Raw genomic sequence first — 112,679 nt, forward strand, 5'->3', positions numbered from 1 at the left:
GGGCGCCTGCCGTTCTCCACCACCGGATGGACGTCCCGCACCGGGATACGTCCGATCCCCACGGTCGCACTCATCCGCGTCTCACCTCCGCCGTGCTCGGGGCCGGGCGCGGGCCCGGCCGATTGGGTTGGGCCGATCGGGTGGGGCCGATCGGGTCAGGCCGCGCCGGAGGGGGCCTTGTGCCCCGACGGGGCGAACCGCTCCGGCTGCTCCTGCGCATGGGTGACGAGGTTCGTGCGCAGATACCTTTCGGCGGCGTCCGCGGCCTCGCGTGCGCACCGCTTCCCCATCAGCACGCAGAGGGTGTATCCGGAGTCCTCGAAGGTGGTCCGGACGGTGACGTCCGTGGGGGACGCCAGCATCGAACGTTCCCAGGCGCGGTAATGCCGCAGCTGCCGGGCGACTTCGCTCTTCGCGGGGAGCAGCATGGCCGGTCACCTTCCGGACGGTCCGGTGGTACGGACGATCGAGTTCTTCACACATGGTGCATGGACGGTGACACCCCGTCTTGTTGGATCTTCAACTGCTTTGCGGGGCCCGCCCCGGCCCGGATCCCGGCCCCGAGCTGCTCGTGTTGCACGAATGGGCTACCGCTTCCACTCTGGAGTGACTCAGAAGCGATCAGCGCTCACGCTTCGTGATCGGGGAGCCCGTCCCCCAAGGGACGAGGAGGAGCGAGAGTCTTCGCGGTGAGGAGCCACGACGATGAAGACCGCAGTGCCCTGCTACTACCACCTCGACGTGGAAGTGAGCCCGGAACGGGTCGGACAGGTCAGGCGCATCCTGGCCGCTCACCTCCGGTTCTGGGACCTGGAGAACCTCGTCGAACCCGTCTGCTCGGGCGCCGAGATGCTGCTGCTGGCGATCGACGAGCACGCGAGCGACAAGAACACGTCGATCGAGATGTGGTGGAACCGCCAGCACCTCATCACGGCCGTAGGGGGCAACGACCAGGCGCTCCGTCCCGACCAGGACCTGCGCACCTGTCTGCAGCACCTAGCCGCCAACAGCGACGGCTGGGGCTGCTGCGCCACCGACACCGGTTCGAAGGTCATCTGGTTCTCGCGCCGCGCCCGCGCCGGCGAGCGCGTCCCGCTGGTCGCGACGGATCCCGAGCCGATCACCCAGGAGGGGCTGGAAGTGCCGCGCGAGATCATGCCGGTGGCCCGGGTGGCCGGCTGGGCACGTACGGGCGACGGTGTGCTGGAGGAGGCCCGGTGACCCGGCCCAGGCCGAACTGGAAGGGGGCGCCCGTGTGGAGCGGGCTCCCCTACCCCCTGGGGGCCTCGTACGACGGTCAGGGCACCAACTTCGCCCTGTTCAGCGAGGTCGCCGAGCGGGTCGACCTCGTGCTCGTCGACGACGACGGCAACCACAGCACCGTCCCGCTGCCCGACGTGGACGGCTTCGTCTGGCACTGCTACCTGCCCGGCGTCGGCCCGGGGCAGCGCTACGGCTACCGGGTCCACGGCCCGTGGGCCCCGGCCGTCGGCCACCGCTGCAACCCGGCGAAGCTCCTCCTCGACCCGTACACCCGGGCCGTGGACGGGCTGGTGGACAACCACGCCTCCCTCTTCGAGCGGGCCCGGGGCAAGGCGGACCCGGGTGACAGCGCCGGGCACACCATGCTCGGCGTGGTCACCGACCCCTTCTTCGACTGGGGCGACGACCGTCCGCCCAGGCGCCCCTACTCGGAGAGCGTCATCTACGAGGCCCACGTCCGCGGGCTCAGCCGCACCCACCCCGGTGTGCCCGAGGAGCTGCGCGGCACCTACGCCGGCCTCGCGCACCCGGCGGTCGTCGAGCACCTGACGTCCCTCGGTGTGACGGCCGTGGAACTGATGCCGGTGCACCAGTTCGTCCACGACGGGGTGCTCCAGGATCGCGGCCTGTCCAACTACTGGGGCTACAACACCATCGGCTTCTTCGCGCCCCACAACGGCTACGCCGCCCTCGGCACCCGCGGCCAGCAGGTCAGCGAGTTCAAGTCGATGGTCAAGACCCTGCACGAGGCCGGCCTCGAAGTGATCCTCGACGTGGTCTACAACCACACCGCCGAGGGCAACGAGAAGGGCCCCACCCTCTCCTTCCGCGGCATCGACAACGCCTCGTACTACCGCCTGGTGGACGGCGACTGGCAGCACTACTACGACACCACCGGCACCGGCAACAGCCTGCTGATGCGCCACCCGTACGTGCTCCAGCTCATCATGGACTCGCTGCGGTACTGGGTCACCGAGATGCACGTCGACGGTTTCCGCTTCGACCTCGCGGCCACCCTGGCCCGGCAGTTCCACGAGGTGGACCGGCTGTCCGCGTTCTTCGACCTCATCCAGCAGGACCCGGTGATCAGCCGCGTCAAGCTGATCGCCGAGCCCTGGGACGTGGGCGAGGGCGGCTACCAGGTGGGCAACTTCCCGCAGCTGTGGTCGGAGTGGAACGGCAAGTACCGCGACGCCGTACGGGACTTCTGGCGCGCCGAGGAGCACACGCTCGGCGAGTTCGCCTCCCGGCTGACCGGTTCCTCCGACCTGTACCAGCACAGCCGCCGCCGCCCCCGCGCCAGCGTCAACTTCGTCACCGCGCACGACGGGTTCACGCTGCGCGACCTCGTCTCGTACAACGACAAGCACAACGAGGCCAACGGTGAGGACAACCGGGACGGCCAGAGCCACAACAGGTCCTGGAACTGCGGCGTCGAGGGCGAGACCAAGGACCCGGCCGTGCGGGAGCTGCGCGGCCGGCAGCAGCGCAACTTCCTGGCCACGCTGCTGCTCTCCCAGGGCATCCCGATGATCTGCCACGGCGACGAACTGGGCCGCACCCAGCGCGGCAACAACAACGCCTACTGCCAGGACAACGAGATCTCCTGGATCGACTGGCGGCTCGACGACGAACAGCGCGCGCTGCTGGACTTCGCCCGGCGCCTGATCGCCCTGCGCGCCGACCACCCGGTGCTGCGCCGGCGCCGCTTCTTCCGCGGGGAGACCCTCACCCACGCGGACCAGCCGCTGCCCGACCTGGTGTGGCTGCTGCCCGACGCGCGGGAGATGACCGACGGGGACTGGCAGCGCTCCGACGCGCACACCGTCGGCGTGTTCCTCAACGGCGACGCCATCGCCGAACCCGACTCCCGAGGCCGGGCCGTCGTCGACGACTCCTTCCTGCTGCTGCTCAACAGCCACTGGGAGCCGGCCGACTTCCGGCTGCCCGACGTCACCTACGGTGAACGCTGGACGACCCTGGTCGACACCGCCGACCCGGAGGGTGTCCCCGACGAGGCCGAGCACAAGGCGGGCACCAGGCTGACCGTCGAGCAGCGCAGCCTGGTGCTGCTCTCCCGGCCGTCCCGCACCGGCCGGTGAGCCGGTGAGGTCAGCTGCCGAGGCGGCGCGCGGTCACCGTGAACTGCGCGCCGTCGGCGTCCCGGAGCACCGCCTCGTCCGCGTCCAGGGAGAGCACGCTGCCCCCGTGCAGCTCGGCGGCGCGGGCACACGCCGCGACGTCCTCGACCGCGAAGTGCACCTGCCAGTGCGGCCGCACGGCCGGGTCCGGGGCCGCGCCCAGCGCCCCCGACTCGATGCGGGCCACGACCTGGCCCTCGTGGCGCAGGACCACCTCGTCGCCCTCGTACCGGACCTCGCAGCAGCCCTGCCCCGACGCCCACTCGAAGATCTCGCCGTAGAAGATGGCGGCGTCGAAGGCGTCACGGGTGTGCAGCCGGATGAAGGCGGGACGTTTGGTGCGCCAGGCGTCCCAGTCCGAGAACAACTCGCCCTCCCAGACCCCGAACGTCGCGCCGTCCCGGTCGGCGAGCAGGGCCGCCCGCCCCGGCGGCAGGGAGATCGGCCCGACCGCCGCCGTGCCGCCGCGCTCCTGCGCCCGCGACGCGGCCTCGTCCGCACTGCGCACGGCGAAGTACGGCGTCCAGGCCACCGCCATCTGCCACATCGCGGCGACGGCCGCGATGCCGGCCACCGGCACCTCGTCGGCCAGGGCGATCCGGAAAGGGTCGCCCAGCCGGGCGGGCCGCCACTGCCAGCCCAGCACGGCGGAGTAGAACTCCTCGGTGGCCTTCAGATCACGGCTGGTGAGACTCACCCAGCAGGGGGCGCCGTACACGGAGTGCGTGGACAGCAGGCCGTCTTCGCGGGTGGTGGAGGTCGTGTCGTGGTTCATGGCAGTCGCGTCCTGGTCTCGTCCACCGGCAGCCACCGGCTCGCCACCAGTGTCCGGCCGGGAGTGCGGCGGGCGCCTGGCGAGTACCCCGCACATGGCGCCGAAACGGAGGCCCCGAGGTGACCGTGCCCCCCGCCGACATGCGTCCGGGCCCCGGTCCGGGCCCGGACCCGGACGCCGATTCGGACCAGATATTCCGGCTGCAGGAGCAGGTCCGGCAGCTCAAGGAGGCGGTCGTCTCGCACGCCGTCGTCGACCAGGCGATCGGTGTGATCATCGTCCTCGGCGGGGTGACGCCGGACGAGGGGTGGAGCGTCCTGAAGGAAGTTTCCCAGCATACGAACATCAAACTCCGCAATGTGGCGGAAACGATACTCATCTGGGGGCGCACCGGAGTGATGCCGCCGGAAATCCTGGCCGCTCTGGAGGAGCGCCTGGGCCGGCCCGCGTGCAGCGGGCGCCCGCTCAGCGGGCCTCCTGCAGGATCTCCTCGCGTATCCGGTCGAAACAGCCGGTGAGCAGCCGGGAGACGTGCATCTGGGAGATGCCCAGCTGCTGGGCGATGCGGCTCTGCGTCATCCCCCCGAAGAAGCGCAGGTAGAGGATGGTGCGCTCACGCTCGGGCAGCGCCTCCAGGCAGGGCCGCACCGCCACCCGGTCCACGACCGCGTCGAAAGCGGGATCGGGGCCGCCCAGCGCGTCACCGAGGGCGTACCCGTCGGTGCCGGGCATCTCGGCCTCCAGCGACAGCGCGGAGAAGCACTCCAGGGCCTCCATGCCGGTCCGCACCTCGACCGTGGTCAGCTGCGCGTGCTCGGCGATCTCCTCGACGGTCGGGGCGCGTCCCGGCGTGGTCTGCGCCAGCTCCTTCGCCGCCCGGCGGACCCGGTTGCGCAGGTCCTGGATCCGGCGCGGCACGTGCAGCGTCCACATGTGGTCGCGGAAGTGCCGTTTGATCTCTCCCGTCACGGTCGGCACCGCGTACGCCTCGAAGGCGTGGCCGCGCTCCGGGTCGTAGTGGTCGACTGCCTTGACCAGGCCCAGGGCCGCCACCTGATAGAGGTCCTCCAGGTTCTCGCCGCGGCCCCGGAAGCGGACGGCGATCCGCTCCGCCATGGGCAGCCAGACCCGGATGAGTTCGTCCCGCAGCGCCTTGCGCTCCGGTCCCTCGGGCAGCCCGGCGAGCCGCTCGAACGCCGCGGCCGTGTCGGGGGCGTCGTCGTGCGGGTGGGGCTGGGTTCTGCCGGCGACACGCATCACGCGCACCTCCCTCAGCAGGGGAGCTGGCAAGTCCTCGTATATATGGATACTGAGCGCGAATGGCCCGGACGGCCACTCGAACGGCCGCATACCGGTGACCGGGCGGCCGCCCCGTCGCCGGACGTGATGTGCGGCACGCTGCGGGTGATCGCGGGAACGGGCGGCGGCGGATCGTCCCTGGGCAACGCTTGATCATCGATCAAAAGGGGCGAAGGCGCTGGCCACAGCGCATTCCGCTCATTTGACAGTGCGATCGGCGCACAGATAGGAAGCAGCGTCGAGAGGTCGAGAGGGGCACCGTGTACGAGCCGAACGTGGTCGGGGACTGGCAGGAGTACGACGAGCACGTCGGCCTGCGGGTCCGGGTGCACCGTCTTGAGCCGGCCGAGCCGCCGCGTGGGCGTGACGACGCCGCCGAGGGACTGACCTACTTCCGGGTCCGGGTGACCGTCGAGAACCGGGGCGCGCGCCCTCTCGGCATCCACCTGGAGGACGGCCAGATCGACGTGCGGATCGGCCCCGACGGGGAGAGCGCCTTCCTCGACTGGCGCAACTCCCAGTTCGTCGAGGGCTTCGACGTCTACCCGCTGCGCCGGGTCACCGCCGTGCTCTACGGAGCCGGCCCGGAGGCGAGCCTGAGCCAGGTGGACGTCCAGGTGCAGCTGCGGGTGGACGAGGAGTGGGCCGACCGCCGGCTGTGGAGCGGCGCCCTGGGGCTGCCCGACGGGGCCGGCGCGGTCCCGTGCGGCACGGTGCGGGACGACGGCGTGGCGCACCAGGTGAGCGCCTTCCTGCGGGGCCAGTCGGAGGAGGGCTCCGCCTGACCGCGGGGCGGCCGCGCCGGAGCCCGGCTCTCAGTGCGCGATGCCGTCGATGATCTCCCGGGCGCCCTGCCGCAGGAGCGCCACGGCGACCGAGGTGCCGAGGGTCGCCGGGTCCAGGCGGCCCGCCCACTCGTGGGCGTTCAGCCGGACCTTGCCGTCGGGGGTGAAGACACAGGCCCGCAGCGAGAGTTCACCGCTCCGGTCCACGTGCGCGTGTCCGGCGATCGGGCTGTTGCAGTGCCCCTGCAGGACGTGCAGGAACATGCGCTCCGCCGTCGCCTCCCGGTGCGTCTCGGGGTGCCCGAGGCCGCTCACCGCGTCGATCAGACCGCTGTCGCCCTCACGGCACTGCAGGGCCAGGATGCCCGCGCCGATCGGCGGCATCATCGCCTCGGTGGACAGCACCTCGCTGATCACGTCGGCCCGGCCGATGCGTTCCAGGCCGGAGACCGCGAGCAGCAGCGCGTCCGCCTCGCCCGCGGCGAGCTTCGCCAGCCGCCGGTTGGCGTTGCCGCGGAACGGTACGCACCGCAGATGCGGGTGGGTGGCGGCCAGCTGGGCGATCCGGCGCACCGAGGACGTGCCGACGCGCGTCCCCTCCGGCAGCTCGTCAAGGGTGAGCCCGCCCGGGTGGACCAGCGCGTCCCGCACGTCGTCCCGCTTCAGGAACGCGGCGAACACCGTGCCGGCGGGCAGCGGCCGGTCGGCGGGCACGTCCTTGACGCAGTGCACGGCGAGATCGGCCTCGCCCGACAGCAGCGCGGCGTCGACCTCCTTGGTGAACGCCCCCTTGCCCTCCACCTGCGACAGGTCCCCGAGCCACTTGTCGCCGGTCGTCTTCACCGGTACCACTTCGGTGCGCACGCCGGGGTGGAGGGCCGCCAACCCGCTCCGGACGCGCTCGACCTGAGCCAGCGCCATGGGGGAGTCGCGGGAGACGATGCGGATCAGTTCGGGGGCGGTCATGCGGACACGATAGTGCGCGCGGAGGCGTCCACGGGCCGAGGTTCGCCCGAACGGCCCGTTTCGCCCTCCGTCTCACGCGTACGGGTCGAAGGAGACGCCCGCGGGCCTGGCGGCGGCCAGGTGGGAGGCGAAGCTGCCGTCCTTCAGGCCGAAGTTGGCGCTGCCGAAGTCGTAGGCACTGAGCTTGTCGCGCAGTCCCGCCGGGTAGCCGTTCCAGCCCACCAGCGTCGGGTACTGCCAGGCGCCCTTGTGGTTCTCCGGCGGTTCGTCGCCCGAGGTCGCCAGGCGGAAGCAGTGGGTGCTGATGCCGTCCTTGTGGTAGACGATCTTCGGATGGGTGCCCTCGAAGCGGACGGCCGACCGCTCGTGCACGCTGAACGAGCCGTGGTTGGACGTCGACACGTACCGCACCGTGTCGTCCTTCACCCACACCACCACGTGCTCCCAGTCGTGCCGGTGCCCGCCCAGGCTGCTGCCGGGCAGTGCCTGGTCCTTCTCGAAGTAGAGCCCGTACATGTAGGCGCACCAGTCGCCGTCGCACTTGGCGCGCGCGTAGCCGTTGGTGTTGTCCAGGTCGGAGGCGTCGCGGCAGTTGCCGTTGAGGGCGCCGGTCGGTTTGAGCCCGCCGTTGACCGCTCCGTCGGCGCCGATGGCCGGGGTCGGGTAGCAGCCGTCGGTGTCGTAGTCGTAGGCGGGCTGGAACGTGCGTTCCAGGGCGTCGGCGTTGCCGGGCAGCCCCGGCGGCGGGGCGGCGAAGGCGGTGGCGGGGAAGGCCAGGACGAGGGCGAGGGCACCGAGCGGTACGGTGAGCCATCTTTGGCGGGACGTCGCGGCGGTACGCGGGCGCATGGCGTTCTCCTCAGGCTGGAGCAGCCCAACGGCTGTGGGGGGAAGGGGAGTTCAGGGTCCCGTCTTTTCACTCCCGCGCCAAGGGGGCCCGGGCGTCGCCGCGGTGAAGGGCGGCCCAACACCCGGGAGCCGGTCAGCCCCTCACACCAGGTCGTCCGGAACGTCCGCGGCCGACTCCTCGGGCGTCAGGTCCGGGCGGAGCCTGAGCCAGGACGGCTGGCGCAGCATGCCCTCGCGGGTGCGGGTGCTGTAGCGGACCTCGCCGACCAGCCGGGGCACGACCCAGCGCGCCCCGGGCACCCGCGGCACCGGGTCGAAGGGGCAGACGTCGCTGGCGGCGGCCGCCAGCAGCCCGGCCAGCTCCGTGCGCTCGCCCTCGCTCCAGCCGGTGCCGACGCCGCCGACATAGCGCAGCCGGCCGGCAGCGCGCTGGCCGACCAGGACGGCGCCGGGCAGGCCGCCGAGCCGTCCCTTGCCGGGCAGCCAGCCGCCGACCACGACGTCCTCGCTGCGCATGTTGCGGATTTTGATCCAGGCCCGGGAGCGGGACCCGGGCTCGTACACCGAGTCCAGCCGCTTGCACACCAGTCCCTCCAGGCCGTGCTCGCGGGTGGCCCGCAGGGCCTGTTCGCCGTGTCCGACCAGCGCGGCCGGAGTGGACCACGACGGCCCGTTCAGGGCGAGGTCCGTCAGCCGCCCGCGGCGGTCGGCGTAGGGCGTGCGCAGCAGGGAGCGGCCCGCCAGGTGCAGGGCGTCGAACAGCACCAGGTGGACGGGGACCCTCGCCGCCCGGTGCGCCGCCCGGCCCGGGGCGTGCGCGAGGCCCATCCGGGACTGGAGCAACTGGAAGTCGGCGCGGCCCCGTTCGTCCAGGGCCAGCACCTCGCCGTCCAGTACGGCGGGGGTGTCGCCGAGCGCGGCGGCGAGCGGCGCGAGCTCGGGGTAGGCGGCGGTGATGTCCTGGCCGGAGCGGGCCCGCAGCAGGACACTCCCGTCGCCGGGCAGGTAGACCACCACGCGCTGGCCGTCCTGTTTGGTCTCGTAGGCCCAGCGCGCGTCCTGCGCGGCGGGCGGCAGGGTGCCGGCGGTGGCGAGCATCGGAGGGATCAGCGGCAGCTCCACGGGTCAGTTCTCGACGGGTCCCGACGCCGTCACGCGCGTTGCCCGCGAGGTTCGCCTGAACGGCGCCGGTCCCGGGCGGGGCCGGCGCCGTCGCGGTCAGCGGGTGGCGGCGGCCTCCGCCGGCACCCCCTCTGCGGGTGCCGGGCCGGCCGCCGGGCCGGCGGGGCGGTGCCGGGGGATGAAGGACGCTATGGCGGCCGCCAGCAGGGCCGCGCCGGCGCCGATGGCCATGACCGCCTTGAACGCGTTCTCCGAGGGCAGGGCGAAGCCGCCGAGGTCGACGGTCATCTGGGCCAGGATGACACCGGCGATGGCACTGGCGACCGACGTGCCCAGGGACCGCATGAGCGTGTTGAGGCTGTTGGCGGCGGCCGTCTCGCTCGGCGGCACCGCGCCCATGATCAGCGACGGCATGGCGCCGTAGGCGAAGCCGATGCCCGCGCTGATCACGCAGGAGACCAGGACCAGGTGCCAGACCTCGGACATCAGCACGATGTTCAGGCCGTAGCCGGCGGCGACGATCAGGGCGCCGATCATCAGCGTCACCTTCGGGCCGCGGGAGCTGGACACCTTCGCGGAGACCGGGGCGAACGCCATCATCACTAGGCCGGACGGCGCCATCACAAGACCCGTGGTCAGCAGGGAGCGGCCGAGTCCGTAACCGGTGGCCTCGGGCAACTGAAGCAGCTGCGGCAGCACCAGGGACATCGCGAACATCGAGAAGCCGATGGCGACGGACGCCAGGTTGGTGAACAGCACCTGACGGCGGGCGGTGGTGCGCAGGTCCACCAGCGGCTCCGGGGTGTGCAGCTCCCACCAGCCCCAGACCAGCAGGATCACGACGGCCGCCGCGAACAGGCCCAGGGTGGTGCCCGAGGACCAGCCCCAGTCGCCGCCCTTGGAGATGGCCAGCAGCAGGCTCGCGAGGCCGGCGGCCATGCCGACGCCGCCGAGCAGGTCGAACCGGCCGCCGGTGCGCACGGCCGACTCCGGCACCAGCGCCAGCACCAGGACGAGGGAGAGGGCGCCGAGCGCGCCGGAGAGCCAGAACAGCATGTGCCAGTCCAGCTTGTCCGCGATCAGCGCGGCCGCGGGCAGGCCGAGCGCGCCGCCGACCCCGAGGGAGGCGCTCATCACCGCGGTGGCGCCGGCCAGCCGCTCGGCCGGCAGCTCGTCGCGCATGATGCTGATGCCGAGCGGGATCACGGCGGCGGACAGGCCCTGCAGGGCGCGGCCGACGACCATCGGGACCAGGGCGTCGCTCAGTCCGCAGACCGCCGAGCCGCTGATCAGCAGCACCAGGCTGAGCAACAGCATCCGCCGCTTGCCGAACATGTCGCCGAGCCGGCCGACGACCGGAGTGGCCACCGCGGAGGCGAGCAGCGTGGCGGTCACCGCCCAGGCCGCGTCCGAGGCCGACGCGTCCAGGAGCTTCGGCAGCTCCGGGATGATCGGGATGACCAGGGTCTGCATGAGCGCGACGACGATCCCGGCCAGGGCCAGTACCGCCACCACGGCGTTCGGCCGTGGCGTGGCGGGGGAAGCGGGCATGGAAGAGCCTTTCGAGCGATGCGTGCTGCCGCGTGTGCGGCAACCGGGCACGAGCATTTAAGTCAGTCGATTGAAGTATCCTACGGGGTGTGGAGAGGAGCGCCCGTCCGGGGCGGGCGGCGGTCTCGCGCAGCCGCCCCGTAGGCTTCCGTGACAACCCGCCGTACGGCGGCGGACCTGCGACGACTCGAGGGACTGGTCGTCGTGGGCGGTGCGGAGAGAGTCCCGGCGCGGTGGTGATCATGGCGAGCAGGACGGTCCGGACGGAACAGTCCAGCGCGACCCGGCAGCTCATCCTGACCACCGCCGAGCGGCTGTTCGCCGAGCACGGCGTGTACGCCGTCTCCAACCGCCAGGTCAGCGAGGCCGCCGGGCAGGGGAACAACGCAGCCGTCGGCTACCACTTCGGTACCAAGGCGGATCTCGTACGGGCCATCGCACAGCGCCACTCGGAGCAGGTCGAGGAACTGCGCGCCCGGCAGCTCGCCGCCCTCGGAGACTCGCCCGACCTCCGTGACTGGGTGGACTGCCTGGTCCGTCCCCAGTTCGACCACCTGGCGGCACTGGGCAGCCCCACCTGGTACGCGCGGTTCTGCGCCCAGGTCATGACCGATCCGGCGCTGCGCCAGATCATGACCGAGGAGTCCCGCGCCTCCGTCTCCCTGCGGGCGATCATCGAGGGCCGCAACCGGTGCATGCCCGCGCTGCCGGCCGAGGTCGCCGCGGAGCGGGGCGACATGGCCCGTCACCTCATCGTGCACACCGCGGAGGAGCGGGAGCGGGCCCTCGCCGAGAACCGCCCCACCCCGCGCAGCAGCTGGCAGGAAGCGGCCGACGGCCTCGTCGACGCGATCGTGGGCATGTGGCTGGCGCCCGTCACGCCCCGAAGCGGGAAGTGACGCGCGCGTTCCGGGTGGCCGACCGGACCCGGCCGCGCGGCGGCCGGCCCGCCCCGGTCCGGGCGCAGCGGGACCGCACGCGCCCGGAGGTCGTGGACACCGGCGACCTTACCGTCGAGTAATATCGCGCGGCAGGCCCCCATGAGGAGGAACCGTGTCACGGTCCGAACGCTCACCGCTGCTGCTCGCCGGCCTGCTGGCCACCGCGGGCGTCGCCCATTTCGCCCGGCCCCGGCCCTTCGACGCCACCGTGCCGCGCTCCCTGCCGGGCACGCCCCGGGCGTGGACGTACGCCAGCGGCGTCGCCGAACTCGCGCTCGCCGCGGGACTCGCCGTGCCGCGCACCCGCAAGGCGGCCGCGCTGAGTGCCGCCGCGTTCTTCGTCGGGGTGTTCCCGGCCAACGTCAAGATGGCCTGGGACTGGCGGCACCGCCCCACCCCGCAGAAGGCCGCCGCCCTCGGGCGGCTGCCCGTGCAGGTGCCGCTCGTGCTGTGGGCGCGCGGCGTGGCCCGGGGCAGCGAGGGCCGGTCGTGAGCCGGGTCCCGGCCGTGGGCGACACCGTCGAGGACTTCACCCTGCCGGACGAGACCGGCACCCCGCGCCGCCTGTCCGAACTGCTCGCCGACGGACCCGTCGTCCTCTTCTTCTACCCGGCCGCCCTCACCACCGGCTGCACCGCGGAGGCCTGTCACTTCCGCGACCTGGCCGGCGAGTTCGCCGCGGTCGGCGCGCGGCCGGTCGGTGTGAGCGGCGACCCCGTCGACCGGCAGCAGGAGTTCGCCGGACGCCACACCCTCGGCATGCCGCTGCTGTCCGACGCCGACGGCGCCGTCCGGGAGCGGTTCGGGGTGAAGCGGGGGTTCGCCCTGGCTCCCACCAAGCGGGTCACCTTCGTCGTCGGGCAGGACCGCACCCTGCTGGAGGTCGTCCGCAGCGAGATCAGGATGAACGCGCACGCCGACCGCGCCCTCGCCGCGCTCCGCGCCCGCCGGCAGTGACCGAGCCACTCGCGCCCCGCCCCGGTTGATACCGCATCGTCCTGGGATGATCCTGGACGGCATGGAGGATTCCTCCGCCACGGTGATCGTCGACGCCCGCGGACTGGTGACGGGGTGGAGCGACGGCGCGCGGCGCCTGACCGGATACACGGCCGAGGAGGTCGTGGGGCGCCCCGCGCGGGACCTGCTCGCGCGGGACGCCCCCTCCGGCCCCGCCCTGTCCGGCACCGCCGTGATCCGGCACCGCGACGGCCGCCCGGTGAGCCTGCGGCTGCGGGCGGGCCCGCTGCCGGGCGCCGACGGAGCACCGGGCGGCTGGGCGGTGACCGCCGACCCGCCCGGCGGCCCCGTTCCCACCCTGGTCGACGACGCCGTACGGCAGGCCTCCCTGTCGATGTCCGTCCTCGACCCCGCCCTGCGCTTCGTGCACGTCAACGAGACGACGTGCCGGATGATGGGCCGGCCGGCCGGCGAGCTGATCGGCCGCCGCCTGCCCGACACGCTGGCGGACTTCGAGGGCGATGCCCGGTCCTTCGTGCACCACGTGCGCGTCGTCGCCGACACGGGGCGACGCGTCCAGTACGAGAGCTACGCGCCCGCGCCGGCCGGCACCCGTCTGCACGCCTGGACCGTGGAGATCTGGCCGGTCCACGACGCGTCCGGCGCGCTCACCGGCGTCGCCATGGCCGCGCTGGAGAGCACCGAACAGCACCGGGCCCGCGAGCGGCTGGCCCTGCTGGACGCGGCCGGCACGGTCGGCACCACCCTCGACGTCGTGCGTACCGCCGAGGAGCTGATCGGGCTCCTCGTACCGCGATTCGCCGGCTTCGCCGCCGTCGACCTGCTCGACTGGGTCCTCGGCAACGACGAACCTTTCGCCAAGCCGCCCGAGCACGCCGAACTGCGCCGGGTGGCCCACACCTCCGCCACCCAGAACTTCCCCACTCCCGCCGTGCACCTCGGCGGACACGAGGTCCACCCGGCCGACAGCCCTCCCGCCCGGGCGATGCGGGAGGGCCGCGTCGTCCTCACCGGCCCGGGCGACCCGGAATTCGACCGGTGGATGCGCACCCGCGAGGCCGAGGCCCCGCACAACCGCCCCTTCCGCGAAGCCGTCTGCTCGGTCCTGGCCGTGCCCCTGCGGGCCCGCGGCACCACGCTGGGCGTGGCGCTGGCCGTCCGGACCGCGCCCAGGGAGCCGTACGCCGTCGAGGACGCCGTACTGGCCGAGGAACTGGCCGGCCGGGCCGCGGTCTCCGTCGACAACGCCCGGCGCTTCGCCCGCGAGCGCTCCACCGCCCTGGCGATCCAGCGCAGCCTGCTCCCCAGGGACCTGCCCGGACAGGCCGCGGTCGAGGTGGCCCACCGCTACCTGCCCTCCGCGTCCGCGGCGGGCATCGGCGGCGACTGGTTCGACGTGATCCCGCTCTCCGGCAGCCGCGTCGGCCTCGTCGTCGGCGACGTCGTGGGCCACGGCATCCCGTCCACGGCGACCATGGGCCGGCTGTGCACGGCCGTACGCACCCTCGCCGACGTCGATCTGCCCCCCGACGAACTCCTCACCCATCTCGACGACCTCGTCACCCACCTCGCGGCCGTCGGCGCGCGGGAAGGCGACGCGGAGATCGCGGAACTGGGCGCCACCTGCCTGTACGCCGTGTACGACCCCGTGTCCCGGCGACTGGCCCTGGCGGCCGCCGGCCACCCCGCACCCGCCCTCCTCCTGCCCGACGGCAGCACCCGGATCGTCACCATGACCGCCGGGCCGCCGCTCGGAGTGGGCGGACTGCCCTTCGAGGCGACGGAGCTGGAACTGCCGGAAGGCTCCGTCGTCGCCCTCTACACCGACGGACTGGTGGAGGACCGCGACCGCGACGTCGACCACGCCACCGAGGAAATGTGCCGGGCCCTGGCCGCGCCCGCGACCTCGCTCGACGCGCTGTGCGACGGCGTGCTCAAGGCCGTACTGCCCGAAGAGCCCGGCGACGACGTCGCGCTGCTGCTGGCGCGCACCCGGGCGCTGGGCGAGGACCGGGTGCGCACCTGGGACGTCGACCCGGACCCCGTCGGCGTGGCGGCCGTCAGACGGTCCGTCGGCGAGCAGCTGACGGCGTGGGGACTGGACGACACCGCCTTCGTCACCGAACTCGTCGTCAGCGAACTGGTCACCAACGCCATCCGGTACGGCGAGCCGCCCATCCAGTTGCGTCTCATCCGCCACACCGCCCTCATCTGCGAGGTCTCCGACGCCAGCTCCACCTCACCCCACCTGCGCCGCGCCCACGCCTACGACGAGGGCGGCCGCGGACTGCTCCTGGTCGCCCAGCTCACCCAGCGCTGGGGCAGCCGCCAGACGGACACCGGCAAGACCATCTGGGCCGAACAGCCGCTGCCCGCGGAGTGAACCGCCCGGCTAACCCCGGCCGTCCTCCGCCGCCACCCGGGCCAGCGTGCGGCCGGTGCGCGCGGACCGGGCCCGCCGGGGGTCCGGGGTGCCGCGCCCGCGCCCGCCGCCGGCCGTCTTCACCAGGAGCCACGCCGCGTCCTCACCGGCCGCGCGGTCCGGACCACCGCGAAAGCGGGTCAGCGCGTACTCGCCGCGCAGCTTCGCCCCGTGCAGCCGGAACCGGGCGTGCCCGTGCGCCAGCGACTCGGCGAAGTCGACCGGCCGTCCCCGGCGGTCGTGGCTCAGCGGCTCGTAGGTGCCGTGGTCCCACACGATCACCGTTCCGCCCCCGTACTCACCCGCCGGGATGACGCCCTCGAACTCCTCGTACTCCAGCGGATGGTCCTCCGTGGGCACCGCGAGCCGCTTGTCGCTCGGGTCCGCGGACGGCCCCTTCGGCACCGACCAGGACTTGAGCACGTCGGCCACCTGCAGCCGGAAGTCGAAGTGCAGGGTGCTCGCGTCATGGATCTGCACGACGAAGCGGGGCTCCCCGCCCTCGCCGGGCGCCCCTTCTCCGGCCGGCTCACCGGTCCGGCCGAAGTCCCGTTTGCCGTGGTACGCGCCTAGCGCGTCGCTCTCGCCGCCCACTTGACGCTCCTTCCGGGAGACCGGGAGACCGGGAGACGGAGGGACCGGGAGATCCCCCGACCGGGACCGGGTACCCCGCTCAGAACTCCTCGTGCACCTCCGGGTCGCCGCCGATCCGGCGGTGCGCCCGGTCCGCCACCGTGCGCATCTGCCCGGCGTCCAGTTCGAAGCCGAAGACGTCGAGGTTCGCCCGCTGCCGCGCCGGGTCGGCGGACTTCGGGATCGGCACCGCGCCCAGCTGGGTGTGCCAGCGCAGGACCGCCTGGGCGGGCGTCACCCCGTGCGCCTCGGCGACCGCGGCGACGGCGGGGTCGTCCAGCAGGTCGCTGCCCCGGCCCAGCGGGCTCCAGCTCTCGGTGCGGATGCCCTTGCGCTCGTGGTAGGCGCGCAGCCCGTCCTGCGGGAAGAGCGGGTGCAGCTCGATCTGGTTGACGGACGGCAGGACACCCGTCTCCTTCTCCAGCCGCTCGATGTGCTCGGCCGTGAAGTTGGAGACGCCCACCGACCGCACGAGACCGTCCTCGCGCAGCTTCACCATGGCCTTCCACGAGTCGACGTACTTGTCCACGCGCGGCAGCGGCCAGTGGATCAGGTACAGGTCGACGTACTCCACGCCGAGACGGGCGCGGGACTCCTCGAAGGAGGCGAGCGTCTCCTCGTAGCCGTGGTGCCGGCCGGGCAGCTTGGTGGTCACGACGATCTCCTCGCGGGGCAGGCCGGCGGACGCGATCCCGCGGCCGACGCCGGTCTCGTTGCGGTAGTTCGTCGCCGTGTCGATCAGGCGGTACCCCGTCCGAAGGGCCTCGCGGACCGCCCGCTCCGCCTCGTCGTCCTTCATCGGCCAGGTGCCCAGGCCCAGGGCGGGGAGCGTGGTGCCGTCGTTGAGCGTGTACGCCGGGATGCTGATCACCGTGGGACCTTCCCTCGACTGTGCGCGGCGGTGTGCCGCCCGGTTCCAGCCTCGCCCACGCCGGGACGGGTGATCAACCGGACGGCCGGGACCACGTCACTCGAGCGGGATCGTCACCTCGTCCTCGACCGGCGGGTCCTCCTCCTGCGCCCGGTTGCCGGTGGCCGCGTAACAGCGCAGCCGGACCGCCTCCGGCGTCACGTCCAGGCGCAGGAAGCACTTGAAGAAGGGCGGGCTGTAGGTCGCCGAGCCGGGCGAGAACAACTGCGTGTAGATCTTGCGCACGGGCAGCCGGAACCGCTTGCGGCGCTCGGGCCGCCGTGCCGTGCCCAGCAGTCCGGCGACCAGCCGGACGCGCCGGGTGACCCGCGCGTCGCCGCCCGGGGCGCGGCCGGTGCGGATGCCGAGACGCTCGGCGATCACGGCCGTCGCCTCGGCCTCCGTGAGGGTGAAGAAGCGGCGCAGCCGCAGCCGGCGGCCGTACAGGGCGCTGTAGAAGGCGAGCGAGTCGCCGCGCAGCGGATAGGAGCGGAAGTCGTCCTCGGTGACCCCGGCCACCGAGACGCGCGGAATGGTGTGGGTGGCGTGCATGAACGCACCGCCGCCGCCCGCCACGACGTACTGCACGGTGCGGCCGCCCACGTCGACCGGATAGCGCTGGTAGTTGTGGATGTCGCCGCCGATCGCCGCGACGTAGTGATGGGCGGGATCGCGCACGATGTCGTCGACCGTGCCGCCGCCCTCGATGGGGCACGGGTGGTGCTCGCCGTCCACGTACAGGGGCGAGCCGGTGACGAGGATCTTCGGCCGGTCTCCCGCCGACACCTCGCGCAGCCAGGCGCCCTGCTCGGCGTCGACCGTGCCCAGCAGCCCCGTGTCGATGCCGACGATCCGCACCGGGCCGGCGTCGACGGCCCAGTACGGCCCCGGCTGGACGGCCTGCTGGGCGGGGGACGGGCGCAGCTTGCGCGCCTCGTCCAGGTGCCGGCCGTCGTCGGGGCGCGGCCGGTGCCACAACAGGTGCCGCAGCCATGCGGGGGTGAACGGGCGCGGCGCCGGCTCCGGCGGCAGGGGCGGGGCGTCGTCGCAGAAGACGCGCATGAAGCCGCCGAGGTCCTCGTACCAGTCGTGGTTGCCCGGTATCGCGTATATGGGCGCCTGGTAGTCGCGGTAGGGGCGGAAGAACTTCGTGCCGTAGTCGTCGGCGCTGCCCACCGGGTAGATCACATCGCTCGCGAGGACCGCGAACCGGGTGTCACCGCCCGCCCTCAACAGCCCGGGCACCACGGCGTACTGGGGACCGTCGCCCTCTCCCGTGTCGCCGACGACCAGGAAGGAGAACCGGTCGGGGTCGTCCCGCCGGATCACCTTGTCGGCCGGTGCGCCGGCCGCGGACCGCTGCGCCACCCAGCGGGAGCGGGTGCGGCCCGTGGGGTCACCGAACCAGGAGGCCAGCACACCGTTGCGGGCGGCCCACAGCGTTCTCGGGTCCAGCCAGGACAGCTTCTCGGTGCGCTGCGGCATCAGCGCCCGGTAGGCGCCGGGCGCGGCGGAGCCCCAGCCGGCGCCTTCGGCGGAATCACGTGAGGAGTTGGACACCCGGGCACGGTAACAACGCCCGGTCCGGGTGCCGGACGGGGCCGGACCGCCAAGTCCGGCCCGGTGCGGGCGGTTTCGCGGACGCCGGGGTCACAATGTCCGGTTCAGGAGGTCGAGCAGCGCCTCCCAGTGGCGTTCGGCCGCCTGCTCGTCGTAGGCGGAGGTGTCGGCCTGGGTGTAGCCGTGCTGCGCCCCCGCGTAGACCTCGCAGCGGTGGGTCAGGCCCGCCGCGGCCAGGGCCGCCTCCAGTCGCTGCTGCTGCTCGGCGGGCATGCCGGGGTCCTGGTCGGCATGGGCGAAGTACACCTCGCCCGTGAGGCGCCCGGCCACCCGGTGCGGGCTGTCCGGTGCCTCGGTCGCCAGGTTTCCGCCGTGGAAGCCGGCCGTCGCCGCGATCCGGTCGGGATACGTGCCGGCGGTGCGCAGGGCGAGGCCGGCGCCCATGCAGTAGCCCACCACCGCCACCGGTCCGCCGGCCGCCTCCGGGCGACCGGTCAGCCACCGCAGATACGCGTCGGCGTCCCGTTCCACCCGCTCGGGCGTGAGGGCCCGCATCATCGGTCCGAGGCGCTCGAAAATTCTCGGCCGCGACGCCTGGTCGATGAACTCGGGGAGGTCCACGACCGGTGCCCGGCCCTCCCGGTAGAGGACATTGGGCACCACGACGGTGTACCCGGCCCCGGCCAGCCGGTCCGCCATGGCGCGCAGGGACGGGCGCAGCCCGAAGCCGTCCATGTACAGCAGGACCGCGGGACGGGGTTCCCCGTCGGCAGGGTGGGTCAGATACGCGTCGGCGGTGCCGTCGTCGGTGGGGATGTCCACGGCGGTTCCGGCTACGGCGGTCATCGGGCAGATTGCCTTTCTCTCGGTGGTCGCGGCGGTTCGGCCGCTCACTCGGGGGGAGGGGGCGGTGCAGCGCGGCGCGGCGCTACTCGAACCGGCTCGTGTCGCCGGCGCCCCGCCGCACGATCTCCGCCTCGCCGCCCGAGAAGTCGACGACCGTGGTCGGCTCGGTGCCGCAGTCCCCGGAGTCGACGACCGCGTCCAGCACGTGGTCGAGCCGGTCCTTGATCTCCCAGCCCTGCGTCATCGGCTCCTCCTCGTCCGGCAGCAACAGCGTGCTGGACAGCAGCGGTTCACCGAGTTCCGCGAGCAGGGCCTGGGTGACGACGTGGTCGGGGATGCGCACGCCCACGGTCTTCTTCTTCGGATGCTGGAGCATGCGCGGCACCTCCCTCGTCGCAGGCAGGATGAAGGTGTAGCTCCCGGGGGTCGACGCCTTGATCACCCGGAACACGTCGTTGTCGATCTGCACGAACCGGCCGAGCTGCGCGAAGTCCTGGCAGACCAGGGTGAAATGGTGCCGGTTGTCCAGGTGCCGGATCGACCGGATGCGGTCGATGCCGTCGCGGCTGCCCAGCCGGCATCCCAGCGCGTAGCAGGAGTCCGTCGGATACGCGATCAGCGCGCCGGAGCGGACGCTGTCGGCGACCTGGGCGATGCTGCGCGGCTGGGGGTTGTCGGGGTGCACGTCGAAGTACTTCGCCATTCACCGAGCTTATGCCCGCTCGGCCGCCCCGCCCGGCAGGCCCGGCGGCCCGGGCCGCCGACGCCGGGACGGGGCCCGCCACGAAGCGATGAGGTAACGTCCCCGACCTGGGGCGGGGACCGGGCGAGACGAGGAGAAGGCCGACGTGGCGGGCCGAGAGGACGCGAAACGGCAGCGGACATCCGGGGCCGGTGAGTACGCGGGCTGGGCGCGGGAACTGCTCGAGCACCTGCGTCCGGCCGGACGCGACCTGACCCGGGTCGTGGCCTGGCTCGCCGGCACCGCGCAGGCCACCGTGTCGCTGCAGGACGGCACCGGCCGGCTGCTGGCCGGCACCCGCGTCCCGCTCGACGACGGCCTGGTCGCCGACGTCACCTCAGGCCGGATCGCGTCGGCCGCGCTGGAGGACCGGGGCCGTCACCTGCGGCTCGTCCGCGTGGAGCGGTCCCACCCGGCGCGGGCCGCCGTCCTGACGGTGGCCCGCGAGGCGCCCTTCGACCGGCGCGTCTCCGACATCGTCACGCACACCGCCCAGGTGGTCGAGCTGCTGCTGGCCGGCCACGAGTCGAACGCGGCCGGACACCGGCTGCGGCGTGCCACCTCCGACCTGCGTCTGGCCATCCTGCAGCTGCTGATGGTGGAGGACACCGTCGCCGCCCGCCGTGTGGCCGCCGGCCTCTGGCCCGGGCTCCTCGACACCGAGACGGCCTGCGTGTACGTCGTGGAGAGCGACCCCGCCGAACGGGACCGTCTCGCCGAGGAGTGCGTGTCGGCGACGGGGGAACGGGCGCTGGTCGTCCGGTGCCCGGCGGTGGACGCACACGTGATCGTCCTCGCGCCGTTCCAGGAGGCCGGGCAGGAGCTGCGCTCGCTCGTCGGCCGCCGCCCCGGCGTCTTTCTCGGCGGCAGCGCCCGGCAGGGCCTCGACCGCACGGCCGCGGCCTACGGACAGGCTGTCAGTGCCCTGGCCGTGGCCCGGTTCCGGTCCCAGCGGGCGGCCCTGTACGCCGAGCGCACCCGGCCCGAGCTGCTGATGGACCCCGCGGAGCTGTACGACTGGACGGCCGGTGTGCTGAGCCCTCTCGACACCCTGTCGCACCACACGCGCGCCGAACTGCTCGCCACCACCCGGCTCGGCCTGGAGTTCACGGCGGTCAACACGGCGAAGGTGCTCGGCGTCAGCCGCAACACGGTCCGCGCCCGCATGGACCGGGTCGGGTCGCTGCTGCGCACGGACTTCGCCGACCTGACCGTCCGGGCCGCGGTCCACCTCGCGCTGAACTCGCAGGTGGGGCTCGCCGAAACCCCGCCGGGCGCCGGCCGGCGGGGCGGTGCCGCCCGCCTGGCCGACCTGCTCTCCGGGCCCGCGCTGCGGGCCTGGGCCGGCGACCTGCTGGGGCGGCTCGACCCCGACGGCCGGGACCTGCGGCGCACGCTGCGCACCTGGATCGCCGCCGGCGGCAACGCCGAGCGTGCCGCGCACCAGATCGGCATGCACGCGCAGACCGTCCGCGAGCACGTCCGCAGCGCCGAGCCCGTCCTCGAGCGCGAGCTGCTCGCCGCCGGCAGCGACCTGTACGAGGTCGTGCTGGCCCACCTGGCGACCGGCGACCTCGATCAGCCGCTCCTGCTCGGGACGAAACCGGGCCATCCGGACTCACCTGTGCACGACTGAGTCTTCCCGGCCCCTCGGCGGGCACCGGCACGATTCACAACGGCGGAGCCGTCCACGTAGGTTCGACGGGCAGGGGGCACGACCGGAACGGGGGACCGGTCGCGCCCCTTGGGGGTGTCAGCCGTGGGGCAGGATCACCGCGCGGCCGTTGACCCTGCCGTCGTGCAGCCGCTCGTAGGCGAGCGGGGCGTCGTCCAGCGAGTACGTCTCGGTGTGCACCGACACGACGCCGGAGCGGGCCAGGTTCAGCACCTCGATCAGTTCGCTGCGGCTGCCCCAGTACGGCGCGTTGACCGACACCTCGAACGGCAGCATCCCGAACCCGACGGGCAGCGACCCGCCGCCGATGCCGACCAGCGTGACATCGCCCTCGACGGCCGCGACGGCCCCGGCGGTCTTCACCGTGGGCGCCGCGCCGACGAAGTCGAACACGGCCTCGGCGCCGAGACCGCCGGTCAGCTCGCGCACCGCGTCCGCGGCCTTCGCGTCCGACAGCACCGCCTCGTGCGCGCCCACCTCGCGGGCGAGCCGCAGCTTCTCCTCGCTGACGTCCAGGGCGACGACCCGGGCGGACGACAGGGCGCGCAGCAGCTGGATGGCGACGTGGCCGAGACCGCCGGTGCCGATGACCACCGCGGTCGAGCCTGGGACCAGCTTGGGCAGCGACCGCTTGATGGCGTGGTACGGCGTCAGCCCGGCGTCGGTGAGCGGCACCGCGGCGACCGGGTCGAGCCCGTCCAGCGGGACCAGGTGCCGGGGGTCGTCGATCAGCAGGTACTCCGCCATCGAACCCGGACGCCCGAGCCCCGGCGGGCGGATGCCCAGCTCGTCGGCGCGCAGGCAGTAGTTCTCCTTGCCCTCCGCGCACTTGGCGCAGGTGCCGCAGCCCCAGGGCCCGTACACGGCGACCGCGTCGCCCTCGGCGAGACCGGTCACCCCGGCGCCGAGCGCGGCCACGGTGCCGACGCCCTCGTGGCCCAGGGTGAGCGGCAGCTCGTACGGGAAGCCCTCGGCGGGCCAGCTCATCACCGCGATGTCGGAGTGGCAGACGCCGGCCGCGGTCACCTTCAGCAGCACCTGGCCGGGGCCGGGTTCCGGGTCGGGGACCGTGACGACCTCGGGCGGAGCCCCGATGGTGCGGTACTGCAGTGCCTTCATGGACCGAACTCCTCTGTTCTCGTTCCCCCCGGGGTGGACGACCGGTGCTCAGACGGCGGTGTAGGCGCCGTCGACCAGGTGGTAGCTGCCGGCGACGAAGGACGCGCGGTCCGACAGCAGGAAGGCGATCAGTTCGGCCACCTCCTCGGACCGTCCGAGGCGGCCGGCCGGGTGCAGGGCGACCAGGCCCTTGTAGGCGGCCTCGTCCATGGTCTTCAGCAGCGGCGTGTCGATGAAGCCCGGGCCGACCGCGTTGATCCGCACGCCCCGGGCCGCGTACTCGGCGGCGGCCGCCTTGGTCAGCCCGACCACTCCGTGCTTGGCGGCGACGTAGGCGGGGGAGCCGGCGAAACCGACCGAGCCGAGGATGGAGGCGACGTTGACGACGGCGCCGCCCCGGCCCGTGGCCAGGAGGGCGGGCAGCTCGTAGCGCATCGAGTAGAAGACGCCGTCGAGGTTGGTACGGATGACGCGCTGGTAGGCCTCGACGTCGTACTCGCCGGTCGGGGCGCTGGGGCCGCCGATGCCGGCGTTGTTCACCGCGAGGTCCAGCCCGCCGTACGTGTCGACGGTGAACTTGACGGCCGCCTCCATGGACTCCGGGCGGGTCACGTCCAGCTCGACGGCGGCGGCGCGGACGCCCTGCTCCGTGAGCCGGGCGGCGGCCTCCCCGGCGCCCTCGGCGTTGAAGTCGGCGACGACGACGTTCGCGCCGCCGGCGCCGAGCCGGCGGGCGGTGGCCAGTCCGATGCCGGAGGCGGCGCCGGTGACCAGGGTGGTACGGCCGGCGAACTCGGCGGCGTACTCGGTGATGGCGGGGGTGGTGTCGGTGGTGCTCATGGTGCTGTTCTCACTCTTCGGTGGTGCTGTCGGGGGTCGCGGCCGCGGCCTCCGAGGTCAGGGCGTCGTAGGCCCGCTCCACGAGGGCGGCGAGGTCTGCGGCTCCCGAGTCCCGCTCGTCGCCGCGCGCCCACAGGCGCAGGGCGGCGATCAGGACTCCGGCGGCGGCGTCGACGACCGCGGCCGGGCGCACGTCCCGGGTGTCGTCGATGCCGAGCCGGCCGGCGACGATGCGGATCGACTCCTCCTGGGCGTCGACCCGGATGCGCTGGTAGGCGGCGAACAACTCGGGCTCGGTGCCGGCCAGGGCCAGCAGGCGGCGCATCCGGGGGCGCACGTGCCAGGCCGGGTCCTCCCCGTCGGCCAGCCAGTCCCGCACGGCCCTGCGGTAGGCGAGCAGGGGCGGCTCCGCGGCGGGGCGGGACCGCAGCAGCGCGTTGATCCGGTCGCCGTCCCGGCGGACGAAGTCGAGCGCCGCGTCCTCCTTCCCGGCGAAGTGCCGGCTGAACGTGCGGCGCGTGACGTCCGCGCGCTCGGCGATCGCCTCCACCGTGGTGGCCGCCGGTCCGCGCTCCAGGATCAGGTCGCAGGCGGCGGTGGCCAGCGCGTCGCGGGTCTGCCGCGCCTTGCGCTGCCGCCGGTCCCCGGTGGGGTCCTCGGCGGTGCGGGAGGGCTTCGTTGCCGTCATGCCTTCGAGCGTACACCCGGAAATGTCCCAGTGGGACATGTGACCCGATGGGACATGTCGTGGGCGGGCGGGAGCGGCCCGCCGTGCGGCCCGCGGCGGGTCTCACCCCGCCCGGCGCAACGCGGCGCGCGCCGCCGTGACGGCCTGCTCGGCGTATCCCCGCCCGAAGAGCACCGCGTGCACCAGCAGCGGGAAGAGCTGGTGCACGCCGATCCGGCCGGCCCAGCCCTCGGCGAGCGGAGCCGCCTCCTCGTAACCCGCCAGGATCCGGTCCAGGTGGGGACAGCCGAAGAGGTGCAGCATCGCCAGGTCGGTCTCCCGGTGCCCGCCGTGCGCGGCCGGATCGATCAGGTGGACGTGCCCGTCGGCGCCCCACAGCACGTTGCCGTTCCACAGGTCTCCGTGCAGCCGCGCCGGCGGCTCCGCGGGCCCCGCCAGTTCGGGCAGCCGCTCGCAGACGCGCTCGACGTCGGCCGCCTCGCCCGCCCGGACGGTGCCGGCGTCGACCGCGCGGCGCAGATACGGCAGTACACGATGCGCGGCGTACCAGCGGGGCCAGTCGTCCCCGGTGACGTTGCGCATCGGGGCGAGCCCGATGTACGCCTCCTCGGGTCCGCCGGGCGGCGCGGCACCGAAGGCCGGCGCCCCGGCGGCGTGCAGCCCGGCCAGATCCCGGCCGAACCGCACCGCCGCGCTCGCGCTCGCCGGTCCCTGCGCCACCCGGCCGGAGACCAGCCGGCGCTCGTCCACGCCGTACACCACCGGGACCCGCACCGTGCCCGCGTCGGCCAGCCAGCGCAGCCCCGCGGCCTCCGCCCGCGCCGCGCCCGGGGCGTCCGCGAGTTTGACCACGACCGTGCGGCCGTCGTCGAGGCCGACTTCGGTGAGCGCCCCGGACAGCGGGCGCTCACCGGTCACCGCGCGACCCGTGAACCGGGCCGCCGCGGCGGCCGAGGACGTACTGACGGAACCCATGCCACGAGCCTAGGACCGCACCACGGCCGAGCCGGTCCACGCCACGGCGGACCGGTGCCGTCTCGCGGTGGGCCAGGAGCACGCCCGGGGACGCCGGGGTCCGTGCGGCCTTCGGCCCGGCCGTGCCGAATTCGGCCGACCCGCGGCGGTGCGGCGGGCGGGGCGCGCCCGGTCCCGGCGCGCCCGTAGGCCGGGAGCGGGCCGGGGCGGCCGGGCTCGTACCGTGGCCCGGCGGGTGCGCGCCGCGTCCGGAGCGCGGCCCAGGCTGCCGCCGACACGGTGAAAAGCGCGGGGTGCGCCGATCGGACACCCCGGACACGGGGGAGCAATGGGACTATGACCAGTTCAGCGTTTCATCGCACGATCACCCTGCCCGCCCCCGTGTGCCGGCAGGCCGCACAGCACCTCGAGCAGGCGGTGCACAAGGCCATCGACGGCGCCGCCACACCGTGGCGCGCGTTCCGCGGGGCCGACGGTGACGACTTCGCGTTCTCCGTCCCCGTCGTCGAGCAGGCCGCGGGCTGTCTGCTGGTGCTGGCCGCCGAGAGCGCCCAGAGCCTGCGGCCCTCCGCGCTGCGGGCCCTGATCACCGTCGCCCTGCATCTGCGCGACGCGGCCGAGGCGGTCCGCCGCCCGGCGGTCCCCAGCCCGGCCTGGTGAGCGCGGAGCCCGCGGAAAACACCGTGCCCCGGCCCTGAACGTGTGCTTGGCTCGGACGCCATGGAGTACACCCGATTCCTCGACTGCCTCGCGGCCGACCACGACCGGCTGCGGGCCGTCGTGGAGAGCGGCGCCGACGCCCCCGTGCCGACCTGCCCCGGCTGGACCGTCGCCGATCTGACCCGCCACGTCGGCGCGGTCTACCTGCACAAGACCGCCGCCATGCGCGACGGGGCGGAGCCCGAGACCTGGCCGCCGAAGGAGTTCGCCGACGAGGCGCCGACGGCACTGCTCGACCGGGGCTACACCGCGCTGCGTGCCGAGTTCGCCACCCGCGCCCCCGAGGACCCGGCCGCCACCTGGTACGGCCCCGACCAGAGCGTCGGTTTCTGGATCCGGCGGATGGCGCAGGAGACCGTCGTCCACCGCATCGACGCCGAACTCGCCACCGGCCGTCCCGTCACCGCCGTGCCCGACGACCTCGCCGTGGACGGGATCGACGAACTGCTCAAGGTGTTCGCCGCGTACGCCGTGAGCGAGTGGGGCGACTACTTCACCGACATCCTGGACGGCTCGCCGGGGCGTACCTTCCTGGTCCGGGCCGGCGACGACGCGGCGTGGCGGGTGCGGACCGGGCCGGGGGAGTTCACCGTCACGGACGGCGCGGGCGACGGCACGGCCGACGTGACGCTGAGCGGCTCCCCCCAGAGCGTGCTGAGGTGGCTCTGGAACCGGGCGGGCGACGACGGGGAAGGCGGCGTGAGCGTCGAGGGAGCTTCCGAGGCCGTGACGGAACTGCGGCGCTGCCTCGTCGTCGCGACCCAGTGAGCGGACGCCCGGCGCGGGGCCGGGCCGCGGGTGTCAGGCGCCGATGACGCGCACCGCCCCCCACAGAGCCGCCGTCGAGGCGGCGACCGTGGCCGGCACGGTGAGCAGCCCCAGCAGGGTGAACCGGCCCAGCTCCACCTCGATGCCGTGCCGGTGCAGGATGCGCCGCCACAACAGGGTCGCCAGCGAACCGACGTAGGTCAGGTTGGGACCCAGGTTCACGCCGATCAGTACGGCGAGGACCTGGGCGGGACCGGCGGGCGCGGCCAGCGGGAGCAGGGCGAGCACGGCCGGCAGGTTGTTGACGAGGTTGGCCAGCAGCGCGGCGACCGCCGCCACTCCCAGCAGCGCCGGCAGCGAGTCCCCGTCCGGCAGCAGCCGCCCCAGGCCCGAGGCCGGGCCGCTCACCACCACTGCCTGCACCACGATGCCGAGGGCCAGGACGAACAGGCAGAACAGCGGTGCCGCCGCGCCCACCAGCTCCCGGGGAGCGACATGGCGCCGGGCCAGGGCCCGCACCCCGAGCACCAGCACGCCCCCGAGCGCCGCCCAGGCCGGTTCCACCCCGGCCGGCGAGGCCAGCGCGAACCCGGCCAGGGTGAGGGCCACGACGACCACGGTGAAGCGGGGCACCGTGGGCGCGGGCGGCACGGCCGGTCCGGCACCGGCGGCGTGGTCCGGCGCCTTCGCGGGCACGGGGCCGCCACGCGCTCCCGCGACGGGCACGGGGCCCACGCGCGCGGGCGCGGCGGACACGGGCTCGGCCAGGTCCGCGCGGAAGAAGCGGCGGAACACGGCGTACTCGACGGCGATCGCGGCCAGCCAGGGCAGCGCCATCAGCGCGGCGAACCGCGTGAAGGTCAGCCCGCTGGCCGTGAACGCCAGCAGGTTGGTGAGGTTGGACACCGGCAGCAGCAGCGAGGCGGAGTTCGCCAGGTGCGCCGTCGCGTACACGTGCGGGCGGGCCCGGGCGCCGGCCCGGGACGCCGTGGCCAGGACGACGGGCGTGAGCAGGACCGCCGTGGCGTCCAGGCTGAGCACGGCGGTGACCACGCAGGCCACGGCGAACACCCCGCTCAGCAGCCGCCGCGGACTTCCCCCGCACCGGCGGGCCACGGCCGCGCCGACCGCCTCGAACAGGCCCTCCTTGGCGCACAGGTACGCCAGCATCAGCACCAGCGCGAGGAAGGCGACGACCGGCAGCAGCGTGCGGGTCTGCTCCCACGCCTGGTGCGGGGTGACCGTGCCGAGCGCCACCACCAGCACGGCGGCGGGCACGGCGGCCACCGCCTCCGGCAGCCCCCGGGGGCGCAGCACGGCGAAGGCCAGGACGCCCAGCAGCAGGGCGACGGGGACGGCCTCGGAGAGGACGGTGGTACTCAGGGCTTCTCCTCCACACCGGTGAGCCGGGCGGGAACCCGGTGATCGGCGAACGGGGTACAGGGTCGCACCCGGGACCGGGGTCCCGGTCGGCGGGACGTCGTGTGGCCGATGCCACGCCGCGCGCGAGAGCCGCGCCATGTCCCGCCGGGTGCGCCGCGGGCTACCGTTTCCACGGACCCGTGTTCCCCACGACGAGCAGTTCGGACGGCCCGGCAGTGCACACAGATCTCTCCCCCGTCATCGCGGCGACCGCCCAGTGGCTCCCGCGTGCCTACCCGGCGTCCGGCGGCGCGCTGGCCGACGCCCTGTGCGAGGCGCAGGCCCGGCAGGCCGTGACGGTCGCGGCCCGGCTGCGCTACCCCACCGCCATGGACGTGGCCCTGCTGGGCGTCACGGGTCCCGGCGGGTCCGCCCGGCTCGACTGGATCACCGGCGCCGACGGCGCGACGTGCGCCGACCCGGACGCGGACGCCTGGCGGACCTGGGTGGACGAGGTCGCCGCCAGCTGGGCGGCCTGTCTGCTGACCGACCCGGCGCTGGCCGGGCCGGCCGTCGCCGCGCTGGACGACCGCGGCCCCTCGGCCGGAACGCCGGTGGAGTTCCGGCGTCTGCTCGCACCCGACGAGGCGGACCGCCGCGCGGCGGCCCTGCTGCGCCACCCGGACCTCGTCGCCCCCGTCGCCTCCCTGCACCACGCCCAGCTCGTCGCCCGGCTGGATCCGGGCCAGGCCCTCGTCGCCTGAGCCGAGCCCGTCCGGGGGCACGGCGCACACCCGAGGGGGGGAATGACCGGGGTGCGGCCTCAGGCGGCAGTCTCCAGGTTCGCCACCGGGGACACCCGGGGCACCGTCGTCCGGCGTTGGCGCAGGAGGTGGCCCGCGCCGATGGTGCCGGCGATGATCAGCCCGCCCGCGATCAGGGCGCCGCGCGCACCGGCCAGCTCCATCAGCAGGCCCAGCGCGGGCGGCCCGCCCAGGCTCCACACCGTGCCGATGCTGCCCCACACGCCGAGCACCCGGCCCCGCAGGTGCGCGGGCGGGTCGGTCTGCAGCACCGCCGTGCCGGCGGTGTCGGAGACGGACTCCACGACGGCCATCGGCAGCACCATCACCAGCAGGACGGCCAGCGACGGCGACATGCCCGCCACCACCTGCAGCAGCCCGCCCGCCGCCGCCAGCGCGCCCACCACCCGTACGGACGGGCGGCGCAGCCGGGCGCCCAGGACGGCGCCGACGATGCCGCCGACCGCCAGCACCGTGGACACCGTGCCGAAGGACCCCGCGCCGCCCGCGAGCGGCCCGGTGACCAGCACGGCCAGGGTCAGCTGGTAGTTGCGCCCGAAGACGGCGCTCACCCCCGTGACACCCGCCAGCGCCAGCAGCCGCGGCCGGCGGACGAAGAAGGCCAGTCCCTCCCGCACGCTCATGGTGTCCCGCGTAGCGCCGTCCTTCACCTCGGCCGAGTACCCGGCCGCACCGCGCACCGGTCGCAGGAAGGGGATCACCGAAGCCACGAACAGGAACGACAGCCCGTTGGCGGCGTAGGCGGCGGCCGTGCCGAGGAAACCGACCGTCACGCCGGCGAGCGCCGCCCCCGTGAGCCGTCCCGCCTGGTGCACCAGCGCGCCCACCCCGATCGCGGAGGGCACGTCCTCGCGCGGGACGAGGTCGTTGCCCAGCAGGGAACACGCCGGGCCGTCCACGGTGGCGATGACACCGGTGACGGCCGCCAGGACCATCAGCGAGGCCACGTCGAGCCGGTCCAGCGCCACCATGAGCGCGGTCGCGAAGGCGACCGCGCCGAGCAGCGCCTGACTGACCGCGGCCGTCAGCCTGCGCGGCCAGCGGTCGACGGCCGCACCGCCGAACACGCTGATCAACAGGGCCGGCGCGGCCTGGACCGACATGGACAGGCCGGTCGCGGCGGCCGACCCGGTGATCTGCAGGACCAGCAGGTTCTGCACGGTCAGCTGCATCCACGTACCGGCGTTGGACACGAAGTTGGCGACCGACCACCAGCGCATGCTGCGGTACCTCAGGGAGCGCCACGGGGAGGTGCTCGCGGGACCGGACGGCACGGGGGCGGGAGGCGGCGGGGCGGAGACGGGGGAAGAAGACACAGGGCGCCACTCGAACGCGGGTCACGGGACCCGGAGGGGGATACGGACGGGAACGAGTAGGCCGGCTGCGCTGCGCGGTCGTTCCACTGGGCCGGAGACGGCGCCGACCATCGTGGCAGAAGGGACCGGCGAGTCGTCGCCGCTCCGCGCTCCCGCCCGCGGTCCGGGCGGGCCAACCGTCGCCGTCGGCGCCGGAGTTGGCGAGCCGAGTGGGTTTGATCACAGCACTCGGCCGCATCGCCGGGCGCCGCGGGGCGGGACCTTCGGCCGTGACCGTGGTCACGGTGAGACGGCCCGACGGCGGGCGCCGGCGCATGTGAGCGCCCGGGTGGGGCACTCGGGGCACGTTTTCGGCGCTCCGTGAGCCCACGGTGTGCACACCGTGAACGCACACCGCGTGGCTCGGGCGGCGCCTCGTCGAGGAAGAAGGGTCGTCCTCATGATGCCGACTGCGGCGTTCAGCCCACGGGGGGAGTCCCGCGCGCCCTGGGGCCGTGTCCTGGTGACCGGCGGCGCCGGATTCCTCGGCTCCCACCTGTGCACCCGGCTGCTCGACGCGGGCGCCGAGGTCGACTGCCTGGACAACCTCTCCACCGGGCGTGCGGAGAAGGTGGCCCACCTGGCGGGCCGTCCCGGGTTCCGCTTCCTGGAACGGGACGTCTCCGGACCCGGCTGTGCGGACGCGCTCCCCGGCCCCTACGACCTGGTCCTGCACCTGGCCGTCCCCGACTCCCGGGCCGCCCGGCCCGAGCGGCCCGTGGACGTCCTCGAGGCAGGCAGCCTGGGCACGCGTGCCGCGCTGGCCGTCGCCGGCCGGGACGGTGCCCGGTTCCTGCTCGCCTCCTCTCCGCCGGTGTGCCCCGACGCCCGCGGCGGCGGCGCACCGGACGACGCCGACCCGGTGGGGCCCCATCGGGCCTGCGCCGACGCCGTCCGGTTCGCCGAGTCCCTGGTCGCCGCCCACGCGGTCGCCCACGGCGCGAACGCCGGGATCGTCCGGCTGTTCACCGGCTACGGTCCCGGCATGCGGACGGACGGCGGCGGGATGCCGGCCGCCGTTATCGAGCAGGCGCTGGCCGGGCGGCCGGTCACCGTCCCCGGGGACGGCAGCCGCAGGCACCCCCTGTGCTACGTCGACGACATGGTCGACGGCATTCTGCTGGTCGCGGCCGGACGCTCCGTGCGGCCGGTGGACATCGGCGGCGACGAGGAGCCCACGGCCGCGGAGATCGCCCGGGTGGTGACCGAGCTGACCGGCTCCGACTCGCCGCCGGTGTTCGTCGAGGACACCGGGGACGGGCGGGCCGAGCCCCGGCCGGTCACCGGCTTCGCCCGCGAGATCTTCGGCTGGCTGCCGAGCGTGTCCTGGCGGGACGGTCTGGAGCGCACCGTCGCCGCGCTCCGTGAACGGCCCGATCCGGTGCCCACGGCGGCCGGGGGCCCGGCGGAGGAGCGGACGGGGGAGTGGCGGGCGTAGGAACGGGTGTTGCCGTCACCCGGCATGTGCGAGGGGCCCGTCGCCACGGCGACGGGCCCCTCGCACATGCCGGCGGTGGCCGCTCAGCCGGACTTGCCCCGACCCGACAGGGCGTCCCGCACCCGGTCGACCATGCCCGCACCGGGGGCGAGCAGCTTGTTCATCGGGGGCTTGTCCGGGGTGGCCGGGTGCGGCCGGGTCGGGGCCGTCTTCTTCGCCTGCCGGACCTTCTCGCCCAACTGGTCCAGGGCGTCCGCGGGGCACGCCTCGCGCAGCCTCGGGAACAGGTTGCCCTCCTCGTCGGCGACGTGTGCGCGGATCTCGCTCATCAGCTTGCCGATCAACCGGTCGAACTCGGCGTCGTCCGCCGCGCAGCCCTCCAGGTCCTTCATGATCTGCTCGGCCTCGGCGTGGTCCTCGAGTTCCTTGTCCGCGAGGGCGCCGCCGTTCGCCACGTGCTCCCGAACGGCCGGGTAGAGGTACGCCTCCTCCGCCACCGAGTGCCGGACCAGCTCGATCGTGGCCTGATCGGCGTACAGCTTGCGGTCCTTGTGACCGGACGGCAGTGCCTCGATCTTGCCGAAGAGCTCCTCGACCTCGCGGTGATCGGTCGTCAGCTCGTCGATGACGTTTCCTCCGTGTCCCATGTTCCACCTCCAGAGGGTCGTGGCGGTCGCGGGACCGAACCGCCACGGAAGCATCGGGACGACCGGGTCCCCTCTCGCGCGGCGGGCTAACGCCCGTTCAGGCGCCCAGCCTGGCGCGGACGCCGCCCGCGCGGGCGGCGGGGCCGGCCGTGGCGCGGACCGAACGGTGCACCAAGCGGGCGTCGTGTCGCAGGTCCCGGGCGGCGTGCCGGCCGCGCCACAGCAGCGAGGGCGCGCCGCCCGTGTCGTCGGCGGCGATCAGCAGCCCGCCCATCATGGACAGGTTCTTCAGGAAGTGGATGCGCTGCTGTGCGCGGTCGGAGGGGTCCTCCGCGTTCCAGTAGCGGTGCGCCGCCAGCGTGGTGGGAACCAGCGTCACCGCGAGGGCCAGCGCGGCCAGCCGCGGACAGCGGCCGAGTCCGAGCATGAGGCCGCCCACCACGTGAACGGCGCCGTTGAGCCGTACGAGTTGCTCGGTGCCGTCCGGCAGCACCGGTACGCGGTCGGCCACCGGCCGTACGATCGGCTCGGCCGCCGGGGCCACGTCCTGCGGCCTGCGCAACGACTGCAGGCCGCCCGCGACGAACATCGAGGCGAGCATCGGCCGGCCGGCCAGACGCAGAAGACTCATGACGCTGTCTCGCTCTCTTCTGAGGGGCTGTCAGTGTCGACAGGGGCATCAGCGGGGTGTGGCCCCACTGGGATCATCAGGTGCTCCCGGCGGTCGGCGCCATTCGGCGTCCGGTGCGGCACCGGTGTCCGCGGGCACCGCGCCGGACGGGGAACACGCAGGTCACAGACTGGTGAGAATCTGGGGCGCCAAGTGCTTGATCATGGTGTTGGTCCAGCGCATCTGGCGCAGTGTCCGCGGGTGGCAGGAGGAGGCGAGTGCCAGCAGCCCGCTGTCCTTCGACGCCTGGGCGGCCTGGGCCAGCATCTCCCAGTGCAGTGAGTTCTCCGCCGCGGCGACGTGCAGCTCCCGCAGGTCGCGCAGGAGCAGCAGGCCGGGTTCCGGCCGGTGGACGACCGCCTCGGACGCCTTCTCGCGCAGCGTCGCGAGGACGCCGTCCGAGGAGGGGTCCGGCGGGTCGCCCAGCTTCACGCCGTGCTCGGCGCCGGCCTCGGCGAGTCGCCGCACGTGCTCGCGGGACCAGAGGGCGAGGTCGGTGGCGACGTGGTGGACCTCGTGCTCGGTGCGGTGCCGCTCGGCGACGGTCACCAGGTGGTGTGCCAGGTGCCGTTCGCCGCGGTGCAGTGTGCGCAGGGTCAGGGTGATGCCGTTCACCGGGCGCCTTCCTCGTGGCCGTGCGGGAACTGGGTGGGTTCCTGCCGCATGGTGTGCGCCGCCGGTCCGCCCGAGGTGGGCGGGACGACGCCCGCGGCGGCCGGGGCCGACGCGGTGGTGGTCGGTGCGGGCGAGGGCCGGCCGTCCCCGCGTTCCAGGAGGGTGAGCGCGGCCGCGGCCGTCTTGAACAGCGGCTGCTTGGAGACGGGGTCCCAGTCGGTGACGGTCGTCTCGTTCGCGGCCCGCCCGGGAGTGTCCGGGCCGGGGCCCGACCCGCCCCCGGTGTCCCAGTAGCCGTAGTGGAACGGCACGAACAGCAGTCCCGCGCGGATGCCGGTCACCCGCAGCCGGCCGCGCAGGGCGCCGCGCCTGCTGCCGACCTCCACCAGATCGCCCTCGCCGAGGCCGAGCCGTTCCGCGTCGCCGGTGGAGATCTCCACCCACACGTCGGGAGCGGCGTCGTTGAGCTGGGGGGCGCGTCCGGTCTTGGTACGGGTGTGGAAGTGGTAGATCGTCCGGCCCGTCGTGAGCTGGAACGGGTACTGCTCGTCCGGCTCCTCGTGCGGCGGCCGGTAGGCGGCCGCCTTCAGCATCGCCCTGCCGTCCGGGTTCAGCGAGCGGTACTCCACGGCCTCCTGCGACGCGCCGGTCTCCAGGTCCTTGCCGTAGCTCTCGCACACGTCGGGGTGGGCCCAGGAGATGCCGTCCGTGTAGAGGCGCGCGGTGCCCCGCGGGTTCCGCTCGTCGCAGGGCCACTGGATGCCGCTGGTGTCGCGCAGCAGGGCGTAGGACAGGCCCGTGTAGTCGCAGGGGCGGCCCGCGCTGCACCGCTTCCACGCCTCGAACGCCGACTCGGGGCCGTCCCAGGTGATCAGCGGACCGCCGTCCTTGTCCCGGAAGTCCATGCGCCGCGCGTAGTCCAGGAAGATGTCCAGGTCGGGCCTGGCCTCGCCGGGCGGTTCCACGGCCTTCTCGGAGAGGTGCACGGTGCGGTCGGCGTTGGTGAGCGCGCCGGTCTTCTCGCCCCACGTGGCGGCGGGCAGCACCACGTCGGCCAGTTGTGCCGTCTCCGTCAGGTAGAGGTCCTGGACGACCGTGAACAGCCGGTCCTGCGACAGGATCGAGCGCATGCGGGACAGCTCGGGCATCGAGACGGCGGGATTGGTGCCGCTGATCCACAGCATCCGCAGCGAGCCCTGCTCGGCGTAGCGGAAGATCTGCATGGCGTGGGTCGGCGGCGCGAAGTGCGGGACGGTCTCGGGCTCGACGTTCCACACCCGTGCGAGGTCGGCGACATGGGCGTCGTTCTGCCAGTTGCGAAAGCCCGGCAGATCGCCGTTGGCGCCGCACTCGCGGGTGTTCTGGGCGGTGGGCTGGCCGTTCATCTGGAGCAGTCCGGCACCCGGGCGGCCCAGCATGCCGCGGATCAGGTGCAGGTTGTTGACCTGGACGGCGGCGGCGGTGGCCTGGTGGGACTGGTAGACGCCCTGGAGGACGGTGGAGACCAGCTGGTCGGTGGTGCCGACGAGTTCGGCCGCCTCCTCGATCCGGGCGGCCGGGACGTCACAGATCTCCGCGGCCCACCGGGGTGTGCAGTCGGCGACGCGGGCGGCCAGTTCGTCGAAGCCGACGGTGTGCGCGGCGATGAAGTCGCGGTCGATCCACCCGTGCCGGATCGTCTCGTGCAGCAGCGCGTTCAGGAGGGCGACGTTGGTGCCGCTGCGCGGCGCGAGGTGGACGGCGGCGCGTTCGGCGACGCGGGTGGGGCGCGGGTCCACGCACAGCAGGCGCGGCGGGTCGGCCCCCTCGAAGCGGTCGAGGAGCCGCATCCACTGCACGGGCTGGGTCTCGGCGATGTTGTGGCCGAACAGCGCGATCACGTCGGCGTGGTCGAAGTCGTCGTAGCTGCCGGGCTGCCCGTCGCAGCCGAAGGTCTCCTTGAGAGCCTCCGCGGCCGTCGAGGTGCACAGCCGGGTGTTGCCGTCGAGGTGGTTGGTGCCGATGCCGGCCCGGGCCAGGACCGTCAGCGTGTAGTACTCCTCCAGGAACAGCTGACCGGTGGTGTAGAAGCCGATCGAGCCCGGCCCGCGCTCCTCCAGCAGTGCGCGCGAGCGGGCGGCCACCAGGTCCATCGCCGTGTCCCAGTCCGTCTCCACCAGCTGTCCGTTCCGGCGCACCAGCGGCCGGGTCAGCCGGTCCCGGGAGGCGTTCGCCTGCCAGCCGAACAGGTCCTTCGGGCCGAGCCGCCCCCGGTTGACCCGGTCCACGTCCCGGCCCCGCACTCCGACCATCCGGCCGTCGGCCACCGCGATGTCCATGGCGTCGCCGTCCGAGTGCAGGATCGACGCGGCCTGCACCCATCGCTGCACCGCCCCGGGCTCCACCCCGTCCGCGAGGAACGTGTCCACCCGGGCCGGCCACGTCTCGTGCCGTCCGTAGGGCACCCTGGGACCCCACGGGTGCGCGATCCGGTCCGCCGCATCCTCCATCGCCGGCCTCCCGCCAACTTCCGTCCGCGTTCCGTCGTTGCGTCACAGTGCGCGGCGGCGGGTACCCGGGGACGGCCGACCGAAGCGAACCACTTGTGGGAGCGCTCCCAAGCGGGCAGGATGCTGCGGTGACAGCGACTGCCTCCGTACGCCCCTACCGCGCCGCCGACGCCCCGGCCCTCGACGACATCTGCATCCGGACCGCGCACAACGGCCGGGACAGCCGGCCCGTGTACGCCGACCCCTCGGTGCTCCCCGCCATCTTCGCCGCCCCCTACGTCCACCTCGACCCGGACCTGGCCTTCGTGCTGGACGACGGGGAGGGCCGCGCCGTCGGCTACATCCTCGGCACGGCGGACACCGCGCGCTTCGCCGAGGAGTTCCGGACCAAGTGGCTGCCGCGCGTGGCGGACCGCTACCCGGCGCCGCAGGGCCCGCCCGAAACCCGCACCCCGGACGAGGTCATGGCCGGACTGCTGCACGACCCCGAACGCATGATCGTCCCCGAGCTGGCCGCGTACCCGGCCCACCTGCACATCGACCTGCTCCCCGACTGGCAGGGGCAGGGCCACGGCCGGACCCTGATGCGGACGCTCTGGCGCGCCCTGCGCGAGCGCGGCGTCCCCGCCGTCCACCTCGTCATGGCCACGGCCAACACACCGGCCAGGGCCTTCTACGACCGGCTGGGCTTCCACGAGATCGCCGCGGCCGGGCTCGACCCGGCGGACGTCACCTGCCTGGGGCGTACGACGCAGGACGCGGCACGGACCTGACGGCCGGCGGCGGGGCGGCGCGCGCCCGCAGCGGGCGCGGACGGGCGGGCTCCTGCGCTCAGGACGCGCCCAGCCGGTAGACGTTGAAGGCCCGGCGGATGACCGGCTGCGCCACGTTGCGCACCCTGACCCCGCCCGCCGTCATCCCGTGCTCCGCACCCAGGTGGGCGTGACCGTGGACGGCCAGGTCGGCGCCGGCGGTGTCGATGGCCTCCGCCAGGAGGTAGCTGCCGAGGAACGGATGGATCTCCGGCGGCTCCCCGGCGAGCGTGTCGGCGACGGGGGAGAAATGGGTCAGGGCCACCCGCGCCGCACAGTCCTCCTCGTCCAGTTCCTTCAGGGCGGCGTGCAGGCTGTCCGCCGAGCGGCGGGTGGTGCGCACGAACTCCTTCATCACCGGCTCGCCGAACTCGCCCGCGCTGCGCCCCACGAACCCGCCGCCGAACCCCTTGGCGCCCGCGATCCCCACCCGGCCCCCGGCACAGTCCACGACGGTGTGCTCGCCCTCCAGCACCGTCACACCGGCCTCCCGGAGGATGGCGGTGACCTTCCCGGGCTGCTCGTCGTGGTGGTCGTGGTTGCCGAGGACGGCCACCACCGGCACCGGCAGGTCGCGTACCTCCCGGGCGACCACCCGTGCCTCCTCAGGCGTGCCGTGCCGGGTGAGGTCCCCGGCGAGGAGCAGCACGTCGGCACAGTCGGGCAGGGTCTCGAACGCGGGCCGCAGCAGCCCCTGACTGTCGGGCCCCATGTGGATGTCCCCGACGGCGGCGACGCGGATCATCACAGCTCCTCGGCATGGTCGGGGCTGGTGGTCTCCGCCACTACGACGTCCGTGTGCACGGTCAGCCCGGCCAGTTCCTCACGGGCCACGCGCAGTACGGTCTCCCGGCACCGCGCCGAGGGCACCGTGCCCGTGACCGCGACCGCCCCGGCCCGGATCTCGGCCCGCACGCCGAGTTCACCGAGCTCCTCCGCGGCGAGCCGCTCCTGCAGGTGGGCCACCCGGTACTCCACGTTCTCGGGGGACTGGGGGCTTCCGGCGCTCCCTCCCGCGGCCGGGGGGCCGCCGGCCGCGGGGCCCTGGTGTCCGACAGGGTCGCTCATGGCTGCTCCTCCTTCGGGGCGGTGGCCGCGGGAACGGCCGGGGGGATGATCTCCAGCCGTTCGAGGATGAAGAAGAAGGCGGCGGGCATCGGGGCGTCGCCGCAGTCACGGCGCAGCGCCTCCCAGTCGATCTTCTCGCGCAGCGTCCGGGCGATCGGCAGTACCGCACCGAAGTCGCAGTGGTGCTCCGAGAAGGCCGCCAGCAGACCGCGCAGCAGATCGGTCGGCGCCAGGACCGGCATCAGCACCGAGTCGACCGACAGCTCCTGCGCCCGGGACAGCAGTCCCGTCGTGACGGGTTCGTGGGCCAGCTCGAAGATGAGGTCGACCTGCTGCCCCAGGCAGTCCGCCTTGAGCAGCCAGTCCTCGGGCGGCGTGTAGACCACCAGCCCCGCCTCCCGCAGCGTCGCCGCGACCGCGTCCGCGTCCTCGGGCCGGATGCAGAAGTCGACGTCGTGCTGGAGGTTCTGGGTGCCGCCGTGCGCGTACACGGCGACGCTGCCGGCCAGCGCGAAGGGATGCTGCGCCTTCTTGAGGATCGAGCCCACCTGCTTGGCGGCCTGGAGGATCGCCTGATTGCGGTCGAGAGGGAGGTCCTCGCGGGGAGCCTCGTGCCGGGGGCGGCCGGGGCCCGGGTCCCCGCCGGCCGGGCGCAGCTCGGAGACGCCGGCGCGCCTGTCGCGGGCGTGGTCGTCGGCGGGCTGCCTCATCGCTGTCCCCTTCCCGGGCCGGCGCCGTCGCAGGGGCGGAGCGGACCGGCCCAACCCTGCGCGAACGGGTACCCGGTGCGGTACCGCCGACACCGCGGCCCGTCGCCCTGCTCGGTGCCGGGTGCGCGGTGCGGCGATCGCGGGCACTCGGCCGGCATGAGCGACGAGCGCGTGCGACAGGAGAACGACCCGGCCGGCCGGCGGACCGTGGCCCGGCTGGTGGCGGCGTGGCTGGCGGAGACCGAACGGCACGCCCCCGAGGCCGCGGGGCGGGCCCGGGAAGGGTGGGAACGGGGCGCGCTGTCCGAACAGGCCGCGCAGGACCTGGCCACCTGGGTCACCGCCAGGGTGACGGACACCGGGTTCACCGAGGACGAGGGCCCCTACGTGGCGGGAGCCGTCCGGATCACGCCCTCGGACAAGGACACCGTCCACGCCTGGCTGCGCGCACGGGGGCACGCCGTGTGAGCCGGGAACGGAGCGGGCCGCCGGCCGTCAGCCGGGCAGGAGCGGGCGCGGGTGCGCCGGCCCGGCCTTCGGCGGCGGCCGCCACTCGAACATCAGCAGCGTCGCGTCGTCCCGCAGCTGCCCCTCCTGCGTGTCCAGGATCGAGTGGATGAGACGGCGCAGCGACTCCGGCGCCAGTTCTCCCCCGGCCGTGGCCCGGATGACGTAGTAGGCGAAGCGTTCCAGGCCCAGCAGCTTGGCCTCCCGGGTCCGGGCCTCCACGACGCCGTCCGTGTACATCAGCACCCGGTCCCCGGGTTTCAGGGCCAGCTCGTGCGTCCGGCGCGCCTGGGAGGTGAGCAGGGACGGCATGCCCATGGGCGGGTCGGGATCACGCTCCATGGCGTCGATGACCAGCCGTTCGTCGCGGATCAGAATGGGCGCCGGGTGACCGCAGTTGACCCAGCGCAGCACTCCGGTGACCAGGTCAAGCTGCGCGACGACCGCCGTGCAGAACTTGTCCGGGAGCCAGCTGGACAGCGCCTCGTCCACGCCGCGCACGAGTTCGGGCAGGGGCATGCCGCTGCGCCGGGCGTTGCGGCAGGCCGCCAGCGCGACGGTACTCGTGAGTCCGGAGGCCAGGTCGTGCCCCATGGCGTCCAGGACGGCCACGTGCAGCGTCGTTTCGGTGAGCGCGTGGTCGAAGGCGTCGCCGCCGATCTCGTAGGCGGGTTCGAGCACGGCCGTCGACACGACGTTGCCGTCGCCGATGGTGCGCGGCGGCAGCAGGGCGCGGAGCATCTCGGCGGGCAACTGCATCCGCTGGGTACGGGTGTGCCGGACGAAGGAGTCCTCGTACGCGCGCTTGGACGTGATCACCATGGCGAGCAGCGAGGCGAGCGCCCGCCCGCGCGTCAGCGAGGACGCGGTGAGGGAGGGCTCGTCGACGGCCAGTACTCCGAGCCGCTCCGCGCCGTCGAGAAGCGGGAACCACGCGGTGATGCCGCCGCCGGCCGCGGATTCCTCCACCCGCAGCGACTGCGTGCGGTACGCCCAGCCCGCCAGGGAGTCGTCCACCGGGAGCGCCGGCGCGACGGCCGTCTGGGGGACGAGGCGGCGCTGCTGGATGTCGACGAGGTAGACGACGGCGTGCCGCAGCCCGAGCGCCTTGGCGGTCCGCGCCGTGGCGGTACGCAGGTCCAGGGTGAGGTGGGCCGGATCGGCGAGGAACCGCCGCAGCGCCGCGTCGCCCGGATCCGACGTGGACACCTCGCCTCCTCTCGTCGGGAGCCCGCCGCGGCGGGTGATGCTGCCCAGCACTCTGGCACCCGGCTCCCCGCCCCGCCCGTCGGGCCGGTCGTCCGTGCGGCGCTTCGGTCCCGGCAGAAGGGGCACGCGTCACCACGTACGACCCCGAGCGCCGAGGAGTGGTGCCGCATGACCGAGTACGAGCGTTCCCGCACCATGCCCGCCCAGCCCGAGCAGGTCTTCGACCAGGCCGCGAACGTCGGACAACTGGAGACCTGGCTGCCCCGGGACCTGCACGTGGAGCCGGAGGAGCCGCCCGCCGTCACCGTGCACGAGGACCGCACCGACCAGGACACCTCGGCCCTGCTGAGCGCCCGGCCCGAGCAGATGCGGCTCGAGTGGGGCACCCGTGAGCAGGGCAGCTACGCCGGCTGGTTGCAGGTCGCCGGGCTGGACAGCGGGGCCAGCGAGGTCACGGTGCACCTGTCGTTCTTCGACGACAGCCACGACCCGGGGGAGCGGTCGGTGGCCGAGGCACTCGACGGCAGCCTGCGGCGCCTCGAGGAGCAGGTGAGGATGCGCACCGACAACGCGGCCGGCTGAACGAGCGCCGGCCCGACGAAGGCGGCCAGAACGCGAGGACGGGAGAACACCGGCGAGGACGGGAGAACTCCGGGACAACCCACGGCGGTCCCGCCGTGTCGCGCGGGAAGACCCGGACGACGCCGGCGAACCGCAGGCCCGGTCAGACCGCCGCGGGGCAGGCGTGTCCGCGTCCTCGGCCGTCGAGGCGGGCGCGAGGAGGGCGGCGAGCCGCTCGGCCCCCGGGCGCCGGGTTCCACGGCCGTCGGCGAGCTGTGCCGAACCGGGCGGCGGGCGGTCCGGACGCCGCCCCGGCCGGGTGTCCGCCCGCCGCCCCGGGGCACCCACCCGCCATGGACGCTCACCGCCGCCCGCTGCTGGACCGCACCCCGGCACTGCTCACCGAGGGCTACGCCTGGCTGCCCAACCGCATGCGCGACAGCACCCGCTCCGTACTGCGCACCCGGCTGCTCGGCAGGCCCGCGCTGGCCGTACGCGGCCCGGATGCCGTGCCCTTCTTCTACGACGAGTCGCACGTCCACCGGCACGGCGCGATCCCGCCACCGATCCTGGACACCCTGTTCGGGCAGGGCGCGGTCCACACCCTCGACGGCGCCGCCCACCGCACGCGCAAGGAACTGTTCCTGCCGCTACTCGAAGCCGGCCGCGTCGCCCGCCTCACCGAACACGTCACCGGGGCCTGGGACGAAGCCGTGCGCGCCTGGAGCGAGCGCGACCGGGTCGTGCTGTTCGACGAGGCGGCCGTCGTGCTCACCCGCGGGGTGTGCGACTGGGCGGGAGTTCCGCCCGGGGCCGTCGACGCGGACGCCCTGTCCCGGGACCTCGTCGCGATGGTCGACGGCTTCGCCACCCCGGGCCCCCGCCATCTGCGGGCCCGCCGCGCCCGCTTCCGCCAGGAGGCCCGCATGGGCCGCCTGATCGAGGAGGCCAGGGCGGGCACGGCCGCCGCTCCCGCGGACTCGGTCCTGGAGCGGGTGGCTCGGCACCGGGACACGGCGAACGGCCCGCTGGACTCCCGGACGGCGGCGGTGGAACTGCTGAACGTCCTGCGCCCCACCGTCGCCGTGAGCTGGTTCGTGGCGTTCGCCGCCCACGCCCTGCACCGGTGGCCGGCCCACCGCGAGCGGCTGCGCACCGGTGACGACGCCTTCGCCACGGCCTTCGCGCACGAGGTCCGCCGCTTCTACCCGTTCGCCCCGTTCCTCGGCGCGAGGACCGTCACCGAACTGTCCTGGCACGGCGAGTCCGTCCCGGCCGGCGGCATCCTGCTGCTCGACGTGTACGGGCAGAACCACGACGAGGAGCTCTGGGGCGACCCGTACTCCTTCCGCCCCGCACGGTTCCTGGACCGGCCCCCCGCGCCCGACGAACTGATCCCGCAGGGCGGCGGCGACCCCGCCGGCAGTCACCGCTGCCCCGGCGAGCGCATCACCGTGGGCCTGCTCCAGGCGCTGGCGGTGCGGTTGGCGCGCCTGGACTGCACCGTCCCCGACCAGGACCTGCGGATCCCGCTGCGCCGCATCCCGACCCGCCCCCGCAGCGGCTTCGTTGTCACCGGCGTGCGCGCACCCTGACGGCACGTCACGCGCACCCGTGCAGGACCGGTTGGCTGATCGTTTGCAGCCGTGCGGGTGTGCGGCCGCCCCCGGGCGGCGGAAGGGGTCGTCACCCGAATGGCCCCCGCACGCTACTGGTCGCGGCCGAACCGGTGTCTCCTGGAGGGTGTCAGCGGCGTCCAGGCTGGGAGGCCGATCATGTACGAAATGTGCGTGGGCCCGGAGAAGGCGGGCGGAGCGTTGGTGTGGCACGTACTGGCCAAACAGGCCGCGGCCACACTCTGCGGACAGCAGCTCCGCGAACGCAGAGAAGCATCCGACGGTGAACGGGCGCGTCATTGCCCGGACTGCATGGCTTCCTTCGAGAAGTTGATGGCAACCACACCGTGCTGACGGACCGTCCGCAAACCGTCCGCCCCGCCGCTTCCCGCGGCGGGGCGGACGGCGTACCCGCGCCGGTGCGAGGGTCCGGTCGGGGCATCCGGCCGGCCGCCCGGCCGCCGGTCTGCCGGGCCACGCCGGACAGCCTGGCGCGGTGCGCGTGCGCGAACCCGCTCATCCGTGGGCGGGTCGGGGCCGCGAAAACGCCGCACGACGTCGTCCAGGCCCCGGCGAACCGGTCGGCTTCCCGGACCGGGCTGCCCCGGCACGGCCCCTGACGATCACTCGGGTGGTGCAGTGTCGCGGCCGGGAGCCGGGGAAGTCGCCGGTCATGCCCCGCCGCGCGCCGTCCTCCCGCGCCCGGGGCGGCAGGACGCGCCGCGGCCGGGATCCCCGAGTCGGCCGCGGCGCCTCCTCCTTGGACCGCCCAGCGGCTCGCCTGCCCGGCCGGCCGATGGGTGTCGGCCGTCGGACCATTTGGGTGTCGTCCCCGATGGCCGCCCGGCCCCCCGGCGTGTGACCGTTGACCGACGTCGCGCCCCGGGGGGTCTTTTCGGGGCCGCCGACGCTCGGGGAAAGCCCGGTCTCGCCCGTTCGCGGGCCCTTCCGCCTGGTTCGGTGCGGTGTCCCGTGCGCACCCGGGGCGCCTGGGCGGCCGGTCGGGCCGGCACACCGCCGCGGACGCGACCCGTGTACGGGTCCTCGGCGTGCGGGCTCGTGGCCGGTCCCCGCCCCGGTCCGTCCGACGACGGACAACCCCGACGACGACCGACCCCGACGACGACCGACCCCGCAACGACCAACCCGACGCACGACCGACGAAGGAGAATGCGCATCCATCCCCGTCCAGTGAAGCCCTCCCGACCCTCCGCGCGAGTGAAGGCGGTGACCCGTGGGTCACGCTGACACCCTGCTCGCCATGGGCGGTGCCTTCGTGGCCGCCGCGTTCCTCGCCCGCCTCGGCGGCAGGATCGGACTTCCGACGATCCCCCTCTTCATGCTCGCCGGCATCCTGCTCGGTCCGCACACACCGGGCTTCGTCCTGGTGGAGGACGCGCACGACTTCGAAATGCTCTCCGCGCTCGGACTGGTGCTGCTGCTCTTCTATCTGGGACTGGAGTTCCACCTCGACGACCTCAAGAGCGGCGGCAAACGGCTGCTCACCGCCGGGGGCGTCTATCTGCTCCTGAACGTCGGCGCCGGGCTCGGCTTCGGCTTCGTCCTCGGATGGGGTGTGCGCGAGGCACTGGTGCTGGCGGGCGTGCTCGGCATCTCCTCGTCCGCGATCGTCACCAAGATCCTCATCGACCTGGGCCGCATCGGCCGCCCGGAGACCCGGCTGATCCTGGGCGTCATCGTCGTGGAGGACATCTTCCTCGCGCTGTACCTGGCCGCCCTGCAACCGGTGATCTCGGGCGCGCACGGCATCGCCGACACGGCGCTGCAGGCCGGCAAGGCCTTCGGCTTCCTGCTGGTCCTGGCCGCCGCGGCCCGCTACGGCACCCGGCTCGTGGGCCGCCTGATCGACACGCGGGACAGCGAACTGCTCGTCATCAGCTTCCTCGGTGCCGCGGTGCTCGTCGCCGGAGTCTCCGAAGTCCTCGGCGTCGCCGACGCGATCGGCGCCTTCATGGTCGGCCTGATCCTCGCCGGCACTCCCTCGGGGCCGCGGATCCGTGAACTGGTGCATCCACTGCGCGACGCCTTCGCGGCCATCTTCTTCTTCGCCTTCGGGCTGGCCATCGACCCCGGCGACCTCGCCTCCGTCGCCGGTCCGGTCGCCGCCGCGGCGGCCCTGACCGTCGTCATGAACGTCGTGGCGGGGCTGTGCGTCGCCCGGGTCTACCGCTACGGCAGCGAACCGGCGGCGGAGATCGCCACCACCCTGGTGGCGAGAGGGGAGTTCGCGCTGATTCTGGCCGCCATGGCCGCGGGCGCCGGACTGGACGCGCGGCTCGCGCCCTTCATCGCCGGATACGTGCTCGTCCTCGCCGTCCTCGGCCCCGTCGTCGCGGGACGCGCCCATGTACTCGCCGGCGCGCTGCGGGCCGGCGGCCGGCTGCTGCCCGGGACGACGGCGACGGCCGCGGTGCCGGGCGGCGGGACCGCGGAGGACACGGAGGCGGACAGGAGGCCGGTGCCGGCCCGGGCCTCCTCTTCGTCCGGCCCCTCGCCCTCCTCGGCGCACGCGGAGGCGGAGCGTTAGGGCCCTCCCTCGCAGTCCTGTCGCGGAGACGGAGCGAGGATGCCCCCTCGTCGGCGCACACGGCGGCGGAGCGTCTGGCCGGAAAGGGCGTCCTGGGGAGGCCAGCAGGTGGCCGGTCGCCGCCCCGGGCGGAAGGGCACTGCCTGTCCCGGTGGGACAATCTGCCCACAGGGCCGTTGCCACGACGCCGTGGCCGGACGCGTCCGGGACCGGAAGGAGCCGTCAGCATGATCGAGTGGGTGCCCCTGGGCAGCGGTGCCAGACCCGTCCCCAGGCCGATCGCGGCCCCCCTGGTGTGGGCGGGAGCGTTCGGTGGCGCCCTCCTCCTGGTCGCGCTCCTCAACGGCACCGTGGGCTCGGGCCGTCCGGGCCTCGCCCTGGTCGCGCTCTCCCTGCTGGCGGCGCTGCTCGGACTCTGCGCCCGGTTCACGGCCGCACCGGGGACGGCCGTCCTGTGCTGGCTGTCCCTCAACGGCTTCGCCATACCGCCGGCCGGCGTCCTCACCTGGGCCGGCCGGCGGGACGCGTTCTGGCTGGCCTGCCTGCTCGGCGCGGCCCTCGTCGGTACGGCACTGGCCCGCCTGGTCCACGCGCGGGCCGCCTACCGCCGGCTGACCACGGCGACGGTCCTCGACGCACCGGAGCCGGGGGCCGGTCCCGGCGACGTCTGAACCGCCCGGCCACGCGGCCATGGTGGGGCGGCCCGGAGGCCGGTGGTGCGGGAGGGCCGGACCGGAGAACGGCCCGCCCCTCCCCACCCCCGCCGGATCAGGCCGTGTGGAGGGTCAGGCCGTAGCGGTTCAGGATCTCGTTGACCGGCTGGAACCAGGTCTCCCCGCCGCCGGAGCAGTTGCCCCAGCCGCCCGAGGTGACGCCCTGCGCCTGGTCACCGCTGATGAAGGAGCCGCCGGAGTCGCCGGGCTCGGCGCACACACTGGTCTTGGTCAGCTGATGCACCACCGAGCCGTCGCTGTAGTTGACCGTCTCGTTGTGGGCGAGCACGGTGCCGCAGTGCCAGTGCGTGGTGGAGCCGGAGCGGCAGATCGAGGCGCCCACCGGTGCCACGTTCGAACCGCGCACGAGCTGGTCGGAGACCGTGCCCCAGCCGAGCACGACCGGCACCGTCCACCAGCCGCTGCCCACGCTGACCCACGCGTAGTCGTTGTCGGGGAAGGACGAGCCCTGGAACGTGCCGATGTACGAGCGGTCCCAGCCGCTGACACCGGCGCCGGCCCGGCCGCAGTGCCCGGCGGTGACGAACCCGCCGTGCACCGAGAAGCCGATGGAGCAGCGGACGTTGCCGGTGTAGTACGGGTCGCCGCCGACGGTGCCCGCGGCGAAGGTCCGCGGGGCCGACGGCACCGAGCGCACCGTGACCGGCCCCGCCTCGCGGGCCTGCTTCAGGAAGTCCTGGACATCGTTGTCAGCGCGGTCGCTCGCGACCACGTCGACGACCACGGTGTTGGCGCTCTGGTCCACGCGCCAGCTGCTGACGCCCGCGGGAGCGTCGAGGCGGTCGACGCGTGCCTTGACCGCGTCCAGCTGCCGCGCGCTGTGCTCGACGGTGCGCACCTGCGCGCCGGTGGCGCGTACCGCGCGCAGGGTCGAGGGTGCCGCGTCCGAGGTGACGGCCACGGTCAGTTTCCCGGCGTCGGCGTCGAACCACGAACCGCCGAACGCCTTTCCGGCGGCCCGGCGTGCCACCGGTTCCAGTGCGGTGGCGTCGCGTTCGGCGGCGAGCCGTTGCTCGGCCTCGGCCCGGGTGAGGCCGAAGTCGTGCCGCATGGCCTCCAGGAGGCCGGCGGAGGCGGGCTGCTCGTTGGCGGAGGGGGAGGCGGAGGGGGCGTCGGCCGCCGAGGCCGGCAGGGTGCCGACCGCGGTGAGGCTGCCGAGCACGAGGAGGCCGGCCAGGCCGAGGTGCCTGAGTCTGCTGCGTCTCACGGGAGTTGCCCTTCGTCGTTCCAGCAAGGTGGGGGTGGAACAGATGGCATGGAACAACCGCGGTTTGAGAGCGCTCTCATCGGGTCGCTTCGAGCTTAGCCAGCCCTTGTCATCAGGTCCATGCCAATGCAGCGCCTTTCCGCACCGCCGCCTCCACGCCCCGGCGCCCCGACCCGTTCGCCCCGGTTGGCCGGTCGCCTACGGGGCACTCAGGCACCGTCCCGGCAATGACGGCCCCATGGCGGTGGCCGCTGGACGTGGGAGGCACACATGGCGGTTCGGCACCGGCTGATCCAGGCGACCCCGGAGGCCGTCTGGGACGTCCTCGCGGACGGAGACAGATACGTGGAATGGGTGGTCGGCCCCTCGGAGGTCGTCCCCAAGTCCGGGCAGTGGCCGCAGGTCGGCGCCACGATCGCGTACGAGGTGCGGCTAGGGCCGCTGCTGCTGCACAACGAGACGGTGGTCAGACGCTGCGTGGAGGGCTCAGAACTGGAGCTGGAGGCCAAGGCGGGCCGGCTCGGCACGGCCCGGATCGCCGTGGAACTCCGCCCCTGGGGTGAGCAGTGCCTGGTGATCGTGGACGAGCACCCCCTGCGGGGTCCCGGGGGCCTGGTGCACAACGTCGGTGTCGAGGCGCTGATCCAGGTGCGGCACCGCGCCATGCTCGCCAGGCTCGCGAAGCTCTGCGAGTCGCGCGCCGGTGACCAGTGCCGGCCCGACCCGCCCGACGCGGTGGGTTCCGTGCGCTACCGATGGGGAACCGGCCGTGACTGATGCCGTCGACGCCGTCGTGGTCGGAGCCGGGCCCAACGGCCTGGTGGCGGCCAACCTGCTGGCAGACGCCGGCTGGAGCGTGACGGTCCTGGAGGAGCAGCCCGAGCCGGGCGGCGCGGTGCGGCACGACGACGCGGTCGCCCCCGGCTTCGTCAACGACCTGTTCAGCTCCTTCTACCCGCTCGCCGCCGCCTCCCCGGTCCTGCGCGGTCTGCGGCTGGAGGACCACGGGCTGCGCTGGGCCCACGCCCCCCACGTACTGGCCCACCCCCTGACCGACGGCACCTGCGCCGTCCTCGACCGCGACGTCGCCACCACCGCCGACTCGCTCGACGCCTTCGCACCCGGGGACGGCGCCGCCTGGGAACGGCTCCACGAGGTCTGGGACCGCTACCGGGCCGACATCGTGGACGCCCTGTTCACCCCCTTCCCGCCGGTGCGCGCCGGCGCCAGGCTGGCCCTGCGGCTGCGCGGCGCGGGCGGCCTCAGGCTCGCCCGCACGCTGGTCCTGCCGGTGCGCCGCCTGGGTGAGGAGGAGTTCCGGGGCGAGGGCGGCAAACTGCTCCTGGCCGGCAACGCCCTGCACGCCGACCTCGCCCCCGAAGCGGCCGGCAGCGGCGGCTTCGGCTGGCTGATGTCGATGCTCGGCCAGACCTACGGCTTCCCCGTGCCGGTCGGCGGCTCCGGCGTCCTCACCGAGGCCCTGGTCCACCGGCTGCGCGCCCGGGGCGGAACCCTGCACTGCGGACGGCGCGTCGATCGGGTCCTGGTCCGCGACCGGCGCGCGGTCGGTGTGCGCACCGCCGACGGGGAGACGGTCACCGCCCGTCGCGCCGTCCTCGCGGACGTCTCCGTCCCCGCCCTCTACGGCCGGCTCGTCCCCCCGGCGGACCTGCCGGACCAGGTCCGCGCCGACCTGCGGCACTTCCAGTGGGACTTCGCCACCTTCAAGGTGGACTGGGCGCTGGACGGACCCGTGCCCTGGCGGTGCGAACAGGCGGCGCGGGCCGGTACCGTGCACCTCGCCGACGGCCTCGACGAGCTGACCCGGTTCGCCGCCCAGATCGCCATGCGGCAGGTCCCCGACCGCCCCTTCGCGTTGTTCGGCCAGATGACGACCACCGACCCGACCCGCTCACCGAGCGGTACCGAGTCCGCCTGGGCCTACACCCACGTACCGCACGACATCCGCGCCGACGCGGGCGACGAGGGCATCACCGGCACCTGGGACGCCGGGGAGCAGGAGCTGATGGCCGACCGGGTCGAACGCCAGGTGGAACGGTTCGCGCCCGGCTTCCGCGCACTGGTCCGGGCCCGCCGCGTGCTCGCCCCGCCGACGCTGCAGGCCATGAACGCCAACCTGGAGGGCGGCGCCATCAACGGCGGCACCACCGCCATGCACCAGCAACTCGTCTTCCGGCCCGTGCCCGGCACCGGACGGCCGGAGACGCCGGTGACCGGTCTCTTCCTCGCCTCGGCGGGCGCCCACCCGGGAGGCGGGGTGCACGGAGCACCCGGCGCCAACGCCGCGCGCGCCGCCCTGCGCCAGCACCGGTTCGCGGCCCTCGCCCGGGTGCAGCGGGTCCTGACCCGCCGGGACCGGGCCGGCGACCGGTGCTGACCGCGGGAGAGCGTCCGCACAGCCCGTGACGAATTCCGAGGAAAGGGCCGACCGGTGACAGACAGTCCCCTCCAGAACCGCATCGTCGTGGTGACCGGCGCCGCACGCGGACTCGGCGCCGAACTGGCCCGCGCCTGCGCCCGCCGCGGCGCCCGGCTCGCCCTCCTGGGCCTCGAGAAGCCGCGCCTGGACGCCCTGGCGGCGGAGCTGCCGACCCCCGCGCTCGCCGTCGAGACCGACGTCACCGACCCCGCCGCGCTGGCCGACGCGGCCGACGAGACCCGCCGGCGCCTGGGCAGGCCGTCGGTCGTCGTGGCGAACGCCGGTGTGGCGCACGGCGGACCGTTCGCCACGTCCGATCCCGCCGAGTGGCGCCGCGTCGTCGAGGTGAACCTGTCCGGCAGCGCCCACACGGTCCGGGCCTTCCTGCCGGACCTGCTCGACACGGCGGGCTACCACCTCCAGATCGCCTCGCTGGCCTCGCTCGGCGCCGCGCCCCTGATGAGCGCCTACTGCGCCTCCAAGGCGGGCGTGGAGGCCTTCACCCACTCGCTGCGCGCCGAGGTGGCCCACCGCGGCGTCGCCGTGGGCATCGCCTACCTCAACTGGATCGACACCGACATGATCCGCGACGCCGACCGGTACCCGGTCCTGCGCGAACTGCGCGCCCACATGCCGCCCCCGGCCCGCCGCACGTTCCCGCCCGAGGACGTCGCCGCCCGGGTGGTCCGCGCCGTGGAGCGCCGCCGCACCGCCGTGTACGTGCCGGGCTGGCTGCGCCTGGTCCAGTGGGGACGCGTGACCCTGCCGCCCGTGGTGGTACGGCTGTCCCGCCACGAGCTGCCCCGGATGGAGGCCGAGGGCTCGCTGGGCCACACCGGCCCACTGGGCGCGGGCGGCCTGGCCGACCGGGCGGCCGACACGGGGCGGTAGCCACCGCGCCACCGAGGCCTGCCGGTGTCGATGCGCCCCGACCCGATGCACCCCGACCCCATGCGCCCCGAAGTGCCCCGGTGCCCGTGCGCCCGGAACCGCCGGGGTCGGTCCGTTCCGCCGCGCCCCGCGCCGCCGCGGCCGGCCGGCTTGAGGGGACTCCGAACCGGCGCGCCTGTGCCCGTGCCGCTGCGGCCTGCCCGTGTCGGTGCGCCCGGTCTCGCCGCGGCCGGTCGGCTTGCGTGCTCCGGACCGGTGCGTCGGGGGACGCGGCGTCGCGGGCCGGCCGGGGCACGCGGCGTTGCGGCCGCCCGTACCGCTGCATCCTGAACCGCCGTGGCCGGCCGGCACCCAGGACCGGGCCCACCGCACCGACGACGCCGAGCGTCTGCGGCTGGCCGCCGCCGGCCTCAGGACCGACCCGTCGAAGGTGCACGTCCTGGCGGGCACCCCGGCCCCCACCGTCTACGGCACCGAGGTCCACCGCCGTTTCAGGCCGGTCCGCCGCCCGGTGCGGGTCGTCGACGCCGACGGGGTCGTGCGCCGCCACGCGCCGGACGCCCGGGTCGAGGCGACCACCGTCGCCGCCGCCCCCGAGGAGCTGGCCGAGCTGGTCGCCGAGCACAGTGCCCTCCCGACCGTGCTCGGGGCCCGGCGCGGCCGCCCGCCCGCCCGTGTCAGTGGGCCCCGAACCGGCGTGCCAGGGCACGCAGCGGCGCGGAGCGGCCCCGGTCGGGCACCGTCCACAGCGTCTCGCCCCGCACTCCCCACCGCTCCAAAAGGGCGCCCGCGGCGAGGAACCCGGAGGTGGCGGCGCGTTCCATCAGCGCCACCGGAAGATCCGTACGGACCAGGTCCCCGGCGACCACCACGGCCGGATCGGGGGTGCGCACCGTGGGACGGTCCCGGTAGCCCCCGACGGTGAACAGCGGGCAGTCCGCCCGCCACTCGTGCCGTGCGGCGACCACGCGGGCCCGGCGGGTCTCCGGGTACACCCGGTGCAACTGGTCGACGAGCCGTTTCTCCTCGACCTCCCGGACGGCCGCCGACGGCAGCGCGTAGGCGTGGAGTTCGACGACACAGCCGCCGGTGCGCGCCGCCCAGCGGGCCGCCTCGCCCTCCCAGTGGGAGAGCACGCTGACGTTGTCCAGCGAGCCGTAACCGCTCGTGCCGAGGAACCCGGGCCGGCCGGAGGCGACCGGGCGGTCCAGCCACAACCGGGAGACCAGGAAGGGCGGAGCGTTGCGCAGCCCCGCCACCCGCGCCCGCCACGCGGCGTCACCCAGATGCGGCGAGCGGCTCACCACGCCCCGCAGGCCGCCGACGTCCGTCGCGAGCACCACGGCGTCGTACGTCCGGGCCCCGGCGGCGTCGACCACGAGCCGGCCGCCGGACGGAGCGGGCCGGACGGCCTCGACGGACGTGCTCGTGCGCACCTCGACGCCGTGCCGGGCGAGATACCCGGCGAGGGGATCCCACAGCGCCTGCGGAAACGGCTCACGCGGCACGTCGAACAACAGCCCCTCGCTGGAGCCGAGGAAGTAGATGTGGAACATCAGCGCCATCTCCGCGGCCGACAGCTCGCGCGGGTCCGCGAAGAAGCTGCGGGAGAACACCTCGAAGGCCAGATGCCGCGCGGCCGCGGGAAAGCGCAGGGAATCGAGGAAGGCGGCGGCGCTGACGTCGTCCAGGCGCTCGTGGACGCGGCGGGTGCGGACGTCGAGGAGCGGCAGTGCCGCGGCGGGCCGCAGGGCCGCCAGGTCACGCGGCCCGAAACTGGGACTCAGCGCGACGAAGGCGAGCGCGCTGAACGGGGGAGTGCGCGGAATCCTGCGGAAGCTGTCGTGCAGTCCGCTGCTGTGCCGCAGGGGGTAGTCCGGCAGTCCGGTCAGCATGCCGAGGCCGGGATCGCAACGGCGCAACAGGCTCCGCAGGTTGTAGTACTGGCGGAAGAAGGCGTGGAACCCCCGGCTCATCGTGGCGGGTGTGCCGTCCGGCAGGGCGATCGTGCGGCCCGCGACCCGGCCGCCGAGTACGGGCTCGCGCTCGTGCAGCACGACGCGCACCCCGCGTTCGGCCAGCACCGTCGCCGCCGCGAGGCCCGCGATGCCGCCGCCGATCACCGCCACCGACGGCGGATCGCCCTCGACCCGCTCCCGCCCCGGCCCGGGACTCAGCACCCGCGCCCGCCGGTCCCGCCCGGGCCGCCGCGCCTCGTCGCCCCCGGCGCCCACGCCCCGCCGGATCACCGAGCGCCCCCGCCGCACGCGCGGCGGGCACGCGTGCCGCCGGCGCGGACACCGCCGTACCCTCGGTCGCCCGTCCGGAGGCCGGCGTCGCCGGGGGAGGCCGCCGCAGGCAGGGCGGTCGGGGCCTTCGTGCGGCCGCCCGGGTCCAGGACCCGGCGTCCGGCGCCGCCGCCCGTGAGGACCGGACGGCGGGCGCAGCGGCCCACCGGGGCGTGGCGGCCCGGCGCGAGGGCGGCGAGGCGGTCGTGGCCGCCCGTCCCGCGGGCGGAGCCGGCGGTCGGCGCGGCGTCGCGCGGCAGGGGCATCGGGACTCCCGGGGGATCGGTGCTCAGCGGACGGGCAGGTGGCGGCGCGGTACCCACGGCAGTTCGGCCGCCGTGCGCAGCATCGGCAGGACGGGGACGCACACGCCGACCGCGAGGTCCTCGTACGGCCGAGACCGGCCGTCGAGGAAGCGCAGCAGCCGCCCGGCGGGGACACGGTCGAACAGGCGGAAGAAGAGGTCGGGACCGTCGACCCGGCCCGTGGCCAGGGCCCGCAGCAGCACCGCATCCATCCACCGGGCCCGCGCCGGATGCGGGGGCGGCGGCACCGGGCGGCGGCCCGCCCGCACCGCCCGCGCCACGGCCTCGGACTGGCGCTGCACGGCGGCGAACGTGTAGCCGGTGGACGCCCGGGTCGCGCCGCCCGCGACACCGATCCGGAAGACCCGTTCGCAGCCCTCGGCACACTGCTCGAAGACGGCGTCGGTCATCGGGATGACCCCCTGTTCGGTCGACAGGACCTCCAGGGGGCCGGTGCGCAGGACACGGCGCGTGTAGTCCTCCAGCGCGCCGTCGTACACCTCGGCCGGCAAGGGCGCCGGGCCGAACTCCGTGTACTCGACCAGCGCGGTGTGCCGTCCGGTCGGCAGCACGTAGCCGAACGACAGGCCCCGCCGCGGCTGCGCGGTGCGGAAGTCCATCAGGTCGACCACGTCGGGGTCGAAGACCGGCCGCCGGGTGCGGACGAACCAGCCCCGGAAGTGCTGGAGCAGCCGGGTGCGGGCGGCCGGCAGCCGGTCGGGCGGCCGGGAGTCGAAGACCCAGCGGGCGCGCAGGCCGACCGGTGCCCCCGCGGCGTCCGTGGCCGCCACCCGCACGGTGCCGTCGGGCAGGCCGGTCACGGCGCCGACGGCGGCCTCGACGCGCCGCAGCCCCGGACGGTCCTTCAGGTCCCGCTCCACCAGCGCCTCGAAGTCGTCCGAGCGGATCATCTTGTACCGGGCGGGCGCGATGTGCCGCCGTACGGCCGTCCCGTCCCGTGCGTGCACCCGCAGCGACTCCCACGACGCCGTCGCGGCCCGGTCGAAGCGGCCGGCCCCGGCCTCCCAGAAGCACCAGGTGCGTCGCGGAGGCCGCAGCGGGCCCGGCGGCGGATCGACCAGGACGACGGAGGGCGCCGCACCGCGCCGCGCGTCGGCCGACAGCCGGTGCACCAGGGAGAGACCCGCCGCCCCCGCGCCGACGACCACGATGTCCGCGTCGAGCACGCCCGCCTCCTTCCCTTCCGTCCGCCGGTCCGGTCCGGTCCGGTCCGGTCCGGCGGAGTATTCCGCCCGCCGCCGTCCGTGCGACGTGCGGCGCGCTGGACGGCGCGAGACGGGTACCCGCCGGGGGACGCGATACCGCCGGGCGGGTGACTGCCGGGCGGGAACCCGCCCCCGCGGCGTCGCGCCGGAGGCCGACGGGGAAGACATGACGCCGACCCGTACGAGAGGACCCGCCATGCGCCCCAGCACGGTCGCCCACGGCAGACACCGGCCGGACCAACCGCTCGCGGACCGGGGCGCGCGATGACGCGGACCGTGGCCGGGCGCACCGACCACGTCGTGGTCGTCGGGGCCGGCCTGGCCGGGCTGTCCGCCGCCCTGCACCTGCTGGGCGCGGGACGCCGGGTGACGGTCGTGGAACGCGACCCGCTGCCCGGCGGCCGGGCCGGACGGCGCGCGCTCGGCGGCTACCACCTCGACACCGGCCCGACCGTGCTCACCATGCCGGACCTGGCCGACGAGGCCTTCGCGGCCGTCGGCGAGCGGCTGCGCGACCGCGTCGAACTCCTGCCCCTGCACCCCGCCTACCGCGCCTGCTTCGCCGACGGCACCACCCTGGACGTGCACACCGACGCCGACGCGATGGAGGCGGAGGTCGAACGGTTCGCCGGGGCCCGCGAGGCGGCCGGGTACCGGCGGCTGCGCGACTGGCTCGGGCGGCTGTACGCCGTGCAGATGCGCCGGTTCATCGACGCCAACTTCGACTCGCCGCTCGGCCTGCTCACCCCCGACCTGGCCCGGCTCGCCGTCCTCGGCGGCTTCGGCCGCCTCGACACCCGCATCGGACGCTTCCTGACGGACGAACGGCTCCAGCGGGTCTTCTCCTTCCAGGCCCTGTACGCCGGTGTCGCACCCTCCCGGGCGCTGGCCGCCTACGCCGTCATCGCCTACATGGACACCGTCGCCGGCGTCTACTTCCCGCGCGGCGGCCTGCACGCCCTGCCCCGCGCCATGGCCGCGGCCGCCGCCGACGCCGGGGCCGACCTGCGTCTGGGACGGAACGTCACCCGTCTGGAGCGGTCCGGCTCCCGCGTCACCGCCGTCGTCACCGACCACGAGCGCATCCCGTGCGACGCCGTCGTCCTCACCCCCGACCTGCCCGTCGTGCACCGGCTTCTCGGCCGCCGCCCGCGCCGTCCCGTCGCCCTGCGGCACGCGCCCTCCGCCGTCGTCCTGCACGCCGGCACCACCCGCACCTGGCCGCACCTGGCCCACCACACGCTCTCCTTCGGCGCCGCGTGGCGACGGACCTTCGACGAACTCACCCGGACCGGCACCCTCATGACCGACCCCTCCCTGCTCATCACCCGGCCCACCGCCCACGACCCCTCCCTCGCCCCCGAGGGCCGCCATCTCCACTACGTCCTCGCGCCCTGCCCCAACACCGACATCGGCCCCGGCGCCCGCGCCTGGAGGGACCTCGCGCCCCGCTACCGCGACCGGCTGCTCGCCACCCTGGAACGCCGGGGACTGACCGGCATCGCCGCCGCCGTGGAGGAGGAGTGCCTCGTGACACCCGCCGACTGGACCGCGCAGGGGCATGCCGCCGGCACCCCGTTCTCGGTCGCCCACACCTTCGCCCAGACCGGGCCGTTCCGCCCCCGCAACCTGGTGCGCGGCACCGACAACGCGGTCCTGGCGGGCTGCGGGACCACCCCGGGCGTCGGCGTACCGACCGTTCTGATCTCCGGCAAGCTGGCCGCCGCCCGCATCACCGGCGCCCCCGCCCGCACCGGGGCGGCGAGGGGCGGGCGGCGATGACCGGGCGCGAACTCGACGCCGCCGGCATCACCGACCCGAAACTGCGGGCCGCCTACACCCGGTGCCGGCTCCTCAACGCCCGCCACGGCCGCACCTACTTCCTGGCCACCCGCCTCCTGCCCGCCGACCGCAGGCCCGCCGTGCACGCCCTGTACGGGTTCGCCCGCTGGGCCGACGACATCGTCGACGACACACGGACCGACGCCACGCCCGCGGAGCGCGCGGCCGCCCTCGACCGCCTCGACCGACTGCTGCGGCGGGCGCTCACCGGCGGCCCGCCGGCCGACGAGCCCGTGGTGCTCGCCCTGGCCGACACCGCCGCCCGGTACGCCATCGAACCGGCGCACTTCACCGACTTCATGGCCTCGATGCGCGCCGACCTCACGGTCACCGACTACGCCACCTACGCCGACCTGTGCGCCTACATGCACGGCTCGGCCGCCGTCATCGGCCTCCAGATGCTCCCCGTCCTCGGCACCGTGACCGGCAGCGCCCCGGCCGCCCCGCACGCCGCCGCACTGGGCGTCGCCTTCCAGCTGACCAACTTCCTGCGGGACGTCGGCGAGGACCTGGACCGCGGCCGGATCTACCTTCCCGCCGACCTGCTCGCCGCGCACGGCGTCCATCGGGACCTGCTGCTCTGGAGCAGGCGCACCGGCCGCCACGACCGGCGCATCACCGCCGCGCTGCGGGCCGCCGAGGACCTCACCCGGGGCGTCTACCGCGAGGCCGGGCCCGGCCTCGCCCTGCTCGACCCCGTCGCCCGGCCCTGCATCCGCACCGCGTACCTGCTCTACCGCGGCATCCTCGACACCATCGCGGACGGCGGGTACGCGGTACTGCACCGGCGTGCGGTGGTGCCGCGCCGGCGGCGCGCGGCCGTCGCGGCGGACGGGCTCGCCCGCGTGCTCGCCGCCCGGCTCCGCGCCCGCCGCTCCACCCCGCCGACGCCGGTGCCGTACGGCGGCGACGCCCTGCCCGCGAAGGAGCCCGGATGAGCACGGACCACCGCCCCCGCCGAGGACGCCTGCCCCTGCGGCTGCGGCGCCGCGCGGTCCCCTGGGAGCGGCAGCGCCCGACGTGGCGCGAGGCCCGCCCCGCCGTCATCGCCGCGGCCCTCAAACGGGCCGGGGCCCGTCCCTCCGGCAACTGGTACGTACTCGGCGCGACCACGGACGTGCGTCCCACGCGTCCGCTCTCCGGCGCCGTCGCCGGTGTCGAGGCCGTCGTCTGGCGGGACGCGCGAGGGCGTCTCGTGGGCGGCCCCGGAGCCTGTCCCCACCTCGGTGCCCCGCTGGCCGACAGCCCGGTGCGGTGCGGCACGCTCGTGTGCCACTGGCACGGACTCGCCCTGGACGGGGCCCCGTTCGCCGGCTGGGAGCCGCTGCCCGTGCACGACGACGGCGTACTGGTGTGGGTGCGGCTGGACAGCGTGGGGGAGGAGCCGCCCACCCCGGCGCCCCTCGTCCCCGCCCGGCCGCCCCGGGCGACGGCCCTGACGTCCGTGTGGCGCGGGGTGGGGACCTGCGAGCCCGAGGACGTCGTCGCCAACCGGCTCGACCCCTGGCACGGCGCCTGGTTCCACCCGTACTCCTTCGTGGACCTCACCGTCGTCGAGGCACCCGGGGAGAGCACGCCCCCCGACGGGGACGGCGACCGCTTCGTCGTGGACGTGTCCTTCCGGGTGACCGGCCGTCTCGTCGTCCCCGTACGGGCCGAGTTCACCGCGCCCGGACCCCGCACCGTCGTCATGCGCATCACCGAGGGCGAGGGAGCGGGATCCGTCGTGGAGAGCCACGCGACGCCGCTGGGTCCGGACCCGAACGGCCGGCCGCGCACCGCGGTCGTCGAGGCGGTGCTCGCCACCTCGGACCGGCCCGGATTCCCCGTGGCCCGCCGCCTGGCACCGGCGCTGCGGCCGCTGATGCGGGCCACCGCGGGCCGCCTGTGGCGCGACGACCTCGCCTACGCCGAACGCCGCGCACAGCTGCGCGCCCGCGGCCTCTTCCCCGGCTGAACGGAGCGGCACCGCGATGCAGACCTTCCTTCCCCACCCCGGCTTCCGCGACTCGGCCCTGACCCTGGACCGGCGCCGCCTCGGCAAACAGCGCGTGGAGGCGCTCCAGGTGCTGCGCGGACTCACCGTCCCCGGCTACGGCTGGCGCCGGCACCCCGCGGTGCGGATGTGGACGGGCTACGAGGAGGCGCTCGTCCGCTACGGCCTCGACGTCTGCCGGGTCTGGCGCGAACAGGGCCACCAGGACAGCTGCGCCGCCTCACTCGTCGCGGGGCTCGCCGAGTGCCGTCCGGGCGAGCCGGTGCGGGACCAGCGGGAGCTGGCCGAGGCCGGGGAACTGCCGCCCTGGCTCGGCGACGAGGCCTTCCACCGCAGCCACCGCTCGGCGCTGGTGCGCAAGGAGCCCGCCGTGTACGCCGAGCTGTTCCCGGGGGTCCCGGACGACCTGCCCTACGTGTGGCCGCGCTCGGACCGGGAGCGGGAGCCGGACGGCCCGGGAAACGGCGACCGGTGACGGCCGCCGTACCGGTGAGTGGTCGGCGAGTGGTCCCCGACGACGCCCTCGAAGTGGACCCCGTAAGGGACCGCCGCGTTTCCTAGCGTCGTCGGCATGAACGCCACCACCACGCGCGGGGCCCTGCTCGCCGCGCTCGCCTGTGTCCTCGTCGGAGGGTCCTTCACCGCCAACAGCCTGCTCGGCGACTACCCGTACGCGGGCGGGCAGTTCCTGCGCTACGGCCTGGCCTTCCTGCTGCTCCTTCCGCTGGCCGGCCCCGGCGCCACGGCCCGGCTGCGCGCGCTCGGCGCCGGCCGGTGGGTGCGCCTCGCGCTGCTCGCGGCCGTGGGCATGGTCGGCTTCAACCTGGCCGTCCTCGCCGCGGAACGCACGGCGGAACCCGCGGTACCCGGCGTCTTCGTGGGCTGCGCGCCCGTGGTCGTCGCCGTCGTCGTTCCCCTCCTGGAGGGGCGCGGACCGCAACGGGTCGTCCTGTACGGGGCGTCGTTCGTGGCCCTCGGCGCCTTCACGGTGCAGGGCTGGGGGCGCACCGACGGCGCGGGCATCGCCTTCTCGGTGTGCGCGCTGGCCGGGGAGGTCGGGTTCGCCGTGCTCGCCGTGCCCGTACTGCGGCCCCTGGGACCGCGGCTGCTGTCCGCCGTGGTGTGCGGCGTCGCGGCGGCCGAGTCGGCGGTCGTCGGCGTCCTGGCCGACGGGGCCGGGTGGCTGCGCCGGCCGGACGCGGTGGAGGCGGGCGCGCTGCTGTGGCAGGCGGTGGTGGTCACCGTCGTCGGGTTCGTGTGCTGGTACATGGGCATGCAGCGGATCGGCGCCGAGCGCGCCACTCTGTTCTCCGGGCTGATCCCGGTCGCGGCCGCCTGCACGGCCCCGCTCGTCGGCACGGGCTCCTACGGCGCGGCGCAGGCCGTGGGCAGCGCCCTGGTCTTCGCCGGGGTCGCCGTCGGGTCGGGAGCGGTGCGGCCGCCTGCGCGCGGGCGGCGAGCCGGGGCCGGGCGTCAGGAGGCCTTCGAGCGGTCCTTGGAGAAGCTGTAGAGGTCCCTCGAGGTCGTGATGAGCTCCCGCTGCTCCTGCCGGGAGCCGACCATGGGCTGCGAGCCGTGCAGCGGCACCTGGGCGCTCTCCGGCAGGAACCTCACGGTGACCAGCCCGATGGCGCCGGCGACCATCAGGTAGTAGGCGGGCATCAGGTCGTCGCCGGTGATGCTCACCAGCGCCTCGGTGACCAGCGGCGTGGTGCCGCCGAAGGCCGCGACGGCGAAGTTGAAGCCGATGGCCATCGCGGCGTAGCGCACGGCGGTCGGGAACAGCGCGGGCAGGGTGGCCGCGCTGGGTGCGGCGAAGCAGGCCAGCAGGGTGGACAGCAGGAGCACCCCGAGGACCGGCGCCCAGACGCCGTCCGACTTGAGCAGCAGGAACGCCGGGACGGCGAGAACGATCATCGCCGCCGCGCCGACGGCGTACAGCGGGCGGCGGCCGACATGGTCGCTGAGCCGGCCGAGAAAGGTGATCAGCAGCACGATCCAGACCATGCCGATCAGCACCAGCACGTCCGCGAAGCCGCTGGAACGGTCCAGGGTCTCCGTCTGGTACGTCGGCAGATAGCCGGTGACCATGTAGTTGGTGACGTTGTAGAGCAGTACCAGGCCCATGCAGATCAGCAGCGGCCGCCAGTGCTCGCGCACGATCGTCTTGAACTCGCTGCCCGCCGACTCCTGCGCGAGGCCCTTCTCGTGCTCGTCGAGCTGCTGCTGGAAGGCGGGGGATTCCTCCAGTTTGAGCCGCATGTACAGGCCGATGACGCCGAGCGGGCCCGCGATCAGGAACGGCAGCCGCCAGCCCCAGTGCAGCATCTGATCGTCGGTCAGCGTCAGGTTCAGCACGGTGACCAGCGCCGAGCCCAGCGCGTAGCCGGCGAAGGTGCCGAAGTCGAGCCAGCTGGAGAGGAAGCCGCGCCGCCGGTCGGGTGAGTACTCGGCGACGAAGGTGGTGGCGCCGCCGTACTCGCCGCCGGTGGAGAAGCCCTGGACCATCCGGGCGAGCAGCAGCAGGATCGGGGCGGCGATGCCGATGGTGGCGTAACTGGGGATGAGGCCGATGGAGAAGGTGCCCAGCGCCATCATGATCATGGTGGTGGCGAGCACCTTCTGCCGTCCGACGCGGTCCCCGAGCGGGCCGAAGACCAGGCCGCCGAGCGGGCGTACGACGAAGGCCGCGGCGAAGGTGGCGAAGGAGGAGATCACCTGGGCGGCGGGGGAGGCCCCGGGGAAGAACACCTTGCCGATGGTGGCCGCCAGATAGCTGTAGACGCCGAAGTCGAACCACTCCATGCAGTTTCCGAGCGCCGAGGCCCCGACCGCGCGCTTGAGCAGCGGCGCCTCGACGACCTGGACGTCGTCCTCGCGAAAGGCCCGTTTGGTGCGGCGGAGCCGGCGGGCCAGTTCCTCGCGCACCTGCCGCGGCAGTCGCGCGACCGTACTCGGTATCTTCGCCCCGCCCCGGGGACCGGACCCGTCGTCGGACTTCGCGTCGACCACGCCGCTGCCTTCCTGTCGCTCCGCCACAGTTCGCCTGAGCGAATTCTGTGCCGCAACCGGGGAGGGGCGCATGCCGGAGCCGCTGCCCGGGGTGGCGCGGACGCCCCGGGCCGCGGCGGTGCGTACGGCTCAGGGCTGCACCGGCATGCTCCAGCAGTTGGAGCCGGCCGGCTCGCCGGAGAGGCGGTCGGTGAGCCAGGAGACGGCGTTGCCCTGATCGGCGAGCAACGGGGCGAAGTGGTTGAGCAGGCCGCTGCCCACGCCCGGCAGGACCACGGGTACGTAGGTGACCTTCGCGCCCTTGTCGCACCACTCGACGGCCAGCCGGCGGGCCTGGGCGTGGGGGACCAGGTCGTCGCCGGTGCCCGTGGCCACGCGCACGGGGCTGCCGGGCTTCAGCGAGCCGATGCGCTGCTCGGCCAGGAACGTCTGGAGCGCGGGCTCGGCCCGGATGATGTCGCCGAGGGACTGCCCGGTCTTCGTCCAGGCCGTGCTGCTCCGGCCGCCGTATCCGAAGAGCGCGTCGCCGACGCACATGGTTGACAGGTCCCTCAGCGCCTCCTCGCCCGCCTCGTTGACGTACCGGTCGGCGAGGGGCCGCAGGGCCGGCTCGGTCTGCAGGAAGCCGTTCAGCGACCAGCCCAGCGCGCCCGCCAGGTCGCCGCCGTCGATCGCCTCCGTCACCTCCGTCAGATCGGCGGGCGGGGCACCGGCGTAGGTGCCGGCCAGCCGGACGTCCGGGGCGTAGGACGGCTGGAGTTCGGCCGCGGCCGCCGTGGCTCCGCCGCCCTGGCTGTACCCGAACAGACCCACGCGGGATTCGGAGGTGACGGACGCCTGGTCGAGGGAGCGCGCGGCGCGTACGGCGTCCAGCACGGCGTGGGCCCCGTCGACGCGGTTGACGTAGGTGTACAGCCGGTCGGTGGTGCCGAGGCCCACGTAGTCGGTGACGACGACGGCGACGCCGCGCAGCAGGAGGCGGTACACCGACAGGTCCTCGTAACCGACGGAGACGGTCTGCCCGTTGAACCGCAACGGGTGCTCCAGGGCCATCGAGGCGGCGCACTGGTCGCCCTGGCCCATGGTGCCGGGTGCGACGGCCACCAGCGGGCGCGGTCCGCCGCCGCGCCACTTCGCGGCCGGTTCGACGTAGGCGCCGGTCACGGCGACGGCTTCGCCGTTCGCGTCGGTGGACTTGTACATCAGCCGCGTCGCCCGTCCCGGAAGGGGGCCGTCGATGCCGGGCAGGCTCAGCGCCAGGGGCAGCGGCTCGGTGCGGATCAGGGTGCCGTCGGCGCCGGGGAGCTCGGACGGCGGGGTGTAGAAGGCGGGTATCTCGACGCCGCGCGACGTCGTGGCCGACGGGCCGGTGGCCGCGCCGTCGGCCGCGGCGGCCGGGACGGCCTGCGCACCGAGGGCGAGCGCGGCGGTGATCGCCGCGGCGAGCATGCGTGGACGTGGGGGCATGGCGAACCTCCTGGGGAAGGGCCGGATCCGGTCGTCCGCGGTCCCGTGGGGTCAGGGCCGTGGCCGCGCTGCTCCTGTGGGGTTACGGGACCGTAACCGGGCAGGGGTTACCAGGGGTAGCACCCGGCTCATTACGGTTCAGTAACTTGACGCCGCGTCTAACAAGAGCCGGGCCAGGCGCCCAGGCCGGCCAGGTGCAGCACCAGCGCCGCGATGTTCCAGGCGTCGTCCACGCCCCGGTGGTGCCGTCCCTCGAGCGGCAGCCCGGCGATCTCCAGCGCCCGCGCCATGCCGGGACGCCTGCGCAGCCCGTGGGCCTCGGTGAAGACCGCCTTGGCGTTGGTGTGCGCGCGCTCGGCCGGGTGGCCGAAGGGGCAGGCGATCCCGTCCGCCGCGCACTGGCGTACCAACTGCTTGCGGTCGTAGTCTCCCCAGCTCGCCCAGGGCCGCACGCCCGCGCCGTGTTCCCGCACCAGCGTGTCGCAGGCCTGGGCGAGAGTGACGCCCCGGTCGGCCTCCCCCTGGGTGATACCGGTCAGCTCCGTGCAGAACGCGCCGACCCGGGAGCGGGCGGGCCGCACCAGGATCCGGTGCCGGGCCACCCGTTCCCGGGCTCCGAGGTCCACCACGGCGAGACCGATCTCGATGATCTCGCTCACCGCGCCGGGCGGCGGCTGCCCCTCCCAGCAGGTGGCCTCGAGATCGATGACGTTCAGCAGGCCTGCGTGGCCCCCGTGCGCGCCGCGTCGGTCCATGGCGGCACCGTACGGGGGCACGGATCCGGGGGCACCCGGTTTTCCGCCCGCGGATCCCCTAGCGACGGCTCCGTACCAGCAGGTACAGGAAGTACGGCGTACCGATCACGGCCGTCATGAGACCGGCGCCGAGCTGGGCCGGGGCGATGACCGTGCGGCCGATGAGGTCGGCGGCGCAGACGAGGACGGCGCCCAGCAGGACCGCCACCGGCACGACCCGCACGTGCCGCCGGCCCACGAGGGCGCGCGCCGCGTGCGGAGCCACCAGCCCGACGAACCCGATCGTGCCCGCGCAGGCCACCGCGGTCGCGCTGAGGACGACGCTCATCACCAGGAAGCCGAGGCGCCCCGGAGCCAGCCGCAGGCCGAGCAGGCGCGGCGTGTCCTCGTCCAGCGAGATCAGGTCCAGCTCGGTGCGCCGGGCGACGGCCACACCGATGCCGACGACCAGGGCCAGCGCGACCGGCACGACGTCCGGCATGGTCCGCCCGTAGGTCGAACCCGACAGCCAGGTCAGCGCCTTGGTCGCGTTGAACGGGTCGGTGAGCACGATCAGCAGACTGATCAGCGCCGCCGTCCCCGAGGCCACGCCGATCCCGACGAGGACCAGCCGGTTCTGCCGGAAACCGCCCCGGGCGGCGAGCCCGAAGACGAGGACCGCGGTGACCGCGGACCCCGCGAACGCCGCTCCCGCGACGCCCCACGTTCCGGCGGCCGGCACGGTGGTCACGAAGATCACGGCCCCCAGCGCGCCACCGCCGGTCACGCCGAGGACGTTCGGCTCGGCGAGCGGATTGCGCGTGACGGCCTGCACGAGCGTGCCCGCCAGGGCGAGCGCCGCCCCCGCGCCCAGAGCGGCGAGCACCCGCGGCACCCGCGTGTCCAGCACGAAGGAGACGGCGCGCCCGGCCCGCCCCTGGGCCCAGTTGACGACGTCGCCGAGCAGCAGCTTGGTGTCGCCCACCAGCACGGCGGCGATCACGAGCCCGACCAGGACCACGACGAGGACCGCGACCGTGGCCAGGAACACTCCCCGCCCGGGCGTACGCAGCCGGTCCGGCGCCCCGGCCCCGGCGGTGTCCCGCACCCGGATGGCCATGGCGACCAGGAACACGGCGCCGACCAGGCTGGTGACCACGCCCGTGGGCACGGACACCGCGCGGTCGCCGGCGACCAGCGCGCGCAGCAGCACGTCCGAACCCAGCACCAGGGCCGCGCCGGTGAGGGCGGCCGCGGGCATGGCGCCGCGGGAGCGGGTGAAGCCGCGGAACCTGCGGGCGAGCGGGCGCACCAGGGCGGGCGCGCACAGACCGACGAAGCCGATGGGGCCGGCGAGCGTGACCGCGGCGGCGGACAGCAGTGCCGCGAGCACGACGACCGTGACCCGGGTGGCCCGGACCGGGACGCCGAGACCGCGCGCCGCGTCGTCGCCGAGGGTCAGCGCGTCCACCCGGCGGGCCGTCAGCATCAGCCCCGCCAGCCCGATCAGGGCGATCGGCAGCATCTGCAGGACGCCGTCGAAGCCGTTCTGGGCGATACTGCCCTGGTTCCACGCGTAGAGGCCCTCGGTCTGCTCCGGGAAGAGCAGCAGCAGGCCCTCCGTCATGGAGTTGAGGCCCAGCATCAGCGCGGTGCCCGCCAGCACCAGCCGGACGGTGCCCGTGCCGAGACCGGACAGGCCGAGCACGACGGCGGCCGCCGCGAGTCCGCCCGCGAAGGCGACGCCGGAGGAGGCGAGCATCGGCAGCGACACACCGGTCGCACCGGCCAGTCCCAGCGCCAGGTAGGAACCGGCGTTCACCGCGAGGGTGTCCGGGGAGGCGAGCACGTTGCGGCTGACCGCCTGGAGCACGGCGCCGGCCATGCCCAGGACGACGCCGACGAGGAGCCCCGCGGTCATCCGGGGCAGCCGGGAGGCGACGACGACGGACGCGTCGTCCGGGTCGGCGCGCCCGGTCAGGGCTTTGAAGACCTCGGACGGACCGACGGCGGCGGTGCCCTGCGTGATGTCGACGACGGCGAGGACGGCGACCAGCAGGACGATCCCGGCCGTCACCGCGGCCGCGCCCGACCGGGACGTGGGAACCGTCGCCGCCGGGGCAGCGGTGGGTTCGGTTGCGGTGACGGTCATGGCCCCGCTACTTCGTCAGGGCGCCGACGACGGCGTCGATGTACGCCTCCATCGACCCGGGACCGCCGAACATCCAGATGCCGTCGTCGAGCCGGTGCACGTCCCCGGCCTTCACGAACGGCAGGGACTTCCACACCGCGTTCTCGGCCAGCTCACCGGTGAACGGGGTGGCGCTCGGGTCCTCGTCGTTGCCGATGTAGGCGAACTGGGTGTCCTTCGGCAGCTTGGTCAGACCCTCGACGTCCGTGGTGCCGAGACCGTAGGCCTCGTCGCCCTTCACCGTCCAGGCGTTCTTCAGACCGATAGCCTCGTTGACCTCACCGATGAGCGAGGTGGCCGTGTAGGGGCGGATCGAGACCTGGTTCGAGGCGACGTAGCCGTCGGCGAAGGCGAAGTCCTTGCCGGCCATCCCCGCGTCGGCCAGGGCCTTCTTGCCCTCGGCGACCTTGGCCTCGAAGTCCTCGCGCAGCGACTTCGCCCGGTCCGTGGTGCCGGTGGCCTTGGCGATGAGGTCGACGTTCGCCAGCATCCGGTCGATCTGACCGGTGCCGTCGGCGGACGTCACCTCGATCACCGGGGCGACCTCGCGCAGCTGCTTCACGGCGGCCGGGGTGAGGTCCGTGGTGGCGACGATGAGGTCGGGGGCGAGGGAGGCGACGGTGTCCATGCTCGGCTCGCCGCGGGTGCCGATGTCCTTCGGCTCGTTCTTCAGCGGAACGGCGCTGTCCCAGGTCTTGTAGCCCTTGACGTCCGCCACGCCGACCGGGTCGACGCCGAGCGAGACGAGGCTCTCGACGACGTTCCACTCGGTGGCGACGACCTTCTTGGCCGGCCCGTCGAGCTTCACCTCGGTGCCCTTGCCGTCCTTGAGCGTGATCGCCTCGGAGGCCTTCTTCTCCGTCTTGTCGGCGGCGGGTTCGGTGGTGCCGCAGGCGGCGAGGGTGAGCGCCGCGGCGGTGGTGGCGGCCGCGGTGAGCAGGAGGCGTCTCATGAGGTGGTGCCGAGCCTTTCGGGGGTTCGTATGTGGTGGCGGCCGATCGGGCGGGTGCGCAGCCGGCCGGTGAGGGGATCGGTGTCGACCTCGATGCGGATGCCGTACACGGCGGTCAACCGCTCCGGCGTCAGTACGTCCTCCGGCGGGCCGTCGGCGACGATCCGGCCCGCTTCGAGAAGGGTGATCCGGTCGGCGACGGCCGCCGCCTGGTCGAGGTCGTGCAGGACGACCCCGACGGCGATGCCGTGGTCGTCCGCCAGGTCGCGGATCAGGTCGAGCAGTTCGACCTGGTAGCGCAGGTCGAGGTAGGTCGTGGGTTCGTCCAGGAGCAGTACGCCGGTCTCCTGGGCGAGACAGCTCGCCAGCCACACCCGCTGCAGCTGACCGCCGGAGAGGTGGTCGGCGCCGCGGCCGGCGAGCTCGTCGACGCCGGTGAGCGCGAGCGCCCGGTCGACGGCGGCCGGGCCCTCGGGGTCGGGCCTCCCCCAGCGGCCCCGGTACGGATAGCGGCCGAACTCGACGACGTCCCGCACGGTCAGCCCGCCCGGCGTCGGCCGTCCCTGCGTCAGCAGGGCGACGTACCGCGAGAACTCACGGGACGTCAGCGCCAGCGCGTCGGTGCCGCCGTCGAGGTCGATCGTGGCGCTGCGGGCACGCTGCAGCCGGGCCACGGTCCGCAGCAGCGTCGACTTCCCACTGCCGTTGGGGCCGACCAGGACGGTCACTTCGCCGGGCTTGAGCCTGACACCCGCGTCGTGCACGACGTCCACGCCGTCGTAGGCGACGGTCACGCCCGTCGCCGACAACTCGTGACCGCGCAGGCGCGGGGTACCGGCTGCGTCTTCAGCTGATCTCACGTGGCGAAGGTTAGCCTAACCTAAAAACTGCTGGTAGAGACGGGGCTCACACAGGCCTCGCGACGGCCGCTCCGCTCCCTCGTCCCTCGCCGGGGCGAAGAGCTCAACTCGCCGTCCAGGGCCGGGGTTTCCACAGGCCGGCCCGGTTCAGGGACATCGGGCAGTGGAGGTAGATCTCGTCGATCTCCAGGATCAGCGCGAGGTCCGGTCGCCTGCCGTCACGCGTCATCGCGTCGAAGAAGGGCGCGTCGGTGAGGATGCGGGCCCGGCCGTTGACCCGCAGCACCTCCTTGCCGCCGGGGATCAGGTAGAGCAGGCCGGCGTGCGGATTGTCGAGGATGTTGTGGAAGCTGTCCCCGCGCCGGTTGCCGGGCCGGTCGGGCAGGGCGAGGGTCCGGGAGTCGAGGACGTGGGTGAAGCCGGGTGCGTCGCCGCGCGGCGACACGTCGCAGTTGCCGCCCGCGTCGGAGGTCGCCAGGAGGCAGAAGGAGGAGCGGGCCAGGATGGCCCGGTCGTCGTCCGTGAGCCGGTCGTGGACCTTGTCGATGACGACGGGCCAGGGATCGCCCAGCAGTTCACGCAGTTGCGCGCGCGAGCCGAGCTCGACCCAGCCCTCCTCTGCGGTGGGGCCGGGGCCGGCGTCCGAAGATTGTTGCGTACTAAACATGGTCTGATCTTAGGTACGCCTTACCTAACACCGGGCGTCGCCCTCGCAAACCCGGGAGAACCGCTCTCAGAAGGCGTAACGGATCCGCAGCCAGGGCGCGTGAGCGGCGACCAGCGCACGGAGCCGGGCGACCGCCCCGCTCTTGACGTCCACGCGGTACCGCACGTTGCGCGCGCCGTTCTCGGAGCGCTTGGCCTCCTGGATCTCCGGCCGCCACAGCACCTCCTCGGCGCGCGGATGCCAGCCCAGATTGACCTCGTGCAGCTCCCGGTTGTGCGTCAGCATGATCACCTCGGCGGCGGCCTGCCGCTTGACGCGGTCCGGCAGGACGTCGTCGAGGTGCCGCAGCAACTCCGCCCACGCCTCCTCCCAGCCCGGCCGCACCACCACGGGGGAGAGGTTGAAGTGCACCTCGTAGCCGGCGTCCAGGAAGTCGCCGGCCGCGGCGATCCGCTCGGCGACCGGGGAGGTGCGCACGTCCAGCAGCCGGGAGTCGTCCGGCGGCATCAGCGAGAAGCGGATCCGGGTCCGGCCGCGCGGGTCGAGCGCCAGCAGATCGGGGTTGACGAACTTGGTCGCGAAGGACGCCTTCGCCGTCGGCCACCGCCCGAAGGCACGCACCAGGTCCGCGGTGTTGTCGCAGATCAGGGCGTCCACCGAGCAGTCGCCGTTCTCGCCGACGTCGTAGACCCAGGCCTCGGCGTCGCACTGGTTCGGCTCGCGCTTGGGCCCCAGCCGGGCGATGTGCCGGCCGAGGTGGGCGATGATCCGGTCGACGTTGGTGAAGACCGTGATCGGATTGGCGTAGCCCTTGCGGCGCGGCACGTAGCAGTAGGCGCAGGCCAGCGCGCAGCCGTTGGAGGCGCCCGGCGCGATCCAGTCCGCGGAGCGGCCGTTGGGGCGGGTGGTCAGCGTCTTGCGCTCGCCCAGGACGAGCGTCTCGCCCTTGACCCGCACCCAGCGCTCGACGTTGCCCTCGTTGCCGTGCAGGCCGGGGATGCCCCAGTGGGAGTCCACCTCGACCACCCGGGCCCCGGGGAACCGGGCGAGGATCTGCCGGCCGCGCGGGGAGGCGGCCGCCGCCGGCTCGGCGTGGATCTCCCGCACCGGCAGCAGCCTGCGGGCGGCGGCCGAGTCCCGGAAGCACGGTCCGGCCGCGGGCGCGGCGGCCGGCGGACCGGACACCAGGGCGTCGAGGCCGAACAGGGCGCCGGAGCCGTCGTCCGGCGCGGTGGACGGGTCGTGCATGAGGGCTCCGTGACGAGGACGCGGCAGTGACCGGGCGGATCCGCCACGGTCCGGTACCTCCACTGTACGAAGCGCCCGGCACCTCCCGGTCGTGTCACGCCGCCCTTCGGGGGCATACGTGCTGCACGGCACCGCCCCGGTGCCGCCGATCCGAAGGGATGTGCACCGTGCTCGCCATCGTCGCGGCTGTTCTGTTCCTCCTCGCCTGGCTGATCAACGCGGCGGAGGTGTCGACCAACGACGTCTTCACCTCCACCAACGTGATGCTCATCGGCCTCGCCCTGCTGGCCCTGCACGTCGCCGGAATCGGCGGCGGCTGGGCGACGCGCGGACGCCGCCGCTGAGCCCGCGTGGCGGCCGGACCCGCGCCGGTCAGGGAATGCGCGCCACGCCCGCGTAGATCCCGCTCTCTTCCGGCGCGGGTGGCTGAAGGCCCTCGCCGAACCACTCGGTGGCGGTGACCAGGCCGGGCGGCACCAGTTCGAGGCCGTCGAAGAAGCGGGCGACCTCGGCCCGGGTGCGGAAGCCCAGCCGGATGCCGCCCTTGGCGTACTGGGCGATCACCTGCTCCGCCAGCTCGGGGAAGAGGTCGATCGCGGCGTGCGACAGGACCAGGTGGCTGCCGGAGGGAAGCGTCTCCACCAGCCCCCGCACGATCCCGTGGGCGTCCTGGTCGTCCGGGACGAAGTGCATGAGGGCGATCAGCGACAGCGCGATCGGCCGGTCGAAGTCCAGGATCCCGCGGGCGTGCCGCACGATCTCGTCCGGCTCGCGGACGTCGGCCTGGATGTAGTCCGTGGCCCCCTCGGGGCTGCTCACCAGCAGCGCCTCCGCGTGCCGCAGCACGATCGGGTCGTTGTCGGCGTAGACGACCCGGGCCGTCGGCACCGTCCGCTGGACGATCTGGTGCAGGTTGGGCTCGGTCGGGATGCCCGTGCCGATGTCCAGGAACTGGTCGATGCCCCGCGCGGCGAGGTGCGCCACCGCGCGGTTCATGAACGCGCGGTTCTGCCGCGCCGCGTCCCGCGCCTCGGGCGGCAGCGTCTCGCCCACCGCCTCGTCGACCGGGTAGTTGTCCTTGCCGCCCAGCAGCCAGTCGTAGACACGCGCGGGGTGGGCCCGGCCGGTGTCGATGTGGGGAGGCTGGGAATGGTCCGTCGTCATGGCAGGCTCCGTGGTCCGGGAGGTGACGCTCCGCCGCAGTTTTCGATCATCGTACTGCCGTGTCACCGCACCATGTGCCCGGCGGACGGGGGAAGTTGCCGTCCCCCCTCGGCTCACCCGGTCTGGTGGCGCATGGTGCGCGGCGGACGGTAGGACCACTCGCGGTCGGCGTCGGTGATTTCGCGCAGCACCCGGGCCGGGGTCCCGGCGACGACCGTCATCGGCGGCACGTGTGCCGTCACCACGCTGCCCGCGCCGACCACCGACCCCCGGCCGACGGTCACGCCGGGCATGATCAGCGCGCCGGCCCCGATCCACACGTCGTCCTCGATGCGCACCGGCGCGGAGAACTGCGTGCCGTCCCTGCGCAGGTCCGGGTGGACGGGATGGCCGGTCGTGCTGATCGTCACGTGCGGGGCGAACATCACCCGGTTCCCGACGAAGACCTCGACGTCGTCGACGAGGGTGAGGCCGAAGTTGGCGTACACGTCGTCGCCCAGGTGCGTACGGCTGCCGTAGGCCACGTGCAGCGGCGGCTCGATCCACACCCCCGCGCCCAGCGAGGCGAACGTCTCCTCCAGCAGCGCCCGGCGTCCCTCCTCCTCCCGCGCGCCGGTCCGGTTGTAGGCGTCGGCCAGCTCCTTGCCGCGCAGCCGCTCCTCGGCCATGCCCTCCAGGCCCGGGGCGCCGTCCGAGTAGAGCTCCGTCGCCGCCATCCTGCGGCGGACCTCCCGCTCACGGGGGTCGGTGGTCATGCGGTCTCCTCGTGTCGTGTCGATGGACCGCGGCCCCGCCCGCGCCCGCGTGCGGCCGCGCGGACGGGGCCGCCGTCAGGGGAAGTCAGCCGGCGGACACGTCCGTCAGCGTCCAGCGCTGGTTGGCGCCGGAGTTGGGCGGCCAGGTCGTGACGGCCGCGCCCGCGTGGGTCGCCTGGCCCCCGACTTCGAGCAGGCGTCCGGTGGCCGCGTTGACCAGGGTCCAGGTGCCGTCGCCGGTGCTCGACGCGATCCACTCGGCGGCCCGGTCGCGCCTGCCGGTGTCGGGCTCGGCCACCGGGACGTCGTCCCGTACGGCCAGTCGTGTCCCGTCCCCGGCCCGGGTGAAGACGTAGCGGTCGCGGACGCCGCCGTCCTGGCGCACCGCGCTCAGCCGCCACTGCTCGGCGCTCGCGTCGGCGCCGGTGCCGAGGACCAGGTTCGTGCCGTTCCCGGCCACGGTGACGGCCTTGCCGCTCTGTACGCCGGTCAGCGTGTAGGTGTGGCCCTTGCGCAGCTCGGCGGCGTCCTTCGCGACGCCCGAGACCCCCTCGATGGAGAAGGAGGTGACGGACCGGGCGGGCACGGTGAAGGTGGCCGTGCGGTCGCTCACCCGGATCGGGGCCTGCCGCTCCAGCTTGCCGTCGGCGCTCGTCACGACCGGGGTGACGGTGGTCCGGCGGCTCACGTCACGGAACTTCGACAGGTCGATGGTGACCGTGCGGGCCTCGGCGGTGCGGTTGACGTGGACGACGGAGGCGCCCTTGCCGTCGCGGGTGACGGCGGCGGCGCTGGAGGTGTCGTCCGTCTTGATCAGCCGGTCGCCGGGCTTGATGAAGTGGGTGAAGTTGCGGGCGGTGTCGAACTTGGTGTTGGTCCGGATCGGGCAGGTCTCCAGGGTGTCCCCGGCGGTGCAGTCGAACGGGATCTGGATGCTGCCCCAGTTGCCGCCCTTCGCGGACTCGCCGCCCGGCTTCATGTTGTCGTAGTCCTCGACGGGCTGCCAGAACACCCAGGCCCGGGGCTCCAGTTCCCGCAGGTCGTCGACGATCTGCTGGGCGAGGCCGAGGCCCGGCCGCATGTCCTCGAAGTCCTGGCCGTCGCCCCAGTCGCCGCCCACCTCGCTCATCCACAGCGGTTTGTCCGCGGCCTTGGCGAGGTCCCGCACGGTGGTGCGCTGCCCGGTTCCGTAGGTGTGGACGTTCATCTGCCCGACCAGGGCGCGGTCGGCGTCGGAGTACGCGCTCCAGTTCTTCGCGAAGGTCCCCGGGTTGGTCTCGTCCATCGCCGAGATGTCCGCCTTGACCTTCGCCTTCCTCAGCGCCGGGGCGAGGGCCCGGAGCACCTCGCGCTGCAGCTCGGGACCCATGTGGGCCCCTTCCTGCCGGCCGCCGACGGGCTCGCCGTCCGCGTCCAGTCGGGTGCCCCAGTAAGGGGTGTTGGGCTCGTTGAACGGGTCCACGGTGTCGACCTTGATGCCCTCGGCCTTCTCCAGCCGCCTGGTCGCGCCCGCGAGGTAGGCGGCGAAGTCGTCGACCGACTCGCGCCTGAGCTGGTCGGCGGAGGAGTCGAAGCCGCCGGAGACGTAGCCGCTGACGGTCATGAACCAGGGCGGGGAGTTGCTGAAGGTCTCCCAGTGGTCGATGTCGTCCTTGATGCGCTCGACCCACCAGCGCTGGGTGGCGTCGGCGTCCTCGTTCCAGTCGGCCGGGTCGTCGGCGCTCCACCAGTCGGTGTCCTCGCGCGTGGTGCCGGCGGGCGCCTTCCACCAGCCCTCGACGGCGCCACCGGCGCGCAGGTAGTCCTCGACGTCCGGCGCGTTGCCGCCGCCGATGTTGTACCGGGCGATGTTCAGGCCCAGCCCGTCGTCGCCGAAGAGCAGCCGGGCCAGCTTCTCGCGGATCTCGGGCGGGTAGTCGCCGGTGGCGTTGGCGAACCAGACCAGGCTGGTGCCCCAGCCCTCGAACGCCTCCTGCCGGTACGAGGGGTCCGGCCGCACCGTGACGGAGGCGGCGGCCGCGTCCGGTGCGGCCTGGGCGGGGACGCCGAGCAGGCCGGCCCCGGTGGCCAGGGAGGTCAGAACAGCGGCCCCGAGGAGGCGTCTGCTGCGGATACGGCGTGCCATCGTGTGCTCCCAACGGAAAGGTGTGGTCGCTGCGGTGGCCCCCTCCACCCGGCCCGGGGCAGGAGGGGACGGCCCCGGAGCGGGTGCGTGCCGCTCCGGGGAGTCAGGGGTGGGGGATCAGTCAGTGGGCGTGCGCAGGACGGCGACCGCCCGGCCCGCCAGGACGACGGCCCCCTCGTCGTCGGTGGTGCCCACCAGGACCTCCCCGGCGATCCCGGGGACGGTCACGGTCTCGTCGGTGCGGTTGACCAGGAACAGGAAGCGTCCGCCGGGGCCGCGGCGCACGGTGGCCTCGACCCGCCCCCGTGCCCGGGCCGGCAGCTCGCTCGTCACCCCGGCCGGCTCCAGCAGCCTCGGCAGCAGCGCGGCGAGCCCGTCGGCGCCGAGCCGGGTGGAGACGTAGGCGGCCGAACCGCTGCCCGCGCCGCGCCGGGTGACCGCGGGGCGGCCCGCGTGCGCACCGGTGCGGTAGCGGACGAGGACCTCGGTCTCGGGGGCGGTGACGGTGACGTGGTCGGTCCACAGGCTGCCGGTGCCGTCGTCGTCCAGCTCCACGCTCTGCCCCGCGGGCAGCGGGCCGAACTCCTCGACGCGGATGCCGAGCAGGTCCCGCAGCGCGCCCGGGTAGCCGCCGAGCCACACGTGGTCGTTCTCGTCGACGACACCGGAGAAGTACGTGGTGACCAGGTGCCCGCCCTGCTCGGCCCAGCGCGTGAGGTCCTTGGCCAGCTCGGCCGGGACCAGGTGCAGCACGGGTGCGATCAGCACCCGGTGGCGGCTCAGATCGGCGCCGGTGGTGACGACGTCGGCGCGGATGCCCAGGTTGAGCAGCGCCGAGTACCAGTCGAGCGCCTCCTGGTGGTAGTCGAGCAGCGAGGTGGGGTGCGAGTCCTGCTCGCTCGCCCACCGCGACTCCCAGTCGAAGAGGATGCCGACCTCGGCGGGCTCCCGCTCGCTCCCGGCGACCGGCGCGAGGGTCTTCAGCGTGTCGCCGAGCGCGGTGACCGAACGGAACAGGTCGCTGTCCGCGCCGGCGTGCGGGACCATCGCCGAGTGGTACTTCTCGGCGCCGGCCGCCGACTGGCGCCACTGGAAGAAGCAGACCGCGTCGGCGCCGTGCGCCACGTGCGTCAGCGAGTCCCGCGCCATGTCGCCGGGCAGCTTGGCCAGGTTGACGGGCTGCCAGTTCACCGCGCTCGTGGAGTGCTCCATCAGGAACCAGGGCTTGCCGCCCGCGATGCCGCTGGTGAGGTTCGCCGAGAACGACAGCTCGTCGCGGGCCTGCGGGTGCGGCACCACGTAGTGGTCGTTGGCGACGAAGTCCACCTCGCCGGCCCAGTCCGCGTAGTTCATGCCCTTGGTGCCGGGCATCACCATGAAGTTGGTGGTGACGGGGACGTCGGGGGTCAGCTCGCGCAGCAGGTCGCGCTCCGCGCGCAGGTAGTCCTTGAGCGCGTCCGAGGAGAACCGCTTGAAGTCCAGCTGCTGGGTCGGGTTCGGGTGCGAGGCCGCCAGCCGGGGCGGCAGGATCTCCTCCCAGTCGCCGTAGCGCTGCGACCAGAACGCCGTGCCCCAGGCGTGGTTGAGGGCGTCCGTGGTGCCGTACCGGGCACGCAGCCAGTCGCGGAAGGCGCGGGCGGCGTCGTCGGAGTAGTCGTAGACGTTGTGGCAGCCCAGCTCGTTGTTGACGTGCCAGGCGACCAGGGCGGGGTGCTCGGCGTAGCGGGTCGCCAGCTTCCGCACCAGGCGCAGGGCGTGCTCGCGGAAGACGGGCGAGGTCGGGCGCCAGTGCTGGCGCGCTCCCGGCCACAGCGTCTCGCCCCGCTCGGTGACCGGGAGGATCTCGGGGTGGGCCGTGGTCAGCCAGGGCGGCGGGGACGCGGTGGCGGTCGCCAGGTCGACACCGACCCCGTGCTCGTGCAGCAGGTCCATCACCTCGTCGAGCCAGGCGAAGTCCCAGGTGTCCGGGCCCGGCTGGATGCGGGCCCAGGAGAAGATGCCGAGCGACACGATGTTCACGCCGGCCTCGCGCATCAGCCGTACGTCCTCCTCCCACACCTCCCGGGGCCACTGCTCGGGGTTGTAGTCGGCGCCGTAGGCGAGACGGGGGGCGGGGGCACCGTCCGCCCCGCGGTACGTGCGGGTGTGGAGGGTGGAGATCATGGCGGTCCTTCCGGTGTGGGGGCGTGCGCTACTTCTCGACGGTGAAGCCCTGCTCCTCGCCGTACTTGACCGAGGCCTCCTGCCAGGCCTCGAGGCCCTCGGCGAGCGTGGTGCCGGAGACGTAGGCCTTGCCGACGGTGTCGTTGAAGACCGAGTTCGCGTACACCTGGTAGGGCAGGTAGGACCAGTCGTCCGGAACGTTCGCGGCCGACTCGGCGAAGATCTCGTTGGCCTTCTGGCCGCCGAAGTACGGGAACGCGGTGTCCTGGAACTTCGTGGACTGCAGATCCGCCGTGGTCGCCGGGAACGCGCCGTTCTCCAGTCGGCTCTGCACACCGTCCCCGGCGTTCGCGTACTCGACGAACGCGTACGCCAGCGCTTCGTTCCCACCCAGTTCGGGGAGCGCGAGCGCGCTGCCGCCGTTCTCGGCGCTGACCTTGCCGCCGGCGGTCCACTGGGGCAGCGGGGCGACCCGCCAGTCGCCGGACGCCGCCTTCGCGCCCGACTCGAGGTTGGCGGGCATCCAGGCACCGGTCGCCAGCGTGGCGATGCTGCCGTCGGCGAGGCCCTTGTACCACTCGTCGGTCCAGGCCGGGACCGGGGCGAGCAGCTTCTCGTCGATGAGCTTCTGCCAGGTGCCGGTGAACGTCTTGGCACCCTGGTCGGAGAAGTCGATCTTCACCTTGGTGCCGTCGACCGTGTAGGGACGCGAACCGGCCTGCCAGAGCATGCTGGTGGCGAACCCGGCGTCGCCGTTGTCGGCGGTGATGTACGCCTTCGGGTCGGCCTTGTGCAGGTCGCGTGCGGCGTCCAGGTACTCGGCCCACGTGGTGGGCACCTTGATGCCGTACTTGTCGAAGACATTCTTGTTGTAGAACAGCGCCATCGGGCCCGAGTCCATCGGCAGCGCGTAGATGCCGTCCGAACCGGCCTTCACCCCGTTCCACGGACCGGGGGAGAACTTGGCGGAGAGCTTGTCGGCGCCGAAGGCCTTGAGGTCGGTGAGCTGCTTGGTCAGGGCGTACTGGCCCATCGCGTAGTACTCGATCTGGGCGACGTCGGGGACGCCCTTCTTCGCCGAGATGGCGTTCTGCAGCGCCGTGTACTCGTCCTTGTTGGTACCGGCGTTGACGAGGTCGACCTTGACGCCCGGGTGGGCCTTCTCGAAGTCGGCGGCCACCTGCTTGAGCGTGGGCTCCCACGCCCAGACCGTGATGGTGCCGCCCTCCTTGAGGGCCGCCTGTATGTCCGCCTCGGAGACGGCCTTGTCGCTCGACCCGCCGTCGTCGGAGCCGCCGCAGGCGGTCGCGCCCAGGGCGAGCGCGCAGACGAGGGCCGTGGCGCGCAGGAGGCGGCGCGTGTGCTTGGTCAGGTGTGTGGGCATGGGCGTGCTTCCACTTCTTCGTGGCCGGAACCGGCACCGGTTGAGGGTGGGAGGGGCTGTCGGTGAGGGACGGGAGCGGGGGAGGGGCTACTCCTGGACGGGGGAGCGGGGGAGGGCTACTCCTTGACGCTTCCGGCGGCGAGACCGGACTGCCAGTACTTCTGGAGCAGCAGGAACGCGGCGATCAGCGGCAGGATGGTGATCAGCGACCCGGTGACGACGAGGTTGAAGACGGCCTCGCCGCCCGCGGTCGCCGCCTGCTGGTTCCAGCTGTTGAGGCCCAGGGTCAGCGGATACCAGTCGGGGTCCTTGAGCATGACCAGCGGCAGGAAGTAGTTGTTCCAGGTGGCGACCATGGTGAACAGCAGGACGGTGACGATGCCGGGCGCCAGCAGCGGCAGGGCGACCCGGAAGAAGGTGCGCACCTCGCCCGCCCCGTCGATACGGGCCGCCTCCATCAGCTCGGTCGGGATGGCCTCGGTGGCGAACACCCACATCAGGTAGAGGCCGAACGGCGAGATCAGGGACGGGATGATCACCGCCCAGGGCGTGTTGGTGAGCCCCATCTTGCTGAACATCAGGAAGGTCGGCACCGCCAGTGCCGTGCCCGGCACGGCCACCGCGCCGATGACGACGGCGAAGACGGCTCGCCGGCCGGGGAAGTCGAACTTGGCGAGCGCGTAGCCGCCGAGCACCGCGAGGAGGGTGGCACCGCCCGCGCCGAGCCCCACGTACAGCAAGGTGTTGAGCAGCCAGCGGGTGAAGACGCCGTCGTCGTAGGTGAACGTCTCGGCGATGTTGTCCCACAGCGCGAAGTCGCCGTCGAACCAGAGACCGGCGGAACGGGACAGCCCCTCCTGCGTCTTGGTGGCACTGACGGCCAGCCAGACGAGCGGCACCAGGCTGTACAGCAGCACGAGTGAGGTGAGTACGGTCAGCAGTACGCTGCGCCGGGGCTTGTCCGAGGAGTGGCGGCGCCGGGACGTGCGCAGCCGGGGCGCGGGGCCCGACGTGCCGGACGGCCTGGCCGGGCGGCGGTCGGGGACGGTGGCGACGGGGCCGGTCATCGCTGTCTCACACTCCCTTGCGCATGCCGCGCAGCTGCACGACGTAGGCGATGACCATGGTGATCAGCCCCATGACGATGGCGACGGTCGCGGAGTAGTTGTGCTGCTGCCCGTTGAAGGACAGCGCGTACGTGTAGTAGTTCGGGGTGTAGTCCGTGGTGATGGCGTTGCGCGCCAGGGGCTGCAGGATGCTGGGCTCGTTGAAGAGCTGGAAGCTGCCGATGATCGAGAAGATCGTGGCGATCACCAGGGCCCCGCGGATGGCCGGGAGTTTGATCGCGGTGATCACCCGGATCTGGCCGGCGCCGTCGATCTGGGCCGCCTCGTACAGCGAGTGCGGGACGACGCGCAGTGCCGAGTAGAAGATCAGCATGTTGTAGCCGGCGAACTCCCAGGTGACGATGTTGCCGATGGAGGCCAGCACCAGGTCGGGGGAGAGCGGGTCGGGCAGCGAGACGCCCAGCGCGCTGTTGATGTCACCGACCAGGCCGAAGCGGGTGCCGTACATGAAGCCCCACATCAGGGTGGCCACCACGGCGGGGACGGCGTACGGCAGGAAGATGGAGATGCGGAAGAAGTCCCGCCCGTACAGGCGCCCGCTGTCGAGCGCCAGGGCCACCAGGAGCGCGATGCCGAGCATGATCGGCACCTGTACGGCGAGGAAGAGCGAGACCCGGCCCAGCGAGGCCCAGAACTGCTCGTCCTTCAGCGCCTCGGCGTAGTTGTCGAGGCCGACGAAGGTGGTCCCGCCGATGAGCTGGTCCCGGAAGAGGCTGAGGTAGACCGAGTACGCGATCGGCGCGAGGAACACCAGGGCGAACACGGCCACGAAGGGGCCGAGGAAGCCCCACCCCGTCCAGGAGCGGCGATCCCGCCGCACCGGGGGCGGGGCAGGCCGCGGCTCGGCGGCGGCCGGCGGTTGCAGCGTCGTCATCTCGTTCCTCGCTCGTCACGTCCCGGAGCTTCCGGAGCCTGGTGGGGCCCGGCGTGTTTGCGTAAACATCACCCGCCGGACGGGACCGTCGAGGTCTGCGGGAGGGCTGCTATGTTTACGTAAACATTTGATGGCGGCATGTCTACACTGCCCCGTGGACGACGGTCAAGGGTCCTTTCGCAGCGGGCCCGACAGCGACAGAGAGGCGGCTGACGGCGAGTGAGCGCGGCTGAGGAAGTCCCGACGAGCGCGCCCGCGCGACCCCGGCACCGCCGGGAGCGCACGGCCTCCATGGCGGACGTGGCCCGGCTGGCGGGAGTCTCCTCGCAGACCGTCTCCCGCGTCTCGAACGGCTACGCCGGCGTGACCGAGGGGACCCGGCGGCAGGTGCTGGCTGCCATGAAGGAACTCGGCTACCGGCCCAACAGCGCGGCCCGGGCCCTCAAGCGCGGTGAGTTCCGCACCATCGGCGTCATCACCTTCTCGCTGGCCACCACGGGCAACGTCCGCACCCTGGAGGCCATCGCGACCTCCGCGGCGAGCGAGGGGTACGCGGTGACGCTGCTGCCGGTCGCCGTCCCCACCCAGGACGAGGTGCGCGGCGCGTTCTCGCGGCTGGAGGAACTGGCCGTCGACGCGGTCATCGTGATCATGGAGGTCCACCTCCTGGACGCGGCCTCCCTCACCCTGCCGCCGCACGTCCAGGTCGTCGTGGTCGACTCCGACGCCGGCGACCACTACACGGTCGTCGACACCGACCAGGCCGGCGGCTCCCGCGCCGCCGTGCGCCATCTGCTGGACCTCGGCCACGACACGGTGTGGCACCTGGCAGGCCCCGAGGGCTCGTTCGCCGCCCAGCGCCGCACCGACGCGTGGCGGCGCACGCTCACCGAGGCCGGCCGCACCCCGCCGCCCCTCGTCCGGGGCGACTGGTCGGCCGAGTCCGGCTACCGGGCCGGTCTCGAACTCGCCGCCCGCGAGGAGTGCACGGCCGTCTTCGCGGCCAACGACCAGATGGCCCTCGGCCTGTTGCGCGCCCTGCACGCACGCGGCCGGCGCGTGCCCGAGGACGTCAGTGTCATCGGCTTCGACGACATCCCCGAGGCCGGCTCCTTCCTGCCGCCGCTGACCACCGTGCACCAGGACTTCGCCGAGGTCGGGCGGCTGTGCGTGGCGGCGGTGCTGCGCAAGATGCGCGAGGCGGGCCCGGAGCGGGGCACGACCCTGGTGCCGACCCGGCTGGTGACCCGGGCGAGCACGGCGCCACCGCGCGCGTAGGCGGCGAGCGGGGGCAGGGGAGCGGCCCAAGGGACGTACCGGACCGTTTAGGGGCGGCCGGGAGGGTAACCCCACAACCCGACCGTTGTCCCCCCACGTCCGGGAGTGCCCCATGACCCAAGTCGCCGACTTCGTCCTCCAGCGCCTGACCGAGTGGGGCGTCAAGCGGGTGTACGGCTATCCGGGTGACGGGATCAACGGACTGCTCGGCGCCTTCGACCGGGCGGACGGGGACCCGGAGTTCATCCAGGCCCGGCACGAGGAGATGGCCGCGTTCATGGCCTGCGCGCACGCCAAGTTCACCGGCGAGGTGGGCTGCTGCGTCGCCACGTCGGGCCCCGGTGCGGTGCACCTGCTGAACGGCCTGTACGACGCGAAGCTCGACCACCAGCCCGTGGTCGCGGTGGTGGGCCAGCAGAAGCGGCTCTCGCTCGGCACCCACTACCAGCAGGAGATCGCCCTCGACCAGCTCTTCGCGGACGTGTCCGAGTTCTGCCAGATGGTCGTGCACCCGGGGCAGGCGCGGCACGTCGTCGACCGTGCCTTCAAGACCGCGCTGACCACCCGGGGCGTCGCCACGATCATCATCCCGAACGACATCCAGGAGGAGGAGGCCATGCCGTCTCCTCCCAGGGCGCACGGCTCGGTCTTCTCCAGCGTCGGCTGGAGCCGGCCCCGTGTCCTGCCCGACCCGGACGAGCTGCGCAAGGCGGCCGACGTCCTCAACGCGGGCGAGAAGGTCGCCATCCTGGTCGGCCAGGGCGCGGCCAAGGCGGAGGCCGAGGTGATGGAGACCGCCGAACTGCTCGGCGCCGGCGTCGCCAAGGCCCTGCTCGGCCGTGAGGTCCTGCCCGACGACGTGCCGTTCGTGACCGGCCCGATCGGGCTGCTCGGCAGCAAGGCCAGCGACAACATGATCCAGGGCTGCGACACCCTGCTCATGATCGGCAGCAGCTTCCCCTACTCGGAGTGGCTGCCGGAGGAGGGCCAGGCCAAGGGCGTCGAGATCGACATCGACGGCCGCATGATCGGCATCCGCTACCCGATGGACGCCCACCTCGTCGGCGACTCCAAGGAGACGCTGAAGGCGCTGATCCCGCTGCTCGAACGCAAGAAGGACCGCGGCTGGCGGAAGAAGATCGAGAAGGACGTCCGCGAGTGGAACGACCTGTGTGACCGCTGGGCCGGTGAGCACTTCGGCAAGACCATCAACCCCCAGTCGGTCGCCGCCGAACTCTCGTCCAGGCTGCCGGACGGCGCCATCCTGTCGGCCGACTCCGGTTCCGGCACCAACTGGTGGGCCCGCCACCTCAAGCTCCGCGACGGCATGCAGGCCTCGCTGTCCGGCACGCTGGCCACGATGGGCCCGGGCACTCCGTACGCCATCGCGGCGCGGTTCGCCTATCCGGACCGGCCGGTGATCGCCTTCGTGGGGGACGGCGCGTTCCAGATGAACGGCATGAACGAGATGATCACCGTCAAGCGGTACCTGGACCGCCTGTCCGGCCCCGCGCCGTTCGTCTTCTGCGTCTTCAACAACCAGGACCTCAACCAGGTCACCTGGGAACAGCGCGCCATGGCCGGCGACCCCAAGTACCCGGGCTCCCAGGACATCCCCGACGTGCCCTACGCCGCCTACGCCGAACTGCTCGGCCTCAAGGGCATCGTCTGCGACGACCCGAAGAAGGTCGGCGCCGCATGGGACGAGGCACTCGCCGCCGGCCGCCCCGTGGTCCTGGAGTTCAAGGTGGACGCGGAGATCGCGCCGATCCCGCCGCACATCATGAAGGAGCAGGGCAAGAAGGCCGTCAAGGCCGCGCTGCACGACCCGCAGGCCACCGGGATCGCCACCAAGGGCGTACGCCAGAAGCTCACCGAGTACGCCGAGCACCTCCCCGGCCGGGGCAAGAAGTGAGCGGCGCGCACCGCCGGGGCCGGGTCGTCGTCGTCACCGGTGCCACCGGTGGCGTCGGCCGGGCCGCCGCCCGGGCCTTCGGCGCCCAGGGGGCCGCGGTGGCCCTGCTCGCGCGGGGCGAGTACGCGCTGGAGCGTGCGGCCGAGGAGATCCGCGAGGCCGGCGGGCGGGCACTGCCCCTGGTCGTGGACGTCGCCGACGCGGAGGCCGTGGACGCGGCGGCCGGCCGGATCGAGGAAGAGCTCGGCCCCATCGACGTATGGGTGAACGCCGCGTTCTCGACCGTCTTCGCGCCCGTGGCGGAGATCCGGCCCGAGGAGCTGAAACGGGCCACCGAGGTGACCTACTTCGGCTTCGTGCACGGCACCCAGGCCGCCCTCAGGCGCATGACGCCGCGTGACCGCGGCACCATCGTCCAGGTCGGATCAGCCCTGGCCGAACGCAGCGTCCCGCTCCAGGCCGTCTACTGCGGCGCCAAGCACGCCATTCAGGGGTTCACCGAGTCGCTGCGCTGCGAACTGCTGCACGACCGCAGCGGGGTACGGGTGACCATGGTCCAGATGCCCGGGCTCAACACGCCCCAGTTCAGCTGGGTCCTCACCCGCCTGCCCCGCCACCCGCGCCCGGTGGCCCCCGTCTACCAGCCCGAGGTGGCCGCCGAGGCCGTGCTGTACGCGGCCGACCACCCCCAGCGGCGCATGTACTGGGTCGGCGGCTCCACCGTCGCCACCCTGCTGGGCCAGAAGCTCGCCCCCGGGCTGCTGGACCGCTATCTGGCCCGCACTGGCTACGACGGGCAGCAGACCGGTCGGCCCGTCGACCCGTCACGGCCGGTCAACCTGTGGAAGCCGCCGGACGACACCGCCCCGGACGACTACGGCGCACACGGCGTCTTCGACGACGAGTCCCATCCGCGCAGCATCCAGTTCTGGATCTCCCGCCACCGCAGGTCGCTCGCCCTGGCCACCGCCGTGACCGGTGCGGCCGCCGCGGCACTCGCGGGCGGCCTGCGGGGCCGCGGCGGCCGCTGACCACGGCCGCTGACCACGGCCGCTGACCACGGCCGCTGACCACGGCGGCGGTCGTCCCCGCATCAGTCCGGTCTGCGGTCGATGTTCCGGGCCCACCAGTGGTGCTCGCAGAACCAGTGCCCGACCATCGCGCCCCCGAACACGACGAATCCGACCCCGATCAGCCAGGACTCCACGACCAGCACGATGCCGACCGCGCCGTAGCTGAACGCGTTGTCGAGGATGAGCGGCGTGAAGACGAGGTATGAGAAGCCGCGCAGCCCGATCAGTCCCACCATCGTGGCGAGGGCACCCGGCAGCAGGTCGCGCCAGCGGACCTGGCCGCCCAGCAGGAAGTGCTGACCCCACCAGAAGAACAGGATGCCGCTGGCGGCCGACAGCGCGATCCGCGCCGAACCGTGCAGCGCGGTCCGTGTCTGCACCTCCTGGTACAGGTAGGCGGTCAGCAGGATCACCCAGGTCATCTGGCGCCAGATGCGGTGCCAGGGGCCGGAGGGCAGCTCCCAGATGCGCTCGTAACCGTTCTGGACACTCGCCGCGAAGGACACGCCGAACACACCGAGCAGGATTCCGCCCCACACGCTCGTCGTGCCGACGATCTTGGTCGGTGGGCTGATGATGTCGGTCAGTACGCGGGCCGACCGTCCGGACAGCCCCATCCCGTCGGCCAGCCAGGACGCGAAGCCCCCGCGTCCCAGCGGATCGGCCGCCGCCACCACGATCAGCAGCGGGGCCAGTGTGACCAGGGCGAGGGTGGCGAAGCCCATGGCCCGGTGCATCAGCTCCAGGTCCCGGCCGCGCCGGACCAGGGCGGACGCGGCCAACCAGTCCCACGCACGGTGGAACGGCCGCCACAACCGGTTCACGGGGGCTCCTCGGTGCTCCTCGGGCGTCCTTTCGACGGCTCGCGACGGAGAACTGAGTGACCCGGCCGGTGCCCGGACAAACGTCGGTCCACCCGGACGGCGTCCGGCCGCGGTCCCGGCCTCAGGGATCGGTGCGCTGCTGGGCTTCCCGCATGCGTTCGTTGTGCCAGGCGATGGCCGCGCGTATCTGGGGCTCCTGCAGCCCCGTGCGGCAGCCGAGCTGATCCATGGAGAGAGCCGGCGGGCCGGTGGTCAGGGCCCGGGTCAGCTTCGCCGCCCACAGCTCCTCGTCCACGAAGGGCCGGTCGGTGTACCCCGCCTTGATCTCGTCGAAGTGTTCGTCCGAGCACGTGGTGATGAGCCGGAGCCCGTCGAACCACTCGTTGGTGGCGTGCACCGCCGAGGAGTCCGGCACGTAGCCGCTCACGGCCTCGTCCTCGGGGAAGACCCTGGCGCACAGGTCGCACAGCTCCATGGGGACCGGCTTGGCGGCCCGACGGCCCTTTCTGCCCTTGCGCTTCCACATGGCGACTCCCGGGGGTCGGCGTCCGGAATGCCGGAGTTACCCGAGGGGCGGGAAACAAACGCCCCGCGGGCGGTGCTCGTTCATCTTCACGCCCGCCCGCCCGCTCAGGGCAGGCCGCCCCGTTCGCATACCTGCGCCGCCACGTCCCGCAGTTTGACGTTGTGGTCCTGCGAGTAACGGCGCAGCGCGGCGAAGGCCTGGTCCTCGTTGAGGCGGAGCCTGCCCATGAGGATGCCCATGGCCTCGCCGATGGTGTGCCGGGTGCCCATGGCCTCCTGCAGCTGGGCGTGCGTACGGGCGCTGGAGAAGGCGACCGCCGCGTGGGAGGCCAGCAGCCAGCCCGCCGTCTCGTCGGCGTCGGTGAACGCGCCGGGCCTGTAGGAGTACATGTTCAGCGCGCCGAGGTCCTCGTCCTCGGTGAACAGCAGGAAGCCCATCATGCTGCCGAGGTTCAGCTTGCGCGCCTCGGGGACGTACTTGGGCCAGCGCCGGGCCTCGTCCGTGAAGTCGGCGATCCGGAACTGCCGCTCACCCTTGGAGGTACGGGCCGCGTCGAAGCACGGCCCCTCCCCGACCCGTCCCTGCAGTTCGTCGCTGTCGATCACCACCTGCTCGGTGGGGGCCAGCGACTGCACGTGGTTGCCGCGGAGGATGAGGATGCCGGCGGCGTCGCAGTCCTCCACCAGTTCCGTGGCCGATGCGGTGATCCTTCCGAGGGTGTCGTTCAGCGATTCCTGGGCCAGCAGATCACGGGCCAGCGAGGCCATCTGCTCGGCGAACCCGCGCCAGTCGTCCATGCCGGTACCTCCCTCGCTCTCTGCAGGAGTAGTGCCCCGGGGACGCGGGACGCAACAGGGGAAGGGCGGCGCGGACCATCTTGTTTCACGCTACATCTAAATACATAATGCGCCTATGGACACCTCGCCCGAGGGCCCCGACGAGCTGATCGTCGCCGTGGAGCAGATGATCCGGTACGTGCGGCAGAGCGCCCGGACCGGAGGTCTGAGCACCGCCGCCTCCTCGACGCTGGCCAGGCTGAGCCGCGAGGGCCCCCGGCGCCTGACCGAACTGGCCCGGGCCGAGGGCGTCTCCCAGCCGAACATGACCCAGCTGGTCACGCGCCTGGAACGGGCGGGACTGGTCCGGCGCAACGCCGACGCGAGCGACGGCCGCGGCGTGCTGGTGGCGGTGACGTCCGCCGGCCTCGGCGTTCTGGCCCGGCGGCGCGCCGAGCGCGCCGCGGCCCTCCGGCAGCTCATGGAGGACATGACCGGACCGGAGCGGCAGGCCACCACCACGGCGCTCCTGGCCCTGGCCCGGGTCATCCACAACCGTCAGGAAATCTCGGAGGAAGACCGCGCATGAGTGCACCCCGTGGAAAGGCCGCCAGTCCCTTCCGGCAGCCCAAGGCGGTCTGGGCCGTCGCCTTCGCCTGTGTCATCTCGTTCATGGGCATCGGTCTGGTCGACCCGATCCTGCCGGCGCTGGCCGAGAGCCTCGACGCCACCCCCAGCCAGGTCTCCCTGCTGTTCAGCAGCTACCTGATCGTCACCGCCGTCGCGATGCTCTTCGTCGGCTGGGTCTCCAGCCGCATCGGCGCCAAGCGCACCCTGGTCACCGGCCTCGCCGTCATCGTCGTCTTCGCCGCCCTGGCGGGCTCCACCGACTCCATCGACGGCATCGTCGGCTTCCGCGCCGGCTGGGGGCTGGGCAACGCCCTGTTCATCGCCACCTCGCTCGCGGTCATCGTGGCCTCGGCCAGCGGCGGCTTCAGCGGCGCGATCATCCTCTACGAGACCGCCCTGGGCCTCGGTATCGCCGTCGGCCCCCTGCTCGGCGGCGAACTGGGCGGCATCAGCTGGCGCGGTCCCTTCTTCGGCGTCGCCGCCCTGATGGCCATCGCCTTGATCGCCACCCTCGCCTTCGTCCCCGACCTGCCCAAGCCGAAGCGGGTCACCTCGCCGCTCGCCCCCCTCAAGGCCCTGCGCCACCGCGGCCTGCTGACCATGGGCATCATGGCCCTGCTGTACAACTGGGGCTTCTTCACGATGCTCGGCTACGCCCCGTACCCGATGGAGCTGGAGGCCCACGAACTCGGCCTGGTCTTCACGGGCTGGGGCCTGCTGGTCGCCGCCTTCAGCGTCTTCTTCGCCCCCCGCCTCCAGGCCCGCTACGGCACCGCACCCGTCCTCTACGCCAACCTGCTCGGCCTCGGCATCGTCATGGCCGTCATAGCCGCCGGCGTCACCGATCCCGCCACCGTGATCGTCGCGGTCGTCGTCAGCGGCGCCTTCATCGGCATCAACAACACCCTCACCACCCAGGCCGTCATGCTCGTCTCCCCGGTCGAGCGCCCCGTGGCCTCCTCCGCGTACGGCTTCCTGCGCTTCATCGGCGGCGGCCTGGCCCCCTACGTCGCCGGAAAGCTCGCCGACGCCACCGACCTGAGCGTCCCCTTCTACCTCGGCGCCGCCACCTTCCTGCTGGCCATCCCGGTCCTGGCCAGCGGTCACCGACTGCTCCGCCGAGCCGAGACGGACGGCGGCGAGGGAGAGCCCGTGTCCCCGACGCTCACCCCCGTCGGCTCCCCGGCCACGGCCGGCGCGCCGCCCGTGGTCGTGGCCGTGGGCGCGCACCGCGAGGCGGCCGCCGTCGTGGACGCCGCGGCACGGCTCGCCCGCGACACCGCAAGCCCGCTCGAGGTCGTCCACGTACGGCAGACCGCCGTCGTCGAGGAACAGGCCGCCGACACCGAGACCGACGAGGAGGCGAAGGCCGCCGTCACCGCGCACCTCGACCGGCTCGGCGGCCTCGGTGTCGTCGCCACCGGCCAGATCCTCACCGGCGTCGGCGACCACGCCGCCGCGGGCCGCGCCCTGGCCCGGCATGCGGCCGAGGTGGGGGCCCGCACGGTCGCGGTCGGCCGCTCTCCGCGCGGCCCGCTGACCCAGTTCGCCGACGGCAGCTTCACCAGCGCCCTCACCCACGCCGCCACTTGCGCCGTGGTCCTCGTCGACCCCGGTGAGGAGCCCCGCCCGCTGACCGCCGGGTCCCTCACGGAGCTGCGCGCCGAGACGCGGTGAACGCCGCCCGCCCCCGGTCAGCCGCCGTCGAGCGACCGCCTCAGCCGGTCGGCGGCCTCCGGGGGCTGGACGCGCATGCCGGGACGCCGGCGGTGCACGGTCAGGTACGTCACCCCGTCCGGCCCGGCGAGCACGGCCCGGGTCGAACCGTGCGGCAGCCAGGTCAGGACGCCCGCGCGCAGCGGGTGCCCGCCGTCGGCGGAGTCCAGGCGGGCCGCACCGTCGAGGACGAGGAGCAGGACGTCGAGGTCGGGCTCGGTGTGGGTGTCCACCCGTCCCCCGGCGGGGAGGCGGACGACGTTGGCGTCGAGCTGCCGTCCCGGTTCCGCCAGCTTCCACAGGGCACCGCCCGGCGCGTCGTCGCCCAGGGCCACGAGCTCCGCCGTGTCGCACAGCAACCGGGGGAGGGGCGCGCCCGCCGCCGTACCTGAGGAGCCGTTGTCTTCCCCTGCCATCAGATGCCGCCGATCCCTGTGCCCAACCGTGCCGGTGCGCCGCCCTCTTGGGCGGTCCGTTTGCGGGGCGGCCCGTCCAGTGACGCACTGCACAGGACCCGTACCCCGGGTAAAGACGAATCTAGCATGCGTATTTGATAGCTTCCCGGTATGCGGCTGACGAAGTTCACCGACCTGGCGCTGCGTTCGGTCATGCGCCTGGCCGTCGTGCGGGACGGTGACGAACCGATGACCACCCGAGAGGTGGCCGAGGTCGTCGGTGTGCCGTACACGCATGCCGCGAAGGCCATCACCCGCCTGCAGCATCTGGGTGTGGTGGAGGCCCGGCGGGGTCGCGGCGGGGGGCTGACGCTGACCGGCCTGGGGCGGCAAGCCTCGGTGGGCCGGCTGGTCCGCGAACTCGAGGGGGACGCCGAGGTGGTCGACTGCGAGGGCGACAACCCGTGCCCGTTGCGCGGGGCCTGCCGGCTGCGCGGGGCGCTGCGTGACGCCCAGGAGGCGTTCTACGCGGCGCTCGACCCGCTGACCGTGACCGACCTGGTGGCCTCGCCGACCGGCCCGGTCCTGATCGGCCTGACGGAGCGTCCTCCGGGGTGACGGGCAGCGCTCCCGAAGGAGCGCCGAGCTGTGACCCAAAACACGAATCTCATCTACCAATTAAGGAGTCGCTGTGCTCTCCGAACAGTCCGTTCCCGTGGTCCGAGCCACTCTTCCCGCCGTCGGGGCGGCCATCGGTGACATCGCCGACGTCTTCTACCGCAAGCTGTTCGACGCCCACCCCGAACTGCTGCGGGACCTGTTCAACCGCGGGAACCAGGCCAACGGAGAGCAGCAGCGGGCCCTGGCGGGCTCCATCGCCGCGTTCGCCGGCATGCTGCTGGAGAACCCGGACCAGCGCGCCGACGTGATGCTCTCGCGCATCTCGCACAAGCACGCCTCGCTCGGCATCACCCCCGACCAGTACAAGGTCGTCCACGAGAACCTCATGGCCGCCATCCTCGAGGTGCTCGGCGACGCCGTCACCCCCGAGGTCGCCCGCGCCTGGGACGAGGTCTACTGGCTGATGGCCAACGCGCTCATCGCCCTCGAGGCCCGGCTCTACGCGCGGACGGGCGTCGAGGCGGGAGACGTCTGGCGGTCCATGGAGATCGTCGACCGGATCGAGGAGAGCGCCGACGCCGTCTCCCTCGTCCTGCGCCCGGCCGACGACCGTGCCCCGGCGTCCTTCCGTCCGGGCCAGTACGTCAGCGTCCAGGTCGAACTGCCCGACGGCGCCCGCCAGATCCGCCAGTACAGCCTCTCCGCGGCGCCCGGCCGGCCCGACCTGCGCATCACCGTCAAGCGCGTCCGGGGCGACGGGCGGCCCGACGGCGAGGTCTCCTCCTGGCTGCACGCGAACGCCCGCAAGGGCGACGTGCTGACCACGTCCGCGCCCTTCGGCGACCTGGCCCTGGCGGAGCACGACGGCCCGCTGCTGCTGGCCTCCGCCGGCATCGGTGTCACCCCCGTGCTGGCGATGCTCGACCACCTGGCCGCCACCGGTTCGACCCGCCCGGTGACCGTCGTCCATGCCGACCGCACCCCCGAGGACCACGCCCACCGGCAGGAGCAGCTCGACCTGATACGCGCGCTGCCCGACGCCCGGCTCCACCTGTGGTACGAGGAGCCCGGCGACCGGGCGCCGGAGGCGTCCACGGGCCGCGCCGACCTCACCGGCCTCGACCTGCCCGAGGGCGTCACGGTCTACCTGTGCGGACCGGTGCCCTTCATGCGCGCGGTCCGCGGCGACCTGCTGCGCCGCGGGGTGCCCGCCGAGGCCGTCCACTACGAGGTCTTCGGCCCCGACCTCTGGCTCGGACGGCAGTAGCCGCGGCGGCTCGACGGCGGCCGGGTGCGGGGGCGCCCGGCCGCCGCCGAACTCCCGCGGGGGCGTTAGACCGCCGCGGTGAACGCGGTGCTGATCGCGGTGTCGACGCGGGCGTGCACCACCAGGCGCGGACCCGAGGAGTCGGCGTTGTTCTCCAGCAGCCGCCGGGTCGGCGCGCTGTGGGTCACGACGGACATCAGGACGTCGAGCCGCCCGCACCACTGGTGCGCCCGGAGCACCGCACTGACCGCGGCATGGCCGTCGGCCCGTTCGGTCAGCACGATGACGACGGGGGCCGGCCGATGGGCGTCGACCAGGTTGGTGATCTGCGTGGTCAGGGTGGCCCGCCCGTCGATTCCCGGGTCCTGGTCCACCGTGATGACCAGGACCCCATGCTCCAGGGTGTGGGACAGCATCGCGGCCTCCGATCCGTCGCCTCGTGGCGAAGTTGTGTTCAGTGAAGGTGCCCGGACCCGGGTCCGCAATGCGCCCCGCGCCCGACCGGGCGGCCGGCCGCCGCGGCCCGGGCGGTGAGTACCATCGTCCGGTCCTCCTCCGACCTCCTCCGATCGCCGCTGGGAGCCCCCGAACCGTGCCCGCCCTCCTGCCTCCGCCCCGAGCCGGGGGCGCCTGCCTGCTGGACCTGGAACACCTGACCCGGGTGGAGGACGGCGAACGGCTGCACGCCCTGCTGTGGCGCCCGGGGCCGGGCTGGCGGATGGTCAGCAGCGCCGTACTGGGCGGCGGGATCGCCGAGCGCGCCTGGGTGCTCAACGCCCAGGTCGCCCACGGCTACCGGCGCACCGACCCCGCACGGCACCTCGCCGATCTGGCCCGCGCCGCCGGGGCCCGCGGGCCGGGGGTGGGCCTGATGACGGCGGCCGACGTGACCGCGCACGGCCGCGCGCGGGACGGCGGGGCCGAGGCCGTGGCCACGGCCGGCATCTCGGTACGCGGCTGGGCGGCCGTGCCCGAGGAGGGCAGCACCGGGGCCGCACCGCCCGGAACGATCAACATCGTCGCCGCGCTGCCCGTCGCGCTCGGTGACGCCGCCCTCGTCAATGCGGTGATGACGGCGACGGAGGCGAAGGTCCAGGCGCTGCTCGACGCCGGTCTCGACTGCTCCGGCACCCCGACCGACGCGGTGTGCGTCGCCGCCAGGACCCCGGGCGACGGCGCCGACGCGCACGCCTTCGCGGGCCCCCGCTCCGAGTGGGGCGCCCGGCTCGCCCGCGCCGTCCATCGGGCCGTACGCGCGGCGCTTCCCGCGGCCGCGCACCCCTGAGTCCGCTTTCGTACCGGCGCGGGCACACACGCGTGCGGGCGGCCCGGCCGGGCCGCCCGCACGGTCGTTCACCGCGACGTCAGCGCTGGGACGTCTTCTCCAGCGCCTTGTCGAGGGCGGCCTGGAAGCCGTAGGCCCACAGCTGGTTCACCCGGCTGCGCTCGTTGGAGTTGGGGTAGGGGTTGGTGCAGGACGGGCCGGGGCCGCCGCCCGACATCAGCTCGCTGCACGGCCCGGAGTAGTGGTCGGGCAGGCCGAGCACGTGCCCGGTCTCGTGGGCGGTCACCCGGGTCGAGTCGTACTGCTGGTTCTGCCGGTAGTCGAGGAAGATGTAGCCTCTGCCGTGCCCGTCCGTGGAGGCGTACGAACCGCGCGAGTCGTTGCCCTCGTAGTACGCGAAGTCCGCACCCGAACTCGACTCGGCGAGCCGCACGTTGGACACCGAGCTGTTCCAGATCTGCGCGGAGCGGGATATCTGCGTACGGAAGCTCGGCGCGTTGGCGGCGCTGTAGTAGACGGTGACGGCCGCGGCGGCCGACGGCGACGGGCTGGCGGCGCGCTTCTTGGCGACGGACTTGACGACCGCCTCGAAGAACGCGCGGTTGGCGGCCGCGTCCTCGCCCGAGCCGGCCGAGGGCAGGTAGCCGACCTGGGCCGCCTGGGCCGCCCGGACCGGCTCCTGGGGCGCCGCGGCCGTCGCGGCGGGGCCGGTGCCGAGCACGGCGGCCGTCAGGCCGAGACCGACCGCGGTGGACAGCAGGGGCAGGCTGATACGCATCGATGACTCCTTGAGTGGGGGAGTGGGGAGAAGTCGTCACCGGTGAGTGTGGGGCGCCCAGGAGGCCGCTGTGATGATGGCAAGAGGTGATAGGGCGGGGCTATCACCCAGCGTCCGGCCAGTCGTTGCGAGTTTGACCAGAGTGCAGAACTCGCCCTGTTCCGCCGCCTTTTGTTCACCTGGCGCAACCAACTGTTCCGCCCTACGCTCCCTGCATGGAGCTCGAGGTGAGGCACCTACGCGCGCTGTGCGCCATCGCCGACGCCGGCAGCCTGCACCGGGCGGCACGCCAACTGGGCGTAGCCCAGCCCACGTTGAGCACCCAGCTGGCCCGCATCGAACAGGCCCTCGGCGGCCCGTTGTTCGTCCGGGAACGCACCGGCTGCCGTCCCACCCCGCTCGGCCGGACGGTCCTCGGCCGGGCCCGTCCGCTGCTGGCCGACATGAGCACCCTGGTCCGCGAGGCCCGGGCCGCCGCGGCCGGCGGCGACAGTAGGCTGCGGGTCGGCTCCACGGCCAGCCGCGCCCTGGCCGGCTGGCTGCGCCGGCTCAGACGGCCGGGTCTGGAACCCACCCTGCAGATGGACGTCTCCGCCAACGCGCTGCTCCGCCGCGTCGCCGAGGGCCAGCTCGACGTGGCCTTCGTACACGAGGTCGAGGGCAGCGCCCTGCACATCCCCGAGGGGCTGCGGGTCCGGGTCCTGGTCGAGCGCGAACCGCAGTTCGTCATGCTGCCCGCAGACCACCCGGCGGCCGCCCGGCCCGTCGTCCGGCTCGCCGACCTCGCCGACGACCGGTGGATGATCGACCCCACCGTCGACGGCGAATGGGACGGCGTGCACCGCATGCTCCGCGCCGTCGGCCTCAACCCCCGTGTGCTGCACGGCGACTACCACACCGCCGCCTCCCTCGTCGCCACCGGTGAGGTCGTCACCGTCTGCCAGCCCAGCTCCCAGTCCCGCCCCGACATGGCCGTACGGCGCCTGTACGGCGACCCCCTGGGCGTACGCCTGCTGCTGGCCGCCCGCACCCGGGCCGAGCTGGAGGCCGTCTTCCCGGCGCTGGAGGACGCGTACTGGGAGGTCGCCCGCCAGTCCACGGCGTACCGGGAGTGGCTGGAAGGCGGCGGGGTCCGGACGCTGCCCCGGTGCCCGGTGGCCGCCGCGGGAGGCGGCCGGGTGGAGTTCGTGCGGGCCCGCTGAGGTTCCCGCCGGCGCGTGTCCGAGGGGCCGCACCTCCGGCCGATAGGGTGATTTTCGTACCGGCACGGTGTGTCTGCGTGACGGAACGGTTACGGACAGCATCATGAGCTCTGCACGACGACTTCCCCCCGTGCGTTCGCTGGCCGTCGCGGGTGCCCTGGGCGCCTCCGCCCTGCTGCTGACGGCCTGCACCAACGCCGATACCACCCGTTCCAGCGTCGCGGAGGCGGCTCAGACCGAGTCGCCGTCCCCGACCGCCACCGATACCCAGTCCGCGTCCCCCACCGGCTCGCCCACGGCCTCGATGAACGAGGACCAGACCGAGCGCAAGGACCTCGTCTCGAAGGCGAAGGTCACCTGGGACAAGGCCGCCGACACCGCCGTCAAGGAGGTCCCCGAGGGCAAGCTCGTGGACCTCGAACTCAAGCGCACCGACGCCGACGCCACCGCGTCGCCGAGCGGCTCGCCGACCGGTTCGGCGAGTCCCAGCATGCCGAACCCCGCGCCCAGTGAGGGCGCCCCGGAGTGGGAGGCCAAGGTCGCCCAGTCCGACGGCACCCTGCACCGCATCGACATCGACGCGGTGAGCGGCAAGGTCTTCCGCACCATGGTCGACCCGGACCAGGACCCCGACGACAAGACCCAGATCACCGAGTGGCTGGACAAGGCCAAGCAGACCCCGGAGCAGGCGGTCAAGGCGGCCACCGAGAAGGCCAAGGGCACCGTCACCCATGTCGAGCTCGGCGACAACGACGACCAGCAGGTCGTCTGGGACGTCGACGTGGTCGACAAGAAGAACTGGGACAAGACCTCCGTCGTCGTCGACGCGGCCAACGGCAAGGTGCTGAGCCAGAAGGTCGACAAGGACTGAGAGACCACCCCCGGACACCGACGGGAGCAGCGGGCCGCGCGGCCCACTGCTCCCGTTCCTCATGCTGTCGTCAGGGGCGTCACCCGGCCGGTGCGGCGGGCGCCGCGGGTACGGCCTCGGCCGGCTCGCTCCCACCGCCGCGCGGCAGTGTCGCCACGGCCAGGAACCCGAGCACCGCCACCGCGGCGAAGAAGTAGAAGCCCCACGGGTGGCCGACCCCCGAGGCGACCAGCGCGCCGGTGATCGACGGGCCGACGATCGAGCCGATCCGGCCGATCCCGGACGCCGAACCCAGCGCGGTGCTCCGCACGGACGCCGGGTAGAAGTGCGTCACGTAGGCGTAGACGAGCACCATGGCCGAGAAGACGAAGACGCCGGTGAAGAAGACGACGACGTTGAGCAGCAGGTCGCTCTCCATCTTGATGCTCAGGCACCCCAGCATGAGCACCGAGACCGCGAACCAGGCCATGGTCGTGCCCTTGATGCCCCGCCGGTCGGCGACGAACCCGCCCAGGACCAGGCCGACGACGCCGCCGATGTTGAGCACCAGGAGCTGGGTCACGGCCGTCGGCACGGGGTAGCCGGCGTCGTTCATCAGCTTCGGCAGCCAGGTGTTGAGGCCGTAGACCAGCAGCAGGCCCATGAAGGAGGCGACCCAGACGCCGATGCCCGCGCGCAGGTAGGCCGGCTTGAGCAGCTCGGTGAACGGCACCCGCCGCGTCCCGTCCTGCCTGGCCCGCTCGAAGGCCTCCGACTCCGGCAGCTTGAACCACTGGATCGCGGCGATCACGAGACCGACGACGCCGAGCAGGTAGAAGAGGATCTCCCAGTTGTCGGTCACCTGGAGGGCCAGCAGCGAGGTGATGACCGCACCGGTGTGGTAGCCGGTCATGGTGAGCGTGCTGGCCCGCGCCCGGCGGCTGGCCGGCATGTGCTCGGCCATCATCGTGAGCGAGACCGGCATGCAGGCGCCCAGGCCCAGACCGGCGAGCAGACGCAGCGCCGCGAACATCGCGACGGAGTTCGCCAGCGGCACCACGACGGTCAGGACCGAGAAGAGCACGACCGAGCCGATGAGCAGGCGGCGGCGGCCCAGCCGGTCGGCCAGCGGTCCGACGCAGACCGCGCCGATGGCGACGCCGACGAGCGAGAGCGTCGCGATGGTGGTCGCGTCGCCCGCGGTCATGCCGAGATGGTGGGTCTTGAGCAGGGTGGGGATGATGGCGCCGAGGACGACGAGGTCGTAGCCCTCGAGCAGGACGGTGATCCAGCACAGGACCACCGTCCAGGTGCCACTGACGGCGCGGCCGGTCTGCGCGGGCGTGCCGGACGTGGTGGTGGAAGCCATGATGACTCTCCCCCCGGGGGACGGGTGTGAATGAGCGGAGCCGGAACGGCCGGGGCGGCCGGATGGAACCGGTACGGGCGACCGGAGCGGTCAGAACGGGTAGTCGGCGATGTCCGGGCGGACCGTGAGCCACTGGGTCTCGGTGAACGCCTCGACGTTGGCGGCGGCACCGCCGAACCGGGAGCCGGTCCCGGAGGCCTTGACCCCGCCGAAGGGGGCGTTGGGCTCGTCGCTGACCGTCTGCTCGTTGATGTGCACCTTGCCGGAGTCGATCCGGTCGGCGAGCTTCATCGCCGTACCGACGTCGCCGAGGATGCCGACCGACAGCCCGTACTCGCAGTCGTTGACGATCCGCGCGGCCTCCTCGGCCGTGGAGAAGGAGATGACCGGCGCCACCGGGCCGAAGATCTCCTCGCGCCAGGCCGGCATGTCCGTGGTCAGGCCGGTCAGCACGGTGGCGCGGTAGCCGGCGCCGTCGATCTCGCCGCCCGCGGCGACCTTGGCGCCCGCCGCGACGCTGTCGGTGACGATGCCGTGCACCCGCTCCAGCTGCCGGCGGTCGATGATCGGACCCAGCGCCACGTCCTCCCGCGCCGGGTCGCCCACCGGCAGTGCCTCGGCCTTCGCGGCGAGCGCGGCGGTGTACTCCTCCACCAGCGACTCGTGCACGATGTGCCGGCCGGTCGTCATGCAGATCTGCCCCTGGTGCAGGTACGAACCGAACGCGCCCGCCGAGGCCGCCTTCGCGACGTCCGCGCCCGGCAGCACGACCAGCGCGTTGTTGCCGCCCAGCTCCAGGTGCGCCCGCTTGAGCAGCCGCCCGGCCTGCTCGCCGATCGCCCGCCCGACCGGAGTGGAACCGGTGAACGAGATCACCCGTACCTCGGGCGCCTCGACGACCGCCCGGCCCACCGAACCGTCGCCCGGCAGCAGGTGCAGGACACCGTCGGGGAGCCCGGCCTCCTCGAAGATCCGGGCGATGACGACGCCTCCGCTCACGGCGGTGCGCGGGTCCGGCTTCAGCAGCACCGCGTTGCCGAGCGCCAGCGCCGGGGCCACGGACCGCAGGCCGAGGATGAGCGGGAAGTTGAAGGGCGCGATCACGCTGACGACACCGGCCGGGCGGCGCCGGGCGAGCGACCAGCGGGCGTCCTCCGAGGTGAGCACCTCGCCCTGCGGATGCGTGGGAAGCCCGGCGCACTCGAAGCACTCGCCGATCGCCAGCCCCGCCTCGAAGGAGGCCTTGGAGCGCACCGAGCCGGCCTCGCGCACCAGCCAGTCCTCGATCTCGGCGGCGTGCTCGGTGAACAGCTCGCCCGCGCGCCGCAGCACGGCCGCCCGCCGCTGCGGCGAGGTCGCCGCCCACGCGCGCTGGGCCTCGGCGGCCCGGGCGGCGGCGCGGTTCACGTCCTCGGCCGTGGCCAGGCCCACCGTGCCGAGCCGGCCGCCCGTGGCGGGCTCGGTCACCGGCTGCTCGGCGGGGGAGTGCCGCCAGCCGTCGCTGTGGAACTTCCCGCCCCAGACGTCGCTGTCCAGGAGTGTCATCGTCTTCCCTCTCTTCGGGATCTTCGGTGTGTGTGCGAGTCGGTTCAGGAGGGCGTGGTGAGCGCCGTGTCCACCTGGATCAGCCGGGGACCCTCCGGACGCTCGGCGAGCGCGGCGCGCAACTCGTCCGCCCCGCCCACGTGCTGGGCCCGTACGCCGTATCCCTCCGCGACACGGGTGAAGTCGAGACCCGGGATGTCGAGCCCGGGCGCGTCCGGCACGCCGAGCAGCCCGCCGAACCAGCGCAGCGCCCCGTAGGTGCCGTTGCGCAGCAGGACGACGGTCAGCGGTACGCGGTGCTGCGCGGCCGTCCACAGGGCGGTGATGCCGTAGTTGGCCGAACCGTCGCCGATCACTCCGACCACCGGGCGGTCGGGCTGTGCCATCGCCACGCCGACCGCGCCGGGCAGACCGAAACCGAGCCCGCCGGCCGCCGGGAAGTAGTACGAACCCGGGCGGCGCAGGTCCATCTGGCGCCACCACGCCGCGTTGGTCGAGGTCGACTCGACGACGTACGCGGTGTCCTCGGGCATCTCGTCGCGCAACGCGGCGAAGACCTGCTCGGGGTGCAGGCCCGGCGCCTCGGCGGTCAGCGGCCCGGGCACGGGACGGTAAGGGTGTGCGGGCGTACCGGTCGCGCCGAGCGACTCCAGGAGCACGTCGATGACGGCGCCCGGGTCCGCGACCAGCGCCTCGCCCATGGGCGCCCGCGCCGCCGCGGAGGCGTCCTCGGTCACCTGGATCAGCCGGGTGCCCTCGGGCAGGTACCGGCCGGGCAGGTGCTCGTGGTAGCGGAAGACCGGCGCGCCCAGCACGAGCACCAGGTCGTGGCCCTCGAAGGCCTCGGAGATCGGCGCGATCCCGGCGGGCAGCACGCCCCTGAACTGCGGATGCCGGTTCGGGAACGGCAGCCGGAACTGCGAGGGCGCCGCCCACACCGGCCCGCCGAGCCGCTCGGCCAGCCGCACGGCGTCGTCGAAGCGGCCGGCGGAGTCGATGTCGCCGCCCAGCACCAGCGCGGGGCGCTCGGCCGAGGCGACCCGCTCCACGAGCCACCGGCGCTGTTCCTCCCCGGGCGCCGAGGCCCGCAGCACCTGCCGGTCGAGCACGGCCAGGGCGTTGGCGTCGACCTCGGCCGACCAGTCGTCGTACGGCACGGACAGGTACGTCGGCCGGCGCTGGAGCCGCGCCTCGAACACGGCCTGGGCGAGCGCACGCGGCACGTCCCCGGCACACGCGGGCTCCGCCGCCCAGCCGACCAGCGGCTTCATCAGTGCCGGGGCGTCGACGCTGGCCAGGTTGGCCTCGGGGCCGATGGCGGGGCGCACCTGCTGCCCGGCCACCACCACGAGCGGCGTACGGGATGCGACGGCGTTCGTCAGGGCGCCCATCGCGTTGCCGGAACCGGAGGCGGCGTGCAGGTTGACCAGCACCGGGCGGCCGGTCGCCTGGGCGTACCCGTCGGCCATGCCGACGACGGCGCCCTCGTGCAGGCCGAGGACGTAACGGAAGCCCTCGGGCAGCCCGGCGAGGAAGGGCAGCTCGTTGGAGCCCGGATTGCCGAAGACGGTGGTGAGTCCCTGGCGCTCCAGGAAATCGTGGGAGACACGACGCACGGATGGCACGGACATTCCTTTCGAAGTGACGCGGCACACGCTAGGCACCCCGCGACATGGGCACCAATAGATGTTTCGCCACTCCGATATAGAGTTTTTCGATATGGGGACCTTCGATCTCAACCTGGCCCGCGTCTTCGTGCTGCTCTACGAGACCGGCAGCGTCACGGCCACCGCCGAGACGCTCCACGTCACGCAGCCCACCGTCAGCTACAGCCTGGGCAAGCTGCGGCGGCACTTCGACGACGAGCTGTTCCGCCGCAACGGACGCGGTCTGACCCCCACGGCCGGCGCCCGGCGGCTGTACCTGCCGCTCCAGCGCGCGCTGGCGGAAATCGACGGGACGGTCCGCCAGGGCGACGTCTTCGACGCCGGAACGATGTCGGGCCGCTTCACCATCGCCCTGTCCGACCTCGGCGAGGCGACGCTGCTGCCGAGGCTCGTGGCCGCCGCGCGCGAGCGGGCGCCCGGGGTGTCGTTCACCGTCCGCCCCTTCGACGTGGACGACGCCGAGGGACAGCTGCGCCGGGGCGACCTCGACGCGTTCGTGGCCACGCCGGTGATCACCTCGCACCTGACCGTGCGCATCCCGCTCTTCCGCGAGCGCTACGTCCTGATGGTCGCCGCGGACCATCCGCGGGTGCGGGGCGACGAGGTCACGGCGGCGGACCTCGCGGCGGAGCACCACGCCACGGTGTTCGGCCCGAGCGGACACGTCACGCCCAGGGCCCTGCTGGGCGCGCACGGACTCCTGGAGCGGGTGGCCGTGGACGCCACCCGCTTCTCGATGCTGCCCTACCTGCTGGAACAGACCGACCTCGTGGCCATCGTCCCGGAGTACGTCGGCGAGGTCTTCACCGCCTCCCACCGGGTACGGCTGGTGCGGCTGCCGTTCGAGACCGAGCCCATCGAGATCGCCCTGTACGCACGGCACGAGTCCTCGCGCAGCCCGGCGCAGCGCTGGCTCGTGCAGTTCATGGCCGAGGTGCTGGGCGAGCAGGTGAGCCCGGCCCAGCTGCCCCCGACGGCGCCGGTGACGTGAGCGTCACCGGCCGGGCTCACGCCTTGCGGCCCACCCCGCCGAACATGGCCACCTCGGCGGGGAGTTCGCCGTCGCCGCTCTCGGCGTGCCAGCGGTTGCAGGAGACCACGCCGGGCGGAAGCAGTTCCAGGCCGTCGAAGAAGCGGGTGACCGCCTCCGGGGTGCGCTGGGTCAGCTTCGGCGTGCCGTGCTCGTTCCAGAAGGCCACAGCCGCGTCGACGTCCGGCATGTCCGGCCGGGTCACGGTGTGCGACAGGACGAGGTGGCTGCCGGCCGGCAGGGCGTCGACGAGCCGTCGCACGAGTCCGTACGCCTCGTCGTCCTCCTCGACGAAGATGACGACGCCGAGCAGCATCAGCGCCACCGGCTCGCCGAAGTCCAGCGTGCGCGCGGCGTGCTCCAGGATGGTGTCGACGTTGCGCAGGTCCTCGTCGAGGTAGTCGGTGCGGCCCTCGGGCGTACTGGTGAGCAGCGCCTCGGCGTGGGCCAGGACGATCGGGTCGTTGTCGACGTAGACGATGCGGGACTCGGGCGCGATGCGCTGGGCGACCTCGTGGGTGTTGTCCGCCGAGGGCAGGCCGGTGCCGATGTCGAGGAACTGCCGGATGCCGTACTCGCCGACGAGCCGGCGCACCGCACGGCCCAGGAACCGGCGGTCCGCGAGGGCGTAGTCGCCGATGCCCGGGTGCAGTTGGCGTATCCGGTCGCCTGCCTGCTGGTCGACCGGATAGTTGTCCTTGCCTCCCAGCCAGTAGTTCCAGATCCGGGCCGTGTGCGGCTGGTCCGTCCTGATCCTGCCGCGCGCGTCGTTCACGGCGGGCGACTCGGGCATGGTGAGGTCCTCCGGTGTCGGCATCGATCACTCAAGACACAACGTAGTGGCAGGAGTTGAGGGAAGCGAGGACTCCGGCGAGGGGGTGCCGGCGCCGGCCGTCGCGGTCCGCGGAAGGACTTCGGGGAGGGCCGTTAGGATCACTGGCATGACGGCACCCGAGCCCACCATCGTCGCCACCTCCGGCGGGCACCGCGCGGGCGGCCGGACCATGGTGGCCTTCGACGCCCTGGTGCACCACGCGGTGGAACTCTCCGGCGCGCACGGCCGGCGCCCCCGCGTCCTGTACGTCGGGACCGCCATCGGGGACGCCGAGCACTTCACCGCCCGTATGACCGAGGCCGCCCGAGTCGCCGGGTTCGACCTGACACCGCTGCACCTGTTCCCCATGCCCAATGTGGAGGACATCGAGGAGACCGTACTCGCCCAGGACGTCGTCTGGGTCATGGGCGGCTCGGTGGCCAACCTGCTGGCGGTGTGGCGCGTGCACGGCGTGGATCGCGTCATGCGCCGGGCGTGGGAGGCGGGTGTGGTGCTCAGCGGCGTGAGCGCCGGCTCCCTGTGCTGGTTCAGGGGCGGCGCGACCGACTCCTTCGGCCCCGAACTGCGCCCGATCACCAATGCGTTGGACTTCCTGCCCTACGGCAACGGCGTCCACTACGACGTGGACCCGGGCCGCCGCCCGCTGATCCACCGCCTCGTCGCCGACGGCACTCTGCCCACCGCCCACTGCACGGACGACGGCGTCGGTCTCGTCTACCGCGGCACCGAACTGGCCGAAGCCGTCACGGAGGTCCCGGGCAAGGGCGCCTATGTGGTCGTACGCGACGGTGACACCGCGGCGGAGGAGAGGATCGAACCGCGCGCGTTGCCGGGTCTGCCGCGGTGAACGGGACAACACCCCGACGACGGAGCCCCGTCGAGCGCCCGGCCGTCACCCACCCGTGCGGGGCCGCCGCGTTTGCCGGCGCGGTGAGGGGCAAAGCGGTGTCCATGAGCGATCCGAACAAGGACACGAGCAAGAAGCAGACCGGCACGCGGACCGCCGAGGCCAAGACGCAGGGCGCCGCGCAGAAGGCGACCGCGCCCGGCGGACGCGCGGGACAGGCCGCGGCGGGGAAGGCGGGTGACGCCGCGTCGGCCGCCAAGGCCGGTGCCCGGCGTTCCGCCGGCGCCGCGAACGGGGCCGTGCAGTCCGCGGCCAAGGGCGTCGCGGTCGGCCGCCAGGCCGTCGCCACCACCTCCGGCCAGGTCGCGGCCACGGCCAGGACGGCCTGGACCGCCCTCGCCCAGCGCAAACTCGTCGCCGCCGGCATCGGCGCCGGCCTCACCGCCGTGAGCGCCGCGTCCTACGCCGTGGGCCGCCGCGCCGGACGGCACACGCACGGGCCCCTCACCCGTCTCACCGGCGGCCGGATCTGACACCGGCCGGAACGCACCGTGCCACTGCCGCCGCCGCTGCCGGGACAGGGGAAGATGGGACCCGCGAGTGAAGTCCCGACCGACGCGGAGGAGTGGGCGCATGCAGCACGACCGAGCCGGACAGCCGGCCGGCCCCGAGGACCTGATCGACGTCGCCCGGCTGGTGACGGCGTACTACGCCCTGCACCCGGACCCGGCCGAGCCGGGGCAGCGCGTGACCTTCGGGACGTCGGGGCACCGGGGCTCGTCCCTGGCGGCGGCGTTCAACGAGGACCACATCGCCGCCACCAGCCAAGCGATCTGCGAGTACCGCACCGCACAGGGCACCGACGGCCCGCTCTTCCTGGGCGCCGACACCCATGCCCTGTCGGAGCCCGCGAGGGTAACCGCGCTGGAGGTGTTCGCCGCCAACGACGTGACCGTCCTCATCGACGCCGCGGACGGCTACACCCCCACGCCGGCGGTCTCCCACGCCATCCTCACCCACAACCGGGGCCGCACCTCGGGCCTCGCCGACGGCGTGGTCGTCACCCCCTCGCACAACCCGCCCGCCGACGGCGGCTTCAAGTACAACCCGCCGCACGGCGGCCCCGCGGGCTCGGACGCCACCTCCTGGATCCAGGACCGGGCCAACGAGATCATCACGGCGGGACTGAAGGACGTACGCCGTGTCCCCCACGCCCAGGCGCTCGCCGCGCCGGGGACCGGCCGCTACGACTTCCTCGACGCCTACGTCCGCGACCTGCCGAGCGTCCTCGACCTCGACGCGATCCGCTCGGCCGGCGTGCGCATCGGCGCGGACCCGCTCGGCGGCGCCTCCGTCGCGTACTGGGGCCGGATCGCCGAGCAGCACCGCCTGGACCTGACGGTGGTCAACCCGCTCGCCGACCCGACCTGGCGGTTCATGACGCTCGACTGGGACGGCAAGATCCGCATGGACTGCTCGTCGCCGCACGCCATGGCCTCCCTCATCGAGCAGCGCGACCGCTTCACCATCGCCACCGGCAACGACGCCGACGCCGACCGCCACGGCATCGTCACCCCCGACGGCGGCCTGATGAACCCCAACCACTACCTCGCCACCGCCATCGCCTACCTGTACGCCCACCGCGCCGACTGGCCGGCCGACGCGGGCGTCGGCAAGACGCTGGTGTCCTCCGGCATGATCGACCGGGTCGCCGCCGACCTGGACCGCCGTCTGGTCGAAGTCCCCGTGGGCTTCAAGTGGTTCGTGGACGGCCTGGTCGACGGCTCCCTCGGCTTCGGCGGCGAGGAGTCCGCCGGAGCTTCCTTCCTGCGCCGGGACGGCTCCGTGTGGACCACCGACAAGGACGGCATCATCCTCGCCCTGCTCGCCTCCGAGATGACCGCCGTCACCGGCAAGACGCCCTCCGAGCACTACGCCGCGCTCACCGCCCGCTTCGGCGAGCCCGCCTACGCGCGCATCGACGCCCCCGCCACCCGTGAGGAGAAGGCCCGCCTGGCCAAGCTCTCCCCGGCCCAGGTGACCGCCGACACCCTCGCCGGGGAGCCCGTCACCGGCGTCCTCACCGAGGCGCCCGGCAACGGCGCCCCCATCGGCGGCATCAAGGTGACCACCGAGAACGCCTGGTTCGCGGCCCGCCCCTCCGGCACCGAGGACGTCTACAAGATCTACGGCGAGTCGTTCCGCGGCGCGGACCACCTCCGGCAGGTGCAGGAGGAGGCCAAGGGCGTCGTCCTCGCCGCCCTCGGCGGCTGACGCCCCGCCGCCGGCGCCGTACGCCGGTCCCCGGGCCGGTCAGCCACGGCCGGCCCGGGGGAGTGCCACGGTCAGGTCCCGGATCTCGTAGCCGTCGATGGCCTTCTGGAAGGCGACGCGCGGCTTCCCGCTCATCCGCACGCCGTCGAGGGCGAACAGGCGGCTGAGGAACACATCGGTCTCCAGCAGGGCGACGTGCGCCCCGGGACACCGGTGCGGCCCGTCGCCGAAGGAGAGCCCCGCACCGACCGCCCCGGCGCGGTGGGGACGGACGAGCAGCGGGTCCTCGCCCACGGCCTGTGGGTCCGCGTTCGCGTCGTCCAGGTGGACCTCGACGTACTCGCCGGGGCACACCGTCACCGGACCGTCGGGGCAGGAAAGCTCCAGGGACTCGGTGGCACGCCTGCGCAACCGCCCGATGACGGGTTCGAGCCGCAGCAGCTCCTCGAGGACGGCGAGGCGCCCCGCCTCGTCCGCTGTCCGGTAGTGGTGGAGCAACTCGGCGTCCGAGAACAGGTGCCAGGCGGCCAGGCACACGAACTCCCGCGTGGTGACCATGCCGGCCGCCGCGAACGTCAGGCACTCGCCGAGGATCTCGACGTCCGAGCAGCCCTCCGCGAGCAGGTGGGAGATCAGATCGTCGTGCGCGCGGCGTCGGTGCGCGCGGATCGCGGGGCGTACGTCGGCCAGGTGGATGCGGAGCCAGTTGACGTTCTGCCGCACCAGCCAGTACAGACCGCGGACACTGGTCAGTCCCGGTTCGCCGAACTCCTCCGGGAAGAACCTCTCCAGTCTGCGGCGGATGCCGGGCCTGCCGTACCGCAGCCCGACTACCTCGCCGACCACGCCGATGGCCAGACCGAAGGCGAGGTCGGAGAGCGGCGCCTCGCCGGCCGAGCGCAGGATGGCCACCTGCTCCTCGGCGATGCGGACCATCGGCTCGCGGTAGTGCTCGTCCACCCTGCGCGGCGTGAAGTAGCGGGCGGTCTGCCTGCGGTGCTCCCGGTGCTCGGGGCCGTCCCGGTAGAGCACGGGCCGGCGCACGCGCGGCGGGAGCTTCTCCACCGTCTCGACGCCGAGACCCGCCTGCACGGTGCCCGGGGCGCGCAGCAGCGCCCGCGCGACGGCGAAATCGTGCACCTGCCAGGTCCCGTCCGCCGCCCGGCCGACCGGACACGCCGGCCGGGGCCGCCCCCGGTCCGCCTTCCGTGCGGAGACCTGTCCGTCCTGCGTCACGTGGCCACCCCCAGCTCGGGCCGCGCGGCCCCGGCGGCCACCCGGCTCCACGACGTGGTCACCAGGATCGGCCACATGACCGGCGCCGGCCAGACTGGAAACCGCCGAGTCGGCGGCCCGGAAAGGGGATGCGCGACCCGCACCCGCCGTGCGAGGCTCCGCCGGTGGAACGTGAACAGATATCCCGACTCGCCCATGCCGACCACCCGATCGCGGCCCCGCTCGACGACGAGTCCGTAGGACGGCTCCTGGCCCGCGCCGTACCCGGCGACGGCGCCCGGGTCCTCGATCTGGGCTGCGGCGGCGGGGAATGGCTCCTGCGCGCCCTCGCCGAGTATCCCCGCCTCACGGCCGAGGGCGTCGACGTCTCCGAGGCCGCGCTCGACCACGCCCGTGCGTCGGCGGCGCGGCTCGGTGTGGCGGACCGGCTGACCCTGCACCGCCGGGAAGCGGCCGGCTTCTCCGCCTCGCACCGCTTCGACCTGGTCCTCTGCGTCGGCGCCACCCATGCCTTCGGCGGCCTGACCGCCACCCTCGCCGCCGCGCGCGACCACCTGGCACCCGGCGAACGCCTCCTGGTCGGCGACGGATTCTGGGAACACGATCCGTCCCCCGAGGCCATCGAGATGCTCGGTGACCTCTCCGACCTGCCGACCACCCTCGACCGGGTCGTCGCGGAAGGCTGGACACCCGTGGGCGGGCACATCAGCACGCGCGGGGAACTCGACGCCTATGAATGGGCCTGGACCGGGACCCTGGCCGCGTGGGCCCTGGACCACCCCACCCACCCGGACCGTGCGCAGGCACTCGAGGCGGCCACCGCCCACCGCGACGGATGGCTGCGGGGCTACCGGGACTCCTTCGGCTTCCTCTGCCTGGTCCTGCGCCCCACCCACGCCTGACGCCACCGGCACTCGGGGCACGTGCCGAGACGGGTGATGTTTGCCGGATTCGCGGGTAGACGGGCTGGCGTAAACGGTCAAGGCTCAGGAAGAGGGCGGATCGGATGGACGGGGCTGCCCGCATCGGGGACCGGCTGAGGGACGAGCGGGTCAGGGTTTCGGCACAGTACGAGGGCATTCCCGGCGACATCGCCCGGGGCAGGGAGCTGGCCCGGGGTTTTCTGGCACGTGTGCGGGCCGCGCAGCAGGGCCGGGTGTCCGACCGCGCGGTGGAAGTGGTGCAACTGGTGGTCAGCGAGCTGCTGACGAACGCCTGCAAGTACGCGCCCGGTCCCTCGACGGTCGATCTCGAACTCGCCGGGGACCGGGTGGAGGTCACGGTGTGGGACAGCGAGCCGGTGCTCCCGGTACCCGAGACCCCGGACCCCGACCGCGTCGGCCGGCACGGGCTGGAGATAGTCATGGCCGTCTGCCAGAGCTTCGAGGTGCACAGGGAGCCGGTCGGCAAGCGCATGAGGGCCGCGGTCGGGCTCGCCGACGACCCGCGGACCACGGCCGCCCTCGACCGCACGGCCTGATCCGGCACGGACCTCCGCCCTCGCGGTCCGTGGTCCGGCGCGAACGGCCCCCGCGACGGCCGAGCCCCCCACCGGGACCCTTCGCCACGGCCCGCGAGGACGGGCGCCTGCGCGGCGGCGCACACCGGGGCGTCGTCGCCCTTCCACCGAGCCGCTGCCGTCCGCCGAAGCCGTGACCGGACGCGCCGCGCAGTGCCGCACCGGCCGAACCCTCGACAGGCCCCCTGACGCCCGCCGGCCGGAACGCCGCGTGCAACACGGTACGCGGCGGTCGGCACCGCTTCCCGTACGCGCCCGGGCCATCCGGCGACCGAGGCGTGGAGGGACGGCCGACGGAGGCTGCCGACGCTCCGGGCAGCTCCGCCGCGGCGCACCGGCGGCAGAGTCGCCACCCACCCCCACCCCCGCCGACGGCACCGGCCCCCGGCGCCTACCGCCCCCCGGGCCGGTGGTCCCCGGCCCGGAGCCGGTACACGACGGAGCGGCGCAGCGGGCCCTCGGGCATCCCCGGGTCGTCGAAGTCGTCGGCCGGGTCGTGGGTCATGCCGAGGCGGTCCATCACCGCCCGTGAGCGCAGATTGCCGGCCGCGGTCACCGCGAGCACCTCCGTCAGCCCCAGGCTCTCGAAGGCGTGCGACACCACGGTCCGCGCGGCCTCGGTGGCATAGCCGTGCCCCCAGGCCGGGCGGGCCAGACGCCAGCCCGCCTCCACGCCGGTGAACGGCATGCCGTCCTCCACGGGATCCAGCCCCGCGAACCCGGCGAACTCGCCGGTCGCGACGACCTCCACCGCCCACCAGCCCCAGCCGCGCCGGTCCAAATCGGCCCGGAAACGGGCCACGGACTCCACGCTCTGCTCGCGTGTGAGCACGCCCGGGAAGTACGCGCGGACCACCGGGTCGGCGTTCATGGCCGCCCACGGGTCCAGGTCGGACGCCCGCCAGTCGCGGAGTACGAGACGCTCGGTTCGAAGCACGGACATCGGGCGAACGTACGGGAACCGGCCGGGCGGAGCGACCCGTTTACGTGCCCGGGCCTCCCTCCTTCGGCCGCGTGGAGCGGTTCACCGGCGCCCGCCGGGGGAACCTGGCGAGGTGGACGGCATCGGAAGGCTGTGAGGGTCGTGACGTCACGCTGGGCGGGCCACCGGGACGGCGAGGAACCAGGGCACGACGAGGCGGACGGCGCACCGGAGCCCGCCGGGCCCGACTTCTCCCGTGCCGTGCTGCGCGCCCTCGGAGCCGGCGTCCTCACCCTCGGTCCCACCGCCCGGATCACCTCGGTGAACCCCTGGGCCGAGCACCTGCTGGGACGTACCGAGCAGGAGATGCTCGGGCACGACGCACACGACCTCCTGCACCGGCACGCCGACGGCAGCCCCGTGCCGCGCGAACGGTGCGCACTGCGCAGCCCGCTGCACGGCGTGCCCGCCGAGGAGGGGAGCGACGAGTACTTCCAGCGGGCCGACGGCACCACCGTCCCCATCATCTGGGCGACCACCCCCCTCGTCCGCGAAGGCCGCCAGGAGGGGCTGGTCCTCGTCTTCCACGACTTCAGCCTCCACCGCAGCGCCGCCGAGGAGACCGCGGCGCGGACCGGCGCCCTGGAAACCCTCACCGCCCAGCTGCACCTGGTCGCCGAGATCTCCACCGTGCTGGTGCCCACCGAGCGCACCTCCACCACCCTCCGCCGTCTCGTACGGCTGCTGGTGCCCGAACTGGGCCAGTGGGCCGCGGTCGACGTGTACCAGGGCCAGTCGGACGTACTGGAACGGGTGGCCGTCCGCAGCAGCACCCACCCGGACCGCGCCCGGCCACTGCGCGGGCCGATGACCTCGCTGCCGGACCAGGCCCGCGCCGCGCTGACCCTGCTCATCAAGGGCGACCGGCCCGTCCCGCTGGAAGCCGGGGAACTGTGCCGGGACCCGGAGCACCCGCTCGCCGCGACCCACCGCGTCCTGTTCGAACGGCTCGGCGGCCACGCGGCCGTCGTCATCCCCCTGCGCACCCGGCAGCGGTCCTACGGCATCCTCACCGTCGCCCGCGCCGGGGAGCACCCCGCACACACCGAGGCCGAGGTCGCCCTGCTGGCCGACATCGGCCGCCGCGTCGGACTGGTCCTGGACAACGCGCGGCTCTACCACGAGCAGCAGAACGTCGCCGAGACCATGCAGCGCCAGCTCCTCACCCCGCTCCCGCAGGTCGATCACCTCCGGATGGCCGCCCGCTACTGGCCCGCCGAGAGCGCCATGGAGGTCGGCGGCGACTGGTACGACGCCTTCCTCCTCGACGACGGCGTCATGGCCCTGGTCATCGGGGACGTCGTCGGACACGACCTGCAGGCCGCCGCCCACATGGCAGAGGTCCGCAACATGCTGCGCGCACTCGCCTGGGACCACCAGGAGCCGCCCAGCGTGATCATGCGGCGCCTGGACGAGGCCGTGACCCACACCAGCGACGCGCCCATGGCCACCCTCGTCTTCGCCCGCGTCGAAGGAGCCGAGGGCGGCCCCTGGCGGCTGCACTGGGTCAACGCGGGTCACCCTCCGCCCCTGCTGGTCACACCGGACGGCGGGACCCGCTTCCTGGAGGGGGGCCACGGACCGCTCATCGGCATGAGCGCCACCCTGCGCCTCGGCCTGGACTGGCCCGACACCCGCGAGGACCTCCCGCCCGAGAGCATCCTCCTGCTCTACACCGACGGCCTGGTGGAGAGCCGCGACCGCCCGATCGACGTGGGCATGAACAAGCTGCGCCACCACGCCGCCGTCCTGGTCCGGCGGCTGGACCGGTGGAACGTCGACGACTTCTGCGACGAGCTGCTCGCCCGGATCGCGCCCCGCGGCGACGACGTCGCCCTGCTCGCCCTGCGCCTGCCCGCCGCCGGCATGGGTGCCCCCGGTGACACCGAGCCGCCCCCGCCGCCCCAGTCCGGGCAGAGCGAGGCCACCCCCGACCGAGCCGCCCCGGGCTCGCGCCGCCAGGAGGCCGAGGTGCAGGACCCCACCCACGTGGACCCGGAGGAGTAGCGGCCCCGGAAGACGGACGGGCTCGGGTGACAGGCCGTCCGGCCGGCCCAACTCCGCCACCGCCGCGACCTGTTCGCCCCCTCGGCGCACGACGGCCCCGGCGCCCGAACGGGCGGGGCGTTCACCCGGCTGACCGGCTTGAGTGGTGCGAGACCGACGGCGGGCTGACGGTAATTCACGTCGGGGCCGGGTCACCTCAGCTGACGAAGCACCAGCTGCCCGGCCGTGACGGAAGGAATCTCAGATGCGTTCTGCTCGCATGCTCCTGACCACGGCGGCGGCCTCGGCCGTCTTCGTCCTCGGCGCTCCCGGCGCCTACGCGGCCGTCGGTGGTGACTGGGACCACGACGACTCTTCCTACAGCAAGGAGCACGACAACGGAAGCAAGCACGACGAGCCGCGCGGCGGGATGCACACCGGTGGTGGCGCGCTGGCCGCGGTGAGCGAGGGCGACTGGAACCACGACGACTCCGGCGAGGAGCGGGACAACGCGAGCAAGCACGAGAAGCCGCACGGGGGCATGCACACCGGCGGCGGTGCGCTGGCCGCGGTGAGCGAGGGCGACTGGGACGGCGGCGGCCGTGAGTCCAAGGAGGGCGGCTCGCAGACCTACCAGCAGGACGAGGGCGAGAGCTCCCGGGGCGGCGGCGACCACGAGAAGCCGCGCGGCGGGATGCACACCGGCGGCGGCGCACTGGCCACGCCGACCACGACCGCGGGCGGGCTGGCCGTCCTGGCCGTCGCCGCGACCGGCCTGTACGCCGTCCGGCGCAAGAAGTCGGCTCACGGAGTGGCGTAAGCCGTGCCGGGCGCGATAGCAGCCGGGCCGCCACCCACGAACCACGGGGCGGCCCGGCTCGCCCGCGCTCACCCGTCCGCCCCGCCGCCGTGCCCCAGTGAGGTCGTCCCGATGCCAGTCACCCCTTCCGCCCCCGCCCCGCTCCCCGCCGACGACGAGACGACGACCGGTCAGGGTTCCCGCTCCGGCCTGATGGTGCTGTGCGGCGTGGCCCTGCTGATCCTGGCGGTGAGCCTGGTCGGCGGCAACGACACGTCCGCCGACTCCTCCCGCCCCCCGCTGCCCGCGCAGCCCGGCACGACCGCCTCGTCCGCCCCGCCCGCGACCGACGAGGCCGATGAGGACGAGTCCGCCCTGCCCCGGTCGAAGCCCGTGCGCCTGCTCATCCCGGAAATCTCCGTCGACGCCCCCTTCACCGACCTCGCCATCGGCGACAAGGGGCAGCTCGAACCGCCGCCGGCCGGCAACACCAACCTCGTCGGCTGGTACGCCAAGGGCGTCTCCCCCGGCGAGAAGGGAACCTCGATCATCGCCGGGCACGTGGACACCAAGACGTCCGCCGCCGTCTTCGCCCGCCTCGACCAGCTCGACAAGGGTGACAAGTTCCAGGTCGAGCGGGCGGACGGGAGCGAGGCGACCTTCGTGGTCGACAGCCTGGAGACCTTCGCCAAGGACGAGTTCCCGAGCGAACGCGTCTACGGCGACGCCGACCGGCCCGAGGTGCGCCTCATCACCTGTGCGGGCGACTACGACCACAAGGTCAAGGACTACACCGACAACCTGGTCGTCTTCGCACACCTCGCCTGAGGCACCTCGCCCGGGAAACCCGTCCGAGGCCGCGCCCGCCGGCCGTCCGCGGCGCCGGTCACCCGCGCACCGCACACGAGTCGCGCGCCGCCGGGGCCCGCCACAGGATCGAGGCAAGCCGGCGTCGCATCACCGCGGCCGACGTTCCGTACCGCCCCGCGAAGGAGATGTGCGCAGGATGACCACCACGCCCACCCCTGCTTCCGAACAGCTCGCCTCCGAAGATGCTGCCGAACCGCTGACGCGTCAGCTGTCGCACCAGGTCTCCCAGTCCGTGTTCGACGGCTCCCGGCTGCGGGTCGTCCTCCTGGTGGAGGTCTACGACGGAGCCCAGCAGCGGTTCCTCGAGACCTACGAGAACCTGCGCAGCCACGTCGAGTCCGTCCCCGGGCACATCGGCGAGCAGTTGTGCCAGTCCATCGAGAACCCCTCCCAGTGGCTCATCACCAGCGAGTGGGAGAGCGCACCGCCGTTCCTGAACTGGGTGAGCAGCGAGGAGCACGTGCGGATGGTCAAGCCGCTGCACAGCTGCGTACGGGACACCAGGTCGCTCCGTTTCCACGTGGTCCGCGAGACCGGCCGCCCGGAGAACGGCGCCGAACCGGCCCGGGGCGGACTGCAGGCGGCGCCCCGCGTCGGCGACGGCGTCATCCGGCACGCGCTCACCTTCACGGTGAAGCCGGGCAGCGAGGAAGCGGTGGGCAAGATCCTCGCCGACTACGCCTCGCCCGAGCCGCGGGTCGACGACACCACGCGACTGTGCCGTACGTCCCTGTTCCTGCACGGCAACCGGGTGGTGCGGGCCATCGAGGTGCGCGGCGACCTGCTCGCGGCCCTGCGGCACGTCGCGGAGCAGCCCGAGGTGCGGGCCGTCGAGGAGGCCATCAACCCCTACCTGGAGCAGGACCGGGACCTCGCCGACCCGGAGTCGGCCCGGGTGTTCTACACGCGGGCGGCGCTGCCCGCCGTCCACCACGTGACCGCGGGCGAGGTGAGCGGCGCGGCACAGCGGCACGCGCTGTCGTACCCGGCACGGCCGGGCTGCGGCATGCGGCTGGCGCAGCTGCTCGCCGAGCGCGACGAGGCGGCGGCCGGGGATCCGCGCAGCCCCGTCCTGTGCAGCACCATCTTCCAGCGCGACGACGTCGTCGTGCGGCTGGTCGACGTACGGGGCGACCTCCACGACGGCGACCCCGCCGTGACCCTCGGCCTGCCGGACCCCGGCCGGGTGTCCGAGCTGACGACCCTCCTGGACGGCTTCACGGACGCCGGTTCCCCGACGGGCGGCGGACTCGTCCGCGCGCTCGAGGGGGCCCGGATGGAGCTGGTCACCGACCGGCGGGCACCGGACGCCTGAACGGCCGCACCCACGCGTCGGCCGCCGCACCGCTTCCGAGCGGTCCGGCGGCCGACGCGCGTGCGTCCGGGGGTCAGCTCACTTCGGCACCGTGCAGTCGAAGGCGTGCAGGTACGGGTTGACCGGGCGGATGTCGTCGATGACGAGGCCCGCGTCGGTCAGCCGGCCGACCATGCTGTCGGTGGTGTGCTTGGCGCCGCCGACGTTGAGGAGCAGCAGCAGGTCCATGGCGGTGCTGAACCGCATCGACGGGGTGTCGTCCACGAGGTTCTCGATGACGACGACCCGGGCACCGGGACCCCCGGCCGCCATGACGTTGCGCAGGGCGCGGGCGGTGCTGTCGTCGTCCCACTCCAGAATGTTCTTGATGACGTACACGTCGGCCCGCACGGGGACGGCCTCGCGGCAGTCGCCCGGCACGATGCGCACCCGGTCCGCGAGCGAACCGCCCTCGCGCAGCCGGGGGTCGGCGTTCTCGACCACGCGCGGCAGGTCGAGCAGGGTGCCCCGCATGGCCGGGTACTTCTCCAGCAGGCTCGCCACCACGTGGCCCTGGCCGCCGCCGATGTCGGCGACCGAACCGCTCGCCGACAGGTCGAGGAGTGCGGCGACGTCCTG

Annotated in this window: 107 protein-coding genes and 1 pseudogene (2 of these 108 cut by a window edge); 49 read left to right on the forward strand and 59 right to left on the reverse strand. The window is 73.7% G+C overall.

Features of this window, described 5'->3' with window-relative positions; genetic code table 11:
• On the reverse strand, positions 1–74 hold the beginning of the coding sequence (locus NI25_RS35145; protein ID WP_061446341.1) for an alpha-1,4-glucan--maltose-1-phosphate maltosyltransferase. It extends 1,927 nt beyond the left edge of the window; only the first 74 of its 2,001 coding nucleotides appear in the window; the start codon lies at positions 72–74; the stop codon falls past the left edge of the window.
• 81 nt (positions 75–155) lie between these two features.
• Positions 156–428 carry a DUF5133 domain-containing protein gene (locus tag NI25_RS35150; protein ID WP_061446342.1) on the reverse strand — a complete coding sequence of 91 codons (273 nt, stop codon included), beginning with the start codon at positions 426–428 and terminating at the stop codon, positions 156–158.
• A gap of 277 nt (positions 429–705) precedes the next feature.
• On the opposite strand from NI25_RS35150, the gene NI25_RS35155 reads away from it, so the two are divergent.
• Both NI25_RS35155 and glgX read left to right on the forward strand, forming a co-directional pair.
• Positions 706–1,221, forward strand: coding sequence for a hypothetical protein (locus NI25_RS35155; RefSeq protein ID WP_061446343.1), 516 nt, complete (start codon positions 706–708; stop codon positions 1,219–1,221).
• Positions 1,218–3,365, forward strand: a complete 2,148-nt coding sequence (gene glgX, locus NI25_RS35160; protein ID WP_061446344.1) for a glycogen debranching protein GlgX — start codon at positions 1,218–1,220, stop codon at positions 3,363–3,365. The genes NI25_RS35155 and glgX overlap by 4 nt, the downstream gene beginning before the upstream one ends.
• 10 nt (positions 3,366–3,375) lie before the next feature.
• Here the strand turns inward: glgX and NI25_RS35165 are convergent, their stop codons facing one another.
• Positions 3,376–4,179, reverse strand: coding sequence for a VOC family protein (locus NI25_RS35165; protein WP_061446345.1), 804 nt, complete (start codon positions 4,177–4,179; stop codon positions 3,376–3,378).
• Between the two features lie 140 nt (positions 4,180–4,319).
• Between NI25_RS35165 and NI25_RS35170 the strand changes: the two genes are divergently transcribed.
• Positions 4,320–4,697: an ANTAR domain-containing protein gene (locus tag NI25_RS35170; RefSeq protein ID WP_061447230.1), complete on the forward strand. Its 378-nt coding sequence runs from the start codon at positions 4,320–4,322 to the stop codon at positions 4,695–4,697.
• On the opposite strand, the gene NI25_RS35175 is transcribed toward NI25_RS35170, so the two are convergent.
• Positions 4,645–5,436 (reverse strand): SigB/SigF/SigG family RNA polymerase sigma factor, encoded by a 792-nt coding sequence (locus tag NI25_RS35175; RefSeq protein WP_061446346.1) that lies wholly within the window; start codon positions 5,434–5,436, stop codon positions 4,645–4,647. The two genes, NI25_RS35170 and NI25_RS35175, sit on opposite strands and share 53 nt — an antisense overlap.
• Positions 5,437–5,738: 302 nt before the next feature.
• On the opposite strand from NI25_RS35175, the gene NI25_RS35180 reads away from it, so the two are divergent.
• Positions 5,739–6,263, forward strand: a complete 525-nt coding sequence (locus NI25_RS35180) for a hypothetical protein (RefSeq protein ID WP_061446347.1) — start codon at positions 5,739–5,741, stop codon at positions 6,261–6,263.
• Positions 6,264–6,293: 30 nt separating this feature from the next.
• On the opposite strand, the gene hemC is transcribed toward NI25_RS35180, so the two are convergent.
• The 4 genes from hemC to NI25_RS35200 form a co-directional block, all read right to left on the reverse strand.
• Positions 6,294–7,229: a hydroxymethylbilane synthase gene (gene hemC / locus NI25_RS35185; RefSeq protein ID WP_061446348.1), complete on the reverse strand. Its 936-nt coding sequence runs from the start codon at positions 7,227–7,229 to the stop codon at positions 6,294–6,296.
• A 72-nt stretch (positions 7,230–7,301) separates the two neighbouring features.
• Positions 7,302–8,078 (reverse strand): NPP1 family protein, encoded by a 777-nt coding sequence (locus NI25_RS35190; RefSeq protein WP_061446349.1) that lies wholly within the window; start codon positions 8,076–8,078, stop codon positions 7,302–7,304.
• A gap of 141 nt (positions 8,079–8,219) precedes the next feature.
• Complete coding sequence (locus NI25_RS35195) at positions 8,220–9,200, reverse strand: ATP-dependent DNA ligase (protein WP_061446350.1); 981 nt, start codon at positions 9,198–9,200, stop codon at positions 8,220–8,222.
• 96 nt (positions 9,201–9,296) lie between these two features.
• Positions 9,297–10,751, reverse strand: a complete 1,455-nt coding sequence (locus NI25_RS35200) for an MFS transporter (RefSeq protein ID WP_061446351.1) — start codon at positions 10,749–10,751, stop codon at positions 9,297–9,299.
• A 242-nt stretch (positions 10,752–10,993) separates the two neighbouring features.
• Between NI25_RS35200 and NI25_RS35205 the strand changes: the two genes are divergently transcribed.
• From NI25_RS35205 to NI25_RS35220, 4 genes are all read left to right on the forward strand, one after another.
• Positions 10,994–11,650 carry a TetR/AcrR family transcriptional regulator gene (locus NI25_RS35205; RefSeq protein WP_061447231.1) on the forward strand — a complete coding sequence of 219 codons (657 nt, stop codon included), beginning with the start codon at positions 10,994–10,996 and terminating at the stop codon, positions 11,648–11,650.
• Positions 11,651–11,804: 154 nt separating this feature from the next.
• Positions 11,805–12,185 carry a DoxX family protein gene (locus tag NI25_RS35210; RefSeq protein ID WP_061446352.1) on the forward strand — a complete coding sequence of 127 codons (381 nt, stop codon included), beginning with the start codon at positions 11,805–11,807 and terminating at the stop codon, positions 12,183–12,185.
• On the forward strand, positions 12,182–12,649 hold the full coding sequence (locus NI25_RS35215) for a peroxiredoxin (RefSeq protein WP_061446353.1): 468 nt from the start codon (positions 12,182–12,184) through the stop codon (positions 12,647–12,649). Before NI25_RS35210 ends, NI25_RS35215 begins: the two co-directional genes overlap by 4 nt.
• A 61-nt stretch (positions 12,650–12,710) precedes the next feature.
• The gene (locus NI25_RS35220; protein WP_061447232.1) at positions 12,711–15,053 is read left to right on the forward strand and encodes a SpoIIE family protein phosphatase; all 2,343 of its coding nucleotides are present in this window, start codon (positions 12,711–12,713) and stop codon (positions 15,051–15,053) included.
• Positions 15,054–15,062: 9 nt separating this feature from the next.
• On the opposite strand, the gene NI25_RS35225 is transcribed toward NI25_RS35220, so the two are convergent.
• The 5 genes from NI25_RS35225 to NI25_RS35245 all read right to left on the reverse strand — a co-directional run bounded on the left by NI25_RS35225 (position 15,063) and on the right by NI25_RS35245 (position 19,744).
• Positions 15,063–15,686 (reverse strand): DNA polymerase ligase N-terminal domain-containing protein, encoded by a 624-nt coding sequence (locus NI25_RS35225; protein ID WP_061446354.1) that lies wholly within the window; start codon positions 15,684–15,686, stop codon positions 15,063–15,065.
• Between the two features lie 79 nt (positions 15,687–15,765).
• Positions 15,766–16,596 carry an aldo/keto reductase gene (locus NI25_RS35230; protein ID WP_061446355.1) on the reverse strand — a complete coding sequence of 277 codons (831 nt, stop codon included), beginning with the start codon at positions 16,594–16,596 and terminating at the stop codon, positions 15,766–15,768.
• Between the two features lie 96 nt (positions 16,597–16,692).
• Positions 16,693–18,195: a metallophosphoesterase family protein gene (locus NI25_RS35235; RefSeq protein ID WP_061446356.1), complete on the reverse strand. Its 1,503-nt coding sequence runs from the start codon at positions 18,193–18,195 to the stop codon at positions 16,693–16,695.
• Between the two features lie 90 nt (positions 18,196–18,285).
• A complete protein-coding gene (locus NI25_RS35240; protein ID WP_061446357.1) occupies positions 18,286–19,041 on the reverse strand; it encodes a dienelactone hydrolase family protein in 756 nt (251 codons plus the stop codon).
• 82 nt (positions 19,042–19,123) lie between these two features.
• Positions 19,124–19,744, reverse strand: a complete 621-nt coding sequence (locus NI25_RS35245) for an L-threonylcarbamoyladenylate synthase (protein WP_061446358.1) — start codon at positions 19,742–19,744, stop codon at positions 19,124–19,126.
• Positions 19,745–19,889: 145 nt separating this feature from the next.
• Between NI25_RS35245 and NI25_RS35250 the strand changes: the two genes are divergently transcribed.
• The gene (locus NI25_RS35250) at positions 19,890–21,419 is read left to right on the forward strand and encodes a helix-turn-helix domain-containing protein (RefSeq protein ID WP_061446359.1); all 1,530 of its coding nucleotides are present in this window, start codon (positions 19,890–19,892) and stop codon (positions 21,417–21,419) included.
• Positions 21,420–21,536: 117 nt separating this feature from the next.
• Here the strand turns inward: NI25_RS35250 and NI25_RS35255 are convergent, their stop codons facing one another.
• The 4 genes from NI25_RS35255 to NI25_RS35270 form a co-directional block, all read right to left on the reverse strand.
• Entirely contained in the window at positions 21,537–22,577 is a 1,041-nt protein-coding gene (locus tag NI25_RS35255) for an NAD(P)-dependent alcohol dehydrogenase (protein ID WP_061446360.1), read from the reverse strand.
• Between the two features lie 48 nt (positions 22,578–22,625).
• Positions 22,626–23,417 carry an SDR family NAD(P)-dependent oxidoreductase gene (locus tag NI25_RS35260; RefSeq protein ID WP_061446361.1) on the reverse strand — a complete coding sequence of 264 codons (792 nt, stop codon included), beginning with the start codon at positions 23,415–23,417 and terminating at the stop codon, positions 22,626–22,628.
• A 10-nt stretch (positions 23,418–23,427) separates the two neighbouring features.
• Positions 23,428–24,105: a TetR/AcrR family transcriptional regulator gene (locus NI25_RS35265; protein ID WP_061446362.1), complete on the reverse strand. Its 678-nt coding sequence runs from the start codon at positions 24,103–24,105 to the stop codon at positions 23,428–23,430.
• A 102-nt stretch (positions 24,106–24,207) separates the two neighbouring features.
• A complete protein-coding gene (locus NI25_RS35270; protein WP_061446363.1) occupies positions 24,208–25,080 on the reverse strand; it encodes a fructosamine kinase family protein in 873 nt (290 codons plus the stop codon).
• Positions 25,081–25,416: 336 nt separating this feature from the next.
• Between NI25_RS35270 and NI25_RS35275 the strand changes: the two genes are divergently transcribed.
• Positions 25,417–25,740, forward strand: coding sequence for a hypothetical protein (locus NI25_RS35275; protein WP_061446364.1), 324 nt, complete (start codon positions 25,417–25,419; stop codon positions 25,738–25,740).
• 60 nt (positions 25,741–25,800) lie between these two features.
• Positions 25,801–26,568 (forward strand): maleylpyruvate isomerase family mycothiol-dependent enzyme, encoded by a 768-nt coding sequence (locus NI25_RS35280; protein WP_061446365.1) that lies wholly within the window; start codon positions 25,801–25,803, stop codon positions 26,566–26,568.
• A gap of 33 nt (positions 26,569–26,601) precedes the next feature.
• On the opposite strand, the gene NI25_RS35285 is transcribed toward NI25_RS35280, so the two are convergent.
• Positions 26,602–28,089: an arsenic transporter gene (locus NI25_RS35285; protein ID WP_233520808.1), complete on the reverse strand. Its 1,488-nt coding sequence runs from the start codon at positions 28,087–28,089 to the stop codon at positions 26,602–26,604.
• 77 nt (positions 28,090–28,166) lie between these two features.
• Between NI25_RS35285 and NI25_RS35290 the strand changes: the two genes are divergently transcribed.
• Positions 28,167–28,694 carry a hypothetical protein gene (locus NI25_RS35290; protein ID WP_061446366.1) on the forward strand — a complete coding sequence of 176 codons (528 nt, stop codon included), beginning with the start codon at positions 28,167–28,169 and terminating at the stop codon, positions 28,692–28,694.
• A gap of 59 nt (positions 28,695–28,753) precedes the next feature.
• Here NI25_RS35290 and NI25_RS35295 read toward each other — a convergent pair whose 3' ends face one another.
• On the reverse strand, positions 28,754–29,974 hold the full coding sequence (locus NI25_RS35295; RefSeq protein WP_061446367.1) for an MFS transporter: 1,221 nt from the start codon (positions 29,972–29,974) through the stop codon (positions 28,754–28,756).
• Positions 29,975–30,509: 535 nt separating this feature from the next.
• Between NI25_RS35295 and NI25_RS35300 the strand changes: the two genes are divergently transcribed.
• Positions 30,510–31,547, forward strand: a complete 1,038-nt coding sequence (locus tag NI25_RS35300; protein ID WP_061446368.1) for an NAD-dependent epimerase/dehydratase family protein — start codon at positions 30,510–30,512, stop codon at positions 31,545–31,547.
• 83 nt (positions 31,548–31,630) lie between these two features.
• Here the strand turns inward: NI25_RS35300 and NI25_RS35305 are convergent, their stop codons facing one another.
• From NI25_RS35305 to NI25_RS35320, 4 genes are all read right to left on the reverse strand, one after another.
• A complete protein-coding gene (locus NI25_RS35305) occupies positions 31,631–32,194 on the reverse strand; it encodes a hemerythrin domain-containing protein (RefSeq protein WP_061446369.1) in 564 nt (187 codons plus the stop codon).
• A gap of 97 nt (positions 32,195–32,291) precedes the next feature.
• Positions 32,292–32,825 carry a DoxX family protein gene (locus tag NI25_RS35310; protein ID WP_061446370.1) on the reverse strand — a complete coding sequence of 178 codons (534 nt, stop codon included), beginning with the start codon at positions 32,823–32,825 and terminating at the stop codon, positions 32,292–32,294.
• Positions 32,826–32,987: 162 nt separating this feature from the next.
• Positions 32,988–33,479, reverse strand: a complete 492-nt coding sequence (locus NI25_RS35315) for a hypothetical protein (protein WP_061446371.1) — start codon at positions 33,477–33,479, stop codon at positions 32,988–32,990.
• Positions 33,476–35,968: a nitrate reductase gene (locus NI25_RS35320; protein WP_061446372.1), complete on the reverse strand. Its 2,493-nt coding sequence runs from the start codon at positions 35,966–35,968 to the stop codon at positions 33,476–33,478. The genes NI25_RS35315 and NI25_RS35320 overlap by 4 nt, the downstream gene beginning before the upstream one ends.
• 128 nt (positions 35,969–36,096) lie before the next feature.
• Between NI25_RS35320 and NI25_RS35325 the strand changes: the two genes are divergently transcribed.
• On the forward strand, positions 36,097–36,741 hold the full coding sequence (locus NI25_RS35325; RefSeq protein WP_061446373.1) for a GNAT family N-acetyltransferase: 645 nt from the start codon (positions 36,097–36,099) through the stop codon (positions 36,739–36,741).
• 58 nt (positions 36,742–36,799) lie between these two features.
• Here NI25_RS35325 and NI25_RS35330 read toward each other — a convergent pair whose 3' ends face one another.
• From NI25_RS35330 to NI25_RS35340, 3 genes are read right to left on the reverse strand one after another with little or no spacing between them, the layout of a single operon-like run.
• On the reverse strand, positions 36,800–37,525 hold the full coding sequence (locus NI25_RS35330; protein ID WP_061446374.1) for a metallophosphoesterase family protein: 726 nt from the start codon (positions 37,523–37,525) through the stop codon (positions 36,800–36,802).
• Positions 37,525–37,848, reverse strand: a complete 324-nt coding sequence (locus NI25_RS35335) for a BON domain-containing protein (RefSeq protein ID WP_061446375.1) — start codon at positions 37,846–37,848, stop codon at positions 37,525–37,527. The genes NI25_RS35330 and NI25_RS35335 overlap by 1 nt, the downstream gene beginning before the upstream one ends.
• Positions 37,845–38,558, reverse strand: a complete 714-nt coding sequence (locus tag NI25_RS35340) for a nucleotidyltransferase domain-containing protein (RefSeq protein WP_061446376.1) — start codon at positions 38,556–38,558, stop codon at positions 37,845–37,847. Before NI25_RS35340 ends, NI25_RS35335 begins: the two co-directional genes overlap by 4 nt.
• A gap of 156 nt (positions 38,559–38,714) precedes the next feature.
• On the opposite strand from NI25_RS35340, the gene NI25_RS35345 reads away from it, so the two are divergent.
• Complete coding sequence (locus NI25_RS35345) at positions 38,715–39,026, forward strand: hypothetical protein (protein ID WP_061446377.1); 312 nt, start codon at positions 38,715–38,717, stop codon at positions 39,024–39,026.
• Positions 39,027–39,053: 27 nt separating this feature from the next.
• Here NI25_RS35345 and NI25_RS35350 read toward each other — a convergent pair whose 3' ends face one another.
• Positions 39,054–40,274 carry a PP2C family protein-serine/threonine phosphatase gene (locus tag NI25_RS35350; protein WP_061446378.1) on the reverse strand — a complete coding sequence of 407 codons (1,221 nt, stop codon included), beginning with the start codon at positions 40,272–40,274 and terminating at the stop codon, positions 39,054–39,056.
• A 168-nt stretch (positions 40,275–40,442) separates the two neighbouring features.
• Here NI25_RS35350 and NI25_RS35355 point away from each other — a divergent pair, with 168 nt between their 5' ends.
• The 4 genes from NI25_RS35355 to NI25_RS35375 all read left to right on the forward strand — a co-directional run bounded on the left by NI25_RS35355 (position 40,443) and on the right by NI25_RS35375 (position 45,670).
• Positions 40,443–40,856, forward strand: coding sequence for an SRPBCC family protein (locus NI25_RS35355; protein WP_061446379.1), 414 nt, complete (start codon positions 40,443–40,445; stop codon positions 40,854–40,856).
• A 332-nt stretch (positions 40,857–41,188) separates the two neighbouring features.
• Entirely contained in the window at positions 41,189–42,430 is a 1,242-nt protein-coding gene (locus NI25_RS35360) for a cytochrome P450 (protein WP_078884802.1), read from the forward strand.
• Between the two features lie 1,255 nt (positions 42,431–43,685).
• Entirely contained in the window at positions 43,686–44,999 is a 1,314-nt protein-coding gene (locus tag NI25_RS35370; protein ID WP_061446380.1) for a cation:proton antiporter, read from the forward strand.
• A 227-nt stretch (positions 45,000–45,226) separates the two neighbouring features.
• Positions 45,227–45,670, forward strand: a complete 444-nt coding sequence (locus NI25_RS35375) for a hypothetical protein (protein ID WP_061446381.1) — start codon at positions 45,227–45,229, stop codon at positions 45,668–45,670.
• A 97-nt stretch (positions 45,671–45,767) separates the two neighbouring features.
• Here the strand turns inward: NI25_RS35375 and NI25_RS35380 are convergent, their stop codons facing one another.
• The gene (locus NI25_RS35380; RefSeq protein WP_061446382.1) at positions 45,768–46,940 is read right to left on the reverse strand and encodes a S1 family peptidase; all 1,173 of its coding nucleotides are present in this window, start codon (positions 46,938–46,940) and stop codon (positions 45,768–45,770) included.
• Positions 46,941–47,210: 270 nt separating this feature from the next.
• Here NI25_RS35380 and NI25_RS35385 point away from each other — a divergent pair, with 270 nt between their 5' ends.
• The 4 genes and pseudogenes from NI25_RS35385 to NI25_RS40400 all read left to right on the forward strand — a co-directional run.
• Positions 47,211–47,717 (forward strand): SRPBCC family protein, encoded by a 507-nt coding sequence (locus NI25_RS35385; protein ID WP_061446383.1) that lies wholly within the window; start codon positions 47,211–47,213, stop codon positions 47,715–47,717.
• Positions 47,710–49,338: a phytoene desaturase family protein gene (locus tag NI25_RS35390; protein WP_061446384.1), complete on the forward strand. Its 1,629-nt coding sequence runs from the start codon at positions 47,710–47,712 to the stop codon at positions 49,336–49,338. The genes NI25_RS35385 and NI25_RS35390 overlap by 8 nt, the downstream gene beginning before the upstream one ends.
• 54 nt (positions 49,339–49,392) lie before the next feature.
• Positions 49,393–50,271 carry an SDR family oxidoreductase gene (locus NI25_RS35395; protein ID WP_061446385.1) on the forward strand — a complete coding sequence of 293 codons (879 nt, stop codon included), beginning with the start codon at positions 49,393–49,395 and terminating at the stop codon, positions 50,269–50,271.
• Between the two features lie 349 nt (positions 50,272–50,620).
• A pseudogene (locus NI25_RS40400) lies at positions 50,621–50,902 on the forward strand (hydantoinase/oxoprolinase family protein); the annotation flags it as partial.
• Positions 50,903–50,948: 46 nt separating this feature from the next.
• On the opposite strand, the gene NI25_RS35400 reads toward NI25_RS40400, so the two are convergent.
• The 3 genes from NI25_RS35400 to NI25_RS35410 are packed head-to-tail and all read right to left on the reverse strand — an operon-like array spanning position 50,949 to position 54,051.
• Positions 50,949–52,505, reverse strand: a complete 1,557-nt coding sequence (locus NI25_RS35400) for an FAD-dependent oxidoreductase (protein ID WP_061447235.1) — start codon at positions 52,503–52,505, stop codon at positions 50,949–50,951.
• Positions 52,506–52,516: 11 nt separating this feature from the next.
• Positions 52,517–52,825, reverse strand: a complete 309-nt coding sequence (locus NI25_RS35405) for a hypothetical protein (protein ID WP_061446386.1) — start codon at positions 52,823–52,825, stop codon at positions 52,517–52,519.
• Positions 52,826–52,848: 23 nt separating this feature from the next.
• Entirely contained in the window at positions 52,849–54,051 is a 1,203-nt protein-coding gene (locus NI25_RS35410) for a lycopene cyclase family protein (protein ID WP_061446387.1), read from the reverse strand.
• 303 nt (positions 54,052–54,354) lie between these two features.
• Here NI25_RS35410 and crtI point away from each other — a divergent pair, with 303 nt between their 5' ends.
• The 5 genes from crtI to NI25_RS35435 all read left to right on the forward strand — a co-directional run bounded on the left by crtI (position 54,355) and on the right by NI25_RS35435 (position 59,438).
• Complete coding sequence (gene crtI, locus NI25_RS35415) at positions 54,355–55,872, forward strand: phytoene desaturase family protein (protein ID WP_061446388.1); 1,518 nt, start codon at positions 54,355–54,357, stop codon at positions 55,870–55,872.
• On the forward strand, positions 55,869–56,870 hold the full coding sequence (locus NI25_RS35420; protein ID WP_061446389.1) for a phytoene/squalene synthase family protein: 1,002 nt from the start codon (positions 55,869–55,871) through the stop codon (positions 56,868–56,870). The genes crtI and NI25_RS35420 overlap by 4 nt, the downstream gene beginning before the upstream one ends.
• A complete protein-coding gene (locus tag NI25_RS35425; protein ID WP_061446390.1) occupies positions 56,867–57,889 on the forward strand; it encodes a DUF5914 domain-containing protein in 1,023 nt (340 codons plus the stop codon). Before NI25_RS35420 ends, NI25_RS35425 begins: the two co-directional genes overlap by 4 nt.
• A 16-nt stretch (positions 57,890–57,905) precedes the next feature.
• The gene (locus NI25_RS35430; protein WP_061446391.1) at positions 57,906–58,403 is read left to right on the forward strand and encodes an MSMEG_6728 family protein; all 498 of its coding nucleotides are present in this window, start codon (positions 57,906–57,908) and stop codon (positions 58,401–58,403) included.
• Between the two features lie 96 nt (positions 58,404–58,499).
• Positions 58,500–59,438 carry an EamA family transporter gene (locus tag NI25_RS35435; RefSeq protein WP_061446392.1) on the forward strand — a complete coding sequence of 313 codons (939 nt, stop codon included), beginning with the start codon at positions 58,500–58,502 and terminating at the stop codon, positions 59,436–59,438.
• Here the strand turns inward: NI25_RS35435 and proP are convergent.
• The 8 genes from proP to NI25_RS35475 all read right to left on the reverse strand — a co-directional run bounded on the left by proP (position 59,402) and on the right by NI25_RS35475 (position 69,059).
• Entirely contained in the window at positions 59,402–60,940 is a 1,539-nt protein-coding gene (proP, locus tag NI25_RS35440) for a glycine betaine/L-proline transporter ProP (RefSeq protein WP_061446393.1), read from the reverse strand. The two genes, NI25_RS35435 and proP, sit on opposite strands and share 37 nt — an antisense overlap.
• 129 nt (positions 60,941–61,069) lie before the next feature.
• Positions 61,070–62,407, reverse strand: a complete 1,338-nt coding sequence (locus NI25_RS35445; RefSeq protein ID WP_061446394.1) for a lipase family protein — start codon at positions 62,405–62,407, stop codon at positions 61,070–61,072.
• Between the two features lie 158 nt (positions 62,408–62,565).
• Complete coding sequence (locus NI25_RS35450) at positions 62,566–63,162, reverse strand: 3'-5' exonuclease (RefSeq protein ID WP_061446395.1); 597 nt, start codon at positions 63,160–63,162, stop codon at positions 62,566–62,568.
• A gap of 58 nt (positions 63,163–63,220) precedes the next feature.
• Positions 63,221–65,293: a siderophore ABC transporter permease CdtC gene (gene cdtC / locus NI25_RS35455; RefSeq protein ID WP_061446396.1), complete on the reverse strand. Its 2,073-nt coding sequence runs from the start codon at positions 65,291–65,293 to the stop codon at positions 63,221–63,223.
• A 7-nt stretch (positions 65,294–65,300) separates the two neighbouring features.
• Positions 65,301–66,284, reverse strand: a complete 984-nt coding sequence (gene cdtB, locus NI25_RS35460) for a siderophore ABC transporter substrate-binding protein CdtB (protein WP_061446397.1) — start codon at positions 66,282–66,284, stop codon at positions 65,301–65,303.
• Positions 66,281–67,144 carry a siderophore ABC transporter ATP-binding protein CdtA gene (gene cdtA, locus NI25_RS35465; protein ID WP_061446398.1) on the reverse strand — a complete coding sequence of 288 codons (864 nt, stop codon included), beginning with the start codon at positions 67,142–67,144 and terminating at the stop codon, positions 66,281–66,283. Before cdtA ends, cdtB begins: the two co-directional genes overlap by 4 nt.
• Positions 67,145–67,247: 103 nt before the next feature.
• Entirely contained in the window at positions 67,248–67,811 is a 564-nt protein-coding gene (locus tag NI25_RS35470; RefSeq protein ID WP_061446399.1) for an MSMEG_1061 family FMN-dependent PPOX-type flavoprotein, read from the reverse strand.
• Positions 67,812–67,877: 66 nt separating this feature from the next.
• On the reverse strand, positions 67,878–69,059 hold the full coding sequence (locus NI25_RS35475) for a spore photoproduct lyase family protein (RefSeq protein WP_061446400.1): 1,182 nt from the start codon (positions 69,057–69,059) through the stop codon (positions 67,878–67,880).
• Positions 69,060–69,217: 158 nt separating this feature from the next.
• Here NI25_RS35475 and NI25_RS35480 point away from each other — a divergent pair, with 158 nt between their 5' ends.
• Complete coding sequence (locus NI25_RS35480) at positions 69,218–69,403, forward strand: hypothetical protein (protein ID WP_061446401.1); 186 nt, start codon at positions 69,218–69,220, stop codon at positions 69,401–69,403.
• Between the two features lie 28 nt (positions 69,404–69,431).
• Here NI25_RS35480 and NI25_RS35485 read toward each other — a convergent pair whose 3' ends face one another.
• From NI25_RS35485 to NI25_RS35515, 7 genes are all read right to left on the reverse strand, one after another.
• Positions 69,432–70,223 carry an SAM-dependent methyltransferase gene (locus NI25_RS35485; RefSeq protein ID WP_061446402.1) on the reverse strand — a complete coding sequence of 264 codons (792 nt, stop codon included), beginning with the start codon at positions 70,221–70,223 and terminating at the stop codon, positions 69,432–69,434.
• Between the two features lie 113 nt (positions 70,224–70,336).
• Positions 70,337–70,978 carry a sugar O-acetyltransferase gene (locus NI25_RS35490; RefSeq protein ID WP_061446403.1) on the reverse strand — a complete coding sequence of 214 codons (642 nt, stop codon included), beginning with the start codon at positions 70,976–70,978 and terminating at the stop codon, positions 70,337–70,339.
• A gap of 85 nt (positions 70,979–71,063) precedes the next feature.
• Positions 71,064–73,103 (reverse strand): RICIN domain-containing protein, encoded by a 2,040-nt coding sequence (locus NI25_RS35495; protein WP_061446404.1) that lies wholly within the window; start codon positions 73,101–73,103, stop codon positions 71,064–71,066.
• 117 nt (positions 73,104–73,220) lie between these two features.
• Positions 73,221–75,266, reverse strand: a complete 2,046-nt coding sequence (locus tag NI25_RS35500) for a beta-galactosidase (RefSeq protein WP_061446405.1) — start codon at positions 75,264–75,266, stop codon at positions 73,221–73,223.
• A 28-nt stretch (positions 75,267–75,294) separates the two neighbouring features.
• The gene (locus tag NI25_RS35505) at positions 75,295–76,650 is read right to left on the reverse strand and encodes an ABC transporter substrate-binding protein (RefSeq protein ID WP_061446406.1); all 1,356 of its coding nucleotides are present in this window, start codon (positions 76,648–76,650) and stop codon (positions 75,295–75,297) included.
• Positions 76,651–76,766: 116 nt separating this feature from the next.
• On the reverse strand, positions 76,767–77,717 hold the full coding sequence (locus NI25_RS35510; RefSeq protein WP_061446407.1) for a carbohydrate ABC transporter permease: 951 nt from the start codon (positions 77,715–77,717) through the stop codon (positions 76,767–76,769).
• Positions 77,718–77,724: 7 nt separating this feature from the next.
• Positions 77,725–78,651, reverse strand: a complete 927-nt coding sequence (locus NI25_RS35515) for a carbohydrate ABC transporter permease (protein ID WP_061446408.1) — start codon at positions 78,649–78,651, stop codon at positions 77,725–77,727.
• Positions 78,652–78,942: 291 nt separating this feature from the next.
• Here NI25_RS35515 and NI25_RS35520 point away from each other — a divergent pair, with 291 nt between their 5' ends.
• From NI25_RS35520 to NI25_RS35530, 3 genes are all read left to right on the forward strand, one after another.
• Positions 78,943–79,929: a LacI family DNA-binding transcriptional regulator gene (locus NI25_RS35520; RefSeq protein WP_199561073.1), complete on the forward strand. Its 987-nt coding sequence runs from the start codon at positions 78,943–78,945 to the stop codon at positions 79,927–79,929.
• A 112-nt stretch (positions 79,930–80,041) separates the two neighbouring features.
• The gene (locus NI25_RS35525; RefSeq protein WP_061446410.1) at positions 80,042–81,844 is read left to right on the forward strand and encodes a thiamine pyrophosphate-requiring protein; all 1,803 of its coding nucleotides are present in this window, start codon (positions 80,042–80,044) and stop codon (positions 81,842–81,844) included.
• Positions 81,841–82,875 (forward strand): SDR family oxidoreductase, encoded by a 1,035-nt coding sequence (locus NI25_RS35530; protein WP_061446411.1) that lies wholly within the window; start codon positions 81,841–81,843, stop codon positions 82,873–82,875. Before NI25_RS35525 ends, NI25_RS35530 begins: the two co-directional genes overlap by 4 nt.
• Before the next feature lie 62 nt (positions 82,876–82,937).
• Here NI25_RS35530 and NI25_RS35535 read toward each other — a convergent pair whose 3' ends face one another.
• The 3 genes from NI25_RS35535 to NI25_RS35545 all read right to left on the reverse strand — a co-directional run bounded on the left by NI25_RS35535 (position 82,938) and on the right by NI25_RS35545 (position 85,064).
• Complete coding sequence (locus NI25_RS35535) at positions 82,938–83,741, reverse strand: ribonuclease BN (protein ID WP_078884805.1); 804 nt, start codon at positions 83,739–83,741, stop codon at positions 82,938–82,940.
• Between the two features lie 121 nt (positions 83,742–83,862).
• Positions 83,863–84,267, reverse strand: coding sequence for a hypothetical protein (locus NI25_RS35540; protein ID WP_061446412.1), 405 nt, complete (start codon positions 84,265–84,267; stop codon positions 83,863–83,865).
• A gap of 104 nt (positions 84,268–84,371) precedes the next feature.
• Complete coding sequence (locus NI25_RS35545; protein WP_061446413.1) at positions 84,372–85,064, reverse strand: GAF and ANTAR domain-containing protein; 693 nt, start codon at positions 85,062–85,064, stop codon at positions 84,372–84,374.
• A gap of 115 nt (positions 85,065–85,179) precedes the next feature.
• On the opposite strand from NI25_RS35545, the gene NI25_RS35550 reads away from it, so the two are divergent.
• Together NI25_RS35550 and NI25_RS35555 are read left to right on the forward strand one after the other, a co-directional pair.
• The gene (locus NI25_RS35550; protein WP_199561074.1) at positions 85,180–85,632 is read left to right on the forward strand and encodes a MarR family winged helix-turn-helix transcriptional regulator; all 453 of its coding nucleotides are present in this window, start codon (positions 85,180–85,182) and stop codon (positions 85,630–85,632) included.
• On the forward strand, positions 85,629–87,350 hold the full coding sequence (locus tag NI25_RS35555; protein WP_061446415.1) for an MFS transporter: 1,722 nt from the start codon (positions 85,629–85,631) through the stop codon (positions 87,348–87,350). The genes NI25_RS35550 and NI25_RS35555 overlap by 4 nt, the downstream gene beginning before the upstream one ends.
• Before the next feature lie 17 nt (positions 87,351–87,367).
• On the opposite strand, the gene NI25_RS35560 is transcribed toward NI25_RS35555, so the two are convergent.
• Positions 87,368–87,805 carry a hypothetical protein gene (locus NI25_RS35560; RefSeq protein WP_061446416.1) on the reverse strand — a complete coding sequence of 146 codons (438 nt, stop codon included), beginning with the start codon at positions 87,803–87,805 and terminating at the stop codon, positions 87,368–87,370.
• 150 nt (positions 87,806–87,955) lie between these two features.
• Here NI25_RS35560 and nsrR point away from each other — a divergent pair, with 150 nt between their 5' ends.
• Positions 87,956–88,402: a nitric oxide-sensing transcriptional repressor NsrR gene (gene nsrR / locus NI25_RS35565; RefSeq protein WP_061446417.1), complete on the forward strand. Its 447-nt coding sequence runs from the start codon at positions 87,956–87,958 to the stop codon at positions 88,400–88,402.
• 73 nt (positions 88,403–88,475) lie between these two features.
• The gene (locus NI25_RS35570; RefSeq protein WP_061446418.1) at positions 88,476–89,672 is read left to right on the forward strand and encodes a globin domain-containing protein; all 1,197 of its coding nucleotides are present in this window, start codon (positions 88,476–88,478) and stop codon (positions 89,670–89,672) included.
• Between the two features lie 65 nt (positions 89,673–89,737).
• Here NI25_RS35570 and NI25_RS35575 read toward each other — a convergent pair whose 3' ends face one another.
• Positions 89,738–90,088, reverse strand: coding sequence for a hypothetical protein (locus NI25_RS35575; protein ID WP_061446419.1), 351 nt, complete (start codon positions 90,086–90,088; stop codon positions 89,738–89,740).
• 176 nt (positions 90,089–90,264) lie between these two features.
• On the opposite strand from NI25_RS35575, the gene NI25_RS35580 reads away from it, so the two are divergent.
• On the forward strand, positions 90,265–90,957 hold the full coding sequence (locus NI25_RS35580) for an adenosylcobinamide amidohydrolase (protein WP_061446420.1): 693 nt from the start codon (positions 90,265–90,267) through the stop codon (positions 90,955–90,957).
• 79 nt (positions 90,958–91,036) lie between these two features.
• Here NI25_RS35580 and snpA read toward each other — a convergent pair whose 3' ends face one another.
• Positions 91,037–91,735 (reverse strand): snapalysin, encoded by a 699-nt coding sequence (gene snpA / locus NI25_RS35585; protein ID WP_061446421.1) that lies wholly within the window; start codon positions 91,733–91,735, stop codon positions 91,037–91,039.
• Positions 91,736–91,950: 215 nt separating this feature from the next.
• Between snpA and NI25_RS35590 the strand changes: the two genes are divergently transcribed.
• On the forward strand, positions 91,951–92,937 hold the full coding sequence (locus tag NI25_RS35590; protein WP_061446422.1) for a LysR family transcriptional regulator: 987 nt from the start codon (positions 91,951–91,953) through the stop codon (positions 92,935–92,937).
• Between the two features lie 103 nt (positions 92,938–93,040).
• Positions 93,041–93,808, forward strand: a complete 768-nt coding sequence (locus tag NI25_RS35595) for a PepSY domain-containing protein (RefSeq protein ID WP_061446423.1) — start codon at positions 93,041–93,043, stop codon at positions 93,806–93,808.
• Positions 93,809–93,887: 79 nt separating this feature from the next.
• Here the strand turns inward: NI25_RS35595 and NI25_RS35600 are convergent, their stop codons facing one another.
• The 3 genes from NI25_RS35600 to mdlC all read right to left on the reverse strand — a co-directional run bounded on the left by NI25_RS35600 (position 93,888) and on the right by mdlC (position 98,326).
• Positions 93,888–95,156 (reverse strand): MFS transporter, encoded by a 1,269-nt coding sequence (locus NI25_RS35600; RefSeq protein WP_061446424.1) that lies wholly within the window; start codon positions 95,154–95,156, stop codon positions 93,888–93,890.
• 90 nt (positions 95,157–95,246) lie between these two features.
• Entirely contained in the window at positions 95,247–96,701 is a 1,455-nt protein-coding gene (locus NI25_RS35605) for a benzaldehyde dehydrogenase (RefSeq protein WP_061446425.1), read from the reverse strand.
• Between the two features lie 44 nt (positions 96,702–96,745).
• The gene (gene mdlC, locus NI25_RS35610) at positions 96,746–98,326 is read right to left on the reverse strand and encodes a benzoylformate decarboxylase (RefSeq protein WP_061446426.1); all 1,581 of its coding nucleotides are present in this window, start codon (positions 98,324–98,326) and stop codon (positions 96,746–96,748) included.
• Positions 98,327–98,420: 94 nt separating this feature from the next.
• Here mdlC and NI25_RS35615 point away from each other — a divergent pair, with 94 nt between their 5' ends.
• Positions 98,421–99,359, forward strand: a complete 939-nt coding sequence (locus NI25_RS35615) for a LysR family transcriptional regulator (protein WP_061446427.1) — start codon at positions 98,421–98,423, stop codon at positions 99,357–99,359.
• 16 nt (positions 99,360–99,375) lie between these two features.
• Here NI25_RS35615 and NI25_RS35620 read toward each other — a convergent pair whose 3' ends face one another.
• Complete coding sequence (locus NI25_RS35620) at positions 99,376–100,191, reverse strand: SAM-dependent methyltransferase (protein ID WP_061447237.1); 816 nt, start codon at positions 100,189–100,191, stop codon at positions 99,376–99,378.
• Positions 100,192–100,339: 148 nt separating this feature from the next.
• On the opposite strand from NI25_RS35620, the gene NI25_RS35625 reads away from it, so the two are divergent.
• The 3 genes from NI25_RS35625 to pgm all read left to right on the forward strand — a co-directional run bounded on the left by NI25_RS35625 (position 100,340) and on the right by pgm (position 103,354).
• Complete coding sequence (locus NI25_RS35625; protein WP_061446428.1) at positions 100,340–101,080, forward strand: peptidase E; 741 nt, start codon at positions 100,340–100,342, stop codon at positions 101,078–101,080.
• A gap of 104 nt (positions 101,081–101,184) precedes the next feature.
• Entirely contained in the window at positions 101,185–101,613 is a 429-nt protein-coding gene (locus NI25_RS35630; protein ID WP_061447238.1) for a hypothetical protein, read from the forward strand.
• Positions 101,614–101,713: 100 nt separating this feature from the next.
• Positions 101,714–103,354, forward strand: a complete 1,641-nt coding sequence (gene pgm, locus NI25_RS35635; RefSeq protein ID WP_061446429.1) for a phosphoglucomutase (alpha-D-glucose-1,6-bisphosphate-dependent) — start codon at positions 101,714–101,716, stop codon at positions 103,352–103,354.
• Positions 103,355–103,393: 39 nt separating this feature from the next.
• Here pgm and NI25_RS35640 read toward each other — a convergent pair whose 3' ends face one another.
• Positions 103,394–104,590: a cytochrome P450 gene (locus tag NI25_RS35640; protein ID WP_061446430.1), complete on the reverse strand. Its 1,197-nt coding sequence runs from the start codon at positions 104,588–104,590 to the stop codon at positions 103,394–103,396.
• Between the two features lie 164 nt (positions 104,591–104,754).
• Here NI25_RS35640 and NI25_RS35645 point away from each other — a divergent pair, with 164 nt between their 5' ends.
• Together NI25_RS35645 and NI25_RS35650 are read left to right on the forward strand one after the other, a co-directional pair.
• Positions 104,755–105,492 carry an SAM-dependent methyltransferase gene (locus NI25_RS35645; protein ID WP_061447239.1) on the forward strand — a complete coding sequence of 246 codons (738 nt, stop codon included), beginning with the start codon at positions 104,755–104,757 and terminating at the stop codon, positions 105,490–105,492.
• Between the two features lie 104 nt (positions 105,493–105,596).
• The gene (locus NI25_RS35650) at positions 105,597–106,070 is read left to right on the forward strand and encodes an ATP-binding protein (protein ID WP_061446431.1); all 474 of its coding nucleotides are present in this window, start codon (positions 105,597–105,599) and stop codon (positions 106,068–106,070) included.
• 430 nt (positions 106,071–106,500) lie between these two features.
• Here NI25_RS35650 and NI25_RS35655 read toward each other — a convergent pair whose 3' ends face one another.
• Positions 106,501–107,052 carry a GNAT family N-acetyltransferase gene (locus NI25_RS35655; RefSeq protein WP_061446432.1) on the reverse strand — a complete coding sequence of 184 codons (552 nt, stop codon included), beginning with the start codon at positions 107,050–107,052 and terminating at the stop codon, positions 106,501–106,503.
• A 141-nt stretch (positions 107,053–107,193) separates the two neighbouring features.
• Between NI25_RS35655 and NI25_RS35660 the strand changes: the two genes are divergently transcribed.
• The 4 genes from NI25_RS35660 to NI25_RS35675 all read left to right on the forward strand — a co-directional run bounded on the left by NI25_RS35660 (position 107,194) and on the right by NI25_RS35675 (position 112,061).
• Positions 107,194–109,098 carry a SpoIIE family protein phosphatase gene (locus tag NI25_RS35660; RefSeq protein WP_199561075.1) on the forward strand — a complete coding sequence of 635 codons (1,905 nt, stop codon included), beginning with the start codon at positions 107,194–107,196 and terminating at the stop codon, positions 109,096–109,098.
• Between the two features lie 244 nt (positions 109,099–109,342).
• Positions 109,343–109,897 (forward strand): hypothetical protein, encoded by a 555-nt coding sequence (locus NI25_RS35665; protein WP_061446433.1) that lies wholly within the window; start codon positions 109,343–109,345, stop codon positions 109,895–109,897.
• Between the two features lie 111 nt (positions 109,898–110,008).
• A complete protein-coding gene (locus NI25_RS35670) occupies positions 110,009–110,704 on the forward strand; it encodes a class F sortase (RefSeq protein WP_061446434.1) in 696 nt (231 codons plus the stop codon).
• A gap of 178 nt (positions 110,705–110,882) precedes the next feature.
• Positions 110,883–112,061, forward strand: a complete 1,179-nt coding sequence (locus NI25_RS35675) for a SchA/CurD-like domain-containing protein (RefSeq protein WP_061446435.1) — start codon at positions 110,883–110,885, stop codon at positions 112,059–112,061.
• A gap of 78 nt (positions 112,062–112,139) precedes the next feature.
• Here the strand turns inward: NI25_RS35675 and NI25_RS35680 are convergent, their stop codons facing one another.
• Positions 112,140–112,679, reverse strand: partial view of a methyltransferase gene (locus NI25_RS35680; RefSeq protein WP_061446436.1) — the 3' portion only. It continues 489 nt past the right edge of the window; 540 of the gene's 1,029 nt are visible here — the last part of the coding sequence; its start codon lies off the right edge, out of view; it ends in the stop codon at positions 112,140–112,142.

Source organism: Streptomyces sp. CCM_MD2014, from assembly GCF_000772045.1.
GTDB classification, from domain to species: domain Bacteria; phylum Actinomycetota; class Actinomycetes; order Streptomycetales; family Streptomycetaceae; genus Streptomyces; species Streptomyces salinarius.

Coding starts and splice junctions, on each gene's coding strand:
- NI25_RS35150 (WP_061446342.1), bottom strand. CDS start 428: ATGCTGCTCCCCGCGAAGAGCGAAGTCGCCCGGCAGCTGCGGCATTAC.
- NI25_RS35155 (WP_061446343.1), top strand. CDS start 706: ATGAAGACCGCAGTGCCCTGCTACTACCACCTCGACGTGGAAGTGAGC.
- NI25_RS35165 (WP_061446345.1), bottom strand. CDS start 4,179: ATGAACCACGACACGACCTCCACCACCCGCGAAGACGGCCTGCTGTCC.
- NI25_RS35170 (WP_061447230.1), top strand. CDS start 4,320: ATGCGTCCGGGCCCCGGTCCGGGCCCGGACCCGGACGCCGATTCGGAC.
- NI25_RS35175 (WP_061446346.1), bottom strand. CDS start 5,436: ATGCGTGTCGCCGGCAGAACCCAGCCCCACCCGCACGACGACGCCCCC.
- hemC (WP_061446348.1), bottom strand. CDS start 7,229: ATGACCGCCCCCGAACTGATCCGCATCGTCTCCCGCGACTCCCCCATG.
- NI25_RS35190 (WP_061446349.1), bottom strand. CDS start 8,078: ATGCGCCCGCGTACCGCCGCGACGTCCCGCCAAAGATGGCTCACCGTA.
- NI25_RS35200 (WP_061446351.1), bottom strand. CDS start 10,751: ATGCCCGCTTCCCCCGCCACGCCACGGCCGAACGCCGTGGTGGCGGTA.
- NI25_RS35205 (WP_061447231.1), top strand. CDS start 10,994: ATGGCGAGCAGGACGGTCCGGACGGAACAGTCCAGCGCGACCCGGCAG.
- NI25_RS35220 (WP_061447232.1), top strand. CDS start 12,711: ATGGAGGATTCCTCCGCCACGGTGATCGTCGACGCCCGCGGACTGGTG.
- NI25_RS35240 (WP_061446357.1), bottom strand. CDS start 19,041: ATGACCGCCGTAGCCGGAACCGCCGTGGACATCCCCACCGACGACGGC.
- NI25_RS35245 (WP_061446358.1), bottom strand. CDS start 19,744: ATGGCGAAGTACTTCGACGTGCACCCCGACAACCCCCAGCCGCGCAGC.
- NI25_RS35255 (WP_061446360.1), bottom strand. CDS start 22,577: ATGAAGGCACTGCAGTACCGCACCATCGGGGCTCCGCCCGAGGTCGTC.
- NI25_RS35260 (WP_061446361.1), bottom strand. CDS start 23,417: ATGAGCACCACCGACACCACCCCCGCCATCACCGAGTACGCCGCCGAG.
- NI25_RS35265 (WP_061446362.1), bottom strand. CDS start 24,105: ATGACGGCAACGAAGCCCTCCCGCACCGCCGAGGACCCCACCGGGGAC.
- NI25_RS35270 (WP_061446363.1), bottom strand. CDS start 25,080: ATGGGTTCCGTCAGTACGTCCTCGGCCGCCGCGGCGGCCCGGTTCACG.
- NI25_RS35275 (WP_061446364.1), top strand. CDS start 25,417: ATGACCAGTTCAGCGTTTCATCGCACGATCACCCTGCCCGCCCCCGTG.
- NI25_RS35280 (WP_061446365.1), top strand. CDS start 25,801: ATGGAGTACACCCGATTCCTCGACTGCCTCGCGGCCGACCACGACCGG.
- NI25_RS35285 (WP_233520808.1), bottom strand. CDS start 28,089: ATGGCGCGGCTCTCGCGCGCGGCGTGGCATCGGCCACACGACGTCCCG.
- NI25_RS35295 (WP_061446367.1), bottom strand. CDS start 29,974: ATGCGCTGGTGGTCGGTCGCCAACTTCGTGTCCAACGCCGGTACGTGG.
- NI25_RS35300 (WP_061446368.1), top strand. CDS start 30,510: ATGATGCCGACTGCGGCGTTCAGCCCACGGGGGGAGTCCCGCGCGCCC.
- NI25_RS35305 (WP_061446369.1), bottom strand. CDS start 32,194: ATGGGACACGGAGGAAACGTCATCGACGAGCTGACGACCGATCACCGC.
- NI25_RS35310 (WP_061446370.1), bottom strand. CDS start 32,825: ATGAGTCTTCTGCGTCTGGCCGGCCGGCCGATGCTCGCCTCGATGTTC.
- NI25_RS35320 (WP_061446372.1), bottom strand. CDS start 35,968: ATGGAGGATGCGGCGGACCGGATCGCGCACCCGTGGGGTCCCAGGGTG.
- NI25_RS35330 (WP_061446374.1), bottom strand. CDS start 37,525: ATGATCCGCGTCGCCGCCGTCGGGGACATCCACATGGGGCCCGACAGT.
- NI25_RS35335 (WP_061446375.1), bottom strand. CDS start 37,848: ATGAGCGACCCTGTCGGACACCAGGGCCCCGCGGCCGGCGGCCCCCCG.
- NI25_RS35340 (WP_061446376.1), bottom strand. CDS start 38,558: ATGAGGCAGCCCGCCGACGACCACGCCCGCGACAGGCGCGCCGGCGTC.
- NI25_RS35345 (WP_061446377.1), top strand. CDS start 38,715: ATGAGCGACGAGCGCGTGCGACAGGAGAACGACCCGGCCGGCCGGCGG.
- NI25_RS35355 (WP_061446379.1), top strand. CDS start 40,443: ATGACCGAGTACGAGCGTTCCCGCACCATGCCCGCCCAGCCCGAGCAG.
- NI25_RS35360 (WP_078884802.1), top strand. CDS start 41,189: ATGGACGCTCACCGCCGCCCGCTGCTGGACCGCACCCCGGCACTGCTC.
- NI25_RS35375 (WP_061446381.1), top strand. CDS start 45,227: ATGATCGAGTGGGTGCCCCTGGGCAGCGGTGCCAGACCCGTCCCCAGG.
- NI25_RS35385 (WP_061446383.1), top strand. CDS start 47,211: ATGGCGGTTCGGCACCGGCTGATCCAGGCGACCCCGGAGGCCGTCTGG.
- NI25_RS35405 (WP_061446386.1), bottom strand. CDS start 52,825: ATGCCCCTGCCGCGCGACGCCGCGCCGACCGCCGGCTCCGCCCGCGGG.
- crtI (WP_061446388.1), top strand. CDS start 54,355: ATGACGCGGACCGTGGCCGGGCGCACCGACCACGTCGTGGTCGTCGGG.
- NI25_RS35420 (WP_061446389.1), top strand. CDS start 55,869: ATGACCGGGCGCGAACTCGACGCCGCCGGCATCACCGACCCGAAACTG.
- NI25_RS35425 (WP_061446390.1), top strand. CDS start 56,867: ATGAGCACGGACCACCGCCCCCGCCGAGGACGCCTGCCCCTGCGGCTG.
- NI25_RS35430 (WP_061446391.1), top strand. CDS start 57,906: ATGCAGACCTTCCTTCCCCACCCCGGCTTCCGCGACTCGGCCCTGACC.
- NI25_RS35435 (WP_061446392.1), top strand. CDS start 58,500: ATGAACGCCACCACCACGCGCGGGGCCCTGCTCGCCGCGCTCGCCTGT.
- NI25_RS35445 (WP_061446394.1), bottom strand. CDS start 62,407: ATGCCCCCACGTCCACGCATGCTCGCCGCGGCGATCACCGCCGCGCTC.
- NI25_RS35450 (WP_061446395.1), bottom strand. CDS start 63,162: ATGGACCGACGCGGCGCGCACGGGGGCCACGCAGGCCTGCTGAACGTC.
- cdtC (WP_061446396.1), bottom strand. CDS start 65,293: ATGACCGTCACCGCAACCGAACCCACCGCTGCCCCGGCGGCGACGGTT.
- cdtB (WP_061446397.1), bottom strand. CDS start 66,284: ATGAGACGCCTCCTGCTCACCGCGGCCGCCACCACCGCCGCGGCGCTC.
- NI25_RS35470 (WP_061446399.1), bottom strand. CDS start 67,811: ATGTTTAGTACGCAACAATCTTCGGACGCCGGCCCCGGCCCCACCGCA.
- NI25_RS35475 (WP_061446400.1), bottom strand. CDS start 69,059: ATGCACGACCCGTCCACCGCGCCGGACGACGGCTCCGGCGCCCTGTTC.
- NI25_RS35480 (WP_061446401.1), top strand. CDS start 69,218: ATGTGCACCGTGCTCGCCATCGTCGCGGCTGTTCTGTTCCTCCTCGCC.
- NI25_RS35485 (WP_061446402.1), bottom strand. CDS start 70,223: ATGACGACGGACCATTCCCAGCCTCCCCACATCGACACCGGCCGGGCC.
- NI25_RS35490 (WP_061446403.1), bottom strand. CDS start 70,978: ATGACCACCGACCCCCGTGAGCGGGAGGTCCGCCGCAGGATGGCGGCG.
- NI25_RS35495 (WP_061446404.1), bottom strand. CDS start 73,103: ATGGCACGCCGTATCCGCAGCAGACGCCTCCTCGGGGCCGCTGTTCTG.
- NI25_RS35500 (WP_061446405.1), bottom strand. CDS start 75,266: ATGATCTCCACCCTCCACACCCGCACGTACCGCGGGGCGGACGGTGCC.
- NI25_RS35505 (WP_061446406.1), bottom strand. CDS start 76,650: ATGCCCACACACCTGACCAAGCACACGCGCCGCCTCCTGCGCGCCACG.
- NI25_RS35510 (WP_061446407.1), bottom strand. CDS start 77,717: ATGACCGGCCCCGTCGCCACCGTCCCCGACCGCCGCCCGGCCAGGCCG.
- NI25_RS35515 (WP_061446408.1), bottom strand. CDS start 78,651: ATGACGACGCTGCAACCGCCGGCCGCCGCCGAGCCGCGGCCTGCCCCG.
- NI25_RS35520 (WP_199561073.1), top strand. CDS start 78,943: ATGGCGGACGTGGCCCGGCTGGCGGGAGTCTCCTCGCAGACCGTCTCC.
- NI25_RS35525 (WP_061446410.1), top strand. CDS start 80,042: ATGACCCAAGTCGCCGACTTCGTCCTCCAGCGCCTGACCGAGTGGGGC.
- NI25_RS35540 (WP_061446412.1), bottom strand. CDS start 84,267: ATGTGGAAGCGCAAGGGCAGAAAGGGCCGTCGGGCCGCCAAGCCGGTC.
- NI25_RS35545 (WP_061446413.1), bottom strand. CDS start 85,064: ATGGACGACTGGCGCGGGTTCGCCGAGCAGATGGCCTCGCTGGCCCGT.
- NI25_RS35550 (WP_199561074.1), top strand. CDS start 85,180: ATGGACACCTCGCCCGAGGGCCCCGACGAGCTGATCGTCGCCGTGGAG.
- NI25_RS35555 (WP_061446415.1), top strand. CDS start 85,629: ATGAGTGCACCCCGTGGAAAGGCCGCCAGTCCCTTCCGGCAGCCCAAG.
- NI25_RS35560 (WP_061446416.1), bottom strand. CDS start 87,805: ATGGCAGGGGAAGACAACGGCTCCTCAGGTACGGCGGCGGGCGCGCCC.
- nsrR (WP_061446417.1), top strand. CDS start 87,956: ATGCGGCTGACGAAGTTCACCGACCTGGCGCTGCGTTCGGTCATGCGC.
- NI25_RS35575 (WP_061446419.1), bottom strand. CDS start 90,088: ATGCTGTCCCACACCCTGGAGCATGGGGTCCTGGTCATCACGGTGGAC.
- snpA (WP_061446421.1), bottom strand. CDS start 91,735: ATGCGTATCAGCCTGCCCCTGCTGTCCACCGCGGTCGGTCTCGGCCTG.
- NI25_RS35590 (WP_061446422.1), top strand. CDS start 91,951: ATGGAGCTCGAGGTGAGGCACCTACGCGCGCTGTGCGCCATCGCCGAC.
- NI25_RS35595 (WP_061446423.1), top strand. CDS start 93,041: ATGAGCTCTGCACGACGACTTCCCCCCGTGCGTTCGCTGGCCGTCGCG.
- NI25_RS35600 (WP_061446424.1), bottom strand. CDS start 95,156: ATGGCTTCCACCACCACGTCCGGCACGCCCGCGCAGACCGGCCGCGCC.
- NI25_RS35605 (WP_061446425.1), bottom strand. CDS start 96,701: ATGACACTCCTGGACAGCGACGTCTGGGGCGGGAAGTTCCACAGCGAC.
- NI25_RS35615 (WP_061446427.1), top strand. CDS start 98,421: ATGGGGACCTTCGATCTCAACCTGGCCCGCGTCTTCGTGCTGCTCTAC.
- NI25_RS35620 (WP_061447237.1), bottom strand. CDS start 100,191: ATGCCCGAGTCGCCCGCCGTGAACGACGCGCGCGGCAGGATCAGGACG.
- NI25_RS35625 (WP_061446428.1), top strand. CDS start 100,340: ATGACGGCACCCGAGCCCACCATCGTCGCCACCTCCGGCGGGCACCGC.
- NI25_RS35630 (WP_061447238.1), top strand. CDS start 101,185: ATGAGCGATCCGAACAAGGACACGAGCAAGAAGCAGACCGGCACGCGG.
- pgm (WP_061446429.1), top strand. CDS start 101,714: ATGCAGCACGACCGAGCCGGACAGCCGGCCGGCCCCGAGGACCTGATC.
- NI25_RS35650 (WP_061446431.1), top strand. CDS start 105,597: ATGGACGGGGCTGCCCGCATCGGGGACCGGCTGAGGGACGAGCGGGTC.
- NI25_RS35655 (WP_061446432.1), bottom strand. CDS start 107,052: ATGTCCGTGCTTCGAACCGAGCGTCTCGTACTCCGCGACTGGCGGGCG.
- NI25_RS35665 (WP_061446433.1), top strand. CDS start 109,343: ATGCGTTCTGCTCGCATGCTCCTGACCACGGCGGCGGCCTCGGCCGTC.
- NI25_RS35670 (WP_061446434.1), top strand. CDS start 110,009: ATGCCAGTCACCCCTTCCGCCCCCGCCCCGCTCCCCGCCGACGACGAG.
- NI25_RS35675 (WP_061446435.1), top strand. CDS start 110,883: ATGACCACCACGCCCACCCCTGCTTCCGAACAGCTCGCCTCCGAAGAT.